An 89,238-nucleotide genomic window follows, 5' to 3' on the forward strand; every position below is an offset into this window, starting at 1 on the left:
CTCGGTGCGCTCGTACGAGAAGGCACAGATGGCTGCGGTCTACCGCACCTATCTCGATTTTTCCGAGCTGACGCCGCCGCTCGTCTATTCGGTGGTGCTCACCTTCTTCGGCATCGGCTCGGTGTTCGTCACGCTCGGCATCCTGGCCGCCTTCTGCGGCTTCGTCACCTGGCGCTACCTGCCGAAGGCGTTTTAACGGTAAAAGCGAGCATGATCTTTCCGAAAACCGGCTTCCACTTTTCGGGATCATGCTTGCTCTGCCGACAGCCGACACCCGGGAAAGGCTGTTGTCAATTGGCGGCCCTCCGGGTTGTAGCGCCCGCGCGTGAACCTTAAGGTCGCGCGCATGCTGCCAAGAACCATGTCGCTTACAGAGGAACTGGTCGCCCGTTGCTTTCGCGCGGTCGAGGATGCGGGGCCGGATCCCGATGCCGCGCATCTGGATGACGCCGACTATGACGCAATGGTGCGCATGCTGGAGGCTCAGCTTCCAGCCAACGAGCCGCTCTGGCTGTTTGGCTACGGCTCCCTGATCTGGAAGCCCGAGATCGAGCATGTCGAGGAGCGGGTGGCCCTGCTGCGCGGCTGGCACAGATCCTTCTGCATGAACATGACGCGCTGGCGGGGGACCAAGGACAGTCCGGGCCTGATGATGGCGCTGGATCGTGGTGGCCAATGCAAGGGCGTCGCCTTTCTGCTTGGCGAAGGCGACAGGCGCGAGCAACTCGACAAGATCCTGCGGCGCGAGGTGACGCTGAAGCCGACCAGCTACCATCCGCGCCTGCTCAACATGACAAGCAGTGGCGGCCCGTTGCGGGCGCTGGCCTTCGTCATCAACCGCCAGGGCACCACCTATGCCGGTGCATTAAGCGAGGAAAAGGTTGTCGAGAGGCTGGCGACCTCCTGCGGCCATTGGGGTTCGGGCGCCGATTATCTCTACAACACGGTGAAGAACCTGGAGCAACGCGGCATCCACGATGCGCATCTGTGGCGGCTGCAGCAGCTCGTCGCGGCGCGGATTGCTGCTTCGTAGCATCCGTAGGCCGTGCCGCAATCGGGCCGTGCGGTGGCGGAATTTGGTTTGCCGGTGATTGCGCTTCTGCCTAAGGTTCGCGCACCGTCGGCCTTTGGGCTACGAGGAGATTCCAACCTGGAAAGGCAGGGAATGACCGGCGCGACAGCCGCGAGCGGCAATAAAGCTTCCGATCGGAAGCTGATCTTCATCCTGGGCGGCGCACGCTCGGGGAAGAGCTCGCACGCCGAGAACCTGACGATCGCCCATCCATTGCCCTGGACGTACATCGCTACCGCACAGGCCTATGACGACGAGATGCGCGAGCGCATTGCGCTGCACCAGTCGCGGCGTGGCGAAGGCTGGGTCACCGTCGATGCGCCGCTCGACCTTGCCGGCGCGATCGAAGCCTTGCCGGATCACCAGGCTGTGCTGATCGATTGCCTGACATTGTGGCTCACCAATCACATGCTGGCCGAACATGATGTCGAGGCCGAATGCCGGCGGCTGGCGGATGTGCTGTCGCGGCCGCGCGGGCCGTGGTTCGTGGTCTCCAACGAAGTCGGATTGGGCATCGTGCCCGACAACGCGCTGGCGCGCCGGTTTCGTGACGCCGCCGGCCGGCTCAACCAGCAGGTCGCGGCGATAGCCGATAGTGTGCTGTTGATGGTGGCGGGGCTGCCGCTCAAGGTGAAATGACATGGCCGAGACAGAAGACAAAGAAGCCGAACGCCATCGCGCCAAGATGGCCAAGCGCAAGGCGGTGCAGGATGCCGAGGTGGCCGGCAAGACGATCGAGAAGGGCCTGCTGATCGTCAACACCGGCCCGGGCAAGGGCAAGACCACTGCGGCCTTCGGCCTGGCGCTCAGGATGTTGGGCTATGGCAAGCGCGTCGGCGTCGTCCAGTTCATCAAGGGCAAATGGCATACCGGCGAGAAAGACGCCTTCGCCGCCTTCGGCGACCGCGTCGTCTGGCACGCGATGGGCGAGGGGTTCACCTGGGAGACCCAGGACCTCAAGCGCGACATCGCCGCCGCCGAAGCCGCCTGGGCCAAGGCGCTGGAGCTGATGGCCGATCCGTCGATCAGCCTTGTCGTGCTCGACGAGCTCAACATCGCGCTTCGCTACGATTATCTCGACCTGGAAAGGGTGGTCGCGGCACTGAAGGCGCGCCGCGACGATCTGCATGTCATCGTCACCGGCCGCAATGCTAAGCCGCTGCTTGTCGAGGCGGCCGATCTGGTCACCGAAATGGGGCTGACCAAGCACCATTTCTCGGCGGGCGTGAAAGCCCAGCCGGGGATCGAGTTCTAAAGTGCGCTGGCGCCGTGGCCGCTGATCAAAATGGTCAGGTAGATCACGATCGCCGAGAGGATGGCGAACAGGCCGAGCAGCAGCCAGTCGGCGACACGGTAGAGCTTCAGCGCCTGGCGGATGTCGGTGCTTTCGGCCTCGCGGCGGCCGCCCTCGCCCATGAAAGCGTCCTCGACGACCTCGCCGCCATAGCTGCGCGGTCCGGCGAGCGAAAGCCCCAGCGCGCCGGCCATCGCGGCCTCCGGCCAGCCGGCATTGGGCGAGCGGTGTTTCCTGGCGTCGCGCCTCATGACCAGCCAGGCTTTGCGCGGACTGGCGCCGGGTACAAGAAAGGCCGCCAGCACGATGAGCAGGCCGGTCAGCCGCGACGCCGGCAGGTTGATCAGGTCGTCGAAGCGGGCGGCCGCCCGGCCGAAGGCCTCATATTGCGGCGTCTTATGGCCGATCATCGAATCGGCGGTGTTGGCGGCCTTGTAGGCCGCGCCGCCGCCCAGGCCGCCAATGCCGGTCCAGAAGGCGGGCGCGACGATGCCGTCGGAGAAGTTTTCGGCCAGGCTTTCGATCGCGGCGCGGGCGACGCCCGCCTTGTCGAGCTTTTCGGGATCGCGGCCGACGATGCGCGAGACGGCGATGCGGCCAAGCGTCAGGCCGCCGGTCTCCAGCGCGTCGGCGACCTCCTCGACATGCTCGGCAAGGCTTTTCTGCGACAGCAGCGAGGAGCCGAGGATCGCGGCGATGACGAGGCCCGTGGGGAACATCATCCACAACAGCACATGCAGGGCCAGGCCAATCAGGCCGGGCACCAGCAGAATGACGAGCAAGGCCTGGACGCCGCGGCGGCGACGCAATTCGTCGGAATCCGTCGCGCGGTTGAGCCGGCGATCGAGAAAGGATATCAGCCTGCCGATCCAGGTTACCGGATGGCCGACGGCGTTGAACAGCCAGTCCGGATAGCCGAGGGCACGTTCGACAGCGAGTGACAGGAAAGCGATCAGGATCGACATGAAGCTTCTAAGCGGAGCGATTGCAGCGGTTGATCACGGCGGCAGCCTTGGCCGCGCAAGCGCGCTTTTTCCTCATGCGCCACAACCTTTCGTGGATCTTTCGACAGGTATCAATCCGCACTCCTATCCGCTTTTCGAATTGCCCGCCATCGCCCTGTCACGATTGCCGGAGGCAGCACAACTGCGCGAATTGGCCGAAATTGCGGCTTCGGCCTATGGCGCGCCGTCAGCGGCACACGTGGCGGCGGCGCCCGGCACGCAGATTCTGCTGCCGCGCGTGGCCTCGCTGCTGCGCCCGGGCAAGGCGCTGGTGCTCGGCCCGACCTATGCCGAACACGCCCGGGCCGCGGCCATCGCCGGCCATGCGGTCGCCGAAGTCGGCGATTTCGAGGCGCTGGCCGAAGCGGATCTTGCGGTGGTGGTCAATCCCAACAATCCGGACGGGCGGGTGATCGAAAAGGCCCGCCTGCTCGACCTTGCCGCGCGGCTTCGCGCCAAGGGCGGGCTGCTGGTCGTCGACGAGGCTTTCATGGATGTCGGCCCGATCGAGCAAAGCCTGGCCGGCGATGTCGGAGAGGGCGGCATTGTCGTGCTGCGCTCGTTCGGCAAGTTCTTCGGCCTCGCCGGCGTAAGGCTCGGCTTCGCGCTGGCGGATCAACTGACGGCCGAGCGGCTGGATGTGCAGCTAGGGCCCTGGGCGGTGGCTGGTCCGGCGCTCGAATATGGCATCCGCGCGCTGTCGGATGCAAAGTGGCAGGCCGAGATGCGGCAACGCCTGGCACAGGATGCCAGGCGGCTCGACGCGCTGCTTGGCCGATTCGATGTTCCGGTCGCCGGCGGCACCGGCCTGTTCCGCTATCTGTCGTTTCCCGGGGCGTCGGGCCTGTTTTCGGCACTTGGCTCGAGCGGCGTGCTGGTCCGTCACTTTGCCGAGCGGCCGCAGGTCTTGCGCTTCGGTCTGCCGGGCAACGAGGCGGAGTGGCAACGCCTTGAAAGCGCGCTTGCCGCCTGGGCCATAGAGCCGGATGATTTCAGGTCGAAACGACCTGAAATCTGAATCCGGCTCTAAATTAAAAAGAAAGAGCATGATGTCGTCCGAAAACCGCTTCACACTTTTCGGCATCATGCTCTAGGCGCGAGGATGCGCCGAAGGAGATCGAAAGATGATCCACGTCTGTTCACTGTCGAAGGTCGACGAAACCGTGGCAAGGACCGGTGCGCAGCTGCTGCTTTCGCTGCTTGCCGCAGGCACCGAAGTGGTCCGTCCGGCCTCGATCCTGGCGGAAAACCACCTGCATCTGGTCATGCACGACATCGCCATCGCGCAGGAAGGCATGACCATGCCCGGGGAGGAGCATGTCCGCGCCCTGCTCGACTTCGCCTATCGCTGGGACCGGGCAAAGCCGTTGGTTGTGCATTGCTATGCCGGCGTCAGCCGCTCGACCGCGTCGGCCTACATCATCGCGGCGGCGCTTTCGCCCAAGCGCGACGAGATGGAGCTCGCCAAGACGCTGCGTTTCCTCTCGCCGACGGCCACGCCCAATCCACGGCTGATTTCAGTCGCCGACATGCTGCTTCAGCGCGACGGCCGCATGATCGCGGCGATCGATGCGATCGGGCGCGGTGCCGACGCGTTCGAGGGGGTACCCTTCGAACTAACTATTGAAAGTTGAGCCGCCGTTTTAGCTACGACAGCCAGTCCGCAAGCTTCGCCTTACGAACATCCCTGACCAGCTTGATAAAACCGTCGGCCTGCATTTCCGCCGTCAGGCGGCCCTTCTCGGCCGTGGCGATCGAGGCGTCGCCGACCACGCCGTTTGGATTGAGGTCGCTGGCGATCCAGGCGAAGGCGTGCGTTCCGGTGTGGCGCAGCAGGGCAAATTCCTTTTCGGCGCGGGCGACATTGGAGACGAAGTTATCCGCCTTGGTCATGTCGACGAGATCAGGACGGAAGTGCAGCATCAGCGAGGTCTCGACATCGCCGCCATGGATGCCGTGACGGTCCTCGAGCTCGGTGTACATGCCGGCCGGGCGGCCGAAACGCTGCCAGCTCGTCTTCACCGACAGCACCTTGGCGCGCACGCGCAATTCGCGCGAGATGATGCCCATGATCTCTTCGTTGCCGCCATGCGAATTGACGATGATCAGTTTCCTCACCCCGGCGCGGGCGACCGAGAGGCCAAGCTCGGTCCAGGCATCGACCAAAGTGGTGGCGGGCAAGGTGAGCGTTCCCGGCGCATGCAGGTGCTCGTTCGACTTGCCGACCGCCTGCACCGGCAGGATGCGGATGTCGAGATCGTCGGGCAGCCGCGCAATCACCGTCTCCAGCATGCCGACCATGATCGAGGTGTCGGTCGAGACCGGCAGATGCGGGCCATGCTGTTCGATCGCCGCCACCGGCAGCACGGCGATGGTCGCTTCGGCGTCGATCGAGGCATATTCGGTCGTCCGGTAGTCGCCCCACCACACACGTCTTGTCGTCACGTTTCATCTCCCGATTGTTCTGCGTCCGGCCTGAGGTCTAAAGGCTATCCCCGGCAACAGCTAGCCTGCTGCCAACACTTCCACCTCGACCTTGAATTCCGGACGGGCGAAGCCGGAAACGATCATCAGCGTGGAGGCGGGCGCCGGGTCCGAAAAGAGCCGGTTGCGGACGTCCATATAGGCCTGCAGGTGTTCGCGGCCGGTGACGAAGGCGTTGATGCGCACGGTGTCGTTCAAGGTCATCCCGGCTTCGCTCAGAATCGCGGCGATGTTCTTGAAGCAGAGCTCGGCCTGCGCTCCGGCGTCCTCGGGAACATGGTCGTCGGCCCCGATGCCCAGCTGACCGGAGCACAGCACCAGCCGTTTTCCAGCGGGTATTTCAACGCCGTGGCTGTAGCGAGCGAAGGGCGGCTTGATGGTCTTGGGGGCAAGGTATTTCAGCATGGCATTCTCCTGTGCGCCTTAAGACTAAGGCTCGATTCATGAAAGCTTCAAGATGCGGTGCATGCCGCCAGGGCGATTATGGACAGGCGTTCAAAAAATAGGCACGATGCCTTTCGTACAGCATGACCCTTCCGGTCTCGGCAATGACTGCCGCGCAAGCGGGCGGCCCGGGCGGTGGCATGTGTCTTGCTTCTTGAACCAATGGTGTCGAGCCCAGCGCGTCGCGCGCCGGAGCCAAGAGAGGGTGAGTTTATGATCGGAAATAGAAAGATCCTGGCGGGGTCGATCGCCTTGCTGGTGGCGGGCACGCTGGCTGCTGCCGCGAACGAGAAGGTGACGTTCGGCACCAACTGGCTGGCCGAGCCGGAGCATGGCGGCTACTATCAGGCCGTTGCCGACGGCACCTACGCCGCCTGCGGCCTCGATGTCACCATCATGCAGGGCGGCCCGCAGGTCAGCGGCCGGCCGATGCTACTGGCCGGCAAGATCGATTTCTATATGGGCGGCAATCTGCTTTCGGCCTTCGACGCCGTGCAGCAGGGCATTCCGATGCGTGTCGTCGCGTCCGACTTCCAGAAGGACCCGCAGGTCATCATGTCCCATCCGGGAGAGGGGCTGGACAAGTGGGAAGACCTCAAGAACGCCGACCAGTACATCATGGGTGACGAAGGCGCGCAGACCTTCTTCCAGTGGATGGTCACAGATCTCGGCTACGATGCCGCCAAGCGCGTGCCCTATACGTTCAATCCGGCGCCCTTCATCGCCAACAAGAAGTCGATCCAGCAGGGCTACGTGACGTCCGAGCCGTTCGCCGTGCAGAAGCAAGGCGGCTTCGTGCCGAACCAGTTTCTGCTCGCCGATTATGGCTGGGATACTTATGCGACGACCATCGAGGTGATGCAGGACACGATCGACAAGCGGCCGGAGGTGGTGCAGTGCTTCGTCGATGGTTCGGCCAAGGGCTGGTACAATTACCTCTACGGCGACAACAAAGCCGCCAACGAGATGATCAAGAAGGACAATCCGGACATGACGGATGAGCAGATCGCCTTCTCGATCGAGCAGCTGAAGAAGTTCGGCGTCGTCGATTCCGGCGATTCGGAAAAGCTCGGCATCGGTGCCATGACCGACGCGCGCATCCAGAGTTTTTACGACAAGATGGTCAAGGCCAAGGTCGCGCAGCCGGGCATCGACATCAAGAAGGCCTACACGCTGGCTTTCATCAACAAGGGCGTTGGGCTGGAGCTGAAGAAGTAAGGCGGCCTGCCTGAGATGATCCAGGAGAAAGTGGCTGAGACGCCGGTGGCATCGGGCGAGGCCCCGATGCTGCTGGCGTTGCGCAATGTCGGCAAGATCTTTTCCAACGGCGTGACGGCGCTGAGCAAGGTCGATCTTGCGATTCGCGAGGGCGATTTCGTCAGCCTGCTCGGCCCGTCCGGCTGCGGCAAGTCGACCGCGCTCAGGCTGATCGCCGGCCTGTCGACGCCGACCTCCGGGCAGCTCGATTGGCGAGGCTCGATCGACCGCTCGAACATCGGCTTCGTCTTCCAGGAGCCGACGCTGCTGCCTTGGGCGAGCGTCTTCGACAATGTCTGGCTGCCGCTCAGGCTGAAAGGCGTGTCGCGTGCCAAGGCCGAACCGGCGGTGATGGAGATGCTGGCGCGCGTCCATCTCACCGGCTTCGAGAACGCCGTGCCGCGCGAGCTCTCCGGCGGCATGAAGATGCGCGTCTCGATCGCCCGGGCAATGGTGACCAAGCCGCGCATCCTTCTGATGGACGAACCCTTCGCCGCACTCGACGAGATCACCCGCTTCAAGCTCAACAACGACCTTCTGGAACTGTGGCAGGACGAGCGTTTCACTGTGGTCTTCGTCACCCACAGCGTCTTCGAGAGCGTGTTCCTGTCCAGCCGCGTCGTTGTCATGGCCGCGCGGCCGGGCCGCGTTTTCGGCGAGCTCCCCATTAGCGCGCCCTATCCGCGCGACGAGGTGTTCCGGACTTCACCCGACTACGCCGCGCTTTGCCGGCAGGCCTCGGACGTGCTGGTCGACGCCATCAACTCAACCGCCGGACCTCATCATGACGGCCATTGACGACACTGCATTGAAGCTCGATCCCGAGGAGGCGCGCCGCGCGCGCCAGGAACGGCTGGAACGGATCGGCAAATGGGTGCTGCCGCTGGCGATCATGGTGCTGGCGATCTGGCTTTGGGATCGCATCTGCGTCTGGAACGAGATCCCGCAATACATCCTGCCGCGGCCGGGCGTGGTGCTGCAGACGCTGCACAATGATGCGGGGCTGCTGTTCTCCTCGCTGCTGGTGACGCTCAGGATCACCTTCCTAAGCCTGCTTCTCGCCGTAATCGGCGGCGTCGGGCTGGCGGTTCTGTTCGCGCAGTCGAAATGGGTGGAGATGTCGTTCTTCCCCTTCGCCATCGTGCTGCAGGTGACGCCTATCGTCGCAATCTTTCCGTTGATCAACATCTATGTGAACAACCAGACCGTCAAACTGCTGCTCTGCGCCTGGATCGTCGCCTTCTTCCCGATCCTCTCCAACACGACCCTCGGCCTGAACTCGGTCGACAGAAACCTGCGCGACTTGTTCAAGCTCAACGGCGCGACACGCTGGCAGCAATTGCGCTATCTGCGGCTGCCGGCGGCGATGCCCTATTTCCTCGGCGGGTTGAAGATCGCCGGCGGCCTGTCGCTGATCGGTGCGGTGGTCGCCGAATTCGTCGCTGGCGCGCAGGGGCAGTCGTCGGGCCTCGCCTCGCGCATCATCGAGGCAGGCTACCGGCTCAACGCTCCCAGGTTGTTCGCGGCGCTGATCCTGATCTCGCTCACCGGGATACTGATCTTCCTGGTGCTGTCGCTGGTGTCGCACCTCATCCTGCGCCGCTGGCACGAGAGCGCTCTGAAGCAGGAGCGCTAGAGTGGTTGAAGCAGCAGTGGAAATCGCGAGGACCAGATCTTGATACCTGCCTCTGGTTCCTACCGGCTCACCAATGCCCGTGTTCATCGGTCGTTGACGCCCGGCCTTGCGGTGCCCTTCGACGCGGACGGTTTCGCGCTGGCTGAGCTGGCCGTCGCCGACGGCAAGATCGCGGGCATTGTCGCCCATGCCAGGTCGAAGGCGCAGGCCGACGCGATCGACCTTGGCGGCCGGATCGTGCTGCCGTGCTTCGTCGACTGCCACACCCATATCGACAAGGGCCATATCTGGCCGCGAAAACCCAATCCCGACGGCACGTTCATGGGCGCGCTCAACGCCACCGGCGCCGATCGCACCGCGCGCTGGAGCGCCGAGGATGTGGCGCGCCGCATGGATTTCTCGCTGCGCTCAGCCTATGCGCATGGAACCAGGGCCTTGCGCACGCATCTCGACAGTGTCGCGCCGCAGGAAGAAATCTCCTGGCCGGTGTTCGAGATGATGCGGGAAAAATGGCGCGGGCGGATCGACCTGCAGGCCGCGTGCCTGCTCGGAATCGAAGGCGTGCGCGACAAGAAATGGTTCGAGAAATTGGCGAAGCGCGTCGCCGCGGCCAAGGGTGTGCTGGGTGTCGTGACCTACATGGTGCCCGATCTCGAGGAACTGCTTGACCAGGTTTTCGCGCAGGCGATCAAGCATGGGCTCGATCTCGATTTCCATGCCGACGAGACCGACGATGTTGCGGCCATCTCGTTGAAGAAGATCGCAGAGGCTTCGCTGTGGAACGGTTTTGAGGGCAACATCCTGGTCGGCCATTGCTGCTCGCTGGCGCGCCAGCCCGACCTCGAGGTGCTCGACACGCTGGACAAGGTGGCGAAGGCGCGGCTCGCCGTGGTGTCGCTGCCGATGTGCAACCTCTATCTGCAGGACCGCCGCAACAACGGAACGACGCCGCGCTGGCGCGGCGTGACGCTGCTGCACGAGATGAGGGCGCGCGGCATCAAGGTGGCGGTCGCCTCCGACAACACGCGCGATCCATTCTACGCCTATGGCGATCTCGACATGCTGGAGGTCTACCGCATGGCGACGCGCATCCTGCATTTCGATCATCCGGTCGGCGACTGGCCGAAGGCGGTGGCGGCGACGCCGGCCGAGGTGATGCGGCTCGACGGCGCCGGGACGCTTGCCGCCGGCGGCAGCGCGGACTTCATCGTCTTCAAGGGGCGGAGCTGGACCGAATTGCTGTCGCGGCCCGAATCGGATCGCATCGTGGTGCGCCAGGGCAGGGCGATCGAACGCCAACTGCCCGACTATGCCGAACTCGACGAACTGATGGTGGGATGATGGATATCGCTGCGCTGAAGCGCGATCTTGACGGAATCAAGGTTGACGACCATCCGGCCATCGTCCAGCAGAAGAGCCGCGACTTCTACTGGTACAGTCCGGTGCTGAAAGCGCAGCTCGACAACGTCAAGGGCGACCTGATCGTCACGCCGAAGAACGAGGATGAGGTCATCCGCGTTCTCGCCGCCTGCCACAAGCACGGCGTTCCGGTGACGCCGCGCGGCAGCGGCACAGGCAATTACGGGCAGGCGATGCCGCTGTCGGGCGGCGTGGTGCTCAACCTCGCCGAGATGAAAGAGATAAAGACGATCGCGCCCGGGCGCGTGGTGACCGGGCCAGGCGCGGTTCTGGCCGACATCGACAAGGCGACGCGGGCGCATTCCGTTCAGGAACTCAGGATGTCGCCGTCCACTTACAACACGGCCTCGATCGGCGGCTTCGTCGCCGGCGGTTCGGGCGGCGTCGGCTCGATCCGCTGGGGTGGCTTGCGCGACCTCGGCAATGTCATCCGGCTGAGGACCGTGACCATGGAAGCCGAGCCGCGTGTCATGGATCTCACCGGTGAGGACGTGCTCAAGGTCATGCACGCCTACGGCACCAACGGCATCATCACCGAGGTCGAGATGCCGCTGACCGCTTCTTACGACTGGATCGACGCCATCGTCGGCTTCGACGATTTCATGGACGCGGCCGGCTTCGGCAACGACCTTGCCATCCAGGACGGCATATTGGCGAAGCTGATCACGCCGATCGCGGCGCCCATCCCTTACGACTATTTCAAGCGGCACCAGAAATTCTTCCGGCGCGAGCAGAGCATCGTGGTCTGCATGATCGCGCCACACGCGATGGACGCTTTCGTCGCCTTCGTGTGCAGCACCAAAGGCGAGATCGTTTTCCGGGCCGACCGGGAGGCAGACCTCAAGGGACTGCCGCCGGCCTACGAACTGACCTGGAACCACACGACGCTGCGGGCGATCCGGGTCGATCCGACCATCACCTATCTCCAGGCTCGCTATCCGTCGCCGGATCATCTGGCCCACGTCAAGGCGATGGTCGAGCGCTTCGGCGACGAGGTGCCGGCGCATCTCGAATTCATCCGCTTCGACGGGGCGATCGGCGCTGCCGGCCTGCCGCTGGTGCGCTTCACCACGGAAGAGCGGCTGGACGAGATCATCCGCATCCACGAGGACAATGGCTGCTGGATCTTCAACCCCCACCGCTACACACTGGAGGAGGGAGGCATGAAGCGAACGGACGAAGCGCAGCTTGCCTTCAAGCGCGCGACCGATCCGCAAGGGCTGCTCAACCCAGGCAAGATGATCGCCTGGGAGAACCCTGCCTATGACTATCGCTCGGGTAAGCCCTTCCTGTTCCAAGGGCTGCAAAAGGCGAGTTGAGCCGATGGCGAACGTGCGGCGCGCTGACCCGCGGGATGCTCTTCCGTGAAAATCCTCGTCCTCTACGCTCATCCGGTTGAGACCAGCTTCAACGCCGGCCTGCACAGGACGATCGTCGAGCGCCTCGCCGCGGCGGGGCATGCGGTCGACGACTGCGATCTCTACGCCGAGGGTTTCGATCCGCGGCTGACGCGCGCCGAGCGGCTCGGCTACCACGATCCGCGCGGACCAAACGACTCTGTCGCCGGCTATGTCGAAAGGCTGCAGGACGCCGAAGCGCTGGTGCTGTCGTTTCCGGTCTGGAATTATGGCTATCCGGCGATCCTGAAAGGGTTCTTCGACCGCGTCTTCCTGCCCGGCGTGTCGTTCAAGCTGGTCGACGGCAAGGTGCGGCCGACGCTGCACAACATCCGTAAAATGGCGGCCATCACCACCTATGGCGGCAGCCGTTTCCGCGCCATGCTGATGGGCGACCCGCCGCGCAAGATCGTCAAGCGCATGCTGCGGGCCACGATCAAGCCCGGCGCTCCCGTCTCCTATCTCGCGCATTATTCGATGAATCTGTCGACCGACGAGACGCGCAACGTCTTCATGGCGAAGGTCGCGGCCACGATGGACGCTTTCTGATGCGCGTGCTGGTGGTCTATTGCCATCCAGTGCCGGAGAGTTATTGCGCGGCGATCCGCGATACTGCCGTCGAGGTGCTGAAGGGGCGGGGTTGGGATGTGCGGCTGCTCGACCTTTATGCCGAGAATTTCGATCCGGTGATGAACTGCGAGGAGCGGCGCTTCTACAACGACCGGGCGCCGAAAGACCCGGCATTGGCACCGCATTTCGAGCATCTGCAATGGGCGCAGGCGATCCTCTTCATCTATCCGACCTGGTGGTACGGCCTGCCGGCGATGCTGAAGGGATGGTTCGACCGCGTGTGGGCCACGGACATCGCCTTCAAACTGCCAGGCGGCAGGGGGCGGATCACGTCGCTGATGCGGCATGTGACCAAGGTCGGCGTCATCACCACCTGCGGCGCGCCGACCTGGTGGAGCGTCGTCGTCGGCCAGCCCGGCCGCAAGACCATCCTGCGCGGCATGCGGGCGCTGTGCGCCGCCCGCTGCAAGACGTTTTTCCTGGCACACTATTTGATGGATGCCTCGACGCCGAAGAGCAGGGCCGGATTTTTGGTCAAAGTTCGCAGAACGCTGGAGCGGTTTTAGGGGACGTCAGCGATCCTGCGGGATAGCGCCGAACGGGTTTGCCTTTTTTTATGCGGAAATGAAGTGCATATTAATGGCATGACCAAGCTTTTCGAACATGCTGTCGAACGCGTCCGCACCTTGCCTCCTGAATTGCAAGACGAGTATGCGCGTGTCCTCTTGCGCCTCGCGGGTGACGACGGAGACGAACCTGTTCATCAACTGAGCCGAGAGGAAAAAGCCTCGCTCGCGATGTCCCGGGCGCAGGCTGCACGCGGTGAATTTGCAACCGACGAGGAAGTTCGTGCTGTTTGGGCGAAGCACGGCCTTTGAAGCTTCGTTATACACTGGCGGCGTTGGCCGAGTTGGATGAGGTTCTCGGCAATATAGCATTGCAGTCACCCAAAGGAGCGAGGCGGATCCAAGCCAGACTCCATGCGGTCATCAATTTATTGCTTGAACATCCCCTAAGCGGCGTCGCTACAGACGAAAGGCCGATGCGCCGGATCGTCGTGAGGCCTTATCCGTACCTGATCTACTACGAGCCTTCCGCCGACGAAATCGTGATTGTCGGTATTCGTCATGGTGCTCGCGATCCCTCAACCATGCCGGACAAGTAACAACGGTCCCATGGTCACGCCTGCGGGCAATCCTGCCCGACGCGGACAGAAAAAAGGCTACATCCTCGTCCGTTCCGCTTTCGGGTCATACATCGGCTTCAGCGATGCCTCGGCCGCGAAGCGCTCGCCGGCGATTTCCACCTCATAGGACGAGCCCAGCACGTCCGCCTCGCTTTCGCCCTGGCACGGCACGTAGCCGAGGCCGATCGCGCCGCCGAGATGGTGGCCGTAATTGCCTGATGTGATCGGGCCGACGATCTTGCCGTCGCGCAGGATCGCCTCGTTGTGGAAGAGCAGAGGCTGCGGGTCTTTCAGGCGGAACTGCACCAGCCGGCGTGACAGGCCGGCTTCCTTTTTCCTGAGCACGGCGTCGCGGCCGATGAAGCCGGCTTTGCTCGTCTTGACGGCAAAGCCCAGGCCCGCCTCCAGGACATTGTCCTCGTCGGTGATGTCGTGGCCGAAATGGCGGAAGGCCTTTTCGATACGGCAGGAATCGAGCGTATGCAGGCCGCAAAGCTTCAGGCCGACCTCGGCGCCGGCCTCAGTGAGTGCCTCGAAAACATGGGCGGCCTGCTCGGTCGAGACATAGAGCTCCCAGCCGAGCTCGCCGACATAGGTGACGCGGTGCGCCCGGGCGAGGCCCATGCCGATCTCGATCTCCTGAAACGTGCCGAACGGATTGGCTTCGTTGGAAAAATCGTTCGGGCTGACCTTCTGGATCAATTTTCGCGAGTCAGGCCCCATGACGCAGATGACGGCTTCGGCGGCGGTCACGTCGCTGATAACGACGAACGCGTCGGCGACGTGCCTGCGCAGCCAGGCGAGGTCGCGCTGCAGCGTGGCGCCCGGCACGACGAGCAAATAGGCCGTTTCGGAAAGCCGCGTCACGGTGAGGTCGCTCTCGATGCCGCCCTTGGCGTTGAGCATCTGCGTGTAGACGATCTTGCCCGGCGCGACGTCCATATCGTTGGCACAGAGCCGCTGCAGGAACGCGCAGGCGTCGCGGCCCTCGACGCGGATCTTGCCGAAGGAGGTCATGTCGAACAGGCCGACGCCGTTGCGCACGGCAAGATGTTCTTCTCGCTGGTTGTCGAACCAGTTCTGCCGCTTCCAGGAATAGCGGTACTCGCGCTCCTGGCCGTCACGCGCAAACCAGTTGGCGCGCTCCCAGCCCGCCACTTCGCCGAAGACGGCGCCGCGCGCCTTGAGATGTTCATGCAAAGGCGAGCGGCGCACGCCGCGCGAGGTCGCCATCTGGCGGTAGGGGAAATGGTCGGCATAGAGCAGGCCGAGCGTTTCCGACACGCGCTCCTTGAGATAGCGGCGGTTCTTCTGGAAAGGTTGCGCGCGGCGGATGTCGACCTCCCAGAGGTCGAAGGGCGCTTCGCCGTCATTGATCCATTGCGCCAGCGCCATGCCGGCGCCGCCGGAGGAGACGATACCGATCGAATTGTAGCCGGTCGCCATCCAGTAGCCGGCGAGTTCCGGCGCCTCGCCGAGATAGTAGCGGTCGTCGGGCGTGAAACTTTCGGGGCCGTTGAAGAAGGTATGGATGCCGGCGGTGCCCAGCATGGGCATGCGGTTGACGCCCATTTCGAGGATCGGCTCGAAATGGTCCATGTCCTCGGGCAACTGGTCGAAGCAGAAATCCTCGCGGATGCCGTCCATGCCCCAGGGTTTTGCCACCGGCTCGAAAGCACCGAGCATCATCTTGCCGGCGTCTTCCTTGTAGTAGGCGCACTCGTCCGGCACGCGCAGCACCGGCAGGCGCGACAGGCCCGGGATCGGCTCGGTGACGAGATAGAAATGCTCGCAGGCGTGCAGCGGAATGGTGACGCCGTTCTGCCGCCCAAGCTCGCGCGCCCACATGCCGGCGCAGTTGACCACGATGTCGGTCTCGATCGTGCCTTGCTCCTCGCCCTGCGCCCAGGAGACGCCCGAGACGCGGCCGTTCCTGGTGTGGACCTTGGTGACCTTGACGTTCTCGATGATCGTCGCACCGCGCTGGCGCGCGCCCTTGGCCAGCGCCATGGCGATGTTGGCCGGATCGCACTGGCCGTCGAGCGGCAGATGCACGGCGCCGACCACGTCGGACACGTTGAGATGCGGGTACATCTCTTTGACTTCGCGCGGCGAAATCTCGCGCACGTCGACATCGAAGGCGCGGGCTAAAGAGGCCTGCCGGTAAATCTCGTGCTTGCGCTCCTCGGTCAGCGCCACGGTGATCGACCCGACCTGGCGCATGCCGGTGCCGACCTCGGTTTCGGCTTCGAGCTTGACGTAGAGGTCGGCCGAGTATTTCGCCAGCCGCGTCATGTTCTGCGAGCCGCGCAACTGGCCGATCAGCCCGGCCGCATGCCAGGTGGTGCCCGAGGTGAGCTGCTTGCGCTCGAGCAACACGATGTCGGTCCAGCCGAGCTTGGCTAGGTGATAGGCGACCGAGCAGCCGGAGACGCCGCCGCCGATGATCACCGCGCGGGCCTTGGTCGGAATGGTCTTGGTCATGCGGCCTCGCGGCGATAGTTGGAAGCGAAGCGGCGAACACGAAGCGCTGCTTCCTTGAGGATGGCTTCGGACTGGCAGAGGCTGATGCGGATGTGCCCGGCGGCGGCGTCGCCGAAGCTCGATCCGGGCATAACACCGACCTTTTCCTTGTCGAGCAGCGCCCAGGCGAATTTCTCGTCGTCCGGCTCGACGGCGGAGACATCGAGCATGATGTACATGCCGCCTTCGGAGCCGCGCACGGTGACCTCATTGGCGCCCCGCAGGGCGTCGAGGAAGACGGTGCGCCGCGCGGCATAGCGCTCGGCGATGTCCTTCACGCCATAGTGGTTCTCCAGCGCCTCGGCGCAGGCGATCGAGATGAAGGCCGGCAGGCCGTAGGTCGTGACCAGATTGAGGTCGATCATCAGCGCGATCATCGCCTTCGGCCCGGTCAGCCAGCCCATGCGCCAGCCGGTCATGCCGTGGCTTTTCGACATGGAGTTGATGACCAGCGTGCGCTCGGCCATGCCGGGAAGCGAACGCGGCGAGATGTGCTCGCCGCCGCCAAGCGTCCAGTAGACCTCGTCCGACAGCAGCCAGAGGTCATGCTCCTTGCAGATTTCGGCCAGTTGCTCGAGCCGTTCGCGCGAATAGACAGCACCCGTCGGGTTGTTCGGCGTGTTGATCAGGATGGCGCGGGTATTGGGCTTGAGCGCGGCGCGGATCATGTCCGCGCGGGGTTGAAACCCGTCTTCGGCCGGCGTCTCGACCACGGTGAAGCTGGCGCCGGCGGCGCTGAAGGTATTGGGGTAGGTGGCGTAATAGGGCGCGACGACGATGGCGTGATCGCCCGGATCGAGCACGCCCTGCACGGCGGCATAGAGCGCCCCCTGGCCACCGGCCGTGGCGATGACCTCGTCGGGTTCGGTCAGAATGCCGCTGCAGGCGGTGGATGCCGCCGCCATAGCCTTGCGCAGGCGCGGCAGGCCGGGGAGCGGCGTGTAGTGATGGTTGCTGCCGCGCACGGCAGTCACACAGGCCTCGATCGTTTCCGACGGCGTGTCGAAGTCATGGTCGCCGACGGAAAGGACGATGATGTCTTCGCCGGCCTGCTTGCGGGTCCAGGCGGCGAAATGGACTTCCCAGCCATCCTTGCCCGAAGGCACGATGCCGGTAATGCGCTTTGACGGTTTTGGCATCAGGACACTCCCGAAATCTGGTGGCCGGCCTGTGTGAGCTTGTCGCGCAGGGCGGCAATGTGGGCGGGGCCAACCTCGCAGCAGCCGCCGACAATTCCGGCGCCGGCATCGACCCAGCTGATGGCCTGGTCGGCATAGGCTTGCGGATCGAGATCATGGCGGGCATGCAGCACCTCGACGGTGCCGCCATGCTGCAGCGCCTCGACCGAGGTGAAACCGTTGGCATAGGCGCCCACCGGTCCACCCAGCGCGACGAGTTCGGGCAAGGCGGCGGCGATGGCCTCGGGCCGGCAGCAGTTGAGCAGCCTACCGGCGACCGGCAGGTCGCCGAGGGCGTCCGCCGCGGCGGCAATGGTTTCGCCGCTGCGCAGGCGTGGCGTGCCATGATCGGCAAGCGTCCAGGACACCCATACCGGCTTGCCGCTCTCCGACGCCGCGGTGACGGCCGCGCGGGCCTCCTCGGCGGAAGCCATCGTCTCGCACAGGAACAGATCGACGCCGTCCGCCTGCTCAGCGACGATGCGGCGATAGATATCGAGCGTGTCCTCGAACGATATGGTCAGCGCCGGCGCGTAGCTGCCGAACAGAGGCGACAGACAACCGGCAATCGCAGTGTCGCCGGCCTCGTCACGAGCCTGGTGGGCCAGTTCGATGCCGCGCTTCTGCAAAGGCTTGAACAGATCTTCGGCGCCCTCGCGCGCCAGGCGTTCCGGCGTTGCCGAATAAGTGTTGATGGTGATGACACGCGCACCGGCACGGATGAATTCCGCATGCAGGTCGCGCACCAGGTCCGGCTCGTCGATCAGGACCCTGGCCGACCACAACGGCGTCGGCTCGGACCTGCTGCGCCGGACCAGTTCCTGGCCCATGCCGCCGTCAGTGAGGATGACGGAGGTCATGCCCGCAACCTCTCATTCTTCGGATCCCACAGCGGCTCGTCGTTCTGGACGATGGCCTTGAAGCGATCGCCGAAAATCTCGACTTCTATGGCCGTACCCGGCTGCGTGAGATCGGCGCGCAGCATGCCAAGCGCAATCGACTTGCCGACGCGGTGGCCCCAGCCGCCCGACGTCGTCTCGCCGACGATGCTGCCGCCGTGCCAGAGCGTCGACATATAGGGCGCGTCGCAGTCGCCGGGATTTTCGACCACCAGCGTGACGAAGCGCTTCTTCACGCCCTGCTGCTTTTCATTGAGCAAGGCCGTCTTGCCGCGGAAGTCGGGCTTGTCCCATTTGACGAAGCGCTCCAGGCCGCCCTGCAGGATCGAATAGTCGGTCGAGAGATCGCCCTTCCAGGCGCGGTAGCCTTTCTCCAGCCGCAGCGAATCCAGCGCATACATACCGAACGGCTTCAGCCCGTGCTTCTGGCCGGCGGCCCAGACGGCGTCGAAGACGGTCGCCGTGTCGGCGACCTTGGTGTGGATCTCCCAGCCGAGCTCGCCGGCGAAGGAGACGCGCACCAATTTCGCCCAGCGTCCGGCGATGGTCGTTTCCTGATGCGTCAGCCAGGGCAGCGAGAGATCGGCGTCGCTGACTTCGGCCAGGATCTTGCGCGAGTTCGGGCCGGCGAGGATTTGCGTGGAATATTCCTCCGTCCGGTCGGTCAGCGTGAAGGCCGCGTCGGCGGACATGCGCGACTTCAGCCATTCGAAATCGTGCCATTGCGCCACCGCCGCCGTGATCAGCGTCATCTGGTCCTCGCCATGGCGCACCACCGACATTTCGGTGACGATGCGGCCCTTGTCGTCGGCGAAATAGACGAGGCCGATGCGGCCGGGCTTCGGCACAAGACCGGTCACCTGCGTTGCCAGCCAGTCGGCCGCGCCCGGACCTTCGAGGTTGAAGCGCGAGAAGCCGGGCAGGTCGAGGATGCCGGCGGCGTCGCGCACCGCCAGGCACTCCTCGCGCACACGTTGCTGCCAGGGCCCGTCGCGGCGGAAGGTCAGCGTCGCTTCCTCGGACGTGTCGTCGCCCGGCCCGGCATACCAGGTGGCGCGCTCCCAGCCATTATAGGCGTCGAACTGGCCGCCCAGCGCCTTGATGCGATCATGCAGCGGCGAAAGCTTTCGGTCGCGCCCGGCCGGCCAGGCATGGCGCGGGAACTGGATGGCGTATTCGTTCCCGTAGATTTCCATGCCCTTGGCGACGCAGTAGTCGGGCGCCGACGCAAAGCTGGTGAAGCGGCGCGGATCGCAGGACCACATGTCCCATTCGGTCTGGCCTTCGGTCACCCATTCGGCCAGCACCTTGCCGGCGCCGCCGCCTTGCGCGATGCCGAAGGTGAAGACGCAGGCCTCGAAGGCGTTCGGCACGCCGGGCATCGGCCCGATCAGCGGGTTGCCATCCGGCGCATAGGGGATCGGTCCGTTGATCACCTTGGAGAGGCCGGCGGTGCCGAGGATCGGCACGCGGGCGACGGCGTCGGCCAGGTAATGCTCGAGGCGGTCGAGATCGTCGGGGAAAAGCTGGAAGGAAAAATCCTCCGGCATCGGGTCGTTGTGCGTCGCCCAATGCGCGCGGCAATTGCGCTCATAAGGGCCGAGATTCATGCCGCTCTTTTCCTGGCGCAGGTAGTAGGACGTGTCGACGTCGCGCAGCAGCGGCAATTTGTGGCCCTGTTCCTTCGTCCAGGCGGCTAGCTCGGGGATTTCCTCGAACAATATGTACTGATGGCTCATCACCATCATCGGCACTTCGCGGCCGAACATTTTTCCGACTTCGGCGGCGCGGTAGCCGGCGGCGTTGATGACGATCTCGCAGCGGATTTCGCCCTGCGGCGTGGCGACCACCCATTCGCCGTTTTCGCGGCGCACGCCGGTGACCGGGCAGAAGCGGATGATCTTGGCGCCCATGTCGCGCGCGCCCTTGGCTAAAGCCTGTGTCAGCTGCGCCGGGTCGATGTCGCCGTCGCTCGGATCATAGAGCGCGCCCTTCAGCTCATGCGTCTCGATGAAGGGATAGCGGCGCTTGATCTCGTCGAGGCCGACGACGTCGATGTCCATGCCCTGATAACGGCCCATGCCCTTGGCGCGCTGGAATTCCTGCATGCGCTCCTTGCTATGGGCAAGCCGGAGCGAGCCGGTGACATGGTAGTTCATCGGATAGTCGACCGCTTCGGCCAGCCCCCGGTAGAGCTCGGTCGAGTAGCGCTGCATGTTCATCAGCGACCAGGACGAGGAGAAGGTCGGCACGTTGCCGGCGGCATGCCAGGTCGAGCCGGAGGTCAGCTCGTTCTTTTCCAAAAGCACGCAGTCGGTCCAACCCGCCTTGCAGAGATGATAGAGCGATGAGCAGCCGACGACACCGCCCCCGATGATCACCACGCGTGCCGTGGTCGGCAAACCCGCCATGTCTTCCTCCAAAGTTACTCAATATACCGGCGGTGAAACCACCCAGATGACGACCGCCGGCTCGGCGCCTGGATTGCGCCAGCGGAACGGCTTGCCCTCGAAGCGGAACGAGTCGCCTTCGCCGAGACGATGCCAGACGCCGTCGATCTCGATCTCGAACGTGCCCGTCGCGACATAGCCCGCTTCTTCCGTGGGACGGCGCGTTTCGGTCTTCAGCTCCGCGCCCGGCGCGAAGACCGAGCGCAGCATCTCGAAGCTACCGCCGAGGTCGGGCGATAGAAGCTCCTCCACCAGGCCGGATTCACTTGTGCCAAGCGAGCGGCGGCTGCCCGCGCGCACGACCACGCCGCGTTCCTCTTCGACAGGCACATCATGACTGAAGAACAGGCTGATCGGAACGTCGAAGAGGCTGGCGAATGCCCTCAAGTCACCGAGCGAAGGAACCGAGAGGCCGCGCTCGACCTGGCTGACCCAACCGACCGAACGGCTTAACTTGAGCGCAATTTCGGCGAGCGTGAGACCGCGCGCCTTGCGGAGCGCACGGATGTCGCCGGCCAGCAGCCGGTCGCCATTGTCCTGCTCCGATTTGGTCGCGGTTGGGGTCAAAGGTTGCTCGTGAAAAAATCTGGATAAATTTCATGAGAGGATAAAATCATGAAAAAATCAAGGAGATTTTCATAGGCCACAAGATTTGCTTGCGCGTTTTCGGCGGTTGATGCAAAGGCTCGCGCACGAGCGGCGAGTGGGGCGTCCGGTCGGGGACCAGTTTTAGCTTATAGTCTGCGGATGGTCGTTAAGGAAACCGGGTTGCGGGTTTCTGGCCATGCCGAAAGGGACGACCCATGCTTGAGAAGAACATCCGGATCGCGTCGGATGCGGAGATCGTCGACGAGGCGATCCTATCGCGCCGGTCGGTGCGCGCGTTCCTGCCCGATATGGTCGATGACGACACAATCCGCGCGATCCTGGCAGTCGCCGCGCGCGCGCCGTCCGGCACCAACATGCAGCCGTGGCGCGTCTATGTGACCAAGGGCGAGGTCAAGCAGCGCATCAGCGATGCCATCCTCAACTCAGGTATCCGCGCCGAAAAGGTCGAGTGGGACGAATATCGCTACTATCCCGACCAGTTCTTCGAACCTTACCTCACGCGCCGCCGCGCCAACGGCTTCGGGCTTTACGGCGCGCTCGGCATCGGCCGGCGCGAGGTCGACAAGATGCGGGCGCAGCACGACCGCAACTTCATCTTCTTCGACGCGCCGGTCGGCATGATCTTCACGATCGACCGGAGGCTGAATCAGGGGTCGTGGATCGACTACGGCATGTTCCTGCAGAACATCATGGTCGCGGCGCGGGGCCGGGGGCTGCATACCTGTCCGCAGGCGGCCTTCGCGCCCTATCACCGCCAGATCAGGCCGGTGCTCGGTATTCCCGACGAAGAGATCGTCGTCTGCGGCATGGCGCTCGGCTATGAGGACACGTCGAAGCCGGAGAATGATTTCCGCACCGACCGCGCGCCGCTCGAGGACTGGGTAAGCTTCGCGGAATAATGACGCCGAATTTCTCGGCCGGCTAATCGGTGCTCATATGCGCGCCGTGCCCGCTGACATGGGCGCCGTCCTGCGGCGTCAGCCTCAGATACGCCGACAGCGCGCAAAGCGTGATCAGCCCTTCGATGACGAACAGGATGCGATAGTCGTCGACGCTGGCCATGCCGCCGCCGGCAAGCAGCGACAGCAGCGCCGCCGCGAGACCGACGCTGATCGCCACCGCGAGCTGCCATAAAATGTAATAGAGCGCGCTGAAGCGCGCGAGCTGCTCCGGCGCGATGTCCGAATAGGATAGATTGCCGGTCGAGGCCCATTGCACCGAGCGGAAGACGCCGAAGGCGAAGATGTAGGCCAGCACGATCCAGGCCGGCATGCTCTCCTGCATCAACGCAAAGCCCGCGACCAGCAAGGCGACGATCGGCGTGTTGGTGACCAGCACGCGCCTGAAGCCGAAGCGGTTCAACAGGCGCGGCATGAAGAAGCGCATCATCAACGACCCGATCGCGGCGACGAAGGTCAGCGATCCGGCCTGCACCGCGCTCATGTCGAAGCCGAGCTGGAACATCAGCGGCAAGAGGAAGACCACCGAGCTCAGGCCGATCGTGTCGAGGCTGCCGCCGGTGAGGAAGGCAATGCGGAAGGTGCGGATGCGCAGCAGATTGAGGTCGAGCAAGGGGTTGCGCGCGCGCAGGCAATAGAAGGCGGCAATCGTCAGGATGACGACCGCCAGGCCAAGCTCGATGCCGATAAGACTGCTCGCCGCATCCTTGGCGGCGACCGAATCCATGCCAAAGACGAGCAGCGCCATGCCGATGCCGACGAGCAGGAAACCCGGAAAATCAAAGGGCGTGCGGACCGGCTTGGTCGTCGTGGGGAACATGGAGGCGGCCAGCATCGCGGCGGTCAGCGCGATCGGGATGTTGATATAGAAGATCCAGCGCCAGGAGACGTAAGTGGTGAGCGCGCCGCCGACGAGCGGTCCGACCAGCGGCCCGGACTGGCCAGCGAGTGAGATATACATGTTGATCTTGAGCGTGCGGTCCCGCGGGAAGCTGGACAGGATCACCACCTGGCCGAGCGTGCCCATCAGCGCGCCGCCGCAGCCCTGCAGGGCGCGCGAGCCGACCAGCATCCAGATGTTTTCCGAAAGGCCGCACAGCGCCGAAGCGCCGGCAAAGACGACCAGCGCGAAGCAATAGACGTTGCGCAGTCCAAAACGGTCGGCCAGCCAGCCGCCGAGCGGCATGGTGACGATGAGACTTGCGACATAGACGGTGATCAAAAGGCCAAGCTGGCTTGGCGGGCGATCGAGGCTCTCGCCGATGCCGGGCAGCGCGGTGACCACGACGTTCTGGTCGAGGCTGGTCATGAACACGCCGCAGGCGACGGTCGCTGGCAGCAGCATCGACGGACCGCCCGCCGGAGCAAAGCGGGTCGTGGCCGTCGCCGAAGTCTCAACAGTCATGGAAAGGTATGGTCGAACTGGTTGCCTGTGCGGACGTTTGCCCTGGCAAACGCCGATGATTCCTTATCTGTCGTCCCTGCTGGCCCAGCACTCAAGCAGCAGTTGTAGCGGCCCATAGTGCCAGATGCCGCTATTTGGAGACCGGCCTCGCCTGAATATCAACACACCTTCAACTCTCTATTGCACCTCGTAGCCGACTTCCTCCGAGGCGTGGCACAACGCCTTCCAGAACGAGCGCGCGAAGGAGCGGAAGACGTAGATGTCGAACTGGTCGGCGCCTGTGCGTTGGATCTGCGCGAAGACGTCGTGATGGTTGGTCGAACGTCCAGCGCCAAGCGGGAAGGCCGGCAAGGCGAAGTCGATGGCGAAGAATTTCGCCATCACCCATTCGGCCTTGGGGCCGGCGATGCGGATCGCGGTGCGGCCATGCGAAAGGTCCGTCAGCGTGCCGATGGCCGGCGTGACGGCGCCGGCAAAGGAAGCGGCCAGACCTTCGGCCTCGTCCGCCACGGTGAATTTCCCCGGCGCGAAACCGAACACGGCGCGGACACCGCTGCTTACACCGCCGCCGGCGCCGTCCGGCAGAGCGAGCCCGGTGACCTTGCCGATAATCTCGATCAGCCGCTTCTCTTCGCCCGGCCAGGCGGCGAGCTGCAGGATCGAGCCTGGCCGCGTCTCGGACAGGATGACGTCGACGCCATGTTCGAAATTGCCGTGCGAGCCCGGATGATATTCCGGCTCGAGCGGCGATTGGCGTTCGGGCAAATGCTGCTCAGCCATGCATGCGGCTCCCGTCAGGATCGTAGAAATGGTTGGAAACGATCTCGACCGGCCCGAACCGGTTGCGCAGCGGGTCGGAGACGAATGCGCGGGTCCCGTGACGTGCCTTGCCGCCCCTGACCAGGGCCAGCGCGATATATTTGCCCAGCGCGGGCGAATAACAGCAGGCGGTGATATGGCCGAGCGAGTCGTGCGGATTGGCTTCGTCCAGTTCCTCGACGATATGCCCGCCGCCGTTGAGCGCTCGGTTGTCGAGCGCAATTACCCCGACCAGCTCGAGCCGGTCGGAGCCGATCAGGCCTTCCCGGTCCATCATGGCCGAACCGATGAAGGGCTTCTTCTTCGACAGCATCCAGTCGAGATGGAGGTCGCGCGCGGTGGTGCGGCCGTCGATCTCGGCGCCGGTGACATGGCCCTTCTCGATGCGCATCGTGCCCAGCGCCTCGAGTCCGTAAGTGACCAGGCCGAAAGGCTTGCCGGCCTCGATCAAGGCTTCCCAGACGCGGGTGCCGTAGCCGGCGCCGGAATAGACTTCGAACGCCATTTCACCGGAGAAGGACAGCCGGCAGATCATCACCGGAACGCCGGTGATCCGGCCATGGACGATGCCCATGAAGGGCAGCGCGGCGTTGTCGACGGCGGTGCCGGTAACGCAGGAAGCAAGGATGGTGCGCGCGTTCGGTCCCCCGATCGCCGCACCCGCCCATTCATCGGTGACGGAGGTGACGGTGACCTTCAGCTCCGGCCAGATGACGTCGAGGAAATATTCCAGATGCTGCATCACCTTGCCGGCATTGGCGGTGGTGGTGGTCATCAGGAATTCCTGTTCGCCGAGTCGCCACGTAGTGCCGTCGTCGAAGGCAAGCCCGTCCTCGCGCAGCATCAGGCCGTAGCGGGCCTTGCCGACCGCGAGCGTGGAAAACATGTTGGTGTAGACGCGGTCGAGGAGCTCGGCCGCGTCGGGCCCTTGCACGGCGATCTTGCCCAGCGTCGAGACATCGACGATGCCGGCGCTCTCGCGCGTGGCCCTGGCTTCGCGGACATAGGCTTGCTCGACCGTCTCGCCGGCAAGGCCGTAGATCATCGGGCGGTACCATAGGCCGGCCGAATACATCCGCGCGCCATTGGCGAGGTGCCAGTCATGCATCGGCGTCAGCCGCTCGGGCTTGAGGTCGCCGAAGCGCTCGGCGGCCAACGAGCCGATCGACACCGCCGTGTAAGGCGGACGGAAGCGCGTCGTGCCGACTTCCGGGATCGGCTTGCCGAGCGCCTCGGCCATGATGGCCAGACCGGGAACGTTGGAGTTCTTGCCTTGGTCGGTCGCCATGCCGAGCGTGGTGTAGCGCTTCAGATGCTCGACCGAGACGAAGCCCTCGCGATGCGCCAGCCGCACGTCCTCGGCGGTCACGTCGTGCTGGAAGTCGACGAAACTCTTGCCTTTGGCCTTGATCTCGAAGACCGGCGCCGGATCGGGATCGCCGGGGGCCGCCTCGACGACGGGCAGGGGAGCGGATGAAGCCGCGCCGCCAGCCGCCTGAAGGCCGGCCGCGCGGCCTTCGGCAATGGCTTCGGCGGTGGAGAAACTGCCGGTGAAGGCGCCGGCGCCAATCCATTGCTGATTTGGCCAGCGCTGCGTCGGCTTCGGCGGCAGGAAGGCTTGTCTCGCCGGGTCCCATTCGGCCTTCGCGCCGGCCTGGCTGGCGAGATGGATGGTCGGCGACCAGCCGCCAGACATCAGAAGGCTGTCGGCATGGATGCTGCGTTCGTCGCCGCTCAGCGCCCCGCTCATGGCGTCGAAGCGCTGCACCTTGAGGCCGGTGAGGGCCTTGCCGCCCTCGGTCGCAACCACGGCATGGCCGGCAAGCAGCTCGGCCTCCGCATCACTCGCCAGCCGGCGCATCTCGTTCGAGACTTCACCGCGGACATCGACGATGGCAACGATGGCGGCGCCGGCCTTCTTCAAGGCAACGGCCGAGCGGTAGGCGCTGTCGTTGTTGGTGAAGAGGGCGATGCGCTGTCCGGGCAGCACGCCATATTCAACTGCGTAGCGTTCCGCCGCATGCGCCAGCATGACGCCGGGCCGGTCGTTGCCCGGGAACACCAGCGGCCGCTCGAAGGAGCCGGTGGCGAGAACCACAGTGCCCGCGCGGATCGCCCAGTAGCGCTGGCGCGGCTCGCCCTTGGCGGCCACTTCCTTATGGTCGGTCACCCGTTCCAGGGCGGCCAGCGTGTTGCCATCGTAATAGCCCCACACCGTGGTGCGCGGCAAAAGGCGAACATTGTCGTTGCCTTCGAGCTGCCCAACGGTGCGCTGGGCCCAGTCGGCGGCGGGCATGCCGTCGATGGTTTCGCCGGACCAGTTGGCGGAACCGCCAAAGTGGGCTTCGAGGTCTGCGAGGATGACGCGGGCGCCCTGGTCGGCGGCGGCCTTTGCCGCCATCAGGCCGGCCGGACCGGAGCCGACGACCAGCACGTCGCAGAAAGCGTTCATGCGCTCGTAGCGCGCCGGGTCGGGTGCCGTGCCTGCCTTGCCGAGGCCAGCGGCACGACGGATGAAATGCTCGCAGAACATCCAGAAGCGCGTGCCCTTCAGCGGGCCGATCACCGGACCCATGAAGGTCTTGTAGTAGAAGCCGGCCGACAGGATCTTGCCGCCGAGCTGGTTGATCGCGCTGATGTCCCAGGCAAGCGAGGGCGTGCGGTTCTGGCTGACGGCGACGAGCCCGTCATAGATTTCGACCATGGTGGCCGGGATGTTCGGCTCGCGCACTTCGCCGCGCAGCACCGTCACCAGCGCGTTCGGCTCCTCGACACCGGCGGCGAGCAGGCCGCGCGGGCGGTGATATTTGAAGGAGCGGCCGAACAGCGTCACGCCGTTGGCAAGCAGCGCCGAGGCCAGCGTGTCGCCGGCATGGCCGGTATAGGGCGCGCCGTCGAAGGTGAAGCGGATGGTGCGCAGCCGGTCGATCCGACCGCCTGTCTCTGTGCGGCGAGGGCTCACGAGCGGCCCTCCGCCTTGTGGCCGCCGCGAGCGAAGGCGGTGCTCAGGATCTCATGCGTGAGCGTGTTGCGCACGACCCTCAGATGTGCGCGGCAACCGCCGGAATGCTGCCAGATCTCGTTGTGGTCGCCGGCCGGGTTCAGCCGGTCGTAGACATAGGCGTTCCAGGCGTCGAGGTCCTGTGAGGCGGGCTGCGGCCGCTCGCGGTTGCCGTCGCCCTGGTAGGTGAATTCGATGACGTCGCGCGGGCCGCAATAAGGACAGGTGATCAGCATCTTTATTCCAAACCCTAGTGCAGCCGCGGGTTCGCGCCCTGGCCTTTGTCGTCGATGATCAAGCCACGATAGAAGCGGTCGAGCGTGAAAGGCGCGTTGAACTCGTGCGGCTCGTCCTTGGCTATGGTGTAGGCAAAGCACCAGCCCGATGCGGGCGTCGCCTTGAAGCCGCCGTAGCACCAGCCGCAATTGAGATACATGCCCGGCAGCGGACCGGTGGTGATGATCGGCGAGCCGTCCATCGTCATGTCGCACAGCCCGCCCCAGGAGCGCAGCATGCGCACCCGGGCTAGGCCGGGGAACAGCGCCAGCATCTCGCTCATCACCTCGTCGACGATCGGCAAGCTGCCGCGCTGGGCGTAGCTGTTGTAGCCGTCGAGATCGCCGCCATAGACCAGGCCGCCCTTGTCGGATTGCGAAATGTAGAAATGGCCCATGCCGAAGGTGAGAACGGTATCGACGACGGGCTTCAGCGATTCCGAGACGAAAGCCTGCAGCACATGACTTTCGATCGGCATGTGCGAAATGCCGGCGAGCCGCATGACCTGGCCGGTGCTGCCGGCAACCGCAAGCGCGACCTTCTTGGCGCGGATTTCGCCGCGCGTCGTCGAAACGCCGGTGATGCGGCCACCGTCGCGCAGGAAGCCGGTGACCTCGCAATTCTCGATGATGTCGACGCCGCGCCGGTCGGCGCCGCGCGCATAGCCCCAGGCGACCGCGTCGTGCCGGGCGGTGCCGGCGCGCGGCTGCATCAGCCCGCCAAGGACGGGAAAACGGGCCGAACCCGAGACGTCCAGCGCTGGCACGAGCCGCTTGATCTGGTCGACGCTCATCAGTTCGGCGTCGACGCCGAGATGGCGCATGGCGTTGCCGCGCCGGGCATAATCGTCGAGCTGGGCGGGCGTGTGCGCGAGGTTCAGGCAGCCGCGCTGCGAGAACATGACGTTGTAGTTGAGGTCGTGCGAGAGGTTCTCCCACAGCTTCATCGAATGCTCGTAGAAGCGGGTGTTCTGCGGCAAGAGATAATTGGAGCGCACCGCCGTGGTGTTGCGGCCGACATTGCCGGAGCCGAGCCAGCCCTTTTCCAGCACCGCGACATTGGTGATGCCGTGTTCCTTGGCGAGATAATAGGCGGTCGAAAGGCCGTGGCCGCCGCCGCCGATGACAATCACGTCATAGGAAGCCTTGGGGTCCGGCTTGCGCCAGGCGGGCTTCCAATCCTTGTTGCCGGTCAGCGCGTTCTTGAGCAGCGAAAAGGCTGAATATTCCGCCATTCTTCTTATCGTCCTTATGATGCGAGCGGCAGACTATAGAGCAGGCGGGAAGCGCAAAGCCAAGATTGCGCCATCGCTTTTCGACAGGCCGACTCTCGCCGATGCGATCGGGACGGCTTGCCGCCCGATAGGCCGGTCTCTATCAAGGGCGGAAATTTCGAGGATTTTTCGGCCGCGAGTCGCCAACACAGTCATGTTCTTCCGCCTGCTGCGCCTGATACTGGTCGTCATCGTCGCTGTCTTCGGGCAGCCGGCGCTGGAGGCGTCGGCGCAGGCGATCGGCCATGGTTCGTCGCAGCTCATCGCCGACCAGACCAAGGTCATCCAGGACCTGACGGGCAAGACCGACGGCCTGGAAAAGAAACTGAGCGACCCCGACCAGGACGATGCGGGGCTGGTCGACATCCGGTTGCAGCTCGAGGATATTTCGCGGGCGGCGCTGAACAGCGCGCTGTCATTCCGGCAGCGCCTCACCGACATCAACAACCGCGTCGAGGTGCTCGGCGCGCCACCGGCGCAGGGGCAGCCTCCCGAGCCGGCGATCGTCAGCAACGAGCGCAGCGCGCTCGCGTCGGAAAAAGCTCAGATCAACGCGGTCGTCGCCAGCGCGCAGAACCTGTCAATTCGCGTCAACGGGCTGGTCGACAAGATCGCCGTCATGCGCAGCGAGCTTTTCCGCAGCGTCATCACCAAGCATTATGACCTCACCGAAGCGCTGAGCCCGCAGGCCTTTTCCGACGCGCATGACCAGTTCTCGGGCCTCTACAAGTCGGTATCGTCCTGGTTGAGCTTCGCCGTCAGGTTCAAGTTCCAGGCTATCCTTGCGGCGACGCTGATGGCGCTGGCGCTGGCGGCAGTGCTGTTGATCGGCGGCAGGCGCCTGTTCGGCCGCATATTCGAGGCCGACCCGACCGTCGAGGAGCCGTCCTATCTCAGCCGCCTGTCGGTCGCTTTCTGGTCGACGCTGCTGCCGACGCTGGCGCTTGGCGTCTTCTTCGCCTCGGCTGTGTTCTTCTTCAATTATTACAATGTGCTGCGCGGCGATATCGGCACGTTCCTCAATGCCTTGCTGACGGTGATCGGCATGGTGTTCTGTGTCAACCGGCTGACCAATGCGGCGCTCGAACCGCGACTGCCCAACTGGCGCCTGATCCCGGTCGCGACCGGTCCCGCACGCTGGCTCGTCGGGCTGACGACCGCCATGGCGATCGTGCTCGGCCTCAACTACTTCCTCGCGGTCGTCAACGAGAAGATGGGTTCGCCGCTGTCGCTGACGATCGCCAGGGGTTTTGTCGCCACCATCATCGTCGGCATCATCCTGATCCTGATGGGGCTGCTGCGGCCGTTCAGGGCCGCTGACGGCTCATGGCGCCCCTGGCCGGCATGGCTTCGTTTCCTTGCCATCGGGCTTGGCCTGTTCACCATCGCGGCGGCGCTGCTCGGCTATATCGGCCTGGCGCTTTTCGTCTCGTTCCAGGTCGTGGTGACCGGCACCGTGCTGGTGACGGCCTATATCGGCTTCCTGTCGGCGCGTGCGATCGGGGAGGAGGGCGGCTTCGCCGACACTTCGGTCGGGCGCTGGCTCTCGGAAAACTCCAGCTACGAGGACACCGCCCTCGACCAGCTCGGCCTGGTGGTCAGCATCGCCATCAACCTCATGATCGTGCTGATCTTCCTGCCGCTGATCCTTTTGATGTGGGGCTTCCAGCCGGGGGACATCCAGGCTTGGGCCTATAAGCTCGCCACCGGTGTCCAGATCGGCTCGGTGACGATCTCCTTCCTCGGCATCCTCACCGGCATCGTCGTCTTCGTCATCGGCTATTTCCTGACCCGCTGGTTCCAGGGCTGGCTCGACGGCTCGGTGATGGCGCGCGGCAAGGTCGATACCGGAGTACGCAACTCCATTCGCCTCGGCGTCGGCTACGCGGGCGTCGCGCTTGCCGGCCTGGTCGGCATCTCGGCCGCGGGTATCGACCTTTCAAACCTCGCGCTCGTCGCCGGCGCACTTTCGCTGGGCATCGGCTTTGGCCTGCAGAACGTCGTCTCGAACTTCGTTTCGGGTCTTATCCTGCTGGCCGAGCGGCCGTTCAAGGTCGGCGACTGGATCGTCGCGGGCGACGTCAGCGGCACGGTGAGGAAGATCAGCGTGCGCGCCACGGAGATAGAGACCTTCCAGCGCCAGGCGGTGATCCTGCCCAACTCGAACCTCATCAACAATGCGGTCGGCAACTGGACGCATCGCAACAAGCTCGGGCGCATCGACATCAAGGTCGGCGTCGCCTATGGCAGCGACGTCAAGCGCGTCCATGCCATCCTGATGGATATTGCGCGCGCCCATCCGATGGTGCTGAAGAATCCCGAGCCATTCGTTCTCTTCGCCAATTTCGGGGCGGCCGCGCTCGAATTCGAGATACGCGTGTTCGTCGCCGACATCATGAACGGCAGCGTCGTGCAGAACGACATCCGCTTCGCCATCTTCGATGTCTTCGAGGAGGAGCAGGTCGAGATTCCCTCGACGCCGCGCGCCGTGGTCGAGAGCAAGAAGCACGAAGCCTGGCCGATCGACGACGACAAGATCGAGGCCGAATTCGCCGAGCGCCAGAGGCTGGAAGCGGAAACCGCGGCCGAACGGGAGCGGCTGGCCAAGATGAAGCGCAAGGGCCGCAAGCCCGACCCGGGCTAAGGTGCGATCGATATTCAGGTGAGGCCGGCCTGCAAATGGCGGCTTCCTGCGCTTCCGGTGCTCACGTACTTTTAGTACGCTCCGCTCCGGTTCTCGGAACCCGCCATTTTCGACTCGGCCTGACCTGAATCTCGATACACCTAGGTGGCTCATCCGACGCCGAAACCGATTGTGGCATGAATGCGGCATTCAGTTGCGGTTCAGGTAACATCTCATATAAGCTTCGATGCAAAGGGCGAGAATGCCTTGCAAATTTGAACAGAGGCGGTGTGTGAAACACCGGAATTGCAATGTGGAAGTCTGTCGTTGCCGCCATCGCTTTGCTGGCCCTGGGCGGTTCGGCTTTCGCCGCCAGCGCGATCAACAGGGACGCTCAGACGCGGACCCTGGTCGTGACCGAAGGCGGCGCCAAGAGCGAGCTGACGCTTGCCGCCGGCGAGACGGTGGAGTTCTGCTCGAACGGCTGCTTCGTCACCCTGCCCAATGGTGACCTCGAAGCCCTGACCGGCTCGGAAACGGTCGAAATTTCGGGCGGCGCGGCCCGCATCAAGTAAACTTCACCGCAAGATTGGCAAAGGCCGGACCGATGTCCGGCCTTTTATCGTTTCCGGTAGCCGACGCTTAACGATGACGCCGAAAAACCGGTAAGACCACGCCCTGCAACCGAGCGTTTTAACGTTCGCTGCGTCATGACCCGCTATATCCGACCCGAGGACGCCGGCATCGGCGTGGGTTGAGTTGGCGCGTGATCTTTCCGTGATCGGAATTTCGGGATCCTGCGCTCGATCGGGGCAGGACAATGGACGCGAGGTCGGACAGGAACGCAATTCCGCTTGCGGTCGATCTCGACGGCACGCTGATTGCAACGGACCTTCTGTGGGAAGGCCTGTTCATCCTGCTCAAGAAAAACCCGCTCTATCTCTTTCTCCTGCCTCTCTGGCTGACCGGCGGGCCGGCTCGGCTGAAGCAGGAAATCGCCAGCCGCGTCGACATGGACCCGGCCTCGCTGCCTTACCGCCAGGACCTTGTCGACCGGTTGCGCGCCGAGCACCGGGAGGGTCGCAAGATCGTGCTGGCGACAGGAACGCCGCGCAAGTTCGCGGAGGCGATCGCGGCGCATCTCGGCATCTTCGATCGCGTGCTGGCGACCGACGGCCCGCACAACATGACCTCGGCCAAGAAATGCGCGGCACTTGTCGCTGCCTATGGCGATGCGGGCTTCGACTACGCCGGGAACAGCCGGCACGATCTCGAAGTGTTCGACGCCGCGCGCAACGCGCTCGTGGTGGCGCCTGACCGCAGCGCCAGGCGCTGGCAGGCGGCGCATCAAGCCGAGGCCATGCCCGCGCCGAAGCTGACGCTCAGGACCTACGTCAAGATGCTGCGCATGCATCAGTGGCTGAAGAACGTGCTGATCGCCGTGCCGATGGTGCTGTCGCACGAATATTTCAACCCGAACATGATCTGGCAGTGCCTGTTGGCGTTCGTCTCCTTCAGCGCCGTGGCGTCCGCCATCTATATCCTCAACGACTTCTTCGACCTCGCGCTCGACCGCAAGCATCCGACAAAGCGCAACCGGCCGTTCGCCAGCGGTGCGTTGTCCATTCCGTTCGGCCTCGGCGCGATCGTCGCGCTGCTCGCGATGGGCATCGCCGCCAGCCTGTTCCTGCCGATCGAATTCCTTGGCGTGCTTTTGGGCTATATGGCCGTCACTACCGCCTATTCGCTTTCGTTCAAGCGCATGCTTCTGGTCGATGTGCTGACGCTTGCCGGCCTCTACACGATCCGCGTGCTTGCGGGTGCGGCGGCCACCGGCGTCGACGTCTCCTTCTGGCTGCTCGCCTTCTCGATCTTCTTTTTCCTGTCGCTGGCGCTGGTGAAGCGCTTCGTCGAACTGCGCACCACGGCCATTCCTCCGGGTGAGCGCATCGCCGGCCGCGGCTATCGCACCGAGGACCAGGAAATCGTCGCCCAGGCCGGCATGGCCTCCGCCTTCTCCTCGGCGCTGGTCCTGGCGCTCTATATGGACAGCCCGGCGGTGCGCGAGCTCTATCCGCATCCCTGGCTGATATGGCCGCTGGCGCCGATCGTGCTCTACCTCACGATGCGCGTCTGGATCCTCGCCCGTCGCGACGAGATGCATGACGATCCGGTCGTCTTCATCATCCGCGACTGGCGCAGCCAGATCGTCGTCGCCATCGGCGCGGTCTTCCTCGTCGCCGGAGGCTGGTGATGGGGCACGAGCGCTTCGGCAGCTTCGGGCTGGCGACTCCGCCGGCGCGCAAGGCGATCCCGGCGGACGAGGCGATCGCCTTGCTGAAGCGCGGCGAGGCGAAAGCCGGATCGCTGCTCGGTTACGGCAATGGCCGCTCCTATGGCGACAGTTGCCAGAACGATGCCGGCATGGTGGTCGACATGCGGCCGCTCAACCGTGTCCGTTCCTTCAACGCCGAGACCGGCGTGCTCGACGCGGATGCCGGTACGCTGCTTTGCGACATCATCGCCCACGCCGCACCCCACGGCTTCTTTCCGGCCGTGGTTCCAGGCACGCAGTTCGTGACGCTGGGCGGCGCGATCGCCAACGACGTGCACGGCAAGAACCACCATCGGCGCGGCACCTTCGGCTGCCATGTCGAAGCCCTGACGCTGCTTCGGTCCGACGGCCGAACCTATCGCTGCTCGCAGACCGACAATGTCCGCCTGTTCGCGGCAACGATCGGCGGCATGGGGCTGACCGGACTGATACTGTCGGCATCGATCAAGCTGATGCGGGTGCCCTCGCTCGACATAACGGAAAAGGCGACGCGGTTTCGCGATCTCGGCGAGTTCTTCGATCTTGCCGAGGCTGCCGACCAGGCCAACGAATATGCGGTCGCCTGGATCGATCAGCTTGCCGGCGGCCACGGCCGCGGGCGCGGGCTTTTGTTCACCGGCAACCATGCCGAGCACGGCTCGCACGCCGCGGCGGGTGCCGGCAGCCGGCTTTCCGTGCCGGTGCGGCCGCCCTTCAATGTCCTCAACCGGCCTTTCCTTACCGTCTTCAATGCGGCCTATCGCTGGAAAAAGGGCAAGTCCGCTGCTCCGCGCCAGGCGAGCTATCAGGGCTTCTTCTTTCCGCTCGACGGCATCCGCGACTGGAACCGGCTGTACGGGCCGCGCGGGCTTTTCCAGCACCAAAGCGTGGTGCCGGAGGCCAATGCGCGTCGCATCGTGCCGGCGCTGCTCGAGGCGGCACGGCGGGCGGGCGAAGGGTCCTTCCTCACAGTGCTCAAGCGCTTCGGCGATGTCCGCTCGCCGGCGCTGCTGTCGTTCCCGCGGTCCGGCTACACGCTGACGCTCGATTTCCCCAACCGGGGCGAAAGGACGTTGCGGCTGCTTGCCGAGCTCGATCGCGTCGCCGTCGAGGCGGGCGGGGCGGTGAACCCCTACAAGGACGCCCGGATGGGGCCTGAAATCTTTGCCGCGTCGTTCCCGCAATGGCAGCGGTTGGAGGCGCTTCGCGACCCGGCGTTCCTGTCGAGCTTCTGGGCGCGGACGGCGAAAAAACTGGATGTAAGGAGTGGAGTCTCGGAAGCCGCGGAATAGATAAAAATCGAATAAATCATGGTAAATAAAACATTACGCCATGGTTTACTCAAAACACCGGTCGGGCTTCACGAAATATTTTCAGGTTTGTAATAGGACCGCCAAGGGGCGGGTGGCAACAATGAAATACATAATCTTCATTCTCTTCACGGTCATGACCAATGCCGCGGCGCAGCTGATGCTGAAGCAGGGCATGATGTCTATGGGGCCGATCTCCTTCGAAGGCGTCAATCCGCTCGTCAAGCTCTTGCAGATCGTGTTCAGCCCGTGGGTGTTCCTGGGCTTGTGCACCTTCGTCATCTCGATGGCGTCGCATCTTTATGTGCTGTCCAAGGTCGAGCTCAGCTTCGCCTATCCGTTCCTCAGCCTCGCCTATGTCGCCGTGGCGATCTTTGCCTATTTCGTCTTCCGCGAGGACCTGAATGGTTGGCGCATCGCCGGCATCGCGTGCATCTGCGTCGGCACGATCCTGATTGCGCAGAGTGGGCGCGGGCATGAGGACCAGACCGCATCCATCAATCCCGACAAGATCGGCACAAGCGAGATCGTTCGATGAGACATGTGATTTTCGGCGGCGACGGCTTCGTCGGCCGTCACCTTGCCCCCAAGCTTGTCGCGGACGGCGAGACCGTCGTCGTCGCCGACATCGTCAAGAGCGACCTGCCGCATTACCGCTCCATGCGCTTCGTCACCTGCGACGTCACCGATCCGGGCTCGGTCGCGGCGGTCGGGCTCAAGGCCGACGACATGGTCTACAATTTGTCGGCCAAGATGCTGTCGCCGATCCAGGTGCGCGCCAAGCGGCATGATTTCTTCTTCCCGGTGAATTTCCACGGCACCGAGAACATCATGCAAGCGATGGACAGGGCCGGCGCCGCGAAACTGGTCCACTATACGACCGACATGATCTACGGCCACACGATGGTGCTGCCGATGACCGAGGATCATCCGGTCTCGCCGCTCGGCGAGTACGGGCTGTCGAAGCTGAAGACCGAGGAGGTCGCCGCCGAATGGCGCAAGCGCGGCATGTCGATCTCGCTGTTCAGGCCGCGCCTGATCATCGGCCCCGGACGCCTCGGCATCCTGGAAAAGCTGTTCAAGCTTGTCGACTGGAACCTTCCGGTGCCGATGATCGGCTCGGGCAGGAACCCTTATCAGTTCATCTCGGTGTTCGACTGTGCGGAGGCCGCGCGCGCGGCCTGGAAGGCCGGCGTGCCGAACGAGGCCTATAATCTGGGTTCCCTCAATCCGCCGCCGGTGAAGAAACTGCTCGGCGACCTGATCAAACATGCCGGCTCGAAGTCGATGCTGCTGCCGACGCCGGGCTGGGCGGTCAAGCGCACGCTCGACCTGCTCGATTTGCTCAACATGCCGATCATGGATCCGGAACAGTATCTGATCGCCGACGAGGAATGCGTGCTCGACGTCTCCAAGGCCGAGCGCCAGCTTGGCTGGGTGCCGCAATATCGCGACGAGGACATGCTGATCGCGGCCTACAGCGAATACCGCGCCAAGAAGGACGGCCACGCCGTCGCCACCAGACACGTGCCTGCCGAATAGAGCGCGAAGGGGAGATTTTCAGATGACCGTCATGGCCAAGCCGGAACACACGGGCGCACGCGCACTGGTCGACGCGCCGGCGCTTTCGCCAACCTCCATCGCCAAGCCCGATTTGATCAGCGTCGAGCAGGCCAAGGCGATGGACGTCGCCCGCATCACCGACCTGTTCAAGGCGCATCTCAACCCCGGACAGCTGCATTTCATGAAGCTTCTCGGCTTCCACAAGGTGAAGATCGAGCGCGCCGAGGGCATGTTCTACATCGACCAGAACGGCCGCAAGATCCTCGATTTCTTCGGCGGCTTCGGTTCGCTGGCCTTCGGCCACAACCATCCGCGCATCCTGGAAGCCCGCAGGAAATTCCAGGAGGAGAAGCGCCAGGAGATCGCGATTGCCTTCATGTCGCAGTATGCGGCAGCGCTTGCGCACAACATCGCCAAATGCTCGCCCGGCGACCTCGACATGGTGTTCCTCGGCTCGTCCGGCTCGGAGGCCATGGAAGCGGCGGTGAAGCTCGCCGAGCGGGCGGCGGGTCCGAAGCGGCCGAAAATCGTCTATGCCGAGAATTCCTTCCACGGCAAGACCAAGGGCGTGCTGGCGATCACCGACGGCCAGCTCTACCGCGCCGACTTCAAGGTGGCCGACAATGTCGTGCGCGTTCCCTTCGCCGACATCGACGCCGTCGAGCGCCTGTTCAAGAGCGATCCCGAGATCGGCGTCATCGTGCTCGAAACCATCCAGGGCGGCGGCGGCATCATCCAGGCGCCGACGGAATATTGGCAGAAGCTGCGCGCGCTGTGCGACCGGCATGGCGTGCTGTGGGTCGCCGACGAGGTGCAGTGCGGCTATGGCCGCTCGGGCCGGTTCTACGCCTTCGAGCATTATGGCGTGGTGCCGGACGTGACGGCGCTGGCCAAGTCGCTCGGCGCCGGCAAGGCGGCCGTCGGCGCCATGATCGCCAGGCGCGAGGTCTACATGAAGGCCTATGGCACGCCGAAGACGGCGATGATTCACGCCATGGCGACGTTCGGCGGCATGGGCGAGGCCTGCGTCACCGCGATCGAGGGCATCAACGTGCTTTATGACGAGGGGCTGATCGACAACGCCGCCTCGACCGGCGACTACCTTCTGCAGCGGCTGCGGGCGCTGAAGGAAAAATACCCGAAGATCATCAAGGACGTGCGCGGCAAGGGTTTCATGATCGGGCTCGAGTTCCACGATTTCTCGCAGACCCTGCCGATGGTGCTCAGACCGGTGGTGAGCGTGCTCGACGACAAGCTGAAGGGCTCGCTGTCGGGTTTCGTCGGCTCGCTCTTGTTGCGTGACTACGACGTGCTCGTGGCCTTCACCGAGTACAACCGCAACGTCATCCGGCTCGAGCCGCCGCTGATCTGCCAGCCCGAGCATGTCGACCGCTTCGTCGATGCCTTCGACAGCCTGTTGTCGCGCGGCATCGTGGGAATCGTGAAGGATTTCGTGAAAAGCCAGGTCGGCAAGTAGAGGCCGCCGAGCATGCTGACCAGGCCGTCCGCTCCGACCAATCCGCTGGAACGGCTGACCGGCGCCGGCCTGGCGTGGGGCGAGGGGGCTTACGCGAAATGGGCCGCGTCGATCGGGGCGATCACTTTTTCGCTCTATATCCTGCTGACCGCCGCGACCGCCTGGTTCATGCCCGACGCCAACTGGGACATGCTGCCCTATCTGGCGATCGCCGAGGAGGGCGCCTATCCCAATCCGCAGGCGCTGCATGATTATGCCTACAGCACGGTCAAGGCCGGCGTGTCGGCCGGCGACTACAAGACATTGACCGACGATGGCGGCGGCTTCCGCAGCCACATGAGCGACAACGCCGCCGACTTCCACTCGCTGCTCGGCATGTACCGGATCAAGTTCCTCTACGCCGAGATCCTGTCCAGCCTCAGCCATGCCGTCTCGCCGGTCGAGGCGATGCGGCTGGTGCAGGTGTTCTCGGTGCTTCTGTTCGGCGCCATCACGCTCGCCTGGCTGCGCGCACAAGGCGCGCTGGCGCTGGCGCCGGTCGTCGGCGCGATCCTGATCATGGCCGATTTCGGCGACGCGGCGCGCGCCTCGACGCCGGACCTGTTATGCTCGGCGCTGTTCCTCGGCGGGGCCTTTGCCTATATGCGCAAGCGCGAGGCGGCGACGGCGATCCTGCTGTTCCTGGCCTTCATGGCGCGGCCGGACAACATTGTCTTCCTTGCCATCTTCGCGGTGCTGCTCGTCGCTTTCCGCGAGCGGGCATGGGGGGCGCTGGCCGGCTTCGCGGCGTCCTTCATCGCCTATTTCGCCATATCGCACTGGGCCCAGCATCCCGGCTGGTGGCCACATCTTTGGTTCTCCAGCATCGAGCAGCATTACAATATGGACGGGTTCGAGCCGCCATTTTCGGTGACCGCCTATCTCAAGGCTTTCGCCGCGTCGGTGGTGCGCGCCATCAGCGTCAACAGCTGGGTCGGCGTCTCGGTCCTGGCGTTGGCCGGCTGGTTCGGCTTGAACCGCGCCGGCTTCCGGCTCGACCGCCGCGCCGGTGTCCTGCTGGCGGCGCTGGTACTCGGCGTGCTGGCGAAGTTCACCGTTTTCCCCATCCACGACACCCGCATCTATTTCCCCAATCTTTTGCCGCCCTTCCTGCTGCTTACCGCGCCGCTGATGGCGCTGTGGGCGGCGGCGAGCCAGGGCGGCCGGCGCGCTGCGCCGCAGGTCATTTCCGGAGACAAGTCATGAGCTCGCTGTCCAGCCTCGCGCGTGTTCTTCTGTCGCTCGGTCTTCCGGCCGGCCTGCTCGATCGCGGCCCCTCCTTGCACGGCACGAAATTCCTGGCCAAGGCGGCGCTCAAGGCACGTTTCGGCGGCAGTGGCCAACCGTTCCAGATGGTCAATGTCGGCGCCTGCGACGGCGCGCTGTTCGACGACGTGACGCCCTGGCTGCACCGGATTCCCGGGGCGCGCGCCATGCTGGTCGAGCCGATCCCCTACAATCAGAAGCGGCTTCGCGCCAATTACCCGGATGCCGGCCGCTTCATCATCGAGCCGGTGGCGGTGACCAGGACCAAGGGCACGATCACGGTCCACACCTTCGATGCCGCGGCGCTCGAAGCCGGCACGCTGCCGATCGAGTTCATCGGCTGCTCGTCGGTCACCGACACCAACCTGATGTCGGGCAAGAACGCCTGGGGCGAGGCCGACGCCAACTTCAACAAGTTCGTGCCGCATCTGAAGGACATCGAGGTGCCGTCGGAGACCCTGCAGACGCTGCTCGACCGCAACGGCATTCGCCATATCGACGCTTTCCTGGTCGACTGCGAGGGCGCCGACTGGATGGTGTTCGACCAACTCGACCTCGAGCGCTACCGCCCCGGCATGATCAAGATCGAGGTCGGCGCGCTGCCGGCCGCCGAGATCGGCCAGGTCGTGGTCAAGCTCAAGACCGCGGGCTACCAGGTCGGCTTCCAGGCCGAGGACATCTGGGCCTTCGCCTGAAAAGAAACACCCCTGCACGAGTCGTCGCGCCGCACTTGCGGCGTGTCGCAAACAGGCGGTAGCTCAATCCGCGTCCTCTGCATATTGTGCGCCATTCGAAGGGCGCCCAAACGCGCCCGTCTATCCCCTTGGAGTCGCGGGCAATGGCAGAGTTTCCGAAAAAGGCGAAGGTCGTCATCGTCGGCCTGGGCGGTATCGTCGGCGCGTCGGTCGCGCATCACCTGATCGAGCGCGGCTGGGACGACATCGTCGGCATCGATAAATCGGGCATCCCGACCGATATCGGCTCGACCGCGCATGCCTCGGATTTCTGCTACACGACCAGCCACGATTTCCTGTCGTGCTGGACGACGCTCTACTCGATCGATTTCTACGAGAAGATGGGCCACTACGCGCGCGTCGGCGGTCTCGAAGTGGCGCGCGTCGGCGACGACGCCCGCATGGACGAGATCAAGCGCAAGATCGCCTCGGCCAAATCCTTCGGCACTCGCGCGCGGCTGATCGAGCCGGCCGAGATAAAGGAAAAGTTTCCGCTGATCGAGGAGCATCTGGTGCAAGGCGGCCTGTGGGATCCGGATGCCGGTCTCGTCATCCCGCGCTCGCAGACGGTGGCCGGCAAGCTGGTCGACCAAGGGGTGGCTTCCGGCAAGCTCCAGGCTTTCGCCAACACTTCGGCCAAGGAGTTGATCGTCGAGAACGGCCGTATCAAGGGCGTGGTGACCGAGCGCGGCACGATCGAGGCCGATTATGTCGTGGTCTGCACCGGCATCTGGGGCCGTCTGACCGCGGCTCTGGTCGGCGAAGACCTGCCGGTGATGCCGATCGACCATCCGCTCACCTTCTTCGGCCCCTACAACGAGTTCGCCGGCACCGGCAAGGAGATCGGCTGGCCGCTGCTGCGCGACCAGGGCAACTCGGCCTATATGCGCGACACCGGCGATCCCAAGACCGCCGAGGGCGGGCAGATCGAATGGGGCTATTACGAGGAGACCAATCCGCGTCTGTGCCACCCGCGCGACCTGCTCGAAAAAGACCAGGCGCGGCTTTCGCCGTCGCAGCGCGACCTCGACATGGAGCAGATCATGGCGCCGCTGGAGCGCGCCATGGAGCTGACGCCGATCCTCGGCGAGCTCGGCTACAATGAAGGCCACTCTTTTAACGGCCTCTTACAGGTGACCACCGATGGCGGCCCGTCCATGGGCGAAAGCCAGAAGGTGAGGGGGCTGTGGTACGCTGTCGCCATCTGGGTCAAGGACGGCCCGGGCATGGGCAAGCTGATCGCCGACTGGATGACCGATGGCAGGACTGAGGTCGACCATCATGCGATCGACTATTCGCGCTTCTATCCGCATCAGACTCAGGAACAGTTCATCTGGGATCGCTGCACCGAGACGGCGAGGAAGGTCTACAATCCGGCGGTGCATCCGCGCGAGCCCTTCTCCAAGGGCCGCAACATCCGCCGCTCGCCGTTCTGGGAGCGCGAGAAGGAGCTCGGCGGCTATTTCATGGAGCTGGGCGGCTGGGAGCGCGCGCACGGCTACGCCGCCAATGAGCACCTGCTGGAGAAGTACGGCAACCGCGTGCCGGTGCGCGAGAACGAATGGGACAACCGCCATTTCTGGCGCGTCTCCAATGCCGAGCATCTGGCGATGAGCGAGGATTGCGGCATCGTCAACCTCTCGCACTTCTCGATGTATGACGTCGAAGGCCCCGACCATGTCGCGCTGCTCGAATGGCTGTGCGCGGCCAAGATCGGCGGCGACAACAATATCGGCAAGGGCATCTACACCCACTTCCTCGACGAGAAAGGCATGGTGCGCGCCGACTTCACGGTCATCCGCATGGCCGACCGCTGCCGGGTGATCGATGGCGCCGACGCAGGCCCGCGCGACTTCCGCTACATGCAGCGCACCGCGCAGGACAAAGGGTTCGATGCCACCGTCACCGACGTGACCGAGAAATACGTCACCATCGGCATCTGGGGGCCGAACGCCCGCACGACCCTGCAGAAGGTGGTCGAGGACCCGAACGGCCTGACCCCGGAGAATTTCGCGTTCGCGGCGATCAAGCCGATCCGCATCGGCGGCAAGGACGTCACCGCCTTCCGCATCTCCTATGTCGGCGAGCAGGGCTGGGAACTGCATATGCGTTACGAGGACGGGCTGTCCGTCTGGGATGCGCTGCGCTCGACCGGCGTCATGCCTTTCGGCGTCGAGACCTACGCCAACACGCGCCGCATGGAAAAGAGCCTGCGGCTGCAGAACGCCGACCTGCTCACCGAGTACAATCTGCTCGAGGCCGACCTTGCCCGCCCGAAGGTCAAGGAGAACGACTTCTGCGGCAAGGCCAAGCATCTGGAATATCGCGCCCGCGAGCACCAGCCGGCGATGCTGTGCACGCTGGTGATGACCGAGAACACCGATTCCAAGGGCGTCGCGCGCTATCCGGTCGGCACCATGCCGGTGCAGGACCCCGCGACCGGCGAGACGCTGGTCGACGAGCTCGGCCGCCGCTCCTTCACCACCTCGGTCGCCTATGGTCCGACGATCGGCAAGAACATCGCGCTCGCCTATCTGCCCTGGGCCTTCGCCCAGGAAGGCCGCAAGCTGCAGGTCGAGTATTTTGGCGAAACCTATCCGGTCGAGGTGGCCGGCGTCGGCTACAAGCCGCTCTATGACCCGGAGAACCTCAAGCCGAGAAGCTGAGAGCTAGGCGATGAACGCAAAGCCCGACCTCGGTCGGGCTTTTTGCTTTTGCGCGGCAGGATTCTCGCATAGCGTTGCGCTGGGCGGAGTGGTCAGCTTGCAGTGGTTCGGCTGGGACAGGAAGAACGACGCATTCGTCTTCACGATGAAGGGGAACATTCCCGTTCGCGTCAGCTGGACCTTTGCCATTCCCGCCGCCTTGCCGTTCCTGCATGAGTGGTCGAGGCGTCCACAGGCCGCTCTAACCCATACCCTCGTCTTTGCCGCGCTTTTGTTCCTGTCGGTGTTTCTGCATGAGCTTGCCCATGTCTGGGCAGCGCGGCGACAAGGCATCGGCACCCAACGGATAGACCTCTACCTCTTCGGCGGAATTGCCTGGTTCAAGCCCGGCGTGGCTTCGCATTATGGCTGGGCGTGGATCTCCTTCGCCGGGCCGCTGGTGAACATCGTCCTGGCGGCGGGTTTCGCAACTGCCTATTACCTTTTTGCCCGGCCCTTGTTGCCGGTCGATCCGGACGGTCTTTTCAGTTCGCCGCTGCCGAGACCGGGCACGCTTCTTGAGTGGACGCTTTGGCTTGGCGCCCTGGTGAATGCGGTTCTGGCCATTCTCAACCTTCTTCCGGCCTATCCACTCGATGGCGGAGCGATCGCCAGGCATCTGCTTGTGCCGCGCTTCGGCACTGATACCGCCACGCGGATCGTCGGCTTCTGCGGCGTCGTGCTTTCCATACTGCGTTTCGCGGTCATTGTGGCTGCGGCCACAGCCGGTATCCTGGTGTGGATTCCGCCGTCCTTCGGGCCGAACTGGCGGGCGTTTCGCGCTGCCGGCAACAAGAAGCCCGTTCCGCAGCATCCGGCTTGATGTGCAGGGGGCCAGCGGCTTATGTGGCCCGATCAGAAGCCCGTGAAAGCAACACGCCCATGCGCATCCTGTCCGACGCCTTCATTCCCGAACTGCCCAACCGCTACAATGGCAAGGTGCGCGAAAATTACGATCTGCCGGACGGGCGCCGCATCATCATCGCCACCGATCGTCTGAGCGCGTTCGACACGATCCTGGCCTCGATCCCGTTCAAGGGAGAGGTGCTGACCCAGACGGCGCGCTACTGGTTCGAGGAAACCGCCGACATCTGTCCCAACCATGTGCTGGAATATCCCGACCCCAATGTCGTCGTCGGCACGCGGCTCGACATGCTGCCGGTCGAGATCGTGGTGCGCGGCTATCTCGCGGGAACCACCAGCACCTCGATCCTGACCAAGTACAGGAAGGGCGAGCGGAGCTTCTACGGCCACAGTTTTCCGGATGGGCTGCGCGACAACGAAAAGCTGCCGCAAGCGATCATCACGCCGACCAGCAAGGCTGCCCATGGCGGCCATGACGAGCCGCTGTCGGAAGCCGAGATCATCGCGGAGCGGCTGCTCACGCAGGCGCAGTGGGACACCGTATCGCGCTATGCGCTGCAGTTGTTCGCGCGCGGCCAGCAGCGCGCCGCCGAACGCGGCCTGATCCTGGCCGACACCAAATATGAATTCGGCACAGCGCCGGACGGCACCATCGTGCTTGCGGACGAAATCCACACGCCCGACAGCAGCCGCTACTGGATCGCGGCGAGCTACGACGAGGCGTTCGAAAGCGGCGGGCGGCCGCGGAGCTTCGACAAGGATTTTGTCCGCTCCTGGGTGTCGGCGCGCTGCGATCCCTACAAGGACCCGATTCCCAAAATTCCGGACGAAATCGTCAACCAGGCCTCGGCGGTCTATATCCAGGCCTATGAGGCGATCACCGGCGTGAAATTCGTGCCCGACCTTTCCGGCGATACAGTGCTGGAACGCATCCGTTCGAATCTCGCGCGCTATTTCTAGGAAGGTCCCGCGCGGTCGGAACCCGGCGCCCCGGAATTCCCGGCTTTTGCGCGCGGCGATTTTCGCCTAACCTTCCTCCATGTCTGCTTATGCCCGTGCAAGGCATATCCTTTCAGGCAGTGCCGCGCTGGCGCTGGCGCTTTGGCTGGCGCCGCCAGCTTCTCCCGCCGAGCCGGTCGATGTCGAACTGGTGCTGGCGGTCGACGTTTCGCTTTCCATGTCGCCGGCCGAGCTGGAGATCCAGCGCCACGGTTATGCGGCGGCGCTGACGCATGACAATGTGCTGAAGGCCATCGCCGACGGCGCCTATGGCAAGATCGCCGTCACCTATGTCGAATGGGCGGGCACGACCTGGCAGCGCGTCATCGTGCCGTGGACGGTGATCGCCAATCGCGCCGACGCCGAGAGGGTGGTGGCGCAACTCAATGCACGGCCGCCGGACAGCGCCCGGCGCACCTCGATCTCCGGCGCGCTGAGCTTCGGCAGCGACCTGTTCGCCGAGAGTGGCTTTCAAGGCACGAAGCGCGTCATCGACGTTTCGGGCGACGGACCCAACAACCAGGGCGCGCCGGTCGACCTCACGCGCGACGAGGTGGTCAGGCAAGGCATCACCATCAACGGCCTGCCGCTGATGACGCGCGGCGGTTTCAGCGGCGCCTTCGATGTGGAAAATCTCGACCGTTATTACAGCGACTGCGTCATTGGCGGACCGGGCGCCTTCATGATCCCGGTCAATGACTGGACGCAGTTCCCCGAAGCGATCCGCCGCAAGCTGGTGCTTGAGCTTGCCGGCCCCGCTTCGCCGCAATGGGCGGCGGAAGAGGCCGCGCATCCGCCGGTCGTGCTCGCCGACGACAAACCTGCCGCCGACTGCCTGGCTGGCGAGAAGATGTGGCGCAACCGCGGCTGGGGCATGCCCTGACGGATCGGGAAGCGTCGGATTGGACCATCGTCGAGTGCGGCGTCTGCTTCATTGACAAGCCTTTTGGCGTCTGTGAGACAATTTGCGCTCACCACAAAAAAGGGGAACCACAATGAACAGGACCACCATTTTCGCGGCGGCGCTGACGGCGGCGGCCGTGCTCAGCGTGCCGGCGATGGCCGCCACGTCGCTCACCATCGGCATCAGCGGCTGGACAGGCTTCGCGCCGTTGACTTTGGCCAAGCAGGCCGGGCTTTTCGAAAAGCACGGGCTGGACGTCACGCTCAAGAAAGTGCCGCAGGCGAGCCGCCCGCTGGCGATCGCCAGCGGTGATTTGCAATGCGCGGCGACCACGGTCGAGACCTGGATGGTGTGGAACGCCAGCGGCGTCACCACCAAGCAGATCTTCCAGCTCGACAAATCCTACGGCGCCGACGGCATCGTCGTGCGCAACGACATCAAGACCGTCGCCGACCTCAAGGGTAAGAATGTCGCCTCGTCCGCGCCTGGAACCTCGCCCTATTTCCTGCTCGCCTGGGTGCTGAACAAGAACGGCATGTCGACCAAGGACGTCACGGTCGTGAACCTGGAGCCGGACGCGGCGGCGCAAGCCTTCCTCGCCGGCCAGAACGATGCCGCCGTCACCTATGAGCCGTTCATCTCCGCCGTGCGCGACAAGGCCGACCAGGGCCATATCCTGGCGACCACGCTCGACTATCCGATGGTGCTGGATACCGTCGGCTGCACGCCGGACTTCCTCAAGGCCAATCCCGATGCCGCCAAGGCGCTCGCCGACAGCTATTTCGACGCGCTCGACCTGATCAAGAAGGACCCGCAGAAATCCTACGAGATCATGGGCGCCGACGTGAAGCAGTCCGCCAAGGAGTTCGAGGACTCGGCCAAATACCTGAAATGGGCAGACAAGGAGGAGAACAAGCAGTTCTTCACCAAGGATTTCCAGGACTTTTCCAAGACCGCGGCCGAACTCCTGCTGCAGATGGGGTTGATCAAGGAAGTGCCTGATGTGACGACGCTTGCCGACACCAGCGCGGTCGCCAACTGATTGCGCGTCCTCCAATCGGTGGCGGCGCCAGGCCGCCATCGGTTTTTCTCCTCAAGGACAGGGCCCGATGTTGCGTCCCTTGCACCCCGTTCAGCCGGGCACGCGAACCGTGCTCGGCATCGCCTTCTTCGTGCTGTTCGTGGCCTTCTGGGCGTGGATCACGCTCGGCGGCCATGTGAACCGGATCTTCCTCGCCGATCCGCTGTCGATGCTGAAAGATGGCTGGCGGCTGCTCACCGAGGATGGCTTCTGGCTGGATATCCTGATCACCATCTGGCGTGTCTTCGGCGGTTTCGTGCTGGCTTCGGTCGTCGCGGTGCCGATCGGCATCGCCATGGGCGCCTGGAAGCCGGTCGAAGCCTTCCTCGAGCCGTTCGTGTCGTTCGCGCGCTACCTGCCGGCATCCGCCTTCATCCCGCTGCTCATCCTGTGGGCCGGCATCGGCGAGCTGGAGAAGCTCCTGGTGATCTTCGTCGGCTCGGTGTTCCAGATCATTTTGATCATCGCGGTCAAGGTCGGCGCCACGCGCCGCGACCTGGTCGAGGCCGCCTATACGCTGGGGGCGAACGACAACGGCATCGTCAAGCGCGTCGTCGTGCCCGCCAACGCGCCGGAGATTGCCGAGACGCTGCGGCTGGTGCTCGGCTGGGCTTGGACCTATGTGATCGTCGCCGAGCTGATCGGCTCCTCGTCGGGCATCGGCTACATGATCATCAACAGCCAGTCGCGGCTGGCGACGGGGCAGATCATCTTCGGCATCATCGTCATCGGGCTGATCGGGCTTCTGTCCGATTTCGCCTTCAAGGCGCTCAACCGCTGGCTCTATCCATGGAGCCTGGCGTGAGCAAGCTTCTCATCGAGGGCGTTTCGCGGACTTTTGCCGGGGTCAGGGGCGGGGAGCCGGTGCGGGCGCTGCAGCCGGTCGACCTCGCGGTCGCGGCCAATGATTTCATCACCATCCTGGGGCCGTCCGGTTGCGGCAAGTCTACCCTGCTCAGGATCGTCGCCGGGCTGGAGGCGCCAAGCACGGGTAAGGTGCTGCTCGACGGCAAGGCGGTCACCAGGCCGGGACCGGATCGCGGCATGGTGTTCCAGTCCTACACCTTGTTTCCCTGGCTGACGGTCGCCGAAAACATCGGCTTCGGCCTGCGCGAGCAAGGCAGGCCCGAGCGCGAGCGCAACGAGATCGTCGCTTCCTATGTCGATCTCGTCGGCCTGAAGGGGTTTGAGAACCATTGGCCGAAACAGCTGTCGGGCGGCATGCAGCAGCGCACGGCAATCGCGCGCGCTCTCGCCAACGACCCCGCGATCCTGCTGCTCGACGAGCCGTTCGGCGCGCTGGACAACCAGACGCGCGGGCTGATGCAGGAATTGCTGCTCGGCATCTGGGAGCGGCGCAAGAAGACGGTGCTGTTCGTCACCCACGACATCGAGGAGGCGATCTTCATGGCGTCGCGGGTGATCGTGATGAGCGCCCGGCCCGGCCGCATCAAGTCGGACGTGGCGGTCGACCTGCCGCATCCGCGCCACTACACGCTGAAGACCAGCCCGGAATTCTCGTTACTTAAGGCACAACTCACCGAAGACATCCGCATCGAGGCGATGCGGACGGCGCAGACGCAGCCTGCGGGATAGTCTTAAAGACTCCTCAGGTCCTTAATAAGCACGTAGAGGTGCAGGGGATCTGTCGGCGACTGGATGAAGCCGTAGCGTTCGTAGAAGGCCCGAGCGCTGTCGTCCTTGGCATGCACTGTCATGGCCCGGATGCCCGCTATGTCAGCTGCCTGCAAGCTGCGCAGAATCGCATCGCGCAACAGCCCTGCACCGACGCCTCTGCCCTGCCAGTCCAGGCTGACGGCGAGTCGCGCCAGCAACATTATCGGCACTGGATAACGGGCGAGGCCCTTTTTCAAACGCTCGGGTGCATCGTCATAGGCGACTTCGCCGACGACCAGCGTATAAAAGCCGATTACGTCCTCACTGGAGAGGCCAATATAGGTCTGCGACGCGTTGGCTTGCTGGTTCTGAAATGCATACCGGGTGAGAAAGCGGTTTAGTGGTTGTTCGCCGCAATCGAACTTCTCAACCGCGTGGCTGCGGGCCAGCTTCTCGATACGGAACTGGCTCACGCCGGACTACGGCTGGAAAAGATGCTCGGTTCGCTCAGTAGGCGCTTGAGGCGCGGAAGGTCTCGCGTCGGAGCGTCAAGGGCAGAGATGAAGGCAGCCCATTTTTCTGCATCAAGGTGGAAAGTACGCCGGTCCGCCAATGTTTCTTCGGCCCGCCCCAGCGCACTTTCAAGGACGAAGTCACTGAGCGAGCGGCGTTCGGCCGCGGCCGCGGTAGCAAGAATGCGCTTCGCCTCCGCAGTAAGGCGTAGATCCAGCTTTTCAGATCGATTTGTTCTGGTTGTCATGGCCACCTCCTCATATAGAGGTATCATGCTCGCCAGACAATGTCATGACATTTCCGAAATTGGTCAGGCAGCCAAGAGCTGCTTGCGGTCGACGCGCTCCTGCTGCGGCGAACGGGCATAGAGCTCGCGGTAGCATTTGGAGAAATGCGAGGCGGAGACGAAACCGCAGGCGACCGCCACTTCGACCACCGGCAGCGACGACTGGATGAGCAGGTGCCTGGCGCGGTCGAGCCGGATCTCCAGATAGTAACGGGCGGGCGAGCGGCCCATCTCGGTGCGGAACAGGCGTTCGATCTGCCGGCGCGACAGATCGACATGGTCGGCGATCTCGATCAGCGACAGCGGCTCGGCAAGGTTGGCCTCCATCAACTCGATGATGGTCAGCACCTTGGAATTCTGCACGCCGAGGCGGGCGCGCAGCGGCAGGCGCTGGCGGTCGGTCGGGCTGCGCACGCGGTCGGTCAGTACCTGCTCGCAGACGCGGTTGACGAGGCTCTCGTCAAAATCGTCGCCGATCAGCTTCAGCATCATGTCGAGCGCGGCGGTGCCGCCGGCACAGGTGTAGACGTTCTGATCGACCTCGAAGAGGTCGGCAAACACATTGGCCTTCGGGAATGCCTCGGAGAAGCCCGGCAGGTTCTCCCAATGGATGGCGCAGCGCTTGTTGGACAAGAGACCGGCTGCGGCCAGGATATGCGCGCCGGTGCACAGGCCGCCGACGGCGACGCCGCGATTATACTCCTCGCGCAGCCAGGCGAAGGCCGACTTGTTGTGGTAGCGCTCGACATTAATGCCGCTGCAAACGATCGCCATGTTCGGCCGATCCGGCCCGGCCATCTTCTTGCGCTCTTCCTCGAGCGAGGTGTTGACGGCGCATTCGACGCCGTTCGAAGCGCGCACCGGCTTGCCGTCTATGCTGGCCAGCCGCCAACGATAGGCTTCATAGCCGAGCATCCGGTTGGCCGAGCGCAGCGGATCGAGCGCCGTCGCGAAGGCGATCATGGTGAAATCGGGAATGAGGAAGAATACAAACGATCTCTTGATCGCATGCTTTACGGCATTCACGGGGAAACCTCACGCAGCCATGACGCGAACAGGATGTCGCGAACAGCATAGCGACAACAGGAAAAACCATTCCTGTCAATCGGGTAGGCGGCTAAGTGAAGATTAAATTTGCGACACGGGTCGCAAATGGGCAATTCGTGCAACCACAGCACGTCGCTGCATGGGCGACGAGAGCCTGCGCATCAGGCGTTTTGTCGTTTCGCGACGGTTGCTCTCAATGAAAACGCCGCCTCGGCGGAGCCGGGCGGCGTCGAATTCAGCATGTCGGATCGTCTCAGGCAATGAAGCCGAGACGGGCAGCGGCCACGGCGCCGGTCTGGCCAGGCATGGTCTTGGCGAGGCGCTGACGCTCCAAAGCGGTCGTCAGGTTCATTTCGCGGCGGGCGAACAGGCGGGCAAAGAGCTTCATCATCATCTCCATTTGGTTGCTCAGACGGGTCGCCTTCGCTTAAGGAGTGGGGCAGCTCGTTTGCTGACGCTCATATAGGCTCGCTTCAGCAAAAACTAAATCGCAAATACGAAGCGCTTGATATGAAAAGCGACATGGTTTGCGACATTTTTGGGCAGCTTGCCCAAGATTTCCCATTATTTACAGGGCTTTAATCGGCTTGTTAACCCGCTATGCGGGTGGTTCATATGCGTCATGCAGCTGCCGCATGGCTGCAAAAGTCGTTTGAATGCAAATAAAAAAGACCCGAGACAAACAAAAAGGCCTGCCGAACTGAGGCGGCAGGCCTTCAGAACTCCATACACACGTGATTACTTCGCTCCGGCCCAGCTTCCGACACCGAAGCGCAAGCCGGTCTTGGCATCGGCGGCTTCCGGCCAGCCGATATCCTTCTGCAGTTCGAACGGCAGCGCATGGATGGCGCGTTCGGTCTGGTAGCGGGCGCGGGCCGCGCTGAATTCGGTCGCAAGCCGACCGATGGACGACAGGATAGACATTTCTTTCTCCTCGATGCGGGCAGGGAGGCGCCCGTCATTTGCGTTAAGTCAGGTCTGTTTCAGCTTCATTTCATGTCGATTTGCAGGACTGCGTCAGGGTCGTTTCATGGCTGCTTTTGGCAGCATCCTGCATCGATCGAGTTGACTATGCGCCTGGAGTGATGTTCAATCAAACGAAATGGAATGATGGATTGCATCAGAAAAATTGAAGGCAAGATGCCATGAACGCCCCGCTCAATCATCCTTTGCCGTTGCTTGATCTCGACGTGCTGCGCACTTTCGTGGCGATTGCCGAGACGGGCAGCTTCACCACCGCCGCCAACGCTGTGTTCCGCACGCCGTCGGCCGTCTCCATGCAGATCAAGAAGCTGGAGGACATCCTCGGCCGTTCCGTCTTCGCGCGCGACGCGCGCTCGGTAACGCTGACCACGGATGGCGAAATGCTGCTCGGCTATGCGCGCCGGCTGTTGTCGATCAACCGCGAAGTGGTGTCGAAGTTCATCATCCCCGACATTGTCGGCGTGGTGCGGCTCGGCTCCCCGGATGATTATGGCGAGCGCGTGCTGCCGCACGTGCTGAAGCGTTTTGCTCAGTCGCACCCGTCGATCGCCGTCGACGTCACGATCGACCAGAGCATCAATCTGCGCCGCCGCATGGACGACCGTGCGCTCGACATCACGCTGCTCACCAATTCCTACAAGACCAGCGCGATCGGCGCCGAGGTGCTCTTGACCGAGCCGATCGTGTGGGCGGGCGCCAAGGGCGGCTGCGCGCATCTGCGCGAGCCGCTGCCGGTGTCGCTATGGGAAGAAGGTTGCGCATGGCGGGCAGGGGCCCTGGAAGCGCTTGGCCGCGAGGGCCGCAACTACCGCATCGCCTATATGAGCGCCCACACGGCCGGCCAGCGCGCCGCCATCATGGCGGATCTTGCGGTGGCGCCGCTGCCGAAGTCGTTCCTCGGCGACGAGATGGTCTCGCTGGGCGCCAAGGACGGCATGCCGGAGATCGGCACCTACAATCTCGCCATGGTGGTGGCGCCGGACGCCAGCGCGCCGGTGAAGGCCGTCGCCGACCATATCCGCGCGACGTTCGAGCTGTTCCGCGAAACCGGCAAGTTCTAAGCTATTCGGCAGCCGGCGCGGGGCGGCCCGCGAAAGCGGCTTTTGTCCTGCGTCCCGCCCGAGCCCGGCGCGGTGCCGGGCTTGCAAGAAAGTTGACGATGCTGTCGCGCGCGCGGCGCGCCTCCGGCATCTCGATCAGCGGCCAGACGTGGAACATGCCCTCCTCATAGACGACGTCGACCTCGACGCCGGCGGCGCGCGCGCGTTCGGCGAAGATCAGGTTGTCAGGGCTGAGCAGATCGCGCGAGCCGGTGAGCAGCAGCGTCTTCGGCAGCACCGAGAGATCGCCGTAAAGTGGGCTGATGCGCCAGTCGGAACGGTCGATGCCGGCGCTGTAGAGGCGGATCGCTTCCAGTCCGCCGGGGATGCCCAGCCAGGGATCGTTGCGCTCGGCCTCGAACACTTCCGGATTGGACAGCGACATGTCGAGGCCGGGCGAGATAAGCACGTGACGCGATGGCGAAGGCAGGCCTTCCTCGGCCGCCATCATGGTCAGCACGACGGCCATGTTGCCGCCGGCGGAATCGCCCATGAAGACGATGTCCTCGGCGTCGGTGTCTTCGAGCATGCGCCGGTAGACGTCGCCGACCATGCCGAACATGTCATGGAAATCATGCTCGGGCGCGATGGGATAGATCGGCACGGTGATGCCGAAACCGAGACGCTCGGCCATCTCGCCGATCAGCCCCCAGTGGTAGGACGTGATCTGAAAAACATAGGCGCCGCCATGCATGTAAAGGATGCGCCGGCTTTCGCCCGTTCTCGGGGCGATCTCGTAGACGGGAAAGCCGTCCACGTCGGTCTCGGTGATGTCCAGCCGCCCCTTAAGCAAGGCAGGCGGATGATAGTCCTCGGTCTTGCGGGCGTAGGCGATCCAGCGCTGCAGGTTCTCGGGACTGGAAAACGCCTTCTTGCGGCTGTGCCGCAGAACGAATGAAACGAGATGGCTTTTCAAACTGGGCATACGGATACACGGATCTAGGCGGAGCCGACTAAGAGAATTCCCCCGTTCTCCGAACATTGTATGTCAGTTAAAAATTTCAAGGTTTCGCCGCTGGCACATTGGCGTGATCCGATGGTGCCAGTTTCTTGTTTGAGCAATTCCGGACGGAAAACCGCGTCACACTTTTCCTGGAATTGCTCTAGCGCCGCTTCAGTAGCAGCGCCGCGCGCAATTTGTTGTCGCCGGTCGCCAAGGCCGCGTCGCGGCCCCGGCGCTTGCCGAGTAGTTTGCATTTGTCGGCGAAGGTCATCAGCGCGGCGTGCCCAGAAGCAGCGCATGAAGGGCTGCCTGCGGATCGCTCGGCGGCGAAGCCGGCCAGCCGATATCCTTCTGGACATGCGCCGGCAGGCTGTTCAGCGCGCGGATCGCCTTGTTCCTGGCATGAGCCTGCCTGATGGTCACGCCGAAGCGGCTGAGGTTATCGTACATCGACATTTTCATCTCCCTTGAAGACCAGCGGCGGCGGAGGGTTATCCGTAGCCGCCGTTCGATGTCCGGTTAAATCGCCCACGCATGTATCGGATCGATTTCGCGAAAACCGCGTTTCGGTTTCAGGATCGCGCGAATTGGAAACATTTGCATACAAACGAATTGAGCCGGCGAGCATTCCGGCTTCCATCCCAATAGAGGCTATCCGCGGGTTGACAGCAACGGACTGCTGCATTGTTATTGTGCAATGCGATATCGACTGCATGCACTGCAGCGTAGCTCGATTGGGACCCGAGCATCGTGACCAGCATCCACAGTATTCAATATCTGCGGGGCCTCGCCGCATGCGCGGTGGTGTGCTTCCATGTCAGCGAACAGTTCGGCGGCCCGTTCAACGTCGGAGCAGCCGGCGTCGACGTCTTCTTCGTCATCAGCGGCTTCATCATGTGGGTGACGACGGCCGGCAAGCCGGCGGACCCCTGGCGTTTCATGAGGCGCCGGATCACCCGCATCGTGCCGCTCTACTGGATCGTCACGCTGCTGACCGCGGCTGGCATCCTGATCAAGCCGCAGTTCTTCTATGGCCATTTCTTCAGCGTGGCGAATTTCGTCGGCTCGCTGTTCTTCCTGCCGGTCCTGCAGGAGGGGGCGCCGCATCCCATCGTCATACAGGGTTGGACGCTTTGCTATGAGATGATGTTCTATGTCGTCTTCACCCTGGCCCTGTTCCTAGGGGAGCGCTGGCGGTTCGGCGTTCTCATGGGCGCCCTTGTTGCCGTCGTCGCGCTGCATTTCGTCCTGCCCGCGGGATACGCACGCGCCTTCACCGATCCGGTCGTGCTCGAGTTCTCGACCGGCGTCGTCGTGGGGCACTTGTGGCTCCGGGGCGCCAGGCTCCCGCTCGGGGTGGCGCTGGCGATGGTTGGCGTGGGATTTCTGCTTCTTGCGGCCAGTCCGCTGTTCGACGCGGGCATGGCTCGCGCGTTGTGCTGGGGGCTTCCGGCTACGCTCATCGTGGCGGGCGCGGTTTTTGCCGAGCGGGCGCGACCGTTCAAGCCCGCTTCCTTGCCCAGCTTTCTCGGCGATGCGTCCTATTCGATCTACCTATGGCATGTCGTGGTCGGTGTCCTGGCGACGGGTGTCGTCCTGAGGGCCGGCCTCCCGGCGGTCTTGCAGCCAGCAACGATCCTGGTCGTCACGCTCGCGTTCTCGGCGGCGCTCTATCTGGTGGTCGAAAAGCCGTTGAACGGGCTGCTGCACCCGCAACGTGCCAAGGGCGCCGTCAAGGCAAGCAAGGCCGCGGTCGCAGGGGCCGCGGAATGATGTCGCAAAATTAGTCGCGGCCGCGCCGTGCCGCGCGCTCCTCGCGCGAGCGCCGGCGCGGCGTGGCGTCGCCGGCGGTGCCGTCCTCGCTCATCGCCTTGCGCGGCGGCAGCTTCACCGCCGCCGCCAGCTTCGGGAACGGATCGACCTTGTTCGGCAACGCCATGGCGTAGACGAAGTGCTCCTGGAATTTCGGTTCCAGCGCCGTCTCGATCTTCTCGATTCGGCTCACCGTCTCCTCGATCTCGCGCCGATAACCACGATTGAGCAGCGCCATGCGCGCGCCGGCGCCGGCGGCGTTGCCGACCGCCGAGACCTTGTCCAAGTCGCAATCCGGGATCAGGCCGAGCACCATGGCGTATTTCGGATCGATGAAGGAGCCGAAGGCGCCGGCGAAATGGATACGGTCGACATGGTCAGTGTGCTGCTTTTCCATCAGCAGCTTGGTGCCGGCATAAAGCGCCGCCTTGGCAAGCTGGATGGCGCGCACGTCGTTTTGGGTGATGGTGATCTTCGGCTCGCCCTCCTTCAGCACATAGGAGAAGGTGCGGCCGTTCGCCACGATGCGCGGCGAGCGCATGCCGAGCGAGCCGTCGACGACGCCGTCTTCGGAAATGATGCCGGCGAGATACATCTCGGCCACCACCTCGATGATGCCGGAGCCGCAGATGCCGGTGACGCCGGTCGCCTGCACGCTGTCGATGAAGCCCGGTTCGTCGGACCACAGTTCCGAGCCGATGACGCGGTATTTCGGTTCCAGAGTGTCCGGATCGATGCGCACGCGCTCGATGGCGCCGGGCGCGGCGCGCTGACCGCCGGAGATTTCCGCGCCTTCGAAGGCCGGGCCGGTGGGCGAGGAGGCGGCGACGACGCGCGTCGAGTTGCCGAGCACGATTTCAGCATTGGTGCCGACGTCGACGATCAGCATCATCTCGTCCTGGCGATGCGGGCCTTCCGACAAGGTGACGGCGGCCGCGTCGGCGCCGACATGGCCGGCAATGCAGGGCAGCATGTAAAGACGCGCACCCTGGTTCAGCTTCAAGCCGATATCGGAGGCCTTGATGCGCACCGCGCCGGAGACGGCCAGCGCGAAGGGCGCGCCGCCGAGCTCGGTCGGATCGATGCCGAGGAACAAATGGTGCATGATCGGATTACCGACGAAGACGGAATCCAAAATGTCGGCGCGCTGGACATTGCCTTCGGCGCAGACCTTGTCGACGAGGCCGGAAACCGCCTCGCGCACGGCAACCGTCATGCCCTCGCGGCCGTCCGGATTCATCATCACATAGGAGACGCGGCTCATCAGATCCTCGCCGAAGCGGATCTGCGGATTGGAGGTGCCGGAGGACGCGGCGACGCGGCCCGACAGCAGCGACACCAAATGCATGGCAATGGTGGTCGAACCGATGTCGCAGGCGAGGCCGTATGCCTCGTTCTTAAGGCCGGGCCACAGCGCGATGACGCGCGCGATGTCGCTGTCGGCATCCTTGTGGATGGCGGCGGTCGCGGCCCAGTTGCCCTTGCGCAGGATGCCCTGCACCTGCGGCATGAGATAGAAGTCGAATTCGAGGTTCTTGAGGCCCCAATCCTTCATCAGGGCGATCTTGAGCCGGTCGAGGTCGCCGAGGGGCTTGTGCATGTCGGGCTCTTCGATCTCGACATAGCACATGCGGATCGCCGTATCGCGGGCGATCACCCTGGTGTCGGCGTCCTTGCGGATGGTCTGGGCATTGATGACCGTGTCCTGCGGCACGTCGATGACGAGGTCGCCGAGGATCTGCGCCGAGCAGGAGAGGCGACGCCGCTCAGGCAGGCCGCGCACGCGCTCGTAACGCTCTTCCTTGGCGCCCTTGGGCGAGATGTGGTCGTTGGACGAGACGATCTTGTGCTTGGCGAAATTGCCTTCCTGCACTTCGATCTGGCAGCGCCCGCAAGTGGCCCGGCCGCCGCACACGCTTTCGACATAGACGCCGAGCTGGCGCGCGGCATCGAGCACCGGCGTTCCAACGGGAAACCGGCCGCGCTTGCCCGACGGCATGAACAGCACGAGCGGATCGGTGATGTTGGGGGGAGGATTCATGCTGGCACGTGTCTCGATGGCAATTGCAAATGCCGTTTAACGGATCGTTTTACTGTTGGGTGGAGAGTCTGCTGGTCCAGGGGCCAACCATGTCGGATCTGCTGCTCTCCGCCGTCTTCACCGCGTTCACCATGGTGCGCGTGATCAAGGGCTCGTGGCTGCGCAATCCGCAATACCTGGCCACCGGGATTCTCGGCGCGATCGTCGGAGCTCTGGTGCTGCACGCATACTGGCCCGCCTATGACGATGATTTCATCGTCGGCGGCGTGACGGGCATTTTTGGATCCTGGGCGGGAATGGCGCTGTTCGACGCCATATTGGGCATGGCCTGAACGCAAAGCAGAGCTGTCCGACCGCATCCACGATGCGATCGGATCAGCCTTGTTTGCGGTGCGGCTCACGGTTGCGCGCTTATCCCCTGGCCATGCGGGCTTCACGGCCGCCGCGGCGGCGTCCGCCATTGGCCCCGCCTTCGCCCGGCGCGTTGACCGCGGTCGGAGCCGCGACGGCCTGGCCGCCTTCGGCCGGTTTGTAGTCCTTGTAGGTGCGGATCCAGTTGGTGCAGTTCTCGTCGGTGCCGTTCAGCACATTGGCGCCGCGCACGGCTTCCATTTCCTGCGGACGGACCGGGTTCATGATTGCCGAGGTCATGCCGGCGCCGATCACCATCGGGATGAAGGCGGCGTTGATGCCGTGGCGGTGCGGCAGGCCGAAGGAGATGTTGGAGAGGCCGCAAGTGGTGTTGACCTTGAGCTCTTCGCGCAGCCGGCGCAGCAGCGCGAACACCTGGCGGCCGGCATCACCCAGCGCGCCGATCGGCATCACCAGCGGGTCGACGACGACGTCATGCGCGGGAATGCCGAAATCGGCGCAGCGCTGGACGATCTTCTTGGCCACGGCGAAACGGACATCCGGATCCATCGAAATGCCGGTCTCGTCGTTGGAGATGGCGACGACCGGGACATTGTACTTCTTGACGAGCGGCAGGATGGCCTCGAGCTTCTCTTCCTCGCCGGTGACGGAGTTGACCAGCGGGCGGCCCTTGGCGACCCTCAGTCCAGCCTCGATCGCGGCGCTGACGGAAGAGTCGATCGACAGCGGCAGATCGACCAGTCCCTGCACGATCTCCAGCGTCTGAACCAGCAGGCCCGGCTCCGTCTCATTCGGGTTGACCGAGGTGACGCCGGCATTGACGTCGAGCATGGTGGCGCCGCAGGCGGCCTGTTCCAGCGCGTCCTTGATGACGGTCTCGAAGTTGCCGGCCACCATTTCGGCGGCGAGCTTCTTGCGGCCGGTCGGGTTGATGCGTTCGCCGATCACGCAGAAGGGCTGATCGAAGCCGATGACGATTTCTCGGGTCGCCGAGGCGACGATGGTGCGGGTCATGCGATCTCTCCGTCGGGATATAAAGAGTTCTTTATATCGTTATCTGATTTGGTTCAAGCGGATGGGTGCAGGCAGCGCCTTAGACTCTAAGTAAATGTATGACGTTGTCCCAAAACCGGTTCCCACTTCTGGGCGACATACATCAATGCGCGGTCTTCACCATATCCACCTGGGTTTCGGTAATCTCGTCGTGCAGTATGTGGTCGAGCCGCTCGGCGACGATCTGGTCGTCGCGGCGGATCTCCCGTTGCCAGGGCTGGCGGCCTTTCAGCACGCCGGATTCATCGACGATCTCGGCGACATACTCCTCCTGGCGGTAGGCCATCACATGGATGCCGGCGACGCCCGGAATTTCCTTCACCTCGTTGATGATGTCGATGCAGAGCTGCTTGCCTTCCTTCTTCTGGTCCTGCGCGCCTTCCAGCCGCTTGATCACCGCATCGGGGATGTGGATGCCGGGCACGTTGGAGCGGATCCATTTCGCCGTCTTGGCGGAGGCGAGCGGACCGACACCGCAGAGCAGGAAGAGCTTTTCGGTATGGCCGAGGTCGCGGGCCTTCTGCATGAAGGTTTTGAACATCGGCACATCGAAACAGTACTGCGTCTGCGCGAACTGGGCGCCGGCAGCGATCTTTTTGCCGAGATGGATCGGGCGGAAGTCGTAAGGCGGCGCGAAAGGATTGACCGCGCAGCCGAGGAAGACCTGAGGCGGCGTCGTCAGCTTGCGGCCGGACAGGAACTTGCCGTTGTCGCGCATGATGCGGATGGTTTCGAGCAGCGACATGGAATCGAGGTCGAAGACTGGCTTGGCACCCGGCTGGTCGCCGGCCTGGACGCCGTCGCCGGTGAGGCACAGCATGTTGGCGACGCCCATCGCGGCGCCGCCCAGCACGTCGCCCTGGATGGCGATGCGGTTCTTGTCGCGGCAGGCGATCTGCATGATCGGCGCGTAGCCCATGCGGGTGAGCAGCGCGCAGATGCCGACCGAGGACATGTGGCAGTTGGCGCCCGAGGCGTCGACCGCGTTGATGGCGTCGACCCAGCCGTCGAAGATCTTGGCCCGGTTGTAGACGTCTTCGGGATCGGCGCTGTCGGGCGGGTTGAGCTCGGTCGTCACCGCGAATTCGCCGCGGCGCAGCACGCGCTCCAGCCGGCCACGCGACGTGTGGCCGGGGAGGGGATCGAGCGGCAAATGGATGCCGGCCGGATTCTCGTCGAGCTGGCGGGCGTTCATGCCGAAGCTCCGGGGTTCTGGGCCGTTTCACGCGCGGCGGCGGACTGCGCGGTCACCCGCAGCCACGCCGAGGTTTCGCGCAGCGACTGGTCGACCGGCTTCTGCACGGTCAGGATCTTGTCGCCATGCACCATGTTGCGCGAACCTTCCCAGGCCATGACCCAGACGCAAGGCATGTCCGGCTCGACCTCGCAATTGCCGTTGGCGCGCACGCCGCCGCACGGGCCGTTGCGCAACTGCTTGGGGCAGTTCATCGGGCATGACATGCCGGTGGAGGAAAGCACGCACTGGCCGCACATGCGGCAGTCGAACATGAAGCCCTTGACGCGCTTCTCGACAAACTTCACCGGGGCTTCGACGCGGCCGTAGCCGATGCCTTTCCACAGCGGATGCAGAAGCAGGAAGACGTCGGCGAACCTACTGTAGAACCATTCCAGCAGTCGCGAATGGCGGATGGACCACAGTCTTACGGCAAACGTGCGCTGGACGCGCCGCTGCGGAGACACGTCGGCAGGCTTGTAGTCGGATTTCGGCGCCGCCTTCTTGACCAAAGTGGCCTGAGTGACCGTCGGCTGCTTCTCAGACATTTTCTTTCCCGCCAGCCTTGACCAGAGCGACCAGTCGCTCGCGGTCATATTTCGCGTCGAGTTCCTGGAAAGCCTTTTCGACCTCGGCCTCGATGTCGTCGCCGACCGGGACCGGCTCGGCCTTGCGCCATTCGGCCAGATAGTCGTCGGTGCCGCCGGCGCCGGTGCGCATGGCGCACATGTCGATCGCCTCGGTGAAGCGCAGCGGCAGCTCGCGCTTGGCGTTCTGCCGGCCTTTCTTGACGATGACCTGGGCGGGGATGTCGCGCCAATAGACGACGATCAGATCGGCCATGAAACTCTTGCTCCTTGATGATGCGAGCATTGCCGCAAGCGCCATGAGGCCGCTTGTTATGGGACGACGCGCGCGCCTTCAAAAGCGACGCTGCCGATGACGCAAAGCGAATGCTGAAATCTGTGGCCGGCTGACTACCAGACGCGCTTGGTCAGGCCCGTCCAGAGATAGAACCAGATCGTCGGGTGATACCACTGCTTCGACGGCAGGCCGGGATCGATTGTTTCCAGCCTGCCGGCCAGTGCATTGCCGACCGCCTCGACGCAGATATCGCGCGAAAACGCGGCCTGCCGCAGCGCGTAGCTGGCGATGGTGTCGCCCGTCTTGGGCTTGCCGCGCGCCTGCTTGAGCACGCCGCCGGTGTCGACGCCGGCATCGACGAGATGCACGGTGGTGCCGAAATTCCCCCGATCGCCGGAGGCCAGCGCCCAGTAGCCGCCATTCATGCCGCGATATTTCGGCGCGATGCCGGCATGGTAGTTGAGCACGGGGCAAGGCATTCTTGCCAGCGTATCCTTCGACAGCAGCCTGCAGCCGGCAAGCAGCACCACGCCAGGGTTGATCCTGGCGACCGCGTCGAGACATTGCGGCCCGTTGGCTGAAGGCACATGGATGATCGTCTGGCCTTGCCGCGGCTCGGTATCGAGCTTCTCCTCGGCGATCAGTCGCTCGGCATGGCCGGCCAGGAAGCGCTTACCGAGCCTCGTCAGCACCATGGTGCCGAGCTGGCCGATCGCCGAAACCCAGCCCTGGCGCCGCGCGCGGCCGCGCAGCAAACGCTTTTTGGATTCAGGGGATTCAAGGACGACGCTGACAGGGCCGACGCGATCGGCAAGCGCGTTGACGATGGCCCAGATATGCGGGCCACCTTCGGTGACGACCACGACCGGTCGCGTATTCGATTCCGACGCCGCCATGGCCAGCACCCGCTCCAAAACGGGCGCATGCTATGCGGGGCGGGTTAATCCTTGGTGTGCCGAAGGCGTTTCAGCCGGCGTCGAAGGTCCGGTTCAGCGCTTGAATTCCATGATGTCGAGCTTCGATTCGTAATAGGGCGCGGGGAATTCGATGCGCCATTCGGTGGCGCTGTTGCGGAAGGCGTAGCCGACCTGGTCGCTTTCGGGGCCGCTGCCATAGGACTTGGCCTTGTCGTCATTGACCGAGAACGAGCCGAGATAGATGGCGCGCTTGTCGCCGTCGTCGAAGAAGCGGCCGGCGGTGCGTTGCGAGCCGCTGATCTTGGCAAGCCGCCAGCCGGAGCCGTCGTCGGTCACCTTACACTTGAACCAGCCGTAGATGACGAGCGGGCTCAAGCCGCCCGCCTTGATGGTGCGGCATTTCCAGCTGCCCGTCAGGTCCTTGTCGGAGAAGGCGACGAGAGGTTTGGCGAGCAGTTCATCCAATTGCTTGACCTCCGTCGGATTGCCGGCCTTTGCCTCTTCGAGAGCCGCCTTGCGCGTTTCGCCATACTTATCCAGCCGCGCCTTGTCGGCAGCGGTGATCAGCTTCTGCACTTCGCCGTCGGCATGGGCGGGCAAGGTGAGGGCGATGAGGCCGAGGGCGGCAAGAAGCAGGCGAGGCATCATGAACGTGTTTCCTCAATCAATGGCTGGAACAAACTTCTTTCTATCACTGGCGCACAACTTACCGGTTCGCGATCGTCTGTCATCCGTGCTTAACAACGGCAGCTTGGAAAAATGGTGGTTCGATCGATGCGGATCTTGCTCACGGGATCGTCCGGCTGGTTGGGAAGCGCGCTCGGGCCAAGGCTCGAAGCACTCGGCCATGAAATCATCGGCCTTGATCCGGTTGCCTCGGCGCGCACGCAGGTCGTCGGCTCGATCGCGGATCGCGATCTTGTCCTGAAGACTGTCCGCGAGCACAGCATCGAGGCCATCATTCACAGCGGCGCGCTGCATAAGCCGAATATCGAGCATCATGAGAATACAGCCTTCGTGGCGACGAATGTGCAAGGCACGCTCAATCTGCTCGATGCGGCCATCGAATATGGCGTCCAGCGCTTCGTCTTCACCTCGACGACGTCGCTCATGATCTCGCAGGCGATCCGCGCCGGTTTTCAGGGTGGTGCGCGCAAGGCGGCCTGGCTGACGGAGGAGATGTCGCCGGAGCCGCGCAACATCTATGGCGTAACCAAGCTTTCAGCCGAGCATCTCTGCCGCCTCTACCATATCGAGCACGGACTGCCGGTGGTGGTGCTGCGCACGGCACGCTTCTTCCCCGAAGCGGACGACATGGCGCATGCCATCGAGCAGTCCGATGCAAACACCAAGGCGAACGAGTTGCTGTTCCGGCGGCTGACGGTGGAGGACGCGGCGGAAGCCCATGTGGCGGCGTTGGAGAAGGCTCCGAGCCTGGGTTTCGACGTCTTCATCGTCTCGGCGCCGACGCCGTTCAAACCGGAGGATTGCGCCGAGCTGATCACCGACGCGCCGGCGATCGTCGCGCGCTATTTCCCGGATTATCCCCGGCTCTATGCGCGGAAGGGCTGGACGATGTTCTCCTCGATCGACCGCGTCTACGATCCGACGCGGGCGAGGGAGAAGCTGGGCTTCGTTTGCAGGACGAGTTTTGCCGATGTGCTTGCCGCGCTGGACGAGGCGTGAAAACCGACCTTCTCAGGCAGCGCCCTGTGCCGCCCGCGCCAGTTCCACGGTCAGGTCGCCATAGCCGGTCGAGCGGCGCTCATAGGCGAGGCCGAGCATGGCCGCTGCCTTCTCGGCGACCTTGTCGAGCTCCAGATCGTCGGTCTGGGCGAGATAGATCAGCTTCTCGTAGTTGCCGAAATAGTCCTTGATCAGCTCGGGATGCCTGTCGAGGCCGAGCGGCTTGATGAAGAAGGCCTCGAACTGGCGGCAGAGGAAGTCGGTCATGTAGAACGACATCATGTCGTCGTCGGCGACCTTCGCGTAGGCGTCCATGCCCTGGTAGAAGGCGAAGCAATGCGGCCCGGCCATGCGCTCGACGCCGTGCTTCTCGATGACGCGGTCGAGCAGGCCGCCCGTGCCGCAATCGGCATAGCCGACGAAGATGTGCCGGTAGCCTTCGGTCTTGGCCTTTTCGATCGCCTTGTCCATCGCCGGCGCGATGCGGTCCGGATAGAAGTGGAACTCGGCCGGCAGGCAGGTCAGCTCGAGATGGTCGAGCTTTAGCTGTTGCTTGACGGCCAAAACTTCGCGCGCAATCATCCCGCAGGCGATGACGAGCAGCCTGTCTGTTTGATTCGGTTCCGTTTTTTGCGTCTTGACCAAGTCGGGCCGGCTTTCGCTGCGGGGCTTAATATCTGTCGAGGGAGACACCGTCCATGAAACTGCTACGCATCGCGCCGATCGCCATCCTGGCCTGCGCGCTTGCACTCACCGCCTGCGCCAACACCATCCGGGGCGTCGGCAAGGACGTCAAATCGACGGCTAGGGCGGTCAAAGACACGGTCAACTGATCAGCAGCCTCATCCATCATCTGGGAACAAAAAAGCCGCGCTGCAAGGCGCGGCTTTTCCTGTCGATCCATCCTGATGCCTTGGGTCAGGCGGAAGCGCGAACGTTGTGTTTGCGCTTCATGTAGTCCTTGGCGGTCTCGACGGCCACCGCCGCGTCGCGGCAATAGGCATCGGCGCCGACGGCCTTGCCGAATTCCTCGTTGAGAGGCGCGCCGCCGACCAGGACGACATAATCGTCGCGGATGCCCTTTTCCTTCATCGTGTCGATGACCACCTTCATGTAAGGCATGGTGGTGGTGAGCAGCGCCGACATGCCGATGATGTCGGGCTGGTGCTGCTCGATCGCGTCGAGATATTTCTCGACCGCATTGTTGATGCCGAGGTCGATGACGTCGAAGCCGGCGCCTTCCATCATCATGCCGACAAGGTTCTTGCCGATGTCGTGGATGTCGCCCTTGACGGTGCCGATCACCATCTTGCCCTGCTTCGGCGCGCCGGTGGCGGCGAGCAGCGGGCGCAGTATGAACATGCCGGCCTTCATCGCGTTGGCGGACAATAGCACTTCGGGAACGAACAGGATGCCGTCGCGGAAATCCTCACCGACGATGCGCATGCCTTCGACCAGCGCCTCGGTCAGCACCTTGTAAGGCGCCCAGCCGCGCTCGAGCAGGATTCGTGTACCTTCCTCGATCTCTTCCTTCAGACCATCATAGAGGTCGTCATGCATCTGCTGCACGAGTTCCTCGTCGGAAAGCTCGGAAAGGATGATCTCGTCGTCGGACATTTTTCTCGGGCTCCTTGCTGCTCGGAATGACTGCGGCAGCCTAAAAATCGATGCGCCAATACCTAACCCGCGAGGGCAAGCTAGCCATAGCTGATTTGCGACTTCCCGCAAAAGGAAAGCGACTGAAAAATTGGCGCTTTTCTTGTCGATTTTGCGACAGGCGTTGGCGCTGGCTGGCCGTTTCCAATAGGGTGCATGGCTACGATCCGGCAAGAAGCGGCGACGATGGGCCGCTCCAGCCAATTCAGGCCAGTTATAGGAAGAACGATCATGAGCGATAACGCGGCAGTCGAGCAGGAAGCGTCGGGCGGACGGCGCGGACGCGGCGCCAGCGGCGGCGCTGCGGCGCGCCGGGCGGCCCGTTCGGGCGGCGGTCCGGGCACGCAGCTCACCTACATCAAGCGCAAGATCAACGTCTATGAGGTCCTCAACGAGGAAGGCCTGGCGCTGATCGAGAAGAACACCGACACGGTGCTTGAAGAAATCGGCATCATCTTCCGCGACGACGCCGAAGCGCTGGCGCTGTGGAAGGAAGCAGGCGCCGACGTCAAAGGCGAGCGCGTGCACTTCCCCAAGGGCCTCTGCCGCTCGCTCTTGAAGACCGCGCCCTCGATCTACACCCAGCATGCGCGCAACCCGGAGCGCTCGGTTCAGATCGGCGGCAATGCGACCGTATTCGCACCGGTCTACGGCCCGCCCTTCGTGCGTGACCTCGACGGCAACCGCCGCTATGCGACGATCGAGGATTTCCAGAATTTCGTGAAGCTCGCCTATATGGCGCCGTCGATCCACCATTCGGGCGGCACGGTGTGCGAGCCGGTCGACGTGCCGGTCAACAAGCGCCACCTCGACATGATCTACAGCCACATCCGTTATTCCGACAAACCTTTCATGGGTTCGGTGACGGCGCCGGAGCGGGCCGAGGACACGGTGGCGATGGCCAAGCTGGTGTTCGGCGACGACTTCGTCGAGAACAACACGGTGCTGACCAGCCTGATCAACGCCAACTCGCCGATGGTGTTCGACGAGACCATGCTCGGCGCGCTGAAGGTCTATTCGCGCCACAACCAGGCCTGCATCGTCACGCCCTTCATCCTGGCCGGCGCGATGAGCCCGGTGACGGTCGCCGGCACGCTGACGCAGGTGCTGGCCGAGGTGCTCGCCGGCGCCTCGTTCACGCAGCTGATCAGGCCCGGTGCGCCGGTGCTGTTCGGCACCTTCGCCTCGTCGATCTCGATGCAGTCCGGCGCGCCGACCTTCGGCACGCCGGAGCCGTCGCTGGTCTCCTACGGCGCCGCGCAGCTCGCGCGCCGGCTCGGCCTGCCGTTCCGCACCGGCGGCTCGCTCTGCGCCTCGAAGGTTCCGGACGCGCAGGCGGCTTACGAGAGCGCCAACACGCTCAACTCGACGATCCTCGCCGGCACCAATTTCGTGCTGCATTCGGCCGGCTGGCTCGAGGGCGGTCTCGCCTCCTGCTACGAAAAATTCATGATGGATATCGACCAGCTCGGCATGCAGCAGAAGTTTGCCGAGGGCGTCGACCTGTCGGAAAACGGCCAAGCGATGGACGCGATCCGCCAGGTCGGTCCGGGCAGCCATTATCTCGGCTGCGACCACACGCAGGCGAATTTCCAGACGGCCTTCTATCGCTCCAACATCGCCGACAACAATTCCTACGAGCAGTGGCTGGCCGAAGGCGAGAAGACCGCGCCGCAGCGCGCCAACGAGCTCGCTCGCCGCTGGCTGGAAAGCTACGAGGCGCCGCATCTCGATCCGGCCATCGACGAGGCGCTGAAGGACTTCATCGCCAAGAAGAAGGGCTCGATGGCCGACGCCTTCACGTGAAAGGAGCCCGAGTCAGGCCGGGCTAAAGTCGCCAACATCATTCACAAGGAAGTCTGGCGGAGCGCGTTCTCCGACCCGGACCGGAAGGGATGACTTTTTCCCGCGGCGCGGTCGAGGAGATTGCGGCCGCGCTCGCGGCCAGCGGTCTGATCCTTCGCGGCGGTTTCAGCTTTGGCGGCGATCAGGTTGCACCGGCCGGACCCTCCGGCGCCCCGGCCAAATCGGTGCTGCTGGTCGGGCAGGCGGGCGCGGCGCCTTGGCCGCATTTTCAGCGTTGGCTGGGACAGCAGGCGAGGGACATCGCCAATCCGCTCGACACCTGGTCGCGCGAGGTGATCGGCGCGGTCGCGCAAGGCCGTGGCGCTCGCGCGGTATCGCCTTCCGACCGGCCTTATCTGCCGTTCCAGCAATGGGCGATGAGGGCGGAAGGGCTGAAGCCGTCACCGCTCAGCATCCTCATGCATCCCACATACGGGCTCTGGCATGCCTATCGCGGCGCCTTGCTGTTCGAGGATGAGATTCCGCTACCCGATGCTGACGTGGCCATTCATCTTTGCGACATATGTGTCGAAAAACCCTGCCTGAAATCCTGTCCGGTCGACGCCTATTCCGGGCAGGGCTTTGCCCATGAAGCCTGTCTCGGCCATGTTCGAGGCCCCCGTGGCGAGCCGTGCCGAAGCGGTGGCTGCCTCGACCGCAACGCCTGCCCTTTTGGTACAGACTATCGCTATCCGCCGGAGGCGCAGGCTTTTCACATGGCGGCTTTCGCGCGGCTCTAAGGGGCCGGGCGGCCGCACGAAATCTTGAACAGCCTGGTCTGGGAATGGCTTGCCGGGACGGTGCTCGCCGATATCTAACGCGCGACAGGCAACGGAGAGCATCATGACCGGAAAGCAGATCGAGTTCGAGACCAGGGACGGCAAGGCAAAGGCGGGACTTTTTCGACCGTCCGGCAAGGCCAGGGCCGGCGTCATCCTCTATATGGACGCCTTCGGGCCGCGTCCGGCGCTCGACGAGATGGCTGAACGGCTTGCCGGCGACGGGTATGCGGTGCTGGTGCCCGACCTCTTCTATCGCAACGCGCCCTACGGTCCGTTCGACGCCAAGACCGCCTTCACGGTGGAGGAAACCAAGACCAAGTTGATGGCGCTGGTGACCGGAACGACGCAGGAGATGACCATCCGCGACAATGCCGGCTTCCTCGATGCGCTCGCGGCCGAAGGCATTGAGGGACCGGTCGGCGTCGTCGGCTATTGCATGGGCGGCGCGCGGGCGCTGAACGCGGCGGCGACCAATCCCGACCGCATCGTCGCCGCGGCGAGTTTTCATGGCGGCAAGCTGGCCAGCGATGCTCCCGACAGCCCGCACCGCAAGGCGGCCTCGATCAAGGCGCGCGTCTATGTCGGGGTTGCCGGCGTCGACCGCAGCTTCCCGCCAGAGCAGTCGGCGCGGCTGGCGGAGGCCTTGCGGGTGGCCGAGGTCGACCACGTCATCGAGAATTATGTCGGCGTCGGCCATGGCTGGTGCGTCAAGGATCACAGCGTCTATGACGAGGCGGGGGCTGAGCGCCACTGGAAGCGGCTGAGGGAGTTTTTCAAAGAGACGCTTGGATAGGCTTTCGCCTCCGATCGTAGACGGCGCGCAGCTTAGCGCGAGCCTTCGAATGGTCGCGCTGCCCCTCATCCGCCCTTCGGGCGTTCGTCGTTCGAAAAGCCAAGCAATTGGCTTTTCGTCCGCTACGCGGACCACTCCTCACCTCCCCGCGAGCGGAGAGAAGGAAAAAGGCGCTGCCGCAAAAAAATCTTTTCATCGCCCCAAGGATTGGCCATTAGCCTTCGTCCAACAGGCAAATGATGGCGATGATGCTGGACGACAGCGAAGCCTCCGATGCCGAATTGATCGGGCGGGCGAGAGGCGGAGACAGGGGGGCTTTCGGCAAACTGCTCGAAAGGCACTACGGCTTCGTCTATCGCGCCGCCTATCGCTGGTGCGGCCGAAAAGCCGATGCCGAGGACATCGCCCAGGACGTCTGCGTGCGGCTCGGCCGCGCGATCCGCGACTATCAGGGCAGCGGCGCCTTCACGACATGGCTCTATGCCATGACGCTGAATGCTGCACGCGACATGATGCGCAAGCGCGCCCGCGACACCGCCAAGACCGATGCCTTTGGCGCCTATGCGTCGATCGCCGGCGAAGCGCCGGCGGAGGGCGACGATCCGGCCGAGGCGTTGTGGGCGGCGGTGCGGATGCTGCCCGACAAGCAGCGCGACGCGGTGCTGCTGGTCTATGGCGAAGGCCTCAACCACGCCGCGGCGGCGGAGGTGATGGCGATCTCGGAGACGACGGTTTCCTGGCACATCCATGAAGCGAAGAAACGGCTGAAAGTGCTGATGCGCTCAGCCGGGGAAGTGTGACCATGGTCGACGACAACGAACTCGAAAGGCTGCGCGACATCGCTATACCGGCGCCGGACGGCGAGGCGAAGGCGCGCGCGCTGGCCGCCGCGATGCAGGCCTTCGACATGGACGAAAAAATTTCGACAGCCTCCCAAGGATCGGCTGCGGGCCTTCGTCTCACGGAGCGAGCAAGAAAGCTCTGGAGAGACATCATGCAACGGAAACTCATTGCCACGCCGGCCATCACCGCGCTTGTCGCGCTGCCTATCGCCGGCTATGCCGCTTTCGAGATGCTGAAGGAACAGCCGCCGGTCATCGGCGGCAACGGGAAGATCACCGAGACGCTGGCCGACAAGCCGGCGGCGCAGAAGCCTGCGCCAAACCAGCCGGCCATCAACGAGCCGCTGGCAGCGGCGCCCGCCAAGGAAAAGAAGACAGACGCCGACGCCGAGACCCGGGCCAATTCACAGGTGGTGCCCGCAGCGCCGAAGCCGGCGACGGAGGTCGACAGTCTGCTCAAGCAGGAGGCTGCGCCGGAGGCCAGGCCCGCCTTAAAGCCCGTGCCGGCGGAGAGCGGCCAGCTCGCGGCCGGCAGCAAGGACGGGTCGTCCAACAGGGTGATCATGTCCATGACACCGCCGTCCAGCGTCGACGAGGCGGCGCGGGCCGACCAGGCGCCGGCAGGCAGCGCGGCCGCCATTCCCGCGTCTCCTCCCGCAATGGCCGATTCCAAGCTGATGGTGCAGCCCGCGCCCATGCCGGCCGACCAGACGCAGCCGCAGGAGGAAAACCGCGACCGCATCGAGACCTTCAAGACCAATCCGGTGCACGAAACAGCCCAGGATCCGGTCTCGACCTTCTCGATCGACGTCGATACCGCCTCCTATTCCTTCGTGCGGCGCTCGCTGAAGGAAGGCGCTCTGCCCGATCCCGGCACGGTCCGTGTCGAGGAGATGATCAACTACTTCCCCTATGACTGGAAGGGTCCGGAATCGGCTTCAACGCCGTTCAACTCGACCGTCACCGTCATGCCGACGCCGTGGAACGATCGCACCAAGCTGATGCATGTGGCGATCAAGGGTTTCGACGTGAAGCCGGCCGAGCAGCCTAAGGCCAATCTGGTCTTCCTGATCGACGTCTCGGGCTCGATGGACGAGCCGGACAAGCTGCCGCTGCTCAAATCCGCCTTCCGCTTGCTGGTGAGCAAGCTGAAGCCCAACGACACCGTCTCGATCGTCACCTATGCGGGCAATGCCGGTACGGTGCTGATGCCGACCAAGGCGGCGGAAAAGCAGAAGATCCTTGCAGCCATCGACAATCTGGAACCCGGCGGCTCGACGGCCGGCGAGGAAGGCATCCGCGAAGCCTACAAGCTTGCACAGCAATCCTTCGTCAAGGACGGCGTCAACCGCGTGATGCTCGCCACCGACGGCGACTTCAATGTCGGCCAGACCGATGACGACGACCTCAAGCGACTGATCGAGCAGGAGCGCAAGACCGGCGTCTTCCTGTCGGTGTTCGGCTTCGGCCACGACAATCTGAACGACCAGATGATGCAGACCATCGCGCAGAACGGCAACGGCACGGCGGCTTACATCGACACGCTCGCCGAGGCGCAAAAGGTGCTGGTCGACGATGCGTCCTCGACGCTGTTCACCATCGCCAAGGACGTCAAGATCCAGGTCGAGTTCAACCCGGCCATGGTGTCGGAGTATCGGCTGGTCGGATATGAAACTCGCGCCCTGAAGCGCGAGGATTTCAACAATGACCGCGTCGATGCCGGCGATATCGGCTCGGGCCATTCGGTGACGGCGGTCTATGAGATCACGCCGAAAGGCAGCGGCGGCGAGCAGGTCGATCCGCTGCGCTACGGCCAGGCCAAGGTCGACAATGGCGGTGTTGCCAACGCCGACGAATATGCCTTCGTCAAGATCCGCTACAAGTTGCCGAACGAGGACGTCTCGAAGCTGATCACCACGCCGGTGACCGCCGCCAACGAGGTCAAGTCCTTCGACGAGGCCGGCGTTGACCAGCGCTTCTCGGTCGCGGTCGCCGCCTTCGGGCAGAAGCTGCGCGACGAGGATCAGACCGCCAATTTCGGCTATGACCGGATCGCGGAGATCGCCAACGCCGCGCGCGGCGCCGATCCGTTCGGCTATCGAGCCGAATTCCTGTCGCTGGTGCGACTGGCCTCGTCGCTGGACGGCAACAAGTAGAGAGCCGACAGGCAAAGACCGAATGGGCGAAGGCCGGCAGCAAATCCTGTCGGCCTTTTTACGATCGTTAAATTGCGCGGCTTTTCCGGAACCTCGCCGCAACGAGCTTCTGTTAGTCAGTGCTGATAGGGTTCGAGGGATCAGCAGTGCATATCACGACAACCGGGAACGCGAACGCGACGGCAGCCAATGCGCCTGTGCGGGGACCATCCGCGCCTTCAGCGGAATCCGCGCGCATCAGGAGCGATGTCGATGCGGCCCGCAATACGGCGCTTTCGGCGCTCAACAACGACCGTTTTCGCGTGATGCTGGAACAGATCACAGACCCCGGCGCATCGGGCGCCCTGATGACGATGGGCGCCGAGAACGTCGTCGATTTCAATACGGCGCTGTCGCGCTACGACGAAAACAGCAAGTAATCGGGCCTGTCAGGCGCGGCTGCGCCTGCGTTCGCGCCGGCCTTCGCCAGTATCACCGGCGCTTGCCGTCTTGTTGCGCATCGGGCCGATGCGCTCGACGATCGTCTCGACGGTCGGCCGCGTCGACTTGGTGTGCGCGTCGAGCGCCTTGCGCATGGCGGCGAGGTGGGCGAACGAGGTACCGCAGCAGCCGCCGACAATTTTTGCGCCTGCATCGACCGCCAGCCGCACATAGTCGGACATCAGCTCCGGCGTGCCGGAATAGTGGATTTCCGTGCCGCGGAATTCAGGAATGCCGCAATTGCCCTTGACGATCACGGTCGCCTCCGGCTTCGCCTCGGTCATGTCGAGCAGCGAAGCGAGGATGTCGGAGGCGCCGACGCCGCAATTGGCGCCGACACCGAGCGGGGCCTGCGAGAGGCCGTCGGCGACGGCGTGAATGTCCTTAGGCAGCAGGCCCATCATGGTGCGGCCGGCCGTGTCGAAGGAACCGGTATAGGTATAGGGCAGGCCGACGCGGATGGCGGCTTGCGCGGCGGCGCGAATCTCGTCGGGCGCCGACATCGTCTCGATCCAGGCGACTTCGGCGCCGCCGGCCTTGAGACCCTCGATCTGTTCAACGAAGGCCTCGACCGCATCGTCGTAAGTCAGGGCGCCGAGCGGCACCAGCAGCTCGCCGGTCGGGCCGACGGAGCCGGCGACGACGACCTTGCGGCCGGCCTTGTCGGCAACGGAGCGGGCAATCTCGGCGGCGCGCTTGTTCAGCTCGTGCACGCGATCCTGCGCATGATGCAGCTTGAGCCGGTGGCGGGTGCCGCCGAAGGAATTGGTCAGGATGATATCAGCGCCGGCATCGACGAAGTTCTGATGCAGGCTGGCGATCGTCTCGGGCGAAATCTCATTAAGCAGCTCGGGCGCTTCGCCGGCCTCGAGACCCATCGCGAACAGATTGGTGCCGGTGGCGCCGTCGGCCAGGAGCACGCCCTTTTCGGCAAGCAGTGCGTCAATCGGGTTGGTCGCGGTCATGACTTTGGCTTTCGTATCTCGAATTCAAATAACGATATAAAGAAGTCTTTATGTCCAGTCAACGAGTTTGCGGCCAGGAAGCCTTACGCGGCCGGTGTGATCTCGACCTCGATCTCGGTGCAGGCATCGCCGTTGGTCGGGTGGTGATCGACCGAGCAGGCGGTGACGACAAGCAGGAGGTCCTGTTCGGCGCGCAGCGTGACGTAGCCGCCGGGCGGATTGATCGAGGCCTCGACCACCAAAGTCCCGTCGGGCTGCGGCATGGAGTTCTGGAAGAGATCGACCGGGTCGGGCGCGAAGGGGAGTTCGATGCCTTCCGCGCCGAGCGCCTTCATCAGATTGTCGCGGCAGTTCGGATGGTTGGGCAGGCCGGCGCGTTCGTAAAGCGCGCTGTCGCAGGCCGGGTAGAGCATATCGTGTGGGCCGGGCGAGGCGTCCTCGATCAGCGTCAGCATGATCTTGCCGGCGGCGCTGTAGAAATGGTCGCCGGGTTTTGGGAACAGCCGCTCGGTGATGTCGCGGGTCTGCGACGTGCTCAACCAATCGAGCCGTCCCTCGGTCGAGAAGGCCCAGAGGTCCGAGACCTGCTGGCCCCTGGGATCGACGATGCGGATCAGATCGCCGCGCCTGACGCGTACGGACCGGCCCGACTGAGGAGGAACGACGAGGTGACGCGGTTCTTGCATGGGTTTCCCTGAAACGACGATCGGCGGCCAGGACGTTGGCCGACCATCAAGATGATATCGAAGCCAGCGATCAGACAGAGCCTGATGGGAACGACATTGCGGCCAGCCTTTGCGCAAAACTCGCGGCCTCGTGCGCGTTGATGTCGGCGGCCCGGATCAGATTGTCGAAATGGCTGGTGAGCGTGCGGACCGGTTGGGTGGCGTTCAACACCAGGTACATGTCGCCGACATAGATCGCGGCGCGATAGGGGCCGAAGATCGTATAGGGGATCGAATAGCGCATGCGGCCGTCATAGAGGAACAGCCGGAAAGTCGGGTAAAGGTCGTCGAGCAGCGCCGCCATGTGCAGCAACTGCTTGCGGCGCTCCGCTTCCGGAAAGCGATCCCAGACGCCGAGGCCACGCGCGAAGATCTCCAGCGTGTGGCGCGGCATGCAGACCTCCATGTCGGTCTCCGGCCGCCTTGTGTAGTCGATGCGGTATTGCGTCTCGCCGGCCTGCGCCTCGCGGCTCTTGTTCGTGATGCCTGCCTCGTATTCCACCAGCGCCTCGGTGCGCAGAAGGTCGGGAATGCCGGCGGGCACATAGCGGATCTTTGTGCCGGCGGCCTCGGCATGCCATTTGGCCAAAAGCGTGCGGTCGAAGCCGTCGGGCGCCTCCTCGATCTCGAGGCTTTCTCTTATTTCGCCGGTGACGCCTTCGTCCTGGCTGAGGCCCAGCAGCCAGTCGAGCGACACCTTGAACTCGGCGGCGATGTTGAGAAGCGTCTCGGCGCGGGGCAGGCGGGTCGAGGCGCCGGACAGCAGTTGCGACAGCGCCGAACGGTCGATACCGACCGCCGTCGCGAAGGCCGACTGGTTCAAGTCGGACCGTGTCAAGAGCAATTTCAGGCGCTCCCGAAAGGTCGTCGACAGATCACGCTTGTCCACCGCGCTGCTCCTGCTTCGGAGAGGAAAAATTTGCGCCAGAGCCGTTCTGAACGTGGCTCAGGTGGAAATGAATCCCCACATTTGTTTACAATGTATAACATATGCGGCCAGAAATGCGCATTCGCAACAGTTTGTGCGCATTGTCGCGTTGATGTAACGGCAGGCTCCTGACACAATGTTGTCAGGAATCGAGTTGGTTCCGGCGACTGGAGGGCAGTGGTCGATAGCATGGCGAGCATGAATAAGAGACGTAGCAGCACGAGACGAAGCGATAATCCGGCGGTCGAATGGCCGACAGCCATCCTCACACTCTTCTGCTACGGCGCGTGGCTCGCGACCGGCTTCCTGCTCTGGCCATCCCATCCGCTTTTGGCGCTTGCCGTCCTGCCCTTTATCCTGGCTCTGCAATCCTCGATCATGCACGAGGTGCTGCACGGTCATCCGACCCGCAACGCCAGGTTCAATGAAGCCTTCGTCTTCCTGCCCATAGGCATGGTCTGGCCGTTCCGCCGCTTCAAGACGATCCACCTTCGCCATCACGCCGACGAGCGCCTGACCGATCCGCTCGACGATCCGGAGAGCTATTACCAGGCGCTCTGGATGCATGAGGATTTGCCGCCGACAATGAAGTTTCTGCTCAAGATCAACAACACCATGGTCGGCCGCTTCATCCTCGGTCCATGGTTGTCCTCGGTCGGTTTCTTCATCGACGATGCCAAGCAGATCCTTGCCGGCGACAAGGCGATCCGCAAGGCCTGGCTGTTGCATGCCATCGGTCTCGCCATTGTGGTGCCGATCGTCACGTTTGGTTTCGGCATCCCGCTGTGGCTCTACATCCTGGTGCCGGTGTGGCTCGGCCAGTCGCTGATCTCGATCCGCACTTATGCCGAGCACCAGTGGTCGGAGCATCCGGAAGGGCGCACGGTGATCGTCGAGCGTTCGCCGCTTTCCTTCCTGTTCCTGAACAACAATCTGCATTTCGTTCATCACAAGAGCCCGACCATTGCCTGGTACAGGTTGCCGAAGCTGTTTCGCGAGCGCCGCGAAGAGTGGCTGCGGATGAACAACGGTTACGCCTATCCGAACTATTTCGCGATGCTGAAAGCCCACGCCTTCAAGGCCAAGGAGCCGATCGTCCACCCGGTTCTGCGGCGCACGCCGGAACCCGGACGCGCCTTCAAGCCGCGAGTCAGGGCGCGCAACGTCAATGGACTGGGCACCGCGCCAGTTCCGGCGGAGCCGCCGAAAGAGTAAACTCGACTTTCCGCGACGCTTTTTCCGCGGCGGAACGCAGGCGCCGAAGATCGCCTGTCTTTGAAAGCCATTCGACATGAGCAAGTTTGTTGCGGCCCTGCCGATGTATGACTGGCCCGAGATGCGTGGCGAAGTCGACGCACAATGGGCACGGCTTCGCGACGCCTTCCGGCAAAGGGGGATCGACGCGCCGGAGGCGGTCGTGCGCAGCAATCGCGAACTGTCGGCGGTGCCAGGCGGGATCCTCGACGACGACGGCAAGCCGATCGCGCCCGACCCCGCGACGCTGCCCCCGGACGAGCTCGATTTTCACCAACTCTGGCTGAGCCCGGCGCTGCTCTTCGGACAAACCTGCTGGGGGCCGATGGAACTTGGCCTGGCTCAGCATGTGCAGGTGATTTCTCAGCCAAGTTACGACGCTTATGAAGGCGGGCAGGGGGAGCTTTATTCCAGCGCCTTGGTGATGGCTGCGGACGGCGGACCGTCAGTCGTCGCGCCGGGGGATGGCAAGGCTGTCATCCCGCTCGATCTCATTCGCGGCAAGCGCTTCACCTTCAACAATCCGGACTCGATGTCCGGGCTGATCGGGCTGACGCGCGACCTGGAGGCCATGGGCGAGAGCCTGGACATCTTCGCCTCGCGCAGTGAGAGCGGCGGCCACCGGTCGTCGATCGTGGCGGTCGCGGAAGGCAGGGCCGACGTCGCCGCCATCGATTGCGAAAGCTGGGCGCTGGCGCGGCGTTTCGAGCCGGCGGCGAAAGGCGTGAAGGTGGTCGGCTGGACGGCGCGGCGCAAGGGCCTGCCCTACATCACCGCCAGAACGACGCCGGAAAAGATCATTGCTGCGATGCGCGATGCCGTCGCTTCTATCGAAAGCGGGTCAGAGCAGCCGCTCGTCCAGCTTGTAGGCTGAAAGCTTCTCGTTGCCGCTCTCGGTGATCAGGATCTGCTCCTCCATCTTGACGCCTTCGCGTCCGCCAAGCCTGCCGATATAGCTTTCGACGCAAAGCACCATGCCGGGTTCGAGCACGCCGTCCGGCGTGTCGGCGGTCCAGTCGCCGGCATGCGGCAGCGTCGGATATTCGTCCGCGAGGCCGACCCCGTGATAAAGCACGCCGTAGCGTGTCGGATAGCAGTCGTCCGGCGGCACCGCCGAACGTTCGACGAGATCGCGGAAGGAAATGCCCGGCCGCATCAGATCCGTGTTTTGGGCGATCTGGCCGGCGGCGATGCGGAACAGGTCGCGCTGCTCGTTCGACGGTTGCCTGTCGCCGCAGAGCCATGTGCGCGAAAGGTCGGCGCAGAAGCCATAAGGACCGATGAGGTCGGTGTCGAAGGCGACAAGGTCGCCATTCTCGACGATGCGCGCGGAGCATTCCTGGAACCAGGGATTGGTGCGTGGTCCGGAGGACAAAAGGCGCGTCTCGATCCACTCGCCGCCGCGCGCGATGTTGCCGCGATGCAGCTCCGCCCACAATTCGTTCTCCGAGATGCCGGGCTTCAGCGCCGCTTCCATCTCGCCCATCGCCGCCTCGCAGGCGACGATGGCGCGGCGCAGGGCGAGGATCTCGTCCGGCGATTTGATGAGGCGCGCATTCTCCATCACCGCCTCGCCGTTGCCTATCGCGATGCCGCGGCGGGCGAGTTCCTCCACGCCTTCGGGATTGATGTGGTCGACGGCGATGCGGCGGTTGCCGCCGCCATGCTCGGCAACGAGTTCGGCGATGCCGGCACCCCAGCGTCGGACCTTCTGCTCGGTAAGCTCGCCGCTGTAGAGATACATCCACGACACGGCCGGGCGCACCTCGTCGACGACACCCGAATGGTCGGACAGGTGCTCGCAGGAGAAATAGTCGAACAGCACCACGGGCCCTTCGGTAGCGACGAAACAATGGCGTGTCGGGTTGTGCGCGACCCAGAGCTGCATGTTGGTCGAGTCCGTCGCGTAACGGATGTTGACCGGGTCGTAGAGCAGGGCGCCGGCATAGTCGCGGCGCTTCAGCTCGGCGCGGATGCGCTCCAGGCGGTACCTGCGCATTTCGTCCAAGTCGGGCGCGGCGATACCGGCCGCCGCCCATTCGCCCTCGGCCACCGCGCCATAGCCCAGCACATGCTGGTTGAGCGAGGCCGCCTTCTCGCGCGAGGCCTCGCGCAGCGCTTCGACCGAGCCGGGTTCGAAGGGCATGATCTTGCGGTGGCGACCGAAGCGTTGCTTGTCCATTCGTTCCCCCGAAACCTACTGCGCGGCCTTCTTGAGCAGCCTGGTGATCGTGACCTTGCGCGGCGGAAAGCCGAACGCCTGCGGGACGTCGACAGTGCGGTGGACAGTGTCCATCCCATATCCGGCCTTCGCCATCTCCTCGAAGACGTCCGAGGACGGTTCCCTGTCATCGGTCAGGACAAGCACCGCCGGCTCGCGGATCGACCGGGCGAAGTCCGGTATCTCGTCATCGAGCACAATGAGATCGGCATTGACCAGGCGCAGATTGCCGACCCAGAACCAGCTCGACACCACGGTCCTGACCGGTCCGTCGGCATTGATCTGGTTGTAAAGCGACCGGTAATCCATGCGCACGATACTGCCGCGACTGTCGCCGCCATGCAGATGCATGTACCAACTCAGTGGCAGCACAAGGACGGCAAGGACGGCGCCGACAAAGACGATGGTACCTTGCGTTTTTCGGCCCCTCTCGCCGATCGCATCGAAGCGCATGGCAAGGGCGGCGGGCAACAGAACGAACACGGGCAGCACCCAGCGATCGCGAAACTGCGTGATGCCACCGGCCAGAACCACCACCAGCGTGACCAGCAAGGCGAAGGCGATGGTTCGCCACAACAGCTCCTCGGGCCAGCGCACCGGCCGTGGGGTTGTCGCAGTTTTCCGTGCCACCAGGAAAAACGCCACGGTGATGATAGCAATCGGTAGAGCTGCGAAATTGAGTATCGCGTTGCCCAGGCCCCGCAGGGCCAGCGTAGCCGTCTCAAGCAGGCTATCACCTTGGCCGGCGCCGAAGCCACCGCTGTGCGCCAGGAAGTCATCCGGATGCGTGATGGTCCAGTGAAATGTTGGGAGGCAAGCGACAATGGCTATGGCCACGCTGATCAGGAAGCGGCGATCGAAGATGGCCTCACGCGTTTCGCGCAGCGAGAGGGATGCCAGGAACAGGGCGGCAAGGAAGATGGCGATGTTGTATTTCGACAGCGTCGCGGCCGCCGTCGCCAGACCGAAAAACGCATAGGCGACGGCCGATCGTCGCTTCTCCACCTCGACCAGCGCCAGAAGCAGCACAGAGGTGAAACAGAATATGGCGACCGAGTGGGTGAGGGCGTGCTGCATCTCCCAGAAGATCTGGGGAAACAGAAGCAGCCCGAACATGCCGGCCGCAGCGGCACGGTTCGAGTAGCCCAGGCGACGTATGGCCGTGAAATACGCTGCCAGGCCCGCGGCCAGCAGTCCGTATTTGACGATCTTGAGGGCAAGGACGCTGGTCCCGACCAGAGAGGCCGCAAGCATGGCGAGCCAGGTATATAAAGGCGGCTGCGAACTGCCGTAGCCGGCGGCCAGGAACCGCATTTCCATCAACTGCTCGGAATCGTCGACACCGACGCCCGTACCCGCAAAATGGGACAGCAGGGCCATCACGACGATCTGGGTCAGGCAGTAGAGAAGGACCGACGCGACCGCGGCGCTGAATAGACCGCCCCGTTCATCGCAGAGCCAATCGGTCCATTTCTCTAGCTGCCGCAAGGGGGTCGTCTTCTCGTGCTCATGCGCCGGTAGCGGGCTTGACCATGCCATGGCCACCGGCGCAATCCAACAATTCGTGGGGCTTCAGGTCCGCATTTTCTCGCCGCTCGGGTCGAAAGGCGGCTCGACATTGATGCGGGCCGGGCGGCGATGGCCAAGGATCTCTATCTCGAACAGGCCGGCGCTTTCGTCCTCGACAAGGGCCGCGGGGACATAGCCCTGGGCCATCGACTTCTGGACATAATGCGCGTAGCCGCCCGACGTGACCCAACCGACGACGCGCCATTCGCCATCGACGATGCCGCGCACGGCGGAAGCGCCTTCGGCGGCCTTCGAGCCGCGGACTTCCTTGCCCGTCTCATCGAAGCGCGGCGCGCCGTAGCCATGCGGCTTTTCCACCGTGCCGTAATCCTTGCCGACCTTGGCCCAGATCGGCTCGTCGCCCATCACGTCGGCATCGATGGCGTCGACAATGAAGGAGACGCGGCGCACCTTCGGACCCTCGGCATGCTCCTTGGCTGAGGCCTCGCGGCCGATGAAGTCGTTCTTCTCGAGCTTGATGAAGCGGTCCATCGAGCCTTCGAACGGTCCGTAGATCGGACGCAGTTCGCGGAACCATGTGGGGAAGTTCTTTTCGAGACGCATCGACAGCAAAGCGCGCATGCCGAAGTCGACAATGCCGAACTCCGCGCCGGCGTCCTTGATCGCCTTGTAGACCAGGCGCTGATAGGCCGGCGCCATCCAGATCTCGTAGCCGAGGTCGCCGGTATAGGTGATGCGGTTGACCATGCAGGGCGCGCCGCCGACGGCCATCTCGCGAAAATCCATGAAGCGGAAGGCCTTGGTCGAGACGTCGACGTCGACCAGCTTCTGCAACAGATCGCGCGATTTCGGTCCCGCAATGGAGAGGCCGACCAGCGTCTGGTCGAAGCGGTGGATGCGCACCGAACCGTCCTTTGGCAGGTGCTTTTCGAACCAGCGCATATGGTATTTCTGCGCGGCGGAAGAGCCCCAGATCATGAAGCGGTCTTCTCCATTCCTTGGGCCGGCCTTGGCGATGGTGAAGTCGCCGATCAGCTTGCCGAATTCGTTGACCATCGGGGTCAGCACGATGCGGCCGACCTTCGGCATCCGGTTGGTCATCAGCCGGTTGAGGAAATCTTCCGCGCCCGGGCCAGAAACCTCGTATTTGGCGAAGTTGGCGATCTCGGTGACGCCGACCTTGTCGCGCGTGGCCCGCACTTCCTCGCCGATCGGGCCGAAGTCGTTGGAGCGATGGAAGGAGACGATGTCCTTGGGCTCCGTGCCCTTGGGTGCGAACCAGAGCGGGGTTTCGAGGCCCCACGAATCGCCCATGACGGCATTGTTGGCGAGCATGGTGTCGTAGAGCGGTGTCGTCTGCGCCGGACGGGCGGCCGGAAGCTCTTCGTTCGGGAAGCGGATCGAGAAGCGGCGCGAATAGTTCTCGCGCACCTTGGCGTTGGTATAGCGAAGGCTCGCCCATTCGCCGAAGCGGGCGACGTCCATGCCCCAGACGTCGAAGCCCGGATCGCCGTGCACCATCCAGTTGGAGAGCGCGAGGCCGACGCCGCCGCCCTGGCTGAAGCCGGCCATGACGGCGCAGGCGCACCAGAAATTGGTCAGGCCCTGCACCGGGCCGACCAGCGGGTTGCCGTCGAGCGCGAAGGTGAAGGGGCCGTTGATGATCTGCTTGATGCCGGCCTTCTCGATGCCTGGGAAATGCTTGAAGCCGATCTCCAGCGACGGCGCGATGCGGTCGATGTCGGGCTGCAGCAATTCATGGCCGAAATCCCACGGCGTGTTGACCGGCGACCACGGCTTGCAGGCCTTCTCATAGGTGCCGAGCAGGATGCCGTTACGCTCCTGGCGGGTGTAGATCTCGCCCTTGAAATCGAGCACGCCGATCATCTCGCGGCCGGTCGACTTGTTGAATTCCTCGACCTCAGGCATCGGCTCGGTGAGCAGGTACATATGCTCCATGGCCAGCACCGGCAGTTCGACGCCGACCATGCGGCCGATCTCGCGCGCCCACAGGCCGCCGCAATTGACGACATGCTCGGCATGGACCGTGCCTTGCTCAGTGACGACGTTCCAGGTGCCGTCCGGCTGCTGGGTCAGGTCGACGACGCGGTTGCGCAGCACGATCTCGGCGCCGAGTTTCTTCGCCGCCTTGGAATAGGCGATGGTGGTGCCGGACGGATCGAGATGGCCCTCGACCGGATCCCACATGGCGCCGACGAAGTTCTTCTCATCCATCAGCGGGAACATGGCCTTGGCTTCCGAGGGCGTGATCAGCTCGGTGTCCATGCCGAGATAACGGCCCTTGGCATGCGCCAGCCGCAGAAAGTCCATGCGCTCCGGCGTATCGGCCATCATGACGCCGCCGGTCAGATGCAGCGAGCAGGACTGGCCGGAAATCTCCTCGATCTCCTTGTAGAGCTGGACCGTATAGGCCTGCAGCTTGGCGACGTTCGGGTCGCCGTTCAGCGTATGGAAGCCGCCCGCCGCATGCCAGGAGGAGCCGGAGGTGAGCTCCGAGCGCTCGATCAGCATGATGTCGGTCCAGCCGGCCTTGGCGAGGTGATAGAGCACCGAACAGCCGACGACGCCGCCGCCGATGACAACCGCTTTTACATGAGATTTCATACAGATAGGTCCGTCTTGTGCAATGTGGAATCAGAAATGAAGACGAGCGGTGGGCGGTTGCCCGGCCGAACGCAGATCAGAAATCCGTCGGCGCGCCGCCTTCGGCGCGGCGCTTCTCGACGAAATCGTTGAGTTCCTCGCGGATGGCCGGATCCATATACGGCTCCTCGTAGGAGGCAAGGCGCTCCTTCCACACCTTGTTGGTGCGCTCGAGCGCCGTTGGCGAGCCAGCCTCGGCCCAGGTCTCGAAGTTGCGCCAGTCGGACACGATCGGCGAATAGAAGGCGGTCTTGTAACGCTCCTGCGTGTGCTGGGTGCCGAAGAAATGGCCGCCCGGGCCGACCGACTGGATGGCGTCGAAGCCGAGCGCGTCCTCGGAGAGGTCGAGCGGGGTAAGGAACTCGGCCACCATCTGCAAAAGATCGATGTCGAGGATGGTCTTTTCGTAGGAGCAGCGCAGGCCGCCTTCCAGCCAGCCGGCGCCGTGCATCATCAGATTGCCGCCGCCCTGGATCGCGCCCCACAGCGAGAACACGCTTTCATAGGCGGCCTGGGCGTCGACCGTGTTGGCTGCGCAGGTGTTGGAGGTGCGGTAGGGGATGTTGTAGCGACGGGCGAGCTGGCCGCCGACGAGCTGCGCCTTCATGTATTCGGGCGTGCCGAAGGCCGGCGCGCCAGACTTCATGTCGACATTGGAAGTGAAGCCGCCATAGCCGACCGGCGCGCCCTTCTTCACCATCTGCGCGAAGGCGATGCCCGAGAGCGCCTCGGCGTTCTGCTGCACCAGCGCGCCGGCGACGGTGACCGGCGCCATGGCGCCGGAGAGCGTGAACGGCGTGACGATCACGGCCTGGCCCATGCTCGCCATCTGGATGATGCCTTCCATCATCGGCACGTCGAGCTTGAGCGGCGAATTGGTGTTGATGATGGTGAAGACCGACGGCTCCTGCATCAGCTGCTCGCGGCTGATGCCGCGCGCGATGCGGGTAATCTCGATGCCGTCGACGTTGCGCTCCTTGCCGAGCGAATAGATGTGGAAGACCTTGTCGGTCAGCATGGCGAGATCGCGGATGCACTCGAGATGCCGAACGGAGGGATGGATGTCGATCGGCTCGACCGGGTAACCGCCGGTGCAATGCAGGATGTTGTGCATCTGCGCCAGGCGCAGGAAATTGCGGTAGTCCGCCTGGTTGCCTGGCCTGCGGCCGCGATCGAGGTCGGAGCAGTTGGGCGCCGAGGCCATCATCGACAGGATGACGTTGTTGCCGCCGAAACGCAGATTGTGCGCGGGGTTGCGGGCGTGCAGCGTGAATTCCGACGGGCAGTGCGAGACAAGCTCGAGGATCATGTCGCTGTCGAAGCGCACGCGCTCCGAGCCTTCGCGCACGTCCGCGCCATGCGCCTTCATGATGCGGCGGGCTTCCTCATGCAGAACGTCGACGCCGATCTCCTTCAACACGCGCAGCGAGGCCAGGTGGATCGATTCCAGCTCGTCGTCGGAAACGAGCTTTGTTGGCGTCAGCGGGTTCTTCAACTGCCGGAAGGCGGGCTGCTCGAAGGCGGCCGAGCCGCCGGCGCGTTTTCCCGCGCGGCCCCCACGGCGGGCGCGATCGGTTGCCAGTGCCGGCTCGGCGGGATGAAGGGCGGCAGTCATGAGAAGCCTCGTGAGGATGCGAAATTGGCGGCATAATGAACTGGCCGCAATGCCGCCGGTAAGGAGGCGGCGACCACTAGGGCGAGGGAAGCGACATGACGAAAGGGAGCGGACTGGCCCTATCCGCCAACCGGCATCGCGCGATGCCGCTCTTGAATGTTCGTGCGGCGAAGGCGATGTAGGGCGGGCCGCGAGATGACACCCGGAGACCCGCATGACCAGCGCAATGACCAAAACCCAGCCCGAATTGGCGGACGAGGATCCCTTCATTTGGCTGGAAGACCGTGACGGCGAACGATCGCTGGACTGGGTTCATCGCCAGAATGCGCTGACGGTCGCCGAACTGCAGGGCGATCCTTCCTATCAGGCCACCTTCGAAACCGCGCTCGACCTGATGACGGCCGAGGACAATATCCCGGTCGGGGCCGCACTTGCCGGTTACGTCTATAATTTCTGGCAGGACAAGACCAATGCGCTGGGCCTGTGGCGGCGCACGCCCGTCGCTTCCTACAAGACCGAGAAGCCGGAATGGGAAACGATCATCGATTTCGATCAGCTTTCGGCGAAGGAAGGCATCAAATGGGTGTTCGGTGGCGCCAGCCGGCTCTATCCCGATTTCGACCGTTGCCTGCTCTACATGTCGCCCGATGGCGGCGACGCCAACGAGATGCGTGAATTCGACATCGCGACGAAATCCTTTGTCGACGGCGGTTTTTCCGCGCGCGCCTCCAAGTCGGGCTTTTCCTGGCTGGACAAGGATACCGTCATCGTCTCCGCCGCTTTCGAGGAGAGCGACAAGACGCAATCCGGCTATCCGCGCGTCATAAAACTCTGGCGGCGCGGCACGAAGCTCGAGGACGCTACGCCGATCTTCGAAGGCGAGAAGCAGCATCTCGCGGTCGGCGGCGGCGTGGAGTATGACGACGACAAGCAGCATGTGCTGCTCGGCAAGACACTTGATTTCTTCACCTCGCACAGTTTCCTGCGCCTGGCCTCGGGCGAGAACCGGCGCATTCCGCTGCCCGACGATGCTACCGACACGGCGATCTTCAAGGACCAGCTCATTTTCGGCGTGCGCAGCCCGTGGACGGCGCCCGACGGCACGCGCTGCTTGCCGGACGGGCTCTATTCGGTCGATTTCGACCGCTGGATCGAGAGCGGCGCGTTCGGGCCGTTCGAAACCGTGCTCGAGCCGGCGCACCGCGTTTCGATTGCAGGCCTCGCCAGGACGCAGGATCGGCTGTTCATCAATCTGATGGACAATGTGCGCGGCAAGGTCATCGCCTGCGACCGCACCGCAAATGGCTGGTCGCTCAAACCGGTCGCGCTGCCCGACAACGGCAATGTCGGCATCAGCCATGTCGAGCATTTCGGCTCCAGCGTCTCCTTCTCTTTCACCGATTTCCTGACGCCGAGCTCGATCATCTGGTCGGACGACGATGGCGAGACGCTTCAAACCGTGAAGTCGCAGCCGGCCCGCTTCGATGCCTCGCCCTATGTTTCGGAGCAGTTCGAAGCCCGCTCGAAGGACGGCACGATGATCCCGTATTTCGTAGTGCGGCGCCGCGACCAGAAAGGGCCGGTGCCGGCGCTGCTCTATGGCTATGGCGGCTTCGAAGTGCCGCTCTTGCCCGGTTATGCCGGCATTCGCGGCAAGCTCTGGCTGGACAAGGGCAACGCCTATGTCCAGGCCAATATCCGCGGCGGCGGCGAATTCGGTCCGGCCTGGCACCAGGCGGCGCTCAAGGGCAAGCGCCAGAACGCCTTCGACGATTTCGCGGCGGTGGCCGAGGATGTGGTCAGGCGCGGCATCACCACGGCGGCGCAGCTCGGCATCCAGGGTGGCTCGAATGGCGGCCTGCTCACCGGCACCTCGCTGACGCAGCGGCCGGAACTGTTCGGCGCCGTCATCATCGACGTGCCGCTGCTCGACATGCTGCGCTACACCGAACTGCCGCCCGGCGCCTCGTGGATCGCCGAATATGGCGACCCGTCGAAGCCGGAAGAGGCGGCCTGGCTCGGTGCCTATTCGCCCTATCAGCATGTGGCGGCCGATGTCGCCTATCCGCCGGTGCTGTTGATGACCTCGACCGCCGACGACCGCGTCCATCCCGGGCATGCCCGCAAGATGGCGGCGCGGCTGCAGGAGGCAGGTCACGGCCGGACGCTGTTCTTCGAGGAGACCGAAGGCGGCCATGGCGGGCGCGGCGATCGCCGGCCGCAAGCGGCGCAGACGGCGATGCGCTATATGTTCCTCAAGCGGGCGCTAACCGGAACGGCTTGAATTCCAGGCCCCAGGCGGCATAAGCTGTTGCCATGATCCGCTTCAGCACATCAGGCGCCTTCGGGGTCGCGGTGACGCCGTCACCGCGGACGCTGCGCGCCGAGCTGTTGCGGCTGTGCGCCCGCATCGGCTATTCGCCGCCCCGTTTCCTCTGACGAATCCGCCCCCGGCTCCCGCCGGATTGATTCAAGAGGAAAGATCAAATCCATGACCTATCAGAATTATTCGCTGAAGCAGCTTCAGCAGATCGACGCTGCGCATCACCTTCATCCCTTCACCGACCACAAGGAACTGCGAGAAACGGGTTCCCGTATCATCACAAGCGCCAAAGGGCCGTTCATCTACGAGGCCGATGGCACCGAAATCCTCGACGGCATGGCGGGCCTCTGGTGCGTCAATGTCGGCTATGGCCGCGACGAGCTGGCGGAGGCCGCCTACACACAGATGAAGGAGCTGCCTTACTATAACTCCTTCTTCAAATGCTCGACGCCGACGCCGGTGCTGTTGTCGAAGAAGCTTGCGGAGTTGGCGCCCAAGCATGTCAGCCAGGTCTTCTACGGCTCGTCAGGCTCGGAAGCCAACGACACGGCACTGCGGCTTGTCCGTCACTATTGGGCGCTCGAAGGCAAGCCCGAGAAGAACCGCATCATCTCGCGCAAGTCGGCCTATCATGGCTCGACGGTCGCCGGCACGTCGCTCGGCGGCATGGAGCCGATGCACAAGCAGTTGGGCGGCGCGGTGCCCAACATCGTCCATGTGATGATGCCCTACGCCTATGAGCTGGCGCTGCCCGGCGAAAGCGACCATGATTTCGGCATCCGCGCGGCGAAGGCGGTCGAGGACGCGATCCTCGAAGCCGGCGCCGACAAGGTCGCCGCCTTCATCGGCGAGCCGGTGATGGGCGCCGGCGGGGTGAAGATCCCGCCGATGAGCTACTGGCCGGAAGTCGAACGCATCTGCCGCAAATACGATGTGCTGTTGATGCTGGACGAGGTCATCACCGGTTATGGCCGCACCGGCGAGTGGTTCGCGGCGCAGACCTTCGGGATCGAGCCCGACACCATCACCACCGCCAAGGCGCTGACCTCGGGCTACCAGCCGCTGTCGGCGCTGCTGGTCGGCGACCGCGTCGCGAGCACGCTGGTCGAGAAGGGCGGCGAGTTCTACCACGGCTATACCTATTCCGGTCATCCTGTGGCCTGCGCGGTCGCGCTCAAGAACCTCGAGATCATCGAGAAGGAAGGGCTGGTCGAGCGGGTCAAGAACGACACCGGCCCCTATTTCGCGCAGGCGTTGCAGGAACGCATCGCCGGGCACAGGCTGGTCGGCGAAGTGCGTTCGATCGGCCTGATGGGCGCGATCGAGATCGTCAAGGACAAGGCGACCAAGGAACGCTATTTGCCGTCGGGAAGTGCCGCGGTCGTGGTGCGCGACCATGCGATCGCGAACGGCATGATGCTGCGGGCCACCGGCGACACGATGATCCTGTCGCCGCCGCTGATCTGGACGCGCGACACGATCGACATGGCCTGCGAGCGCATCGCCAAGGCGCTCGATCTCGCGGATGCCGATTTGCGGAAGCGCTGACAAGGCGAAACGCAACCGGTCGTCATTCCAGGGCGCAGCAAGAGCGAAGCTCCGTCGCGAAGACCCTGGAATGACGAAATTGGTGACGCCCTCAAAACGCAAAAACCGCGTCCCGACGGGAACGCGGCTCTGCCAGATACGCATGGCGTTTCGCGACGACAATACTTGCGAAACTTACGGGCTCCGGTACGCGAGACCTGATCCGGAGCGCCGGGCAGACGCGATGTCCGCCTCGCAATCCGTTTTAAAGGCACATCGTTACCGGTGAGTTAGCGAGACCTTAAGCAAATCTAAATTTGCCGGCTTCTGACCAGAAAATATCGAAAATAACGATTTAAAAGCAATGGCTTATGCTGAATTTCCACGCAGGAAATTAATAATGCCGGAAAAATCGGCGCCGGCATGGCCTTGCGCGTTGAACAAGGCATAGAGCTGCGTGGCTTCGGCGCCGAGCGGGGTTACGGCGCCCGCGCCTTGTGCTGCTTCCTGCGACAATTTCAGGTCTTTCAGCATCAGCGCGGCGGCAAAGCCCGGCTTGTAGTCGCGGTTGGCCGGCGAGGCCGGCACCGGGCCGGGCACCGGGCAATAGGTGGTCAGCGACCAGCATTGGCCCGACGAGGTGGAGGCGACGTCGAACAGCGCCTGATGCGACAGGCCGAGCTTTTCGGCGAGCACAAAGGCTTCGGCGACGCCGATCATCGAGATGCCGAGAATCATGTTGTTGCAGATCTTGGCTGCCTGGCCCGCACCGTCGCCGCCGCAATGAACGACGCGCCCGGCCATCGGCTTCAGGATCGGTTCGGCGGCGGCGAAGGCCTCATCGGAGCCGCCGGCCATGAAAGTGAGGGTGCCGGCCGTGGCGCCGCCGGTGCCGCCGGAGACCGGGGCGTCGATCGACTGCAGGCCATGCTTCGCGGCAATCGCATGCGCCTTGCGCGCCGATTCGACATCGATGGTCGAGGAATCAATGAACAGCGCGCCTTTCTTTGCCTTGGGCGCGATGTCCTCATAAACCGACAGCACATGCTTGCCGGCCGGCAACATGGTAATGACCACGTCCGCGTCTTTCACCGCAACGCCGGCGTTCGCCATCACCGTCACACCATGCTCTTTTGCGACTGTAAGGTTTTCGGGTACGAGGTCGAAGCCCAGCACAGCGTGGCCAGCTTTTACGAGATTGGCAGCCATGGGATTCCCCATGTTGCCGAGGCCGATGAAGGCGATGGTTGTCATAGTGATGCTCCGTAATTTCAGTAGGCAGTAGGCAGTAGGCAGTAGGCAGTAGTGGAGTGCACCCCTGTCGTGAGACAGAGGAATAGGGACATGGTTGCGTTTATGCCGCACGGGGCTGCTGCGCAGCAACCCCATGCGGCGGCAAGTTAGCCTCGAACTCCATCGGTGATCGATA

The 89,238-nt window shown here is 63.8% G+C and carries 85 protein-coding genes (1 of these 85 only partly in view); 48 read left to right on the top strand and 37 right to left on the bottom strand.

Annotated features, from left to right (window positions below):
- The 4 genes from AC0YKC_RS08025 to cobO form a co-directional block, all read left to right on the top strand.
- Positions 1-196, top strand: the 3' portion of a protein-coding gene (locus AC0YKC_RS08025; RefSeq protein WP_488510716.1) for an MFS transporter. 1,004 nt of this gene lie to the left of the window's left edge; only the last 196 of its 1,200 coding nucleotides appear in the window; its start codon lies beyond the left edge, outside the window; its stop codon occupies positions 194-196.
- Positions 197-346: 150 nt separating this feature from the next.
- The gene (locus AC0YKC_RS08030; protein ID WP_488510717.1) at positions 347-1,033 is read left to right on the top strand and encodes a gamma-glutamylcyclotransferase; all 687 of its coding nucleotides are present in this window, start codon (positions 347-349) and stop codon (positions 1,031-1,033) included.
- 132 nt (positions 1,034-1,165) lie between these two features.
- Entirely contained in the window at positions 1,166-1,711 is a 546-nt protein-coding gene (cobU, locus tag AC0YKC_RS08035; protein ID WP_488510718.1) for a bifunctional adenosylcobinamide kinase/adenosylcobinamide-phosphate guanylyltransferase, read from the top strand.
- A gap of 1 nt (position 1,712) precedes the next feature.
- Positions 1,713-2,327 (top strand): cob(I)yrinic acid a,c-diamide adenosyltransferase, encoded by a 615-nt coding sequence (gene cobO / locus AC0YKC_RS08040; protein WP_488510719.1) that lies wholly within the window; start codon positions 1,713-1,715, stop codon positions 2,325-2,327.
- On the opposite strand, the gene cbiB is transcribed toward cobO, so the two are convergent.
- Entirely contained in the window at positions 2,324-3,331 is a 1,008-nt protein-coding gene (cbiB, locus tag AC0YKC_RS08045; protein WP_488510720.1) for an adenosylcobinamide-phosphate synthase CbiB, read from the bottom strand. The two genes, cobO and cbiB, sit on opposite strands and share 4 nt — an antisense overlap.
- Between cbiB and cobD the strand changes: the two genes are divergently transcribed.
- Both cobD and AC0YKC_RS08055 read left to right on the top strand, forming a co-directional pair.
- The gene (cobD, locus tag AC0YKC_RS08050; protein ID WP_488510721.1) at positions 3,330-4,388 is read left to right on the top strand and encodes a threonine-phosphate decarboxylase CobD; all 1,059 of its coding nucleotides are present in this window, start codon (positions 3,330-3,332) and stop codon (positions 4,386-4,388) included. The two genes, cbiB and cobD, sit on opposite strands and share 2 nt — an antisense overlap.
- A gap of 106 nt (positions 4,389-4,494) precedes the next feature.
- Positions 4,495-5,004 carry a tyrosine phosphatase family protein gene (locus AC0YKC_RS08055; protein WP_488510722.1) on the top strand — a complete coding sequence of 170 codons (510 nt, stop codon included), beginning with the start codon at positions 4,495-4,497 and terminating at the stop codon, positions 5,002-5,004.
- Between the two features lie 13 nt (positions 5,005-5,017).
- Here AC0YKC_RS08055 and AC0YKC_RS08060 read toward each other — a convergent pair whose 3' ends face one another.
- On the bottom strand, positions 5,018-5,815 hold the full coding sequence (locus AC0YKC_RS08060; protein ID WP_488510723.1) for a creatininase family protein: 798 nt from the start codon (positions 5,813-5,815) through the stop codon (positions 5,018-5,020).
- A 60-nt stretch (positions 5,816-5,875) separates the two neighbouring features.
- Positions 5,876-6,259, bottom strand: a complete 384-nt coding sequence (locus tag AC0YKC_RS08065; RefSeq protein ID WP_434723234.1) for a RidA family protein — start codon at positions 6,257-6,259, stop codon at positions 5,876-5,878.
- 252 nt (positions 6,260-6,511) lie between these two features.
- Between AC0YKC_RS08065 and AC0YKC_RS08070 the strand changes: the two genes are divergently transcribed.
- From AC0YKC_RS08070 to AC0YKC_RS08110, 9 genes are all read left to right on the top strand, one after another.
- Positions 6,512-7,516, top strand: coding sequence for an ABC transporter substrate-binding protein (locus AC0YKC_RS08070; RefSeq protein WP_320295271.1), 1,005 nt, complete (start codon positions 6,512-6,514; stop codon positions 7,514-7,516).
- Positions 7,517-7,531: 15 nt separating this feature from the next.
- A complete protein-coding gene (locus tag AC0YKC_RS08075) occupies positions 7,532-8,353 on the top strand; it encodes an ABC transporter ATP-binding protein (RefSeq protein ID WP_488510724.1) in 822 nt (273 codons plus the stop codon).
- Positions 8,340-9,191, top strand: coding sequence for an ABC transporter permease (locus AC0YKC_RS08080; RefSeq protein WP_320295273.1), 852 nt, complete (start codon positions 8,340-8,342; stop codon positions 9,189-9,191). Before AC0YKC_RS08075 ends, AC0YKC_RS08080 begins: the two co-directional genes overlap by 14 nt.
- 39 nt (positions 9,192-9,230) lie before the next feature.
- A complete protein-coding gene (locus AC0YKC_RS08085; RefSeq protein WP_488510725.1) occupies positions 9,231-10,532 on the top strand; it encodes a cytosine deaminase in 1,302 nt (433 codons plus the stop codon).
- Complete coding sequence (locus tag AC0YKC_RS08090; RefSeq protein ID WP_488510775.1) at positions 10,532-11,929, top strand: FAD-binding oxidoreductase; 1,398 nt, start codon at positions 10,532-10,534, stop codon at positions 11,927-11,929. Before AC0YKC_RS08085 ends, AC0YKC_RS08090 begins: the two co-directional genes overlap by 1 nt.
- 45 nt (positions 11,930-11,974) lie before the next feature.
- Complete coding sequence (locus AC0YKC_RS08095) at positions 11,975-12,556, top strand: NAD(P)H-dependent oxidoreductase (RefSeq protein ID WP_488510726.1); 582 nt, start codon at positions 11,975-11,977, stop codon at positions 12,554-12,556.
- Positions 12,556-13,143, top strand: a complete 588-nt coding sequence (locus AC0YKC_RS08100; protein ID WP_488510727.1) for an NAD(P)H-dependent oxidoreductase — start codon at positions 12,556-12,558, stop codon at positions 13,141-13,143. The genes AC0YKC_RS08095 and AC0YKC_RS08100 overlap by 1 nt, the downstream gene beginning before the upstream one ends.
- Positions 13,144-13,221: 78 nt before the next feature.
- A complete protein-coding gene (locus AC0YKC_RS08105; protein WP_320295277.1) occupies positions 13,222-13,455 on the top strand; it encodes a hypothetical protein in 234 nt (77 codons plus the stop codon).
- Positions 13,452-13,742 (top strand): type II toxin-antitoxin system RelE/ParE family toxin, encoded by a 291-nt coding sequence (locus tag AC0YKC_RS08110; RefSeq protein ID WP_320295278.1) that lies wholly within the window; start codon positions 13,452-13,454, stop codon positions 13,740-13,742. Before AC0YKC_RS08105 ends, AC0YKC_RS08110 begins: the two co-directional genes overlap by 4 nt.
- Positions 13,743-13,799: 57 nt before the next feature.
- Here the strand turns inward: AC0YKC_RS08110 and AC0YKC_RS08115 are convergent, their stop codons facing one another.
- Genes AC0YKC_RS08115 through AC0YKC_RS08135 form a run of 5 tightly spaced genes read right to left on the bottom strand, consistent with a single transcriptional unit; the run spans position 13,800 to position 21,335 of the window.
- Positions 13,800-16,247 carry a GcvT family protein gene (locus AC0YKC_RS08115; RefSeq protein WP_488510728.1) on the bottom strand — a complete coding sequence of 816 codons (2,448 nt, stop codon included), beginning with the start codon at positions 16,245-16,247 and terminating at the stop codon, positions 13,800-13,802.
- Positions 16,244-17,425, bottom strand: coding sequence for a pyridoxal phosphate-dependent aminotransferase (locus AC0YKC_RS08120; RefSeq protein WP_434723228.1), 1,182 nt, complete (start codon positions 17,423-17,425; stop codon positions 16,244-16,246). Before AC0YKC_RS08120 ends, AC0YKC_RS08115 begins: the two co-directional genes overlap by 4 nt.
- On the bottom strand, positions 17,425-18,324 hold the full coding sequence (locus AC0YKC_RS08125; RefSeq protein WP_488510729.1) for a homocysteine S-methyltransferase family protein: 900 nt from the start codon (positions 18,322-18,324) through the stop codon (positions 17,425-17,427). Before AC0YKC_RS08125 ends, AC0YKC_RS08120 begins: the two co-directional genes overlap by 1 nt.
- Positions 18,321-20,774, bottom strand: a complete 2,454-nt coding sequence (locus AC0YKC_RS08130) for a GcvT family protein (protein ID WP_488510730.1) — start codon at positions 20,772-20,774, stop codon at positions 18,321-18,323. Before AC0YKC_RS08130 ends, AC0YKC_RS08125 begins: the two co-directional genes overlap by 4 nt.
- An 18-nt stretch (positions 20,775-20,792) precedes the next feature.
- Entirely contained in the window at positions 20,793-21,335 is a 543-nt protein-coding gene (locus AC0YKC_RS08135; RefSeq protein WP_488510776.1) for a helix-turn-helix domain-containing protein, read from the bottom strand.
- A gap of 281 nt (positions 21,336-21,616) precedes the next feature.
- Here AC0YKC_RS08135 and AC0YKC_RS08140 point away from each other — a divergent pair, with 281 nt between their 5' ends.
- A complete protein-coding gene (locus AC0YKC_RS08140) occupies positions 21,617-22,321 on the top strand; it encodes a nitroreductase (protein ID WP_320295284.1) in 705 nt (234 codons plus the stop codon).
- A gap of 22 nt (positions 22,322-22,343) precedes the next feature.
- Here the strand turns inward: AC0YKC_RS08140 and AC0YKC_RS08145 are convergent, their stop codons facing one another.
- The 5 genes from AC0YKC_RS08145 to AC0YKC_RS08165 form a co-directional block, all read right to left on the bottom strand.
- Positions 22,344-23,726, bottom strand: coding sequence for an MFS transporter (locus tag AC0YKC_RS08145; protein ID WP_488510731.1), 1,383 nt, complete (start codon positions 23,724-23,726; stop codon positions 22,344-22,346).
- 237 nt (positions 23,727-23,963) lie between these two features.
- Positions 23,964-24,551, bottom strand: coding sequence for a sarcosine oxidase subunit gamma family protein (gene soxG, locus AC0YKC_RS08150; protein ID WP_488510777.1), 588 nt, complete (start codon positions 24,549-24,551; stop codon positions 23,964-23,966).
- A gap of 7 nt (positions 24,552-24,558) precedes the next feature.
- Entirely contained in the window at positions 24,559-27,567 is a 3,009-nt protein-coding gene (locus AC0YKC_RS08155; protein ID WP_488510732.1) for a sarcosine oxidase subunit alpha, read from the bottom strand.
- Positions 27,564-27,842: a sarcosine oxidase subunit delta gene (locus tag AC0YKC_RS08160; protein WP_140541971.1), complete on the bottom strand. Its 279-nt coding sequence runs from the start codon at positions 27,840-27,842 to the stop codon at positions 27,564-27,566. The genes AC0YKC_RS08155 and AC0YKC_RS08160 overlap by 4 nt, the downstream gene beginning before the upstream one ends.
- Before the next feature lie 14 nt (positions 27,843-27,856).
- Complete coding sequence (locus tag AC0YKC_RS08165) at positions 27,857-29,116, bottom strand: sarcosine oxidase subunit beta (RefSeq protein WP_488510733.1); 1,260 nt, start codon at positions 29,114-29,116, stop codon at positions 27,857-27,859.
- Positions 29,117-29,309: 193 nt separating this feature from the next.
- Between AC0YKC_RS08165 and AC0YKC_RS08170 the strand changes: the two genes are divergently transcribed.
- The 16 genes from AC0YKC_RS08170 to AC0YKC_RS08245 all read left to right on the top strand — a co-directional run bounded on the left by AC0YKC_RS08170 (position 29,310) and on the right by AC0YKC_RS08245 (position 48,630).
- Positions 29,310-31,799 carry a mechanosensitive ion channel family protein gene (locus AC0YKC_RS08170; RefSeq protein ID WP_488510734.1) on the top strand — a complete coding sequence of 830 codons (2,490 nt, stop codon included), beginning with the start codon at positions 29,310-29,312 and terminating at the stop codon, positions 31,797-31,799.
- Positions 31,800-32,089: 290 nt separating this feature from the next.
- Entirely contained in the window at positions 32,090-32,353 is a 264-nt protein-coding gene (locus AC0YKC_RS08175; RefSeq protein ID WP_027167119.1) for a hypothetical protein, read from the top strand.
- 245 nt (positions 32,354-32,598) lie between these two features.
- The gene (locus AC0YKC_RS08180; protein WP_488510735.1) at positions 32,599-34,032 is read left to right on the top strand and encodes a UbiA family prenyltransferase; all 1,434 of its coding nucleotides are present in this window, start codon (positions 32,599-32,601) and stop codon (positions 34,030-34,032) included.
- Positions 34,032-35,384 carry an FAD-binding oxidoreductase gene (locus AC0YKC_RS08185; protein WP_488510736.1) on the top strand — a complete coding sequence of 451 codons (1,353 nt, stop codon included), beginning with the start codon at positions 34,032-34,034 and terminating at the stop codon, positions 35,382-35,384. The genes AC0YKC_RS08180 and AC0YKC_RS08185 overlap by 1 nt, the downstream gene beginning before the upstream one ends.
- 121 nt (positions 35,385-35,505) lie before the next feature.
- Positions 35,506-35,940 carry an EamA family transporter gene (locus AC0YKC_RS08190; protein WP_488510737.1) on the top strand — a complete coding sequence of 145 codons (435 nt, stop codon included), beginning with the start codon at positions 35,506-35,508 and terminating at the stop codon, positions 35,938-35,940.
- Complete coding sequence (locus AC0YKC_RS08195) at positions 35,937-36,944, top strand: NAD-dependent epimerase/dehydratase family protein (protein WP_488510738.1); 1,008 nt, start codon at positions 35,937-35,939, stop codon at positions 36,942-36,944. Before AC0YKC_RS08190 ends, AC0YKC_RS08195 begins: the two co-directional genes overlap by 4 nt.
- Before the next feature lie 22 nt (positions 36,945-36,966).
- Positions 36,967-38,442 carry an aspartate aminotransferase family protein gene (locus tag AC0YKC_RS08200; protein WP_488510739.1) on the top strand — a complete coding sequence of 492 codons (1,476 nt, stop codon included), beginning with the start codon at positions 36,967-36,969 and terminating at the stop codon, positions 38,440-38,442.
- Between the two features lie 12 nt (positions 38,443-38,454).
- The gene (locus tag AC0YKC_RS08205; RefSeq protein ID WP_488510741.1) at positions 38,455-39,687 is read left to right on the top strand and encodes a hypothetical protein; all 1,233 of its coding nucleotides are present in this window, start codon (positions 38,455-38,457) and stop codon (positions 39,685-39,687) included.
- Complete coding sequence (locus AC0YKC_RS08210) at positions 39,684-40,442, top strand: FkbM family methyltransferase (RefSeq protein WP_488510742.1); 759 nt, start codon at positions 39,684-39,686, stop codon at positions 40,440-40,442. The genes AC0YKC_RS08205 and AC0YKC_RS08210 overlap by 4 nt, the downstream gene beginning before the upstream one ends.
- A gap of 143 nt (positions 40,443-40,585) precedes the next feature.
- On the top strand, positions 40,586-43,147 hold the full coding sequence (locus AC0YKC_RS08215; protein ID WP_488510743.1) for a GcvT family protein: 2,562 nt from the start codon (positions 40,586-40,588) through the stop codon (positions 43,145-43,147).
- Between the two features lie 97 nt (positions 43,148-43,244).
- On the top strand, positions 43,245-44,009 hold the full coding sequence (locus AC0YKC_RS08220; protein ID WP_488510744.1) for a site-2 protease family protein: 765 nt from the start codon (positions 43,245-43,247) through the stop codon (positions 44,007-44,009).
- Between the two features lie 59 nt (positions 44,010-44,068).
- The gene (locus AC0YKC_RS08225) at positions 44,069-45,010 is read left to right on the top strand and encodes a phosphoribosylaminoimidazolesuccinocarboxamide synthase (RefSeq protein ID WP_488510745.1); all 942 of its coding nucleotides are present in this window, start codon (positions 44,069-44,071) and stop codon (positions 45,008-45,010) included.
- 79 nt (positions 45,011-45,089) lie between these two features.
- Positions 45,090-45,932: a DUF1194 domain-containing protein gene (locus tag AC0YKC_RS08230; RefSeq protein ID WP_488510746.1), complete on the top strand. Its 843-nt coding sequence runs from the start codon at positions 45,090-45,092 to the stop codon at positions 45,930-45,932.
- A gap of 112 nt (positions 45,933-46,044) precedes the next feature.
- Positions 46,045-46,995: an ABC transporter substrate-binding protein gene (locus AC0YKC_RS08235; RefSeq protein WP_488510747.1), complete on the top strand. Its 951-nt coding sequence runs from the start codon at positions 46,045-46,047 to the stop codon at positions 46,993-46,995.
- Positions 46,996-47,062: 67 nt separating this feature from the next.
- Positions 47,063-47,839 (top strand): ABC transporter permease, encoded by a 777-nt coding sequence (locus tag AC0YKC_RS08240; RefSeq protein ID WP_434723212.1) that lies wholly within the window; start codon positions 47,063-47,065, stop codon positions 47,837-47,839.
- A complete protein-coding gene (locus AC0YKC_RS08245) occupies positions 47,836-48,630 on the top strand; it encodes an ABC transporter ATP-binding protein (RefSeq protein ID WP_488510748.1) in 795 nt (264 codons plus the stop codon). Before AC0YKC_RS08240 ends, AC0YKC_RS08245 begins: the two co-directional genes overlap by 4 nt.
- 2 nt (positions 48,631-48,632) lie before the next feature.
- On the opposite strand, the gene AC0YKC_RS08250 is transcribed toward AC0YKC_RS08245, so the two are convergent.
- The 5 genes from AC0YKC_RS08250 to AC0YKC_RS08270 form a co-directional block, all read right to left on the bottom strand.
- Positions 48,633-49,124, bottom strand: coding sequence for a GNAT family N-acetyltransferase (locus tag AC0YKC_RS08250; protein ID WP_434723210.1), 492 nt, complete (start codon positions 49,122-49,124; stop codon positions 48,633-48,635).
- The gene (locus AC0YKC_RS08255; protein WP_434723209.1) at positions 49,121-49,411 is read right to left on the bottom strand and encodes a type II toxin-antitoxin system TacA family antitoxin; all 291 of its coding nucleotides are present in this window, start codon (positions 49,409-49,411) and stop codon (positions 49,121-49,123) included. The genes AC0YKC_RS08250 and AC0YKC_RS08255 overlap by 4 nt, the downstream gene beginning before the upstream one ends.
- Before the next feature lie 63 nt (positions 49,412-49,474).
- Positions 49,475-50,413 carry a GlxA family transcriptional regulator gene (locus AC0YKC_RS08260; RefSeq protein ID WP_263482302.1) on the bottom strand — a complete coding sequence of 313 codons (939 nt, stop codon included), beginning with the start codon at positions 50,411-50,413 and terminating at the stop codon, positions 49,475-49,477.
- Positions 50,414-50,750: 337 nt separating this feature from the next.
- Positions 50,751-50,885, bottom strand: coding sequence for a hypothetical protein (locus AC0YKC_RS08265; protein WP_112099240.1), 135 nt, complete (start codon positions 50,883-50,885; stop codon positions 50,751-50,753).
- A 350-nt stretch (positions 50,886-51,235) separates the two neighbouring features.
- Positions 51,236-51,421, bottom strand: coding sequence for a hypothetical protein (locus AC0YKC_RS08270; protein WP_320295307.1), 186 nt, complete (start codon positions 51,419-51,421; stop codon positions 51,236-51,238).
- A 221-nt stretch (positions 51,422-51,642) separates the two neighbouring features.
- Here AC0YKC_RS08270 and AC0YKC_RS08275 point away from each other — a divergent pair, with 221 nt between their 5' ends.
- A complete protein-coding gene (locus AC0YKC_RS08275; RefSeq protein ID WP_040981895.1) occupies positions 51,643-52,542 on the top strand; it encodes a LysR substrate-binding domain-containing protein in 900 nt (299 codons plus the stop codon).
- 1 nt (position 52,543) lies between these two features.
- Here AC0YKC_RS08275 and AC0YKC_RS08280 read toward each other — a convergent pair whose 3' ends face one another.
- Positions 52,544-53,506, bottom strand: coding sequence for an alpha/beta hydrolase (locus tag AC0YKC_RS08280; protein WP_488510750.1), 963 nt, complete (start codon positions 53,504-53,506; stop codon positions 52,544-52,546).
- A gap of 288 nt (positions 53,507-53,794) precedes the next feature.
- Positions 53,795-53,980 (bottom strand): hypothetical protein, encoded by a 186-nt coding sequence (locus tag AC0YKC_RS08285; RefSeq protein ID WP_095765549.1) that lies wholly within the window; start codon positions 53,978-53,980, stop codon positions 53,795-53,797.
- Between the two features lie 294 nt (positions 53,981-54,274).
- Between AC0YKC_RS08285 and AC0YKC_RS08290 the strand changes: the two genes are divergently transcribed.
- Complete coding sequence (locus tag AC0YKC_RS08290; RefSeq protein WP_488510751.1) at positions 54,275-55,297, top strand: acyltransferase family protein; 1,023 nt, start codon at positions 54,275-54,277, stop codon at positions 55,295-55,297.
- 10 nt (positions 55,298-55,307) lie between these two features.
- Here AC0YKC_RS08290 and AC0YKC_RS08295 read toward each other — a convergent pair whose 3' ends face one another.
- Positions 55,308-57,377, bottom strand: coding sequence for an ASKHA domain-containing protein (locus AC0YKC_RS08295; RefSeq protein WP_320295310.1), 2,070 nt, complete (start codon positions 57,375-57,377; stop codon positions 55,308-55,310).
- Positions 57,378-57,466: 89 nt separating this feature from the next.
- On the opposite strand from AC0YKC_RS08295, the gene AC0YKC_RS08300 reads away from it, so the two are divergent.
- On the top strand, positions 57,467-57,709 hold the full coding sequence (locus tag AC0YKC_RS08300) for a hypothetical protein (protein ID WP_320295311.1): 243 nt from the start codon (positions 57,467-57,469) through the stop codon (positions 57,707-57,709).
- A gap of 79 nt (positions 57,710-57,788) precedes the next feature.
- Here the strand turns inward: AC0YKC_RS08300 and AC0YKC_RS08305 are convergent, their stop codons facing one another.
- The 6 genes from AC0YKC_RS08305 to AC0YKC_RS08330 form a co-directional block, all read right to left on the bottom strand.
- On the bottom strand, positions 57,789-58,763 hold the full coding sequence (locus tag AC0YKC_RS08305; RefSeq protein WP_320295312.1) for a methyltetrahydrofolate cobalamin methyltransferase: 975 nt from the start codon (positions 58,761-58,763) through the stop codon (positions 57,789-57,791).
- Positions 58,764-58,905: 142 nt separating this feature from the next.
- Complete coding sequence (locus AC0YKC_RS08310; protein WP_320295313.1) at positions 58,906-59,997, bottom strand: methylenetetrahydrofolate reductase; 1,092 nt, start codon at positions 59,995-59,997, stop codon at positions 58,906-58,908.
- Complete coding sequence (locus tag AC0YKC_RS08315) at positions 59,994-60,584, bottom strand: methylenetetrahydrofolate reductase C-terminal domain-containing protein (protein ID WP_488510752.1); 591 nt, start codon at positions 60,582-60,584, stop codon at positions 59,994-59,996. Before AC0YKC_RS08315 ends, AC0YKC_RS08310 begins: the two co-directional genes overlap by 4 nt.
- Positions 60,577-60,879: a virulence factor gene (locus tag AC0YKC_RS08320; RefSeq protein ID WP_320295315.1), complete on the bottom strand. Its 303-nt coding sequence runs from the start codon at positions 60,877-60,879 to the stop codon at positions 60,577-60,579. The genes AC0YKC_RS08315 and AC0YKC_RS08320 overlap by 8 nt, the downstream gene beginning before the upstream one ends.
- A 134-nt stretch (positions 60,880-61,013) precedes the next feature.
- Positions 61,014-61,796, bottom strand: a complete 783-nt coding sequence (locus tag AC0YKC_RS08325) for a formyl transferase (protein WP_488510753.1) — start codon at positions 61,794-61,796, stop codon at positions 61,014-61,016.
- 93 nt (positions 61,797-61,889) lie between these two features.
- A complete protein-coding gene (locus tag AC0YKC_RS08330) occupies positions 61,890-62,465 on the bottom strand; it encodes a DUF4893 domain-containing protein (RefSeq protein WP_488510754.1) in 576 nt (191 codons plus the stop codon).
- Between the two features lie 126 nt (positions 62,466-62,591).
- Here AC0YKC_RS08330 and AC0YKC_RS08335 point away from each other — a divergent pair, with 126 nt between their 5' ends.
- Entirely contained in the window at positions 62,592-63,503 is a 912-nt protein-coding gene (locus tag AC0YKC_RS08335) for an NAD-dependent epimerase/dehydratase family protein (RefSeq protein WP_488510755.1), read from the top strand.
- 12 nt (positions 63,504-63,515) lie between these two features.
- Here AC0YKC_RS08335 and AC0YKC_RS08340 read toward each other — a convergent pair whose 3' ends face one another.
- Positions 63,516-64,148: a DUF1638 domain-containing protein gene (locus AC0YKC_RS08340; protein ID WP_488510756.1), complete on the bottom strand. Its 633-nt coding sequence runs from the start codon at positions 64,146-64,148 to the stop codon at positions 63,516-63,518.
- Positions 64,149-64,201: 53 nt separating this feature from the next.
- Here AC0YKC_RS08340 and AC0YKC_RS08345 point away from each other — a divergent pair, with 53 nt between their 5' ends.
- The gene (locus AC0YKC_RS08345; protein ID WP_041003961.1) at positions 64,202-64,336 is read left to right on the top strand and encodes an entericidin A/B family lipoprotein; all 135 of its coding nucleotides are present in this window, start codon (positions 64,202-64,204) and stop codon (positions 64,334-64,336) included.
- Positions 64,337-64,421: 85 nt separating this feature from the next.
- Here AC0YKC_RS08345 and AC0YKC_RS08350 read toward each other — a convergent pair whose 3' ends face one another.
- The gene (locus tag AC0YKC_RS08350) at positions 64,422-65,120 is read right to left on the bottom strand and encodes a corrinoid protein (protein ID WP_320295320.1); all 699 of its coding nucleotides are present in this window, start codon (positions 65,118-65,120) and stop codon (positions 64,422-64,424) included.
- A 270-nt stretch (positions 65,121-65,390) separates the two neighbouring features.
- Here AC0YKC_RS08350 and AC0YKC_RS08355 point away from each other — a divergent pair, with 270 nt between their 5' ends.
- The 6 genes from AC0YKC_RS08355 (at position 65,391) to AC0YKC_RS08380 (ending at position 71,996) form a co-directional block, all read left to right on the top strand.
- Entirely contained in the window at positions 65,391-66,965 is a 1,575-nt protein-coding gene (locus AC0YKC_RS08355; protein WP_320295321.1) for a trimethylamine methyltransferase family protein, read from the top strand.
- A gap of 89 nt (positions 66,966-67,054) precedes the next feature.
- Positions 67,055-67,744: a hypothetical protein gene (locus AC0YKC_RS08360; RefSeq protein WP_488510757.1), complete on the top strand. Its 690-nt coding sequence runs from the start codon at positions 67,055-67,057 to the stop codon at positions 67,742-67,744.
- Between the two features lie 103 nt (positions 67,745-67,847).
- Positions 67,848-68,579 carry a dienelactone hydrolase family protein gene (locus AC0YKC_RS08365; protein WP_488510758.1) on the top strand — a complete coding sequence of 244 codons (732 nt, stop codon included), beginning with the start codon at positions 67,848-67,850 and terminating at the stop codon, positions 68,577-68,579.
- A gap of 239 nt (positions 68,580-68,818) precedes the next feature.
- Positions 68,819-69,379, top strand: coding sequence for an RNA polymerase sigma factor (locus AC0YKC_RS08370; RefSeq protein ID WP_488510759.1), 561 nt, complete (start codon positions 68,819-68,821; stop codon positions 69,377-69,379).
- 2 nt (positions 69,380-69,381) lie between these two features.
- Positions 69,382-71,577 (top strand): vWA domain-containing protein, encoded by a 2,196-nt coding sequence (locus AC0YKC_RS08375; protein WP_488510760.1) that lies wholly within the window; start codon positions 69,382-69,384, stop codon positions 71,575-71,577.
- A gap of 119 nt (positions 71,578-71,696) precedes the next feature.
- Positions 71,697-71,996, top strand: coding sequence for a hypothetical protein (locus AC0YKC_RS08380; RefSeq protein WP_488510761.1), 300 nt, complete (start codon positions 71,697-71,699; stop codon positions 71,994-71,996).
- Positions 71,997-72,005: 9 nt separating this feature from the next.
- Here the strand turns inward: AC0YKC_RS08380 and bmt are convergent, their stop codons facing one another.
- The 3 genes from bmt to AC0YKC_RS08395 form a co-directional block, all read right to left on the bottom strand.
- Entirely contained in the window at positions 72,006-73,022 is a 1,017-nt protein-coding gene (gene bmt, locus AC0YKC_RS08385; RefSeq protein ID WP_488510762.1) for a betaine--homocysteine S-methyltransferase, read from the bottom strand.
- Positions 73,023-73,105: 83 nt separating this feature from the next.
- Entirely contained in the window at positions 73,106-73,708 is a 603-nt protein-coding gene (locus tag AC0YKC_RS08390; RefSeq protein WP_488510763.1) for a DUF1989 domain-containing protein, read from the bottom strand.
- A 70-nt stretch (positions 73,709-73,778) separates the two neighbouring features.
- Positions 73,779-74,636 (bottom strand): helix-turn-helix domain-containing protein, encoded by an 858-nt coding sequence (locus AC0YKC_RS08395; RefSeq protein ID WP_320295328.1) that lies wholly within the window; start codon positions 74,634-74,636, stop codon positions 73,779-73,781.
- Positions 74,637-74,864: 228 nt separating this feature from the next.
- Here AC0YKC_RS08395 and AC0YKC_RS08400 point away from each other — a divergent pair, with 228 nt between their 5' ends.
- Together AC0YKC_RS08400 and AC0YKC_RS08405 are read left to right on the top strand one after the other, a co-directional pair.
- Complete coding sequence (locus AC0YKC_RS08400) at positions 74,865-75,890, top strand: fatty acid desaturase (protein ID WP_488510764.1); 1,026 nt, start codon at positions 74,865-74,867, stop codon at positions 75,888-75,890.
- A gap of 76 nt (positions 75,891-75,966) precedes the next feature.
- On the top strand, positions 75,967-76,803 hold the full coding sequence (locus tag AC0YKC_RS08405) for a phosphate/phosphite/phosphonate ABC transporter substrate-binding protein (RefSeq protein WP_488510765.1): 837 nt from the start codon (positions 75,967-75,969) through the stop codon (positions 76,801-76,803).
- On the opposite strand, the gene AC0YKC_RS08410 is transcribed toward AC0YKC_RS08405, so the two are convergent.
- The 4 genes from AC0YKC_RS08410 to AC0YKC_RS08425 form a co-directional block, all read right to left on the bottom strand.
- Positions 76,771-78,111: a M24 family metallopeptidase gene (locus AC0YKC_RS08410; protein ID WP_488510766.1), complete on the bottom strand. Its 1,341-nt coding sequence runs from the start codon at positions 78,109-78,111 to the stop codon at positions 76,771-76,773. The genes AC0YKC_RS08405 and AC0YKC_RS08410 overlap by 33 nt on opposite strands.
- Before the next feature lie 15 nt (positions 78,112-78,126).
- Positions 78,127-79,689 carry an ArnT family glycosyltransferase gene (locus tag AC0YKC_RS08415; protein ID WP_488510778.1) on the bottom strand — a complete coding sequence of 521 codons (1,563 nt, stop codon included), beginning with the start codon at positions 79,687-79,689 and terminating at the stop codon, positions 78,127-78,129.
- A gap of 33 nt (positions 79,690-79,722) precedes the next feature.
- Positions 79,723-82,305 carry a GcvT family protein gene (locus AC0YKC_RS08420; RefSeq protein WP_488510767.1) on the bottom strand — a complete coding sequence of 861 codons (2,583 nt, stop codon included), beginning with the start codon at positions 82,303-82,305 and terminating at the stop codon, positions 79,723-79,725.
- 76 nt (positions 82,306-82,381) lie between these two features.
- Complete coding sequence (locus AC0YKC_RS08425) at positions 82,382-83,959, bottom strand: trimethylamine methyltransferase family protein (RefSeq protein WP_488510768.1); 1,578 nt, start codon at positions 83,957-83,959, stop codon at positions 82,382-82,384.
- A 214-nt stretch (positions 83,960-84,173) separates the two neighbouring features.
- On the opposite strand from AC0YKC_RS08425, the gene AC0YKC_RS08430 reads away from it, so the two are divergent.
- Genes AC0YKC_RS08430 through AC0YKC_RS08440 form a run of 3 tightly spaced genes read left to right on the top strand, consistent with a single transcriptional unit; the run spans position 84,174 to position 87,830 of the window.
- On the top strand, positions 84,174-86,243 hold the full coding sequence (locus AC0YKC_RS08430; protein ID WP_434723192.1) for a prolyl oligopeptidase family serine peptidase: 2,070 nt from the start codon (positions 84,174-84,176) through the stop codon (positions 86,241-86,243).
- A 32-nt stretch (positions 86,244-86,275) separates the two neighbouring features.
- Positions 86,276-86,398, top strand: coding sequence for a hypothetical protein (locus AC0YKC_RS08435; protein WP_040969798.1), 123 nt, complete (start codon positions 86,276-86,278; stop codon positions 86,396-86,398).
- Positions 86,399-86,450: 52 nt separating this feature from the next.
- Entirely contained in the window at positions 86,451-87,830 is a 1,380-nt protein-coding gene (locus tag AC0YKC_RS08440; RefSeq protein ID WP_488510769.1) for an aspartate aminotransferase family protein, read from the top strand.
- A 348-nt stretch (positions 87,831-88,178) separates the two neighbouring features.
- Here AC0YKC_RS08440 and mmsB read toward each other — a convergent pair whose 3' ends face one another.
- A complete protein-coding gene (gene mmsB / locus AC0YKC_RS08445) occupies positions 88,179-89,063 on the bottom strand; it encodes a 3-hydroxyisobutyrate dehydrogenase (RefSeq protein ID WP_488510779.1) in 885 nt (294 codons plus the stop codon).
- Positions 89,064-89,238 lie beyond the last annotated feature (175 nt).

This window comes from Mesorhizobium sp. CNPSo 4661 (assembly GCF_057784215.1).

Excerpts from the sequence above, each read along its gene's own strand:
- mmsB (WP_488510779.1), bottom strand. The coding sequence starts at position 89,063 with ATGACAACCATCGCCTTCATCGGCCTCGGCAACATGGGGAATCCCATG.
- AC0YKC_RS08105 (WP_320295277.1), top strand. The coding sequence starts at position 13,222 with ATGACCAAGCTTTTCGAACATGCTGTCGAACGCGTCCGCACCTTGCCT.
- AC0YKC_RS08275 (WP_040981895.1), top strand. The coding sequence starts at position 51,643 with ATGAACGCCCCGCTCAATCATCCTTTGCCGTTGCTTGATCTCGACGTG.
- AC0YKC_RS08440 (WP_488510769.1), top strand. The coding sequence starts at position 86,451 with ATGACCTATCAGAATTATTCGCTGAAGCAGCTTCAGCAGATCGACGCT.
- AC0YKC_RS08390 (WP_488510763.1), bottom strand. The coding sequence starts at position 73,708 with ATGCAAGAACCGCGTCACCTCGTCGTTCCTCCTCAGTCGGGCCGGTCC.
- AC0YKC_RS08410 (WP_488510766.1), bottom strand. The coding sequence starts at position 78,111 with ATGGACAAGCAACGCTTCGGTCGCCACCGCAAGATCATGCCCTTCGAA.
- AC0YKC_RS08375 (WP_488510760.1), top strand. The coding sequence starts at position 69,382 with ATGGTCGACGACAACGAACTCGAAAGGCTGCGCGACATCGCTATACCG.
- AC0YKC_RS08415 (WP_488510778.1), bottom strand. The coding sequence starts at position 79,689 with ATGGCATGGTCAAGCCCGCTACCGGCGCATGAGCACGAGAAGACGACC.
- AC0YKC_RS08115 (WP_488510728.1), bottom strand. The coding sequence starts at position 16,247 with ATGACCAAGACCATTCCGACCAAGGCCCGCGCGGTGATCATCGGCGGC.
- AC0YKC_RS08425 (WP_488510768.1), bottom strand. The coding sequence starts at position 83,959 with ATGACTGCCGCCCTTCATCCCGCCGAGCCGGCACTGGCAACCGATCGC.
- AC0YKC_RS08335 (WP_488510755.1), top strand. The coding sequence starts at position 62,592 with ATGCGGATCTTGCTCACGGGATCGTCCGGCTGGTTGGGAAGCGCGCTC.
- AC0YKC_RS08355 (WP_320295321.1), top strand. The coding sequence starts at position 65,391 with ATGAGCGATAACGCGGCAGTCGAGCAGGAAGCGTCGGGCGGACGGCGC.
- AC0YKC_RS08315 (WP_488510752.1), bottom strand. The coding sequence starts at position 60,584 with ATGTCTGAGAAGCAGCCGACGGTCACTCAGGCCACTTTGGTCAAGAAG.
- AC0YKC_RS08205 (WP_488510741.1), top strand. The coding sequence starts at position 38,455 with ATGCTGACCAGGCCGTCCGCTCCGACCAATCCGCTGGAACGGCTGACC.
- AC0YKC_RS08330 (WP_488510754.1), bottom strand. The coding sequence starts at position 62,465 with ATGATGCCTCGCCTGCTTCTTGCCGCCCTCGGCCTCATCGCCCTCACC.
- AC0YKC_RS08365 (WP_488510758.1), top strand. The coding sequence starts at position 67,848 with ATGACCGGAAAGCAGATCGAGTTCGAGACCAGGGACGGCAAGGCAAAG.
- AC0YKC_RS08320 (WP_320295315.1), bottom strand. The coding sequence starts at position 60,879 with ATGGCCGATCTGATCGTCGTCTATTGGCGCGACATCCCCGCCCAGGTC.
- AC0YKC_RS08180 (WP_488510735.1), top strand. The coding sequence starts at position 32,599 with ATGGACGCGAGGTCGGACAGGAACGCAATTCCGCTTGCGGTCGATCTC.
- AC0YKC_RS08255 (WP_434723209.1), bottom strand. The coding sequence starts at position 49,411 with ATGACAACCAGAACAAATCGATCTGAAAAGCTGGATCTACGCCTTACT.
- AC0YKC_RS08160 (WP_140541971.1), bottom strand. The coding sequence starts at position 27,842 with ATGCTGATCACCTGTCCTTATTGCGGCCCGCGCGACGTCATCGAATTC.
- cobD (WP_488510721.1), top strand. The coding sequence starts at position 3,330 with ATGAAGCTTCTAAGCGGAGCGATTGCAGCGGTTGATCACGGCGGCAGC.
- AC0YKC_RS08165 (WP_488510733.1), bottom strand. The coding sequence starts at position 29,116 with ATGGCGGAATATTCAGCCTTTTCGCTGCTCAAGAACGCGCTGACCGGC.
- AC0YKC_RS08435 (WP_040969798.1), top strand. The coding sequence starts at position 86,276 with ATGATCCGCTTCAGCACATCAGGCGCCTTCGGGGTCGCGGTGACGCCG.
- AC0YKC_RS08125 (WP_488510729.1), bottom strand. The coding sequence starts at position 18,324 with ATGACCTCCGTCATCCTCACTGACGGCGGCATGGGCCAGGAACTGGTC.
- AC0YKC_RS08420 (WP_488510767.1), bottom strand. The coding sequence starts at position 82,305 with ATGAAATCTCATGTAAAAGCGGTTGTCATCGGCGGCGGCGTCGTCGGC.
- AC0YKC_RS08310 (WP_320295313.1), bottom strand. The coding sequence starts at position 59,997 with ATGAACGCCCGCCAGCTCGACGAGAATCCGGCCGGCATCCATTTGCCG.
- AC0YKC_RS08070 (WP_320295271.1), top strand. The coding sequence starts at position 6,512 with ATGATCGGAAATAGAAAGATCCTGGCGGGGTCGATCGCCTTGCTGGTG.
- AC0YKC_RS08295 (WP_320295310.1), bottom strand. The coding sequence starts at position 57,377 with ATGAATCCTCCCCCCAACATCACCGATCCGCTCGTGCTGTTCATGCCG.
- AC0YKC_RS08190 (WP_488510737.1), top strand. The coding sequence starts at position 35,506 with ATGAAATACATAATCTTCATTCTCTTCACGGTCATGACCAATGCCGCG.
- AC0YKC_RS08195 (WP_488510738.1), top strand. The coding sequence starts at position 35,937 with ATGAGACATGTGATTTTCGGCGGCGACGGCTTCGTCGGCCGTCACCTT.
- AC0YKC_RS08145 (WP_488510731.1), bottom strand. The coding sequence starts at position 23,726 with ATGCTGCTGCCAGCGACCGTCGCCTGCGGCGTGTTCATGACCAGCCTC.
- AC0YKC_RS08325 (WP_488510753.1), bottom strand. The coding sequence starts at position 61,796 with ATGGCGGCGTCGGAATCGAATACGCGACCGGTCGTGGTCGTCACCGAA.
- AC0YKC_RS08100 (WP_488510727.1), top strand. The coding sequence starts at position 12,556 with ATGCGCGTGCTGGTGGTCTATTGCCATCCAGTGCCGGAGAGTTATTGC.
- AC0YKC_RS08430 (WP_434723192.1), top strand. The coding sequence starts at position 84,174 with ATGACCAGCGCAATGACCAAAACCCAGCCCGAATTGGCGGACGAGGAT.
- AC0YKC_RS08185 (WP_488510736.1), top strand. The coding sequence starts at position 34,032 with ATGGGGCACGAGCGCTTCGGCAGCTTCGGGCTGGCGACTCCGCCGGCG.
- AC0YKC_RS08280 (WP_488510750.1), bottom strand. The coding sequence starts at position 53,506 with ATGCCCAGTTTGAAAAGCCATCTCGTTTCATTCGTTCTGCGGCACAGC.
- cbiB (WP_488510720.1), bottom strand. The coding sequence starts at position 3,331 with ATGTCGATCCTGATCGCTTTCCTGTCACTCGCTGTCGAACGTGCCCTC.
- AC0YKC_RS08090 (WP_488510775.1), top strand. The coding sequence starts at position 10,532 with ATGGATATCGCTGCGCTGAAGCGCGATCTTGACGGAATCAAGGTTGAC.
- AC0YKC_RS08285 (WP_095765549.1), bottom strand. The coding sequence starts at position 53,980 with ATGTCGATGTACGATAACCTCAGCCGCTTCGGCGTGACCATCAGGCAG.
- AC0YKC_RS08405 (WP_488510765.1), top strand. The coding sequence starts at position 75,967 with ATGAGCAAGTTTGTTGCGGCCCTGCCGATGTATGACTGGCCCGAGATG.
- AC0YKC_RS08030 (WP_488510717.1), top strand. The coding sequence starts at position 347 with ATGCTGCCAAGAACCATGTCGCTTACAGAGGAACTGGTCGCCCGTTGC.
- AC0YKC_RS08130 (WP_488510730.1), bottom strand. The coding sequence starts at position 20,774 with ATGGCGGGTTTGCCGACCACGGCACGCGTGGTGATCATCGGGGGCGGT.
- cobU (WP_488510718.1), top strand. The coding sequence starts at position 1,166 with ATGACCGGCGCGACAGCCGCGAGCGGCAATAAAGCTTCCGATCGGAAG.
- AC0YKC_RS08300 (WP_320295311.1), top strand. The coding sequence starts at position 57,467 with ATGTCGGATCTGCTGCTCTCCGCCGTCTTCACCGCGTTCACCATGGTG.
- AC0YKC_RS08265 (WP_112099240.1), bottom strand. The coding sequence starts at position 50,885 with ATGAAGCTCTTTGCCCGCCTGTTCGCCCGCCGCGAAATGAACCTGACG.
- AC0YKC_RS08215 (WP_488510743.1), top strand. The coding sequence starts at position 40,586 with ATGGCAGAGTTTCCGAAAAAGGCGAAGGTCGTCATCGTCGGCCTGGGC.
- AC0YKC_RS08235 (WP_488510747.1), top strand. The coding sequence starts at position 46,045 with ATGAACAGGACCACCATTTTCGCGGCGGCGCTGACGGCGGCGGCCGTG.
- AC0YKC_RS08075 (WP_488510724.1), top strand. The coding sequence starts at position 7,532 with ATGATCCAGGAGAAAGTGGCTGAGACGCCGGTGGCATCGGGCGAGGCC.
- bmt (WP_488510762.1), bottom strand. The coding sequence starts at position 73,022 with ATGACCGCGACCAACCCGATTGACGCACTGCTTGCCGAAAAGGGCGTG.
- AC0YKC_RS08305 (WP_320295312.1), bottom strand. The coding sequence starts at position 58,763 with ATGACCCGCACCATCGTCGCCTCGGCGACCCGAGAAATCGTCATCGGC.
- AC0YKC_RS08240 (WP_434723212.1), top strand. The coding sequence starts at position 47,063 with ATGTTGCGTCCCTTGCACCCCGTTCAGCCGGGCACGCGAACCGTGCTC.
- AC0YKC_RS08200 (WP_488510739.1), top strand. The coding sequence starts at position 36,967 with ATGACCGTCATGGCCAAGCCGGAACACACGGGCGCACGCGCACTGGTC.
- AC0YKC_RS08080 (WP_320295273.1), top strand. The coding sequence starts at position 8,340 with ATGACGGCCATTGACGACACTGCATTGAAGCTCGATCCCGAGGAGGCG.
- cobO (WP_488510719.1), top strand. The coding sequence starts at position 1,713 with ATGGCCGAGACAGAAGACAAAGAAGCCGAACGCCATCGCGCCAAGATG.
- AC0YKC_RS08225 (WP_488510745.1), top strand. The coding sequence starts at position 44,069 with ATGCGCATCCTGTCCGACGCCTTCATTCCCGAACTGCCCAACCGCTAC.
- AC0YKC_RS08230 (WP_488510746.1), top strand. The coding sequence starts at position 45,090 with ATGTCTGCTTATGCCCGTGCAAGGCATATCCTTTCAGGCAGTGCCGCG.
- AC0YKC_RS08270 (WP_320295307.1), bottom strand. The coding sequence starts at position 51,421 with ATGTCTATCCTGTCGTCCATCGGTCGGCTTGCGACCGAATTCAGCGCG.
- AC0YKC_RS08360 (WP_488510757.1), top strand. The coding sequence starts at position 67,055 with ATGACTTTTTCCCGCGGCGCGGTCGAGGAGATTGCGGCCGCGCTCGCG.
- AC0YKC_RS08055 (WP_488510722.1), top strand. The coding sequence starts at position 4,495 with ATGATCCACGTCTGTTCACTGTCGAAGGTCGACGAAACCGTGGCAAGG.
- AC0YKC_RS08175 (WP_027167119.1), top strand. The coding sequence starts at position 32,090 with ATGTGGAAGTCTGTCGTTGCCGCCATCGCTTTGCTGGCCCTGGGCGGT.
- AC0YKC_RS08140 (WP_320295284.1), top strand. The coding sequence starts at position 21,617 with ATGCTTGAGAAGAACATCCGGATCGCGTCGGATGCGGAGATCGTCGAC.
- AC0YKC_RS08120 (WP_434723228.1), bottom strand. The coding sequence starts at position 17,425 with ATGCCAAAACCGTCAAAGCGCATTACCGGCATCGTGCCTTCGGGCAAG.
- AC0YKC_RS08400 (WP_488510764.1), top strand. The coding sequence starts at position 74,865 with ATGGCGAGCATGAATAAGAGACGTAGCAGCACGAGACGAAGCGATAAT.
- AC0YKC_RS08345 (WP_041003961.1), top strand. The coding sequence starts at position 64,202 with ATGAAACTGCTACGCATCGCGCCGATCGCCATCCTGGCCTGCGCGCTT.
- AC0YKC_RS08260 (WP_263482302.1), bottom strand. The coding sequence starts at position 50,413 with ATGATCGCCTTCGCGACGGCGCTCGATCCGCTGCGCTCGGCCAACCGG.
- AC0YKC_RS08170 (WP_488510734.1), top strand. The coding sequence starts at position 29,310 with ATGTTCTTCCGCCTGCTGCGCCTGATACTGGTCGTCATCGTCGCTGTC.
- AC0YKC_RS08065 (WP_434723234.1), bottom strand. The coding sequence starts at position 6,259 with ATGCTGAAATACCTTGCCCCCAAGACCATCAAGCCGCCCTTCGCTCGC.
- AC0YKC_RS08350 (WP_320295320.1), bottom strand. The coding sequence starts at position 65,120 with ATGTCCGACGACGAGATCATCCTTTCCGAGCTTTCCGACGAGGAACTC.
- AC0YKC_RS08370 (WP_488510759.1), top strand. The coding sequence starts at position 68,819 with ATGGCGATGATGCTGGACGACAGCGAAGCCTCCGATGCCGAATTGATC.
- AC0YKC_RS08210 (WP_488510742.1), top strand. The coding sequence starts at position 39,684 with ATGAGCTCGCTGTCCAGCCTCGCGCGTGTTCTTCTGTCGCTCGGTCTT.